103 protein-coding genes, 3 tRNA genes and 1 pseudogene (2 of these 107 running past the window's edge) are annotated in these 112,170 nt (G+C 71.2%); 61 read left to right on the plus strand and 46 right to left on the minus strand.

The window, feature by feature from the left end; genetic code table 11:
* Nucleotides 1–619 carry the 5' portion of a GTP 3',8-cyclase MoaA gene (gene moaA / locus M6I34_RS00525; RefSeq protein WP_272483767.1) on the minus strand. 485 nt of this gene lie to the left of the window's left edge, so only the first 619 of its 1,104 coding nucleotides appear in the window; its start codon is at nt 617–619; its stop codon lies beyond the left edge, outside the window.
* 90 nt (nt 620–709) lie between these two features.
* Between moaA and M6I34_RS00530 the strand changes: the two genes are divergently transcribed.
* From M6I34_RS00530 to M6I34_RS00570, 9 genes are all read left to right on the plus strand, one after another.
* Nucleotides 710–1,246 (plus strand): DUF3305 domain-containing protein, encoded by a 537-nt coding sequence (locus M6I34_RS00530; RefSeq protein WP_272483768.1) that lies wholly within the window; start codon nt 710–712, stop codon nt 1,244–1,246.
* Nucleotides 1,239–1,985 carry a DUF3306 domain-containing protein gene (locus M6I34_RS00535; RefSeq protein ID WP_272483769.1) on the plus strand — a complete coding sequence of 249 codons (747 nt, stop codon included), beginning with the start codon at nt 1,239–1,241 and terminating at the stop codon, nt 1,983–1,985. Before M6I34_RS00530 ends, M6I34_RS00535 begins: the two co-directional genes overlap by 8 nt.
* A 266-nt stretch (nt 1,986–2,251) precedes the next feature.
* Entirely contained in the window at nt 2,252–4,270 is a 2,019-nt protein-coding gene (locus M6I34_RS00540; protein WP_272483770.1) for a 4Fe-4S binding protein, read from the plus strand.
* On the plus strand, nt 4,267–4,899 hold the full coding sequence (locus M6I34_RS00545) for a TorD/DmsD family molecular chaperone (RefSeq protein WP_272483771.1): 633 nt from the start codon (nt 4,267–4,269) through the stop codon (nt 4,897–4,899). Before M6I34_RS00540 ends, M6I34_RS00545 begins: the two co-directional genes overlap by 4 nt.
* An 11-nt stretch (nt 4,900–4,910) precedes the next feature.
* Nucleotides 4,911–5,117, plus strand: a complete 207-nt coding sequence (locus M6I34_RS00550; protein ID WP_272483772.1) for a formate dehydrogenase — start codon at nt 4,911–4,913, stop codon at nt 5,115–5,117.
* A 17-nt stretch (nt 5,118–5,134) separates the two neighbouring features.
* Nucleotides 5,135–8,083, plus strand: coding sequence for a formate dehydrogenase subunit alpha (locus M6I34_RS00555; protein WP_272483773.1), 2,949 nt, complete (start codon nt 5,135–5,137; stop codon nt 8,081–8,083).
* Nucleotides 8,084–8,121: 38 nt separating this feature from the next.
* Nucleotides 8,122–8,742 (plus strand): formate dehydrogenase FDH3 subunit beta, encoded by a 621-nt coding sequence (gene fdh3B, locus M6I34_RS00560; RefSeq protein WP_272483774.1) that lies wholly within the window; start codon nt 8,122–8,124, stop codon nt 8,740–8,742.
* Between the two features lie 3 nt (nt 8,743–8,745).
* A complete protein-coding gene (locus M6I34_RS00565) occupies nt 8,746–9,009 on the plus strand; it encodes a hypothetical protein (RefSeq protein WP_272483775.1) in 264 nt (87 codons plus the stop codon).
* Complete coding sequence (locus tag M6I34_RS00570) at nt 9,006–10,085, plus strand: formate dehydrogenase subunit gamma (RefSeq protein ID WP_272483776.1); 1,080 nt, start codon at nt 9,006–9,008, stop codon at nt 10,083–10,085. The genes M6I34_RS00565 and M6I34_RS00570 overlap by 4 nt, the downstream gene beginning before the upstream one ends.
* Before the next feature lie 236 nt (nt 10,086–10,321).
* On the opposite strand, the gene M6I34_RS00575 is transcribed toward M6I34_RS00570, so the two are convergent.
* Nucleotides 10,322–13,444 (minus strand): Rne/Rng family ribonuclease, encoded by a 3,123-nt coding sequence (locus M6I34_RS00575; RefSeq protein WP_272483777.1) that lies wholly within the window; start codon nt 13,442–13,444, stop codon nt 10,322–10,324.
* A gap of 606 nt (nt 13,445–14,050) precedes the next feature.
* On the opposite strand from M6I34_RS00575, the gene M6I34_RS00580 reads away from it, so the two are divergent.
* From M6I34_RS00580 to M6I34_RS00595, 4 genes are read left to right on the plus strand one after another with little or no spacing between them, the layout of a single operon-like run.
* The gene (locus M6I34_RS00580; protein WP_272483778.1) at nt 14,051–15,121 is read left to right on the plus strand and encodes an RluA family pseudouridine synthase; all 1,071 of its coding nucleotides are present in this window, start codon (nt 14,051–14,053) and stop codon (nt 15,119–15,121) included.
* 4 nt (nt 15,122–15,125) lie between these two features.
* On the plus strand, nt 15,126–15,788 hold the full coding sequence (locus M6I34_RS00585; RefSeq protein WP_272483779.1) for an HAD-IA family hydrolase: 663 nt from the start codon (nt 15,126–15,128) through the stop codon (nt 15,786–15,788).
* The gene (locus M6I34_RS00590) at nt 15,785–16,180 is read left to right on the plus strand and encodes a Rieske (2Fe-2S) protein (protein ID WP_272483780.1); all 396 of its coding nucleotides are present in this window, start codon (nt 15,785–15,787) and stop codon (nt 16,178–16,180) included. The genes M6I34_RS00585 and M6I34_RS00590 overlap by 4 nt, the downstream gene beginning before the upstream one ends.
* Complete coding sequence (locus M6I34_RS00595) at nt 16,177–17,199, plus strand: S49 family peptidase (protein WP_272483781.1); 1,023 nt, start codon at nt 16,177–16,179, stop codon at nt 17,197–17,199. The genes M6I34_RS00590 and M6I34_RS00595 overlap by 4 nt, the downstream gene beginning before the upstream one ends.
* Here the strand turns inward: M6I34_RS00595 and M6I34_RS00600 are convergent.
* Nucleotides 17,135–17,977 (minus strand): SAM-dependent methyltransferase, encoded by an 843-nt coding sequence (locus M6I34_RS00600; protein WP_272483782.1) that lies wholly within the window; start codon nt 17,975–17,977, stop codon nt 17,135–17,137. The two genes, M6I34_RS00595 and M6I34_RS00600, sit on opposite strands and share 65 nt — an antisense overlap.
* A 16-nt stretch (nt 17,978–17,993) precedes the next feature.
* Nucleotides 17,994–18,587: a Maf family nucleotide pyrophosphatase gene (locus tag M6I34_RS00605; protein WP_272483783.1), complete on the minus strand. Its 594-nt coding sequence runs from the start codon at nt 18,585–18,587 to the stop codon at nt 17,994–17,996.
* Nucleotides 18,588–18,705: 118 nt separating this feature from the next.
* Between M6I34_RS00605 and M6I34_RS00610 the strand changes: the two genes are divergently transcribed.
* The 25 genes and pseudogenes from M6I34_RS00610 (at nt 18,706) to M6I34_RS00730 (ending at nt 39,288) form a co-directional block, all read left to right on the plus strand.
* A complete protein-coding gene (locus tag M6I34_RS00610; protein WP_272483784.1) occupies nt 18,706–19,266 on the plus strand; it encodes a YceD family protein in 561 nt (186 codons plus the stop codon).
* Between the two features lie 66 nt (nt 19,267–19,332).
* Nucleotides 19,333–19,515, plus strand: coding sequence for a 50S ribosomal protein L32 (gene rpmF, locus M6I34_RS00615; protein WP_272483785.1), 183 nt, complete (start codon nt 19,333–19,335; stop codon nt 19,513–19,515).
* Nucleotides 19,516–19,534: 19 nt separating this feature from the next.
* Complete coding sequence (plsX, locus tag M6I34_RS00620) at nt 19,535–20,629, plus strand: phosphate acyltransferase PlsX (RefSeq protein WP_272483787.1); 1,095 nt, start codon at nt 19,535–19,537, stop codon at nt 20,627–20,629.
* An 18-nt stretch (nt 20,630–20,647) separates the two neighbouring features.
* A complete protein-coding gene (locus M6I34_RS00625; RefSeq protein ID WP_272483788.1) occupies nt 20,648–21,628 on the plus strand; it encodes a beta-ketoacyl-ACP synthase III in 981 nt (326 codons plus the stop codon).
* Between the two features lie 88 nt (nt 21,629–21,716).
* Nucleotides 21,717–22,655, plus strand: coding sequence for an ACP S-malonyltransferase (gene fabD, locus M6I34_RS00630; RefSeq protein WP_272483789.1), 939 nt, complete (start codon nt 21,717–21,719; stop codon nt 22,653–22,655).
* Entirely contained in the window at nt 22,652–23,407 is a 756-nt protein-coding gene (gene fabG, locus M6I34_RS00635) for a 3-oxoacyl-ACP reductase FabG (protein ID WP_272483790.1), read from the plus strand. The genes fabD and fabG overlap by 4 nt, the downstream gene beginning before the upstream one ends.
* A 184-nt stretch (nt 23,408–23,591) precedes the next feature.
* Nucleotides 23,592–23,831: an acyl carrier protein gene (gene acpP, locus M6I34_RS00640; protein ID WP_272483791.1), complete on the plus strand. Its 240-nt coding sequence runs from the start codon at nt 23,592–23,594 to the stop codon at nt 23,829–23,831.
* A 64-nt stretch (nt 23,832–23,895) separates the two neighbouring features.
* Entirely contained in the window at nt 23,896–25,131 is a 1,236-nt protein-coding gene (gene fabF / locus M6I34_RS00645; RefSeq protein WP_272483792.1) for a beta-ketoacyl-ACP synthase II, read from the plus strand.
* Between the two features lie 31 nt (nt 25,132–25,162).
* Nucleotides 25,163–25,609, plus strand: a complete 447-nt coding sequence (locus M6I34_RS00650; RefSeq protein WP_272483793.1) for a protein YgfX — start codon at nt 25,163–25,165, stop codon at nt 25,607–25,609.
* A 191-nt stretch (nt 25,610–25,800) separates the two neighbouring features.
* Nucleotides 25,801–27,267 carry a DegQ family serine endoprotease gene (locus M6I34_RS00655; protein ID WP_272483794.1) on the plus strand — a complete coding sequence of 489 codons (1,467 nt, stop codon included), beginning with the start codon at nt 25,801–25,803 and terminating at the stop codon, nt 27,265–27,267.
* A 152-nt stretch (nt 27,268–27,419) separates the two neighbouring features.
* A complete protein-coding gene (gene lepA, locus M6I34_RS00660; RefSeq protein ID WP_272486567.1) occupies nt 27,420–29,213 on the plus strand; it encodes a translation elongation factor 4 in 1,794 nt (597 codons plus the stop codon).
* 27 nt (nt 29,214–29,240) lie between these two features.
* The gene (lepB, locus tag M6I34_RS00665) at nt 29,241–30,137 is read left to right on the plus strand and encodes a signal peptidase I (RefSeq protein ID WP_272483795.1); all 897 of its coding nucleotides are present in this window, start codon (nt 29,241–29,243) and stop codon (nt 30,135–30,137) included.
* Nucleotides 30,134–30,538 carry a DUF4845 domain-containing protein gene (locus tag M6I34_RS00670; protein WP_272483796.1) on the plus strand — a complete coding sequence of 135 codons (405 nt, stop codon included), beginning with the start codon at nt 30,134–30,136 and terminating at the stop codon, nt 30,536–30,538. Before lepB ends, M6I34_RS00670 begins: the two co-directional genes overlap by 4 nt.
* A gap of 34 nt (nt 30,539–30,572) precedes the next feature.
* A pseudogene (gene rnc, locus M6I34_RS00675) lies at nt 30,573–31,324 on the plus strand (ribonuclease III); the annotation flags it as partial.
* Nucleotides 31,325–31,349: 25 nt separating this feature from the next.
* Nucleotides 31,350–32,252 (plus strand): GTPase Era, encoded by a 903-nt coding sequence (gene era, locus M6I34_RS00680; RefSeq protein ID WP_272483798.1) that lies wholly within the window; start codon nt 31,350–31,352, stop codon nt 32,250–32,252.
* On the plus strand, nt 32,239–32,946 hold the full coding sequence (gene recO / locus M6I34_RS00685) for a DNA repair protein RecO (protein WP_272483799.1): 708 nt from the start codon (nt 32,239–32,241) through the stop codon (nt 32,944–32,946). The genes era and recO overlap by 14 nt, the downstream gene beginning before the upstream one ends.
* A gap of 6 nt (nt 32,947–32,952) precedes the next feature.
* Entirely contained in the window at nt 32,953–33,714 is a 762-nt protein-coding gene (locus M6I34_RS00690; RefSeq protein ID WP_272483800.1) for a pyridoxine 5'-phosphate synthase, read from the plus strand.
* Complete coding sequence (gene acpS, locus M6I34_RS00695; RefSeq protein ID WP_272483801.1) at nt 33,711–34,121, plus strand: holo-ACP synthase; 411 nt, start codon at nt 33,711–33,713, stop codon at nt 34,119–34,121. The genes M6I34_RS00690 and acpS overlap by 4 nt, the downstream gene beginning before the upstream one ends.
* Nucleotides 34,122–34,123: 2 nt before the next feature.
* Nucleotides 34,124–35,086 carry a beta-N-acetylhexosaminidase gene (gene nagZ / locus M6I34_RS00700; protein WP_272483802.1) on the plus strand — a complete coding sequence of 321 codons (963 nt, stop codon included), beginning with the start codon at nt 34,124–34,126 and terminating at the stop codon, nt 35,084–35,086.
* On the plus strand, nt 35,086–37,065 hold the full coding sequence (gene uvrC / locus M6I34_RS00705; protein ID WP_418953410.1) for an excinuclease ABC subunit UvrC: 1,980 nt from the start codon (nt 35,086–35,088) through the stop codon (nt 37,063–37,065). The genes nagZ and uvrC overlap by 1 nt, the downstream gene beginning before the upstream one ends.
* A gap of 77 nt (nt 37,066–37,142) precedes the next feature.
* The gene (gene pgsA / locus M6I34_RS00710; protein WP_272483804.1) at nt 37,143–37,739 is read left to right on the plus strand and encodes a CDP-diacylglycerol--glycerol-3-phosphate 3-phosphatidyltransferase; all 597 of its coding nucleotides are present in this window, start codon (nt 37,143–37,145) and stop codon (nt 37,737–37,739) included.
* A gap of 113 nt (nt 37,740–37,852) precedes the next feature.
* Complete coding sequence (locus M6I34_RS00715; protein ID WP_272483805.1) at nt 37,853–38,476, plus strand: DUF2202 domain-containing protein; 624 nt, start codon at nt 37,853–37,855, stop codon at nt 38,474–38,476.
* Nucleotides 38,477–38,555: 79 nt separating this feature from the next.
* A tRNA-Gly gene (locus M6I34_RS00720) sits at nt 38,556–38,631 on the plus strand.
* Nucleotides 38,632–38,704: 73 nt separating this feature from the next.
* A tRNA-Cys gene (locus M6I34_RS00725) sits at nt 38,705–38,778 on the plus strand.
* Nucleotides 38,779–38,931: 153 nt separating this feature from the next.
* Nucleotides 38,932–39,288: a heavy metal-binding domain-containing protein gene (locus M6I34_RS00730; RefSeq protein ID WP_272483806.1), complete on the plus strand. Its 357-nt coding sequence runs from the start codon at nt 38,932–38,934 to the stop codon at nt 39,286–39,288.
* Between the two features lie 52 nt (nt 39,289–39,340).
* Here M6I34_RS00730 and M6I34_RS00735 read toward each other — a convergent pair whose 3' ends face one another.
* From M6I34_RS00735 to M6I34_RS00755, 5 genes are all read right to left on the minus strand, one after another.
* Nucleotides 39,341–40,096, minus strand: coding sequence for a DUF2279 domain-containing protein (locus tag M6I34_RS00735; RefSeq protein ID WP_272483807.1), 756 nt, complete (start codon nt 40,094–40,096; stop codon nt 39,341–39,343).
* 304 nt (nt 40,097–40,400) lie between these two features.
* A complete protein-coding gene (gene phaP / locus M6I34_RS00740) occupies nt 40,401–40,913 on the minus strand; it encodes a TIGR01841 family phasin (protein WP_272483808.1) in 513 nt (170 codons plus the stop codon).
* A 180-nt stretch (nt 40,914–41,093) separates the two neighbouring features.
* On the minus strand, nt 41,094–41,615 hold the full coding sequence (locus M6I34_RS00745) for a ferritin-like domain-containing protein (RefSeq protein WP_272483809.1): 522 nt from the start codon (nt 41,613–41,615) through the stop codon (nt 41,094–41,096).
* Complete coding sequence (locus M6I34_RS00750) at nt 41,612–42,466, minus strand: 2-oxoacid:ferredoxin oxidoreductase subunit beta (protein ID WP_272483810.1); 855 nt, start codon at nt 42,464–42,466, stop codon at nt 41,612–41,614. Before M6I34_RS00750 ends, M6I34_RS00745 begins: the two co-directional genes overlap by 4 nt.
* Complete coding sequence (locus tag M6I34_RS00755) at nt 42,463–44,289, minus strand: 2-oxoacid:acceptor oxidoreductase subunit alpha (RefSeq protein WP_272483811.1); 1,827 nt, start codon at nt 44,287–44,289, stop codon at nt 42,463–42,465. The genes M6I34_RS00750 and M6I34_RS00755 overlap by 4 nt, the downstream gene beginning before the upstream one ends.
* Before the next feature lie 253 nt (nt 44,290–44,542).
* Here M6I34_RS00755 and bcrC point away from each other — a divergent pair, with 253 nt between their 5' ends.
* From bcrC to M6I34_RS00780, 5 genes are all read left to right on the plus strand, one after another.
* Nucleotides 44,543–45,703 carry a benzoyl-CoA reductase subunit C gene (bcrC, locus tag M6I34_RS00760; RefSeq protein ID WP_272483812.1) on the plus strand — a complete coding sequence of 387 codons (1,161 nt, stop codon included), beginning with the start codon at nt 44,543–44,545 and terminating at the stop codon, nt 45,701–45,703.
* A complete protein-coding gene (bcrB, locus tag M6I34_RS00765) occupies nt 45,700–47,013 on the plus strand; it encodes a benzoyl-CoA reductase subunit B (protein WP_272483813.1) in 1,314 nt (437 codons plus the stop codon). Before bcrC ends, bcrB begins: the two co-directional genes overlap by 4 nt.
* 11 nt (nt 47,014–47,024) lie before the next feature.
* Nucleotides 47,025–48,365 (plus strand): benzoyl-CoA reductase subunit A, encoded by a 1,341-nt coding sequence (bcrA, locus tag M6I34_RS00770; RefSeq protein WP_272483814.1) that lies wholly within the window; start codon nt 47,025–47,027, stop codon nt 48,363–48,365.
* Between the two features lie 26 nt (nt 48,366–48,391).
* Entirely contained in the window at nt 48,392–49,228 is an 837-nt protein-coding gene (bcrD, locus tag M6I34_RS00775) for a benzoyl-CoA reductase subunit D (RefSeq protein ID WP_272483815.1), read from the plus strand.
* Between the two features lie 108 nt (nt 49,229–49,336).
* Nucleotides 49,337–49,582: a YfhL family 4Fe-4S dicluster ferredoxin gene (locus M6I34_RS00780; protein WP_272483816.1), complete on the plus strand. Its 246-nt coding sequence runs from the start codon at nt 49,337–49,339 to the stop codon at nt 49,580–49,582.
* Here the strand turns inward: M6I34_RS00780 and M6I34_RS00785 are convergent.
* The 19 genes from M6I34_RS00785 to M6I34_RS00875 all read right to left on the minus strand — a co-directional run bounded on the left by M6I34_RS00785 (nt 49,573) and on the right by M6I34_RS00875 (nt 68,914).
* Nucleotides 49,573–50,664 carry a hypothetical protein gene (locus tag M6I34_RS00785; RefSeq protein ID WP_272483817.1) on the minus strand — a complete coding sequence of 364 codons (1,092 nt, stop codon included), beginning with the start codon at nt 50,662–50,664 and terminating at the stop codon, nt 49,573–49,575. The two genes, M6I34_RS00780 and M6I34_RS00785, sit on opposite strands and share 10 nt — an antisense overlap.
* A gap of 127 nt (nt 50,665–50,791) precedes the next feature.
* A complete protein-coding gene (locus tag M6I34_RS00790; protein WP_418953525.1) occupies nt 50,792–51,091 on the minus strand; it encodes a metal-sulfur cluster assembly factor in 300 nt (99 codons plus the stop codon).
* Nucleotides 51,092–51,099: 8 nt separating this feature from the next.
* Entirely contained in the window at nt 51,100–52,182 is a 1,083-nt protein-coding gene (locus tag M6I34_RS00795) for a GNAT family N-acetyltransferase (protein ID WP_272483819.1), read from the minus strand.
* Between the two features lie 34 nt (nt 52,183–52,216).
* Entirely contained in the window at nt 52,217–52,711 is a 495-nt protein-coding gene (locus M6I34_RS00800) for a hemerythrin domain-containing protein (protein WP_272483820.1), read from the minus strand.
* Between the two features lie 35 nt (nt 52,712–52,746).
* On the minus strand, nt 52,747–54,099 hold the full coding sequence (locus M6I34_RS00805) for a hypothetical protein (RefSeq protein ID WP_272483821.1): 1,353 nt from the start codon (nt 54,097–54,099) through the stop codon (nt 52,747–52,749).
* Between the two features lie 3 nt (nt 54,100–54,102).
* Nucleotides 54,103–54,408 carry a DUF2249 domain-containing protein gene (locus M6I34_RS00810; RefSeq protein ID WP_272483822.1) on the minus strand — a complete coding sequence of 102 codons (306 nt, stop codon included), beginning with the start codon at nt 54,406–54,408 and terminating at the stop codon, nt 54,103–54,105.
* Complete coding sequence (gene hcrB / locus M6I34_RS00815; protein ID WP_272483823.1) at nt 54,405–55,427, minus strand: 4-hydroxybenzoyl-CoA reductase subunit beta; 1,023 nt, start codon at nt 55,425–55,427, stop codon at nt 54,405–54,407. Before hcrB ends, M6I34_RS00810 begins: the two co-directional genes overlap by 4 nt.
* Nucleotides 55,427–57,844 (minus strand): 4-hydroxybenzoyl-CoA reductase subunit alpha, encoded by a 2,418-nt coding sequence (gene hcrA / locus M6I34_RS00820; protein WP_272483824.1) that lies wholly within the window; start codon nt 57,842–57,844, stop codon nt 55,427–55,429. The genes hcrB and hcrA overlap by 1 nt, the downstream gene beginning before the upstream one ends.
* A gap of 4 nt (nt 57,845–57,848) precedes the next feature.
* A complete protein-coding gene (hcrC, locus tag M6I34_RS00825; RefSeq protein WP_272483825.1) occupies nt 57,849–58,313 on the minus strand; it encodes a 4-hydroxybenzoyl-CoA reductase subunit gamma in 465 nt (154 codons plus the stop codon).
* A 4-nt stretch (nt 58,314–58,317) separates the two neighbouring features.
* Nucleotides 58,318–59,589 carry a phenylacetate--CoA ligase family protein gene (locus tag M6I34_RS00830; RefSeq protein WP_272486568.1) on the minus strand — a complete coding sequence of 424 codons (1,272 nt, stop codon included), beginning with the start codon at nt 59,587–59,589 and terminating at the stop codon, nt 58,318–58,320.
* Between the two features lie 112 nt (nt 59,590–59,701).
* Nucleotides 59,702–60,547, minus strand: coding sequence for an NrfD/PsrC family molybdoenzyme membrane anchor subunit (nrfD, locus tag M6I34_RS00835; RefSeq protein ID WP_272483826.1), 846 nt, complete (start codon nt 60,545–60,547; stop codon nt 59,702–59,704).
* Nucleotides 60,544–61,194: a 4Fe-4S dicluster domain-containing protein gene (locus M6I34_RS00840; protein WP_272483827.1), complete on the minus strand. Its 651-nt coding sequence runs from the start codon at nt 61,192–61,194 to the stop codon at nt 60,544–60,546. The genes nrfD and M6I34_RS00840 overlap by 4 nt, the downstream gene beginning before the upstream one ends.
* Entirely contained in the window at nt 61,191–63,959 is a 2,769-nt protein-coding gene (locus tag M6I34_RS00845; RefSeq protein WP_272483828.1) for a molybdopterin-dependent oxidoreductase, read from the minus strand. Before M6I34_RS00845 ends, M6I34_RS00840 begins: the two co-directional genes overlap by 4 nt.
* On the minus strand, nt 63,956–64,360 hold the full coding sequence (locus tag M6I34_RS00850) for a thioesterase family protein (protein WP_272483829.1): 405 nt from the start codon (nt 64,358–64,360) through the stop codon (nt 63,956–63,958). The genes M6I34_RS00845 and M6I34_RS00850 overlap by 4 nt, the downstream gene beginning before the upstream one ends.
* Before the next feature lie 37 nt (nt 64,361–64,397).
* Entirely contained in the window at nt 64,398–65,099 is a 702-nt protein-coding gene (locus tag M6I34_RS00855; RefSeq protein WP_272483830.1) for an ABC transporter ATP-binding protein, read from the minus strand.
* Nucleotides 65,092–65,874 (minus strand): ABC transporter ATP-binding protein, encoded by a 783-nt coding sequence (locus M6I34_RS00860; protein WP_272483831.1) that lies wholly within the window; start codon nt 65,872–65,874, stop codon nt 65,092–65,094. The genes M6I34_RS00855 and M6I34_RS00860 overlap by 8 nt, the downstream gene beginning before the upstream one ends.
* Nucleotides 65,871–66,782: a branched-chain amino acid ABC transporter permease gene (locus M6I34_RS00865; RefSeq protein ID WP_272483832.1), complete on the minus strand. Its 912-nt coding sequence runs from the start codon at nt 66,780–66,782 to the stop codon at nt 65,871–65,873. Before M6I34_RS00865 ends, M6I34_RS00860 begins: the two co-directional genes overlap by 4 nt.
* Nucleotides 66,783–66,831: 49 nt before the next feature.
* Nucleotides 66,832–67,707 carry a branched-chain amino acid ABC transporter permease gene (locus tag M6I34_RS00870; RefSeq protein WP_272483833.1) on the minus strand — a complete coding sequence of 292 codons (876 nt, stop codon included), beginning with the start codon at nt 67,705–67,707 and terminating at the stop codon, nt 66,832–66,834.
* A gap of 40 nt (nt 67,708–67,747) precedes the next feature.
* Nucleotides 67,748–68,914, minus strand: coding sequence for an ABC transporter substrate-binding protein (locus M6I34_RS00875; RefSeq protein WP_272483834.1), 1,167 nt, complete (start codon nt 68,912–68,914; stop codon nt 67,748–67,750).
* A gap of 243 nt (nt 68,915–69,157) precedes the next feature.
* Here M6I34_RS00875 and M6I34_RS00880 point away from each other — a divergent pair, with 243 nt between their 5' ends.
* Both M6I34_RS00880 and M6I34_RS00885 read left to right on the plus strand, forming a co-directional pair.
* A complete protein-coding gene (locus M6I34_RS00880; protein ID WP_272483835.1) occupies nt 69,158–69,646 on the plus strand; it encodes a GNAT family N-acetyltransferase in 489 nt (162 codons plus the stop codon).
* A gap of 14 nt (nt 69,647–69,660) precedes the next feature.
* On the plus strand, nt 69,661–70,119 hold the full coding sequence (locus M6I34_RS00885; RefSeq protein ID WP_272483836.1) for an Rrf2 family transcriptional regulator: 459 nt from the start codon (nt 69,661–69,663) through the stop codon (nt 70,117–70,119).
* On the opposite strand, the gene M6I34_RS00890 is transcribed toward M6I34_RS00885, so the two are convergent.
* From M6I34_RS00890 to M6I34_RS00920, 7 genes are all read right to left on the minus strand, one after another.
* Nucleotides 70,072–70,785 carry an ABC transporter ATP-binding protein gene (locus tag M6I34_RS00890; protein WP_272483837.1) on the minus strand — a complete coding sequence of 238 codons (714 nt, stop codon included), beginning with the start codon at nt 70,783–70,785 and terminating at the stop codon, nt 70,072–70,074. The genes M6I34_RS00885 and M6I34_RS00890 overlap by 48 nt on opposite strands.
* On the minus strand, nt 70,782–71,531 hold the full coding sequence (locus M6I34_RS00895; RefSeq protein WP_272483838.1) for an ABC transporter ATP-binding protein: 750 nt from the start codon (nt 71,529–71,531) through the stop codon (nt 70,782–70,784). The genes M6I34_RS00890 and M6I34_RS00895 overlap by 4 nt, the downstream gene beginning before the upstream one ends.
* Nucleotides 71,528–72,484, minus strand: coding sequence for a branched-chain amino acid ABC transporter permease (locus M6I34_RS00900; RefSeq protein ID WP_418953413.1), 957 nt, complete (start codon nt 72,482–72,484; stop codon nt 71,528–71,530). Before M6I34_RS00900 ends, M6I34_RS00895 begins: the two co-directional genes overlap by 4 nt.
* A 7-nt stretch (nt 72,485–72,491) precedes the next feature.
* Nucleotides 72,492–73,373: a branched-chain amino acid ABC transporter permease gene (locus M6I34_RS00905; RefSeq protein WP_272483839.1), complete on the minus strand. Its 882-nt coding sequence runs from the start codon at nt 73,371–73,373 to the stop codon at nt 72,492–72,494.
* A 133-nt stretch (nt 73,374–73,506) separates the two neighbouring features.
* On the minus strand, nt 73,507–74,670 hold the full coding sequence (locus M6I34_RS00910) for an ABC transporter substrate-binding protein (RefSeq protein WP_272483840.1): 1,164 nt from the start codon (nt 74,668–74,670) through the stop codon (nt 73,507–73,509).
* A 19-nt stretch (nt 74,671–74,689) separates the two neighbouring features.
* Nucleotides 74,690–75,508, minus strand: coding sequence for an alpha/beta fold hydrolase (locus M6I34_RS00915; protein WP_272483841.1), 819 nt, complete (start codon nt 75,506–75,508; stop codon nt 74,690–74,692).
* Nucleotides 75,505–77,121: a benzoate-CoA ligase family protein gene (locus tag M6I34_RS00920; protein WP_272483842.1), complete on the minus strand. Its 1,617-nt coding sequence runs from the start codon at nt 77,119–77,121 to the stop codon at nt 75,505–75,507. Before M6I34_RS00920 ends, M6I34_RS00915 begins: the two co-directional genes overlap by 4 nt.
* A 182-nt stretch (nt 77,122–77,303) precedes the next feature.
* On the opposite strand from M6I34_RS00920, the gene M6I34_RS00925 reads away from it, so the two are divergent.
* The 4 genes from M6I34_RS00925 (at nt 77,304) to boxA (ending at nt 82,967) form a co-directional block, all read left to right on the plus strand.
* Nucleotides 77,304–78,212 (plus strand): helix-turn-helix transcriptional regulator, encoded by a 909-nt coding sequence (locus M6I34_RS00925; protein ID WP_272483843.1) that lies wholly within the window; start codon nt 77,304–77,306, stop codon nt 78,210–78,212.
* Nucleotides 78,213–78,412: 200 nt separating this feature from the next.
* On the plus strand, nt 78,413–80,095 hold the full coding sequence (boxC, locus tag M6I34_RS00930) for a 2,3-epoxybenzoyl-CoA dihydrolase (protein ID WP_272483844.1): 1,683 nt from the start codon (nt 78,413–78,415) through the stop codon (nt 80,093–80,095).
* Between the two features lie 62 nt (nt 80,096–80,157).
* Nucleotides 80,158–81,585 carry a benzoyl-CoA 2,3-epoxidase subunit BoxB gene (gene boxB, locus M6I34_RS00935; protein WP_272483845.1) on the plus strand — a complete coding sequence of 476 codons (1,428 nt, stop codon included), beginning with the start codon at nt 80,158–80,160 and terminating at the stop codon, nt 81,583–81,585.
* 65 nt (nt 81,586–81,650) lie between these two features.
* Nucleotides 81,651–82,967 (plus strand): benzoyl-CoA 2,3-epoxidase subunit BoxA, encoded by a 1,317-nt coding sequence (gene boxA, locus M6I34_RS00940; RefSeq protein ID WP_272486570.1) that lies wholly within the window; start codon nt 81,651–81,653, stop codon nt 82,965–82,967.
* A gap of 39 nt (nt 82,968–83,006) precedes the next feature.
* Here the strand turns inward: boxA and folE are convergent, their stop codons facing one another.
* Together folE and M6I34_RS00950 are read right to left on the minus strand one after the other, a co-directional pair.
* Nucleotides 83,007–83,693: a GTP cyclohydrolase I gene (gene folE, locus M6I34_RS00945; protein WP_272483846.1), complete on the minus strand. Its 687-nt coding sequence runs from the start codon at nt 83,691–83,693 to the stop codon at nt 83,007–83,009.
* A gap of 30 nt (nt 83,694–83,723) precedes the next feature.
* Complete coding sequence (locus M6I34_RS00950; protein WP_272483847.1) at nt 83,724–84,422, minus strand: SDR family NAD(P)-dependent oxidoreductase; 699 nt, start codon at nt 84,420–84,422, stop codon at nt 83,724–83,726.
* A 127-nt stretch (nt 84,423–84,549) separates the two neighbouring features.
* Between M6I34_RS00950 and M6I34_RS00955 the strand changes: the two genes are divergently transcribed.
* From M6I34_RS00955 to tesB, 4 genes are all read left to right on the plus strand, one after another.
* A complete protein-coding gene (locus M6I34_RS00955; protein WP_272483848.1) occupies nt 84,550–85,725 on the plus strand; it encodes an acetyl-CoA C-acyltransferase in 1,176 nt (391 codons plus the stop codon).
* Nucleotides 85,726–85,758: 33 nt separating this feature from the next.
* Nucleotides 85,759–86,430: a histidine phosphatase family protein gene (locus tag M6I34_RS00960; protein WP_272483849.1), complete on the plus strand. Its 672-nt coding sequence runs from the start codon at nt 85,759–85,761 to the stop codon at nt 86,428–86,430.
* 32 nt (nt 86,431–86,462) lie between these two features.
* Nucleotides 86,463–86,547: transfer RNA gene (locus M6I34_RS00965), tRNA-Leu, on the plus strand.
* A 13-nt stretch (nt 86,548–86,560) separates the two neighbouring features.
* Complete coding sequence (gene tesB, locus M6I34_RS00970; protein ID WP_272483850.1) at nt 86,561–87,424, plus strand: acyl-CoA thioesterase II; 864 nt, start codon at nt 86,561–86,563, stop codon at nt 87,422–87,424.
* Between the two features lie 61 nt (nt 87,425–87,485).
* Here tesB and prpF read toward each other — a convergent pair whose 3' ends face one another.
* The 3 genes from prpF to M6I34_RS00985 form a co-directional block, all read right to left on the minus strand.
* Entirely contained in the window at nt 87,486–88,676 is a 1,191-nt protein-coding gene (prpF, locus tag M6I34_RS00975) for a 2-methylaconitate cis-trans isomerase PrpF (protein WP_272483851.1), read from the minus strand.
* Nucleotides 88,677–88,721: 45 nt separating this feature from the next.
* Nucleotides 88,722–91,316 (minus strand): Fe/S-dependent 2-methylisocitrate dehydratase AcnD, encoded by a 2,595-nt coding sequence (gene acnD, locus M6I34_RS00980; protein WP_272486571.1) that lies wholly within the window; start codon nt 91,314–91,316, stop codon nt 88,722–88,724.
* 89 nt (nt 91,317–91,405) lie between these two features.
* Nucleotides 91,406–92,140: an arylesterase gene (locus M6I34_RS00985; protein WP_272483852.1), complete on the minus strand. Its 735-nt coding sequence runs from the start codon at nt 92,138–92,140 to the stop codon at nt 91,406–91,408.
* On the opposite strand from M6I34_RS00985, the gene M6I34_RS00990 reads away from it, so the two are divergent.
* On the plus strand, nt 92,139–92,873 hold the full coding sequence (locus M6I34_RS00990) for an ABC transporter ATP-binding protein (protein ID WP_272483853.1): 735 nt from the start codon (nt 92,139–92,141) through the stop codon (nt 92,871–92,873). The two genes, M6I34_RS00985 and M6I34_RS00990, sit on opposite strands and share 2 nt — an antisense overlap.
* Here M6I34_RS00990 and pgi read toward each other — a convergent pair.
* Nucleotides 92,842–94,626 carry a glucose-6-phosphate isomerase gene (pgi, locus tag M6I34_RS00995; protein WP_272483854.1) on the minus strand — a complete coding sequence of 595 codons (1,785 nt, stop codon included), beginning with the start codon at nt 94,624–94,626 and terminating at the stop codon, nt 92,842–92,844. The two genes, M6I34_RS00990 and pgi, sit on opposite strands and share 32 nt — an antisense overlap.
* 77 nt (nt 94,627–94,703) lie before the next feature.
* On the minus strand, nt 94,704–96,155 hold the full coding sequence (locus tag M6I34_RS01000; protein ID WP_272483855.1) for an NAD(P)H-hydrate dehydratase: 1,452 nt from the start codon (nt 96,153–96,155) through the stop codon (nt 94,704–94,706).
* Nucleotides 96,156–96,413: 258 nt separating this feature from the next.
* Between M6I34_RS01000 and M6I34_RS01005 the strand changes: the two genes are divergently transcribed.
* The 7 genes from M6I34_RS01005 (at nt 96,414) to M6I34_RS01035 (ending at nt 106,327) form a co-directional block, all read left to right on the plus strand.
* Nucleotides 96,414–96,974 (plus strand): winged helix DNA-binding protein, encoded by a 561-nt coding sequence (locus M6I34_RS01005; protein ID WP_272483856.1) that lies wholly within the window; start codon nt 96,414–96,416, stop codon nt 96,972–96,974.
* A gap of 65 nt (nt 96,975–97,039) precedes the next feature.
* A complete protein-coding gene (locus M6I34_RS01010; protein ID WP_272483857.1) occupies nt 97,040–100,735 on the plus strand; it encodes a hydantoinase B/oxoprolinase family protein in 3,696 nt (1,231 codons plus the stop codon).
* A gap of 31 nt (nt 100,736–100,766) precedes the next feature.
* On the plus strand, nt 100,767–102,509 hold the full coding sequence (locus M6I34_RS01015) for a Na/Pi cotransporter family protein (protein ID WP_272483858.1): 1,743 nt from the start codon (nt 100,767–100,769) through the stop codon (nt 102,507–102,509).
* 78 nt (nt 102,510–102,587) lie between these two features.
* Complete coding sequence (locus M6I34_RS01020; RefSeq protein ID WP_272483859.1) at nt 102,588–103,007, plus strand: VOC family protein; 420 nt, start codon at nt 102,588–102,590, stop codon at nt 103,005–103,007.
* 59 nt (nt 103,008–103,066) lie between these two features.
* Complete coding sequence (locus M6I34_RS01025) at nt 103,067–104,221, plus strand: FAD-dependent oxidoreductase (protein ID WP_272483860.1); 1,155 nt, start codon at nt 103,067–103,069, stop codon at nt 104,219–104,221.
* Nucleotides 104,222–104,226: 5 nt separating this feature from the next.
* Complete coding sequence (locus tag M6I34_RS01030; RefSeq protein ID WP_272483861.1) at nt 104,227–104,925, plus strand: TIGR04283 family arsenosugar biosynthesis glycosyltransferase; 699 nt, start codon at nt 104,227–104,229, stop codon at nt 104,923–104,925.
* Nucleotides 104,926–104,941: 16 nt separating this feature from the next.
* A complete protein-coding gene (locus tag M6I34_RS01035) occupies nt 104,942–106,327 on the plus strand; it encodes a TIGR04282 family arsenosugar biosynthesis glycosyltransferase (RefSeq protein WP_272483862.1) in 1,386 nt (461 codons plus the stop codon).
* Here the strand turns inward: M6I34_RS01035 and M6I34_RS01040 are convergent.
* The 4 genes from M6I34_RS01040 to prpC all read right to left on the minus strand — a co-directional run.
* Nucleotides 106,293–108,620: a sensor domain-containing phosphodiesterase gene (locus M6I34_RS01040; protein WP_272483863.1), complete on the minus strand. Its 2,328-nt coding sequence runs from the start codon at nt 108,618–108,620 to the stop codon at nt 106,293–106,295. The two genes, M6I34_RS01035 and M6I34_RS01040, sit on opposite strands and share 35 nt — an antisense overlap.
* A 96-nt stretch (nt 108,621–108,716) precedes the next feature.
* Nucleotides 108,717–111,419 carry an aconitate hydratase AcnA gene (acnA, locus tag M6I34_RS01045; protein WP_272483864.1) on the minus strand — a complete coding sequence of 901 codons (2,703 nt, stop codon included), beginning with the start codon at nt 111,417–111,419 and terminating at the stop codon, nt 108,717–108,719.
* A gap of 58 nt (nt 111,420–111,477) precedes the next feature.
* Entirely contained in the window at nt 111,478–112,041 is a 564-nt protein-coding gene (locus M6I34_RS01050) for a DUF3617 domain-containing protein (protein WP_272483865.1), read from the minus strand.
* A 42-nt stretch (nt 112,042–112,083) separates the two neighbouring features.
* On the minus strand, nt 112,084–112,170 hold the 3' portion of the coding sequence (prpC, locus tag M6I34_RS01055; RefSeq protein WP_272483866.1) for a bifunctional 2-methylcitrate synthase/citrate synthase. The gene runs 1,071 nt beyond the window's last position; only the last 87 of its 1,158 coding nucleotides appear in the window; its start codon lies off the right edge, out of view; it ends in the stop codon at nt 112,084–112,086.

Here is a 112,170-nt window from a genome sequence, read left to right on the forward strand (position 1 = left end):
GGTCGTCGTTGACGCCCTTGCGCACCACCATGTTGATCTTCAGCGGGCGCAGCCCGGCGGCGTCGGCCGCCTCGATGCCCGCCAGCACGTCGGCGACCGGGAAGTCGACGTCGTTCATCCGGCGGAAGATCGCGTCGTCGAGCCCGTCGAGGCTCACGGTGACGCGCCGCAGCCCGGCGTCGCGCAGCGCCTTCGCCTTGCGAGTCAGCAGGGAGCCGTTGGTGGTGAGCGTGAGGTCGAGCGGGTCGCCGGAAGCGGTGCGCAGCGCGGCCAGCTTCTCGACCAGGCGCTCGACGTTCTTGCGCAGCAGCGGCTCGCCGCCGGTCAGCCGCACCTTCTCGACGCCGTGCGCGATGAAGGCGCGCACCACCCGCTCGATCTCCTCGAAGCTCAGCAGCGAGGACTGCGGCAGGAAGGCGTAGTCCCGGTCGAAGACCGACTTCGGCATGCAGTAGGTGCAGCGGAAGTTGCAGCGATCGGTGACCGAGATGCGCAGGTCGTGCAGCCGGCGCCCGCGCCGGTCGGCCAGCAGGCCGGAGGCGGGCGGCGCGTCGGCAGGCACTTCGGGGACCCGGGCCTGATAACGCAGGTCGGCGATGGGGATGATCCGTTCGGTCATGACGTACCAGTTGCTATGCTTGCATGTTAACAAGCCGGACCCACGGACACGGAGTAGGCATTGAGCGATCAGGAGATTAGGGGACAGCCGGTGGAGCGGACCGAGCCGGTGCCGGTGATCGCGCGCTTCGCCCGGCAGGCGGCCGACGATCGGTGGCAGGCTGGCGGCTGGCGCCTGGTCGCGGTCGAGCCCTGCGAGCCCGGCGCGGGGGTGGCCGGCGCCGAGCCGCTCGCGATCCAGCTCTTCGCCGACGAGGCCGAGGGCTACTACCTGAACCTGAGCGGCAGCGAGCCGTCGATCTTCGTGAAGTGGCGCCTGCCCGAGGACGAAGCAGGCGTGGCCGGTCTCGAGGGCGAGCCGATCCCGCTGGCGGTCAGCCTCAGCTACAACGAGGCGGGCCGCTGGATGGACGGGGGCGAGCGGGTCGACCGGGTGCCGATGCCCGACGAGCTCGCGCCCTGGCTCGCGGAGTTCGTCGGACTCCACTGGAAGCCCGAGACGGGCCGCAAGAAGCGCGGGCCGAAGCCCTCGTTCATGCGGCGCGAGGAGTTCGCCGGCATGGTCGAGCGGGAGAGGGCGGGCGGAGCGGCGGCGCGGCCGGATCGGGAAGGGCGTCGGGATGTCTGAGCGTTTCCTGTCGAGGTGGGCCCGGCGCAAGCGGGAGCAGGCGGCCGAGCAGCCCGCCGAGACGCCCCCCGGCACGACGCCCCCCGGCGCGACGCCGTCCGCCGACGCGCGCGGCGAGCAGAACCCGCGGTCGCCTGCCTCCCCCGGCGAGGCCGCGCTGCGCAGCGGCACCGGCGCTGCGGGCGAGGCGCCGCAAGTCGAAGCCCGCATCGCCGGCGTGCAGCCGGCCGAAGCGGAGCCGCCGGAACTGCCGCCAGTCGAATCGCTGACCCCGGAGTCCGACTTCCGGCCTTTCCTACGCGACGGCGTCCCGCCCGCCACCCGCAGCGCCGCGCTGAAGAAGCTCTTCGCCGATCCGGCCTTCAACGTGATGGACGGCCTCGACGTCTACATCGAGGATTTCGGCAAGACCGAGCCGGTGCCCGAGTCGCTGCTGAAGGGGCTGGCGCAGTCCCGCCTGCTGGGTCTGGTCGGCGAGCCCGATCAGGCCGGCGGACGGGCCGCGGAGCCGGCCGCCGGGCAGACCGCGGGGCAGACCGCGGGGCAGACCGCGGGGCAGACCGCAGGGCAGGCCGCAGGGTCGCCCGCCCAGCCGGCCGCGCCGCTGGCCGCCGGGGAAGGGGCCGGGCCCGCGAACACGCAGGCCGCCGAATCGTCGCAGCAGGCAGCGCAGGGCTTGCACGACGCGGAGGACTCGCGATCCGCGATTTCCCCCGACCCGATTTCCCCCAAACCCTGAAGGGGTTGCGAAAACCACACTCCTTGCGCCGGTATCATGTTATGAATACTCGGACATACGTTTCAGTGATAATGGTCTCCCGTAAGTCGTACGGGTTTCGCTTGCGGTTCCTTTCACGATAGAAGACGAAGAGCGCCCGCTTGGAGACGAGGGTCCTGGCCTGTAGCTGCAACGGCACCGTTGCACTGGACGACGCGATCGCCGATTCCGGCGCCCCGTCCCCGGCCGTTCGTGTCACCGAAGTTCGCGCGCTGTGCCGCCGCGACATGCCCCGCTTCCTCGAAGCGGCGTCGGGCGCCGACGACGTCCTCGTCACCTGTACCCAGGAAGCCCCGCTGTTCCGCGAGCTGGCCGAGGCCAGACGGTCGATCGCGCCGATCCGCTTCGTCAACATCCGCGAGCAGGCCGGATGGGGCAGCGAAGGCGATCGGGCCGGCCCCAAGATCGCCGCGCTGATCGCGATGGCCGCCGCGGCGGCGGACCAGCCCACTCCGACCGTCAGTTATCGCTCCGGCGGGCGCCTGCTGATCGTCGGCGACGCTGGCGCCGCGCTGTACTGGGCGCAGGAACTGCACGGCACGCTGTCGGTTTCGGTGCTGGTCACCGGCCGCGCGTGGGAGGCACTGCCCGCCCGCCGCGACTTCCCGGTGTTCACCGGCGACGAGGTCCGGATCAGCGGCTGGCTCGGCGCCTTCGAGGCGGGCTGGCGGCAGCGCAATCCGATCGACCTGGAAGCCTGCGTGCGTTGCGGCGCCTGCGTCGACGCCTGTCCCGAAGGGGCGATCGGGCCGTCGCTCCAGGTCGACCTCGATGCCTGTCGCTCGCACCGCGCGTGCGTGGCGGCCTGCGGCGAGATCGGCGCGATCGATTTCTCCCGGGCCGACGAGGCCCGCAGCGCGAGTTTCGACCTGGTGTTCGATCTTCGCCCGGCACCCGCCTTCGACTTCCATCAGCCGCCGCAGGGCTATGTGCACGCCGGCAACGATCCGGCCGAGCAGATGCGCGCTGCGCTGAAGCTCGCGGGCATGGTCGGCGAGTTCGAGAAGCCGAAGTACTTCCGCTACGACGCCCGGATCTGCGCGCACGGGCGCAACGGCAAGACCGGCTGCACCGCCTGCATCGACGTGTGCTCGACGCGCGCGATCCGCTCCGAGGGCGACCAGGTCCGCGTCGAGCCCCATCTGTGCATGGGCTGCGGCGGTTGCGCCTCGGTCTGCCCGTCGGGCGCGATGGCCTACGCCTATCCGCCGCCGTCGTCGCTCGGCGCCCGGCTTCGGGCGGGGCTCGCGGCCTTCCGCGGCCGCGGCGGCGCCGATCCGCGCCTGCTGTTCCACGACGGCGAGGCGGGGCTCGCGCTGATCGAGTCGCTCGCCCGCGACGGCGATCCCGGGGCCGGTCCGGCGGCCCGCAGGCCCGACGGGCCGGGCTTGCCGGCGGACCTGGTCCCGGTACCTGTTCACCATCCCGCTTCGGTCGGGCTCGACCTGGCCCTGGCGGCGATCGCCTGGGGCGCGGCGTCGGTCACCGTGCTGTTCACCCCCGACACCGCCGAGCAGTACGCCGAGGAGCTCGAGAAGCAGTTCGAGACCGGGCGCCGCCTGCTGTCTGCCCTCGGTTTCGCCGGCCCGCGGCTCTCGGTGCTGCGCACCGGCGACCGCCTCGAGCTCGTCGACCGGCTGCGGCTTCGCGAGCGCATGCCGGCGGTCGACCGGCCCGCCACCTTCGCGCTGCCCGACGAGAAGCGCCGCGCGATCGAGTTCGCGCTGGTGCACCTGGCCGAACGGGCCGCGGCTGCCGGCACGCCCGCGGTTCGCGAGGTCGCGCTGCCCGCCGGCGCGCCCTTCGGCACGCTGGTCGTCGACCCGGCGGCCTGTACGCTGTGCATGGCCTGTGCGGGCGCCTGTCCGGAGTCGGCCTTGCAGGACGGTGCCGACCTGCCGCAACTGCGCTTCATCGAGCGCAACTGCGTGCAGTGCGGGATCTGCGCCGACACCTGTCCGGAGCAGGCGATCACGCTGCAACCGCGCTACCTGTTCGCCGACGAGTCCAGGTCGCCCAGGGTGCTGAACGAGGCGCAGCCCTTCCACTGCATCGCCTGCGGCAAGCCCTTCGGCACGCGGCAGATGATCGACAACATGACGGCCAGGCTGGCCACGCACTCGATGTTCGGCGGCAACGCGCTGCGGCGGCTGCAGATGTGCGCCGACTGCCGCGTCGTCGACATGTTCTCGTCGAAGGACGAGGCAACGATCCACGATTTCCCGACCGGCAGGAGTGGCGCATGAGCGGCGACACCCGCGCGATCCCGGTCGCACCGGTCCTCGGCGACGAGGACCTCGCGCGGCGCGACTGGTACCTGCTGCTGGCGCGGCTGTTCCGCGAGCCGCCGGATGCGGCCGTGCTGTCGGCGGTGGCGGCGGCCGGCCCGGCGGAGCCGCCGGGCAGCGATGCGCCCGACCTGGTGCGCGCCTTCGCCGAGCTCGCGCTCGCCTGCGGGCAGTCCGATCCGGAATCGGTGCGGCAGGAGTTCGACGCCGCCTTCCTCGGCGTCGGCAAGGCCGAGGTGTTCCTGAACGCCTCCTGGCATCTCACCGGCTTCCTGAACGACCGGCCGCTCGTCGAGCTGCGCGATTGCCTGGCCGACCTGGGCCTGGCCCGTCGCGAAGACATCGGCGAGACCGAGGACCACATCGCCGCGTTGTGCGAGACGATGGCACTGCTGATCGGCTCGCAGGACCCGCGGCTCGCTTCGGTCGACACGCAGCGGGAGTTCTTCCAGCGTTTCCTGGCCCCTTGGTTCGATTCGCTTTGCGACGCGATCGAGCGCTCGGGATCCACAGATTTCTACAAGCATGCCGCGCGGGCGGCGAGGGCATTCCTCGCCGTCGAACGCCAGGCATTCGACTTCGAGTGAGGAGTGACGTGATGAAAGCGACGAAATCCGTTTCCGGGCGGCGGGGGTTCCTGCTCGGCGCAGGCGCCGCGGGCGCGGCGGGCGCCGCGGTGATCGCCACGAAGGGTTCGCTGCCTGCCGGCGGCGAGGCGCCCAAGCCCGAGAAGCATGCGAAGGGCGGGGGCGGCTATCACGTCACCGACCACGTGCGGCACTACTACCGCACGACCACGGTTTGAGAAAGGGGAGATCGATCATGCAACTTCAGCGCAAGTCCGGTGGCGCCCCGATCGCGGGCGGGCTCACGGCGAGCCTCGCGCGCGGGATTCACTCGGCGGCGTTCGGCGCCACGATGGATCGACGCAGCTTCCTGAAGCGGTCCGGCATCGGCGTGGGCGCCGGGGCCGCCGTTGCGGGCCTTTCCACCGGCATGATGACGCCGGCGGCGAAGGCCCAGCAGGCCTCGGGCGCGAAGGCCGAGGTCCGCCGCACGGTCTGTACCCACTGCTCGGTCGGCTGCGCGATCGACGCGGTCGTCGAGAACGGCGTCTGGGTCCGGCAGGAGCCGGTGTTCGATTCCCCGATCAACCTCGGCGCGCACTGCGCCAAGGGCGCCTCGATCCGCGAGCACGGCCACGGCGAGTACCGCCTCAAGACGCCGATGAAGCTGGTCGACGGCAAGTACCAGCGCATCAGCTGGAAGCAGGCGCTCGACGAGATCAGCGCGAAGCTCGACGCGATCCGCAAGGAATCGGGCCCCGACTCGGTGTTCTGGGTGGGCTCGTCCAAGCACAACAACGAGCAGGCCTACATGATGCGCAAGTTCGTGTCGTTCTACGGCACGAACAACATGGACCACCAGGCGCGGATCTGCCACTCCACCACGGTGGCGGGCGTCGCGAACACCTGGGGTTACGGCGCGATGACGAACTCGTACAACGACATGCAGAACACCAAGTGCGCGTTGTACATCGGTTCGAACGCGGCCGAGGCGCACCCGGTGTCGATGCTGCACATGCTTCACGCCAAGGAAACCGGCGCGAAGATGATCGTCGTGGATCCGCGCTTCACGCGCACCGCGGCCAAGGCCGACGAGTACGTCCGCATCCGCTCCGGCACCGACATTCCGTTCCTGTTCGGCCTGCTGCACCACATCTTCAAGAACGGCTGGGAAGACAAGAAGTACATCAACGACCGCGTCTACGGCATGGACAAGGTCCGCGAAGAGGTCATGACCAAGTGGACGCCGGACAAGGTCGAGGAGGCCTGCGGCGTGTCCGAGGCCCAGATGGCCAAGGTCGCCGAGATGTTCGCGAAGAACCGGCCCTCGACCATCGTCTGGTGCATGGGCCAGACCCAGCACACGATCGGCAACGCGATGGTCCGCGCGTCGTGCATCCTGCAGCTCGCGCTGGGCAACATCGGCGTCTCGGGCGGCGGCGCCAACATTTTCCGCGGCCACGACAACGTGCAGGGCGCGACCGACGTCGGCCCGAACCCGGACTCGCTGCCCGGCTACTACGGCCTCGCCGAAGGCTCGTGGAAGCACTTCTCGGCGGTCTGGGGCGTCGACTTCGACTGGATCAAGGAGCGTTTCGCGCCGGGCATGATGTCCAAGTCGGGCATGACCGTGTCACGCTGGGTCGACGGCGTGCTCGAGGCCAAGGGCGTGTCCGACCAGCCGAACCCGCTGCGCGGCGTCGTGTTCTGGGGCCACGCGCCGAACTCGCAGACCCGCGGCCTCGACATGAAGAAGGCCTTCGACAAGCTCGACCTGCTGGTCGTCGTCGACCCGTATCCGTCGGCCACGGCAGCGATGGCCGCAATGCCCGGCGACGCGAAGGACCTGAACCCGAACCGTGCGGTCTACCTGCTGCCGGCCGCCACGCAGTTCGAGACCGCCGGCTCCTGCACCGCTTCGAACCGCTCGATCCAGTGGCGCGAGAAGGTCATCGAGCCGCTGTTCGAGTCGATGCCCGACCACACGATCATGCAGGCCTTCGCCGATCGCCTCGGCTTCGGCGAGCAGCTGTCGAAGAACTTCAAGCTGACGAGCTTCCAGAAGCACGGCGTCGAGTGGCGCGAGCCCGAGGTCGAGTCCGTGCTGCGCGAGATCAACCGCGGCATCTGGACGATCGGCTACACCGGCCAGTCGCCGGAGCGGCTGAAGCTTCACATGAAGCACATGAACACCTTCGACGTGAAGTCGCTGCGCGCAAACGGCGGCCCCTGCGACGGCGACTACTTCGGTCTGCCCTGGCCCTGTTTCGGCACGCCCGAGCTCAAGCACCCCGGGTCGCCGAACCTGTACCAGACCGACCGTCACGTGATGGAAGGCGGCGGCAACTTCCGCGCCAACTTCGGCGTCGAGCGCGAGGGCGTCTCGCTGCTGGCCGGCGACGGCTCCCACTCGAAGGGCGCCGAGATCCAGACCGGCTACCCCGAGTTCACCGCCGACATGCTGAAGAAGCTCGGCTGGTGGGACGATCTCACCGAGGACGAGAAGAAAGCGGCCGAGGGCAAGAACTGGAAGACCGACCTCTCGGGCGGCATCCAGCGCGTCGCGATGAAGCACGGCTGCCACCCGTTCGGCAACGCGAAGGCCAGGGCGGTCGTCTGGAACTTCCCGGATCCGGTCCCGGTTCACCGCGAGCCGCTGTACGGCAACCGGCCCGACCTGATGGCCAAGTACCCGACGCACGACGACAAGAACAAGTTCTGGCGTCTGCCGACGCTGTACAAGACGGTGCAGCAGAAGAACATCGCGGACGGGCTCGAGAAGAAGTTCCCGATCGTGCTGACCTCCGGCCGGCTGGTCGAGTACGAGGGCGGCGGCGAGGAGACGCGCTCGAACCCGTGGCTCGCCGAGCTGCAGCAGGACTCCTTCGTCGAGCTCAATCCGCGCGCGGCCAACGACCGCGGCATCCGCAACGGCGAGTACGTCTGGGTGAGCACCCCGACCGGCGCCAGGATGAAGGTCAAGGCCCTGGTCACCGAGCGCGTGTCGGCCGATCATGCCTTCATGCCCTTCCACTTCTCCGGCTGGTGGCAGGGCAAGGACATGAAGGCCTTCTATCCGGAAGGCGCGGCGCCGATCGTGCGCGGCGAGGCGGTCAACACCGGCACGACCTACGGCTACGACTCGGTCACGATGATGCAGGAAACCAAGACCACGATCTGCCAGATCGAGAAGGCCACGGCCTGATCCGCATCGCGCGATAGAAAGGTACAAGGGGAATACAGATGGCCCGAATGAAGTTTCTTTGCGATGCCGAGCGTTGCATCGAGTGCAACGGCTGCGTCACGGCCTGCAAGCAGGAGCACGAGGTGCCCTGGGGCGTGAACCGCCGCCGGGTGGTCACGATCAACGACGGCGTGCCCGGCGAGCGCTCGATCTCGGTCGCCTGCATGCACTGCTCCGACGCGCCCTGCATGGCGGTCTGCCCGGTCGACTGCTTCTACCGCACCGACGAGGGCGTGGTGCTGCACGACAAGGACCTGTGCATCGGCTGCGGCTACTGCTTCTACGCCTGCCCGTTCGGCGCGCCGCAGTTCCCGCAGGCCGGCGCATTCGGCATGCGCGGCAAGATGGACAAGTGCACGTTCTGCGCCGGCGGCCCGGACAAGGACGGCACCGAGGCCGAGTTCAAGAAGTACGGCCGCAACCGGCTCGCCGAAGGCAAGCTGCCGGCCTGTGCGGAGATGTGCTCGACCAAGGCGCTGCTGGGCGGCGACGGCGACATCGTTGCCGACATCTATCGCCAGCGCGTGCTGAACCGGGGCAAGGGCGCCGAGGTCTGGGGCTGGGGCACGGCCTACGGACCCGGCCAGAAGCAGGGTGCGCCGGCGCGCCAGGGGAGCTGAGCGATGAAACGATCGATCACCGTTTCCCTGGCGGCGCTCGCCGTCGCCGCCGGCCTGGCCGCCTGCGGAGAGCAGTCGCAGGAGGCCGCCTCGGCCAAGGTCCCCGGGACCACCGTCACCCGCGACACCAAGCCCTGGCAGGGCGAGGCCCTGACCTTCCAGTCGGGGCAGTTCAACCGCGGCGACAAGGCCAGTTGGGACAAGGCGCTCGCGGCGCGCGCGGCCGGCCAGAACGAGTACGTCCGGATCGGAGGGGCAGCCAAATGAACAAGGCGATCCGCGCGCTGGCGCTGTGCCTCGGCCTGCTGGCCGCGACCGCGTCGGCGCAGCAGCAACCGGGCGCGTCGGCGCCGGGTCCGCAGGGTGCGAACATCTTCGAGGTGACCCGCGACGACCAGGCGGCGCGCCAGCAGGTGCAGCCGCTGAACAACGCGCCGGTCTGGCGTGCGGTCAACTCGGGAGAGGCGCACTACACCACGCTGCCGGCCAACGAGGGGGGCGTGCTGATCCAGCAGGGCGGGGAGGCCTGGCGCGAGTTGCGCAACGGCCCGATCACCCAGGGCGGAGGCTGGGCGCTGGTCGGCGTGTTCGTGCTGATCGCGGCCTTCTACCTGCTCCGCGGCCAGATCAAGCTCAGCGAGGCGCCCACCGGTCGCATGGTCGAGCGCTTCAGCGTCGTCGAGCGGGCGGTGCACTGGACCAACGCCGCCTGCTTCGTCACGCTCGCGATCACCGGACTGGTGCTGCTGTTCGGCAAGCACGTGCTGCTGCCCCTGTTCGGCCCGGTGCCGTTCTCGTGGATCGCGACGCTGTCCAAGACCTCGCACAACTTCGTCGGCCCGATGTTCGCCGCCACGACCATCGCGATGTTCCTGATGTTCGTGAAGGACAACATCCCCAAGGCCTACGACATGCAGTGGTTCGCGAAGGCCGGCGGCCTGTTCACGAAGGGCGCGCACGTTCCGAGCCATCGCTTCAACGCCGGCGAGAAGCTGATGTTCTGGGGCGGCGTGGTGCTGCTGGGCATCGTCGTGTCCGCCACCGGCTTCATCCTCGACTTCCCGAACTTCGGGCAGACGCGGTCCCTGATGCAGGACGCCTGGTGGATCCACGTCGGCGCGGCCCTGCTGTTCATCGCGATGATCGCCGGACACATCTACATCGGCACGCTGGGCATGGAAGGCGCGCTCGACGCGATGAAGACCGGCTACGTCGACGAGACCTGGGCCAAGGAGCACCACGAGTACTGGTACGACGACATCAAGGCCGGCCGCATCCCGGCGACGCGTTCGCAGCCCGCCGAAGTGCCCGCTTCGGCGATCGTGCAGCCCCGGCAGGGCTGACCCGTCCCGCCCGCGCGGCCGGCGGAAGCGGGCCGTCGCGACAAATGAAAAAGGGCCGCCCCCGGTAGGGAGCGGCCCTTTTCGTTGGCGCCTCGGTTCGAGCAGACATCGACCGACGGTCCGTTCGGTCATCCTGGCGCCTTCCTGGCGCTGGTGACCAGTGACCGGCCGGGGCCGGCACTGCCCCGGCGGCGTGCGGTGCGGGCGGCCTCGACGGCCGCCCGCACCGCGGTTGCTCAGGTCCGCTGCTCGCCGGCAGGCGCGTCGCCGGCCGGCTGGGCCGTTTCGACCTGCTGCATCGGCTCGTCGACGATCACCGTGCGCGGCTTGCGCTTGCGCGCGGGCCGCGGCGCCGCCACGATCTCCGGCTCGGGGGCCGGAGCGGCCGCGGTGGTTTCGACCCACTGCAGGCCGGCGCTCTCGACGATCGCCTCGAGCTGCTCCTTGGCCACCGGCTCGCCGGCCAGCTCGCGCCCGGCAGGTGCGGCCGGCTCGGCAGGCTCGCGGCCGGGGACCTCCGGGGCGGTCGAGGTCTCGACCTGCTGGAGCGGCGCTCGCGGCTCGACGGCAACCGGCTCGGCGGCGGCGGGTTCGGCTGCAGTCGGCTCGACCGCGGCCGGTTCGACGGCAGCCGCACCGAAGGGCAAGCTCGGCTGCTGCGCGGCCGGCCGGCCGCCCTCGGCGGCGGGCGTCGCCTGCGCGGCGACGGCGGCCTGCTCGGTCTCGACCTGCGCCGGCGCGCCCGGTGCGACAGGTTCGGGCGCCTCGGTCCGCTCCGCCGCCTCAGTGGCGGCCGCAGCCGGCCTGGCCGCGGCGTCCGCTTCGGTTGCAGGCTGCTCGGCAGCCGCCTCGGGCGCCGCGACCTCGCCGGCCTCGGTAGCCTCCTGGGCCCCCTCGGCAGCGGCACCGGCCTCGCCGCGACGGCCGCCGCGACGACGGCGCGGACGACGACGGCGCTCGGCGCCGCCCTCGGCGGGCTGCGCGCCTTCCTCGCCCTCACCTTCGCCGAGCTCGATGGCCTGCGCTTCGACTGCTTCGGCCGTTACGCGCGGGGCCTCATCGACCGGTCGAGGCGCCGGGGCCCGGGTCTCGGCCGCCAGGCCGGTATCGGCCTCGGCGGCGGCAGCGGCGATCACCGCTGCGGCTGCGACACGTTCGCCCTCGGCTGCCGGGGCTTCGGCTTCGGGGCGTGCGGCTTCGCGTCCGCGTCCGCGCCGGCGCTCGCCGCGCTCCGGACGCTCGCCGCGCTCCTCGCGTTCGGCCCGCTCCGGCCTTTCGCCGCGCTCGGGACGCTCCGCCCGCTCCGGCCGTTCGGCGCGCTCGGCGCGCACGGCCTCCTCGCGGCCCTCGCGTTCCTCGCGCCGGCCGCCGCGCCGACGGCCTTCCGCCTCGGCTCCAGCCTGCTGGCCGCCGCGGCCGCCACGACCGCCTTCGCGACCTTCGCGACCCTCACGGCCTTCGCGCTGTTCGCGGCGGTCGCGGCCCTCGCGACCCTCGCGTCCGCCACGGCCCTCACGGCCTTCCCGGCCCTCGCGGCCACGCCGCCCTTCCGCCGTGCCGGCAGCAGGCGCGGCGGGCTGGGCTGCCGGCGTCACGATCGCCTCGTTGGCCGGACGCTTGCGGAACCATCCGAGGATCTTGCCGAGCAGGCCGTCGTCGCCGACGACCGGCGCGGCGCTGGCGGCCGCCGCAGGCCGTGCGGCCTGGGGCGCGGGCGCCGCCGGTGCCGCGGGCACTGCGGCCGGCGGGGGCGGCACCTCGGGCGTGATGCCCTTGACCGCCGCCTGCTGGCGCGGCTTCGCGGCCTCGAGCTTGCGATCGAGATAGGTGTTCTCTTCCTCGGGCGCTTCGGCCAGCACGTAGCTCGCCTTGTAGTTGGCGAGGCGGTCGTCGTCGTGGCGCAGCCGCTCGGTCTTGTAGTGCGGCGTCTCGAGGTGCTTGTTCGGGATCAGGACGATCTCGACCTTCAGTCGCGCCTCGAGCTTGTTCAGCTCGCTGCGCTTCTCGTTGAGCAGGTAGGTGGCGACGTCGACCGGCACCTGGGCGTAGACCGCCGCGGTGTTCTCCTTCATCGCGTCTTCCTGGATCACGCGCAGCACGTGAAGCGCCGAGGACTCGATGTCGCGGATCACGCCGGTGCCGTTGCAGCGCGGGCAGGTGATGTGCGAGCCCTCGACCAGCGCCGGGCGCAGGCGCTGGCGCGACAGCTCCATCAGGCCGAAACGGGAGATCTTGCCGGTCTGGACCCGCGCGCGGTCGTAGTGCAGGGCATCCTTGAGCCGCTGCTCCACCTCGCGCTGGTTCTTGGCGCTCTCCATGTCGATGAAGTCGATGACGATCAGGCCGCCCAGGTCGCGCAGCCGCATCTGGCGCGCGACCTCGTCGGCCGCCTCGAGGTTCGTGCGCAGCGCGGTCTCCTCGATGTCGGAGCCGCGGGTGGCTCGCGCCGAGTTCACGTCGATCGCCACCAGCGCCTCGGTGTGGTCGATGACCACCGCGCCGCCCGAGGGCAGCGGCACCACGCGCGAGTGCGCGGTCTCGATCTGGTGCTCGATCTGGAAGCGCGAGAACAGCGGGGTGTCGTCGCGGTAGCGCTTGACCCGGTTGACCATGTCCGGCATCACGTGGGCCATGAACTGCCGGGCCTGTTCGTAGATGTCGTCGGTGTCGATCAGGATCTCGCCGATGTCGGGCGAGAAGTAGTCGCGGATCGCGCGGATCACCAGGCTGGACTCCTGGTAGATCAGGAAGGGGCCTGGGGCAGAGCCGGCGGCCTGCTCGATCGCGGTCCACAGCTGCAGCAGGTAGTTGAGGTCCCACTGCAGTTCCTCGGCGGTGCGGCCGATGCCCGCGGTGCGGGCGATCAGGCTCATGCCCGACGGGTGCTGCAGCTTGTCCATCGTCTCGCGCAGTTCCTGCCGGTCCTCGCCCTCGACACGGCGGGAAACGCCGCCGCCGCGCGGATTGTTCGGCATCAGGACCAGGTAGCGCCCGGCCAGCGAGATGTAGGTGGTCAGCGCGGCGCCCTTGTTGCCGCGCTCTTCCTTGTCGACCTGGACGATCACCTCCATGCCTTCGGAGACGGCGTCCTGGATGCGGGCCTTGGAGGCGTCGACGCCGGCCTTGAAGAAGGCCTTCGAGATCTCCTTGAACGGCAGGAAGCCGTGGCGCTCCTCGCCGTAGTTGACGAAGCAGGCCTCGAGGCTCGGCTCGACGCGGGTGATCACCCCCTTGTAGATGTTGCTCTTGCGGGACTCGCGGCCCGCCGATTCGATGTCGATGTCGATCAGTTTCTGGCCGTCGACGATCGCCACGCGCAGCTCTTCCGAGTGCGTGGCATTGAACAGCATTCGCTTCATGCAAATGACTCCGTGGCGCGCCCGATGCGTGGCGGCGCGCTTCGGCCAGCGGGCCGATGCGAACGGAAGCAGCGAAAGAGGATGCTCAGGTCGGCCGCGAGCGAACCGGCGCTACGCGCGCCGGCAATCCACCGGTGAGCGCGCGCCGGAAAACGCCGGGCATGACCCGGGATCGTCGGACGTGATGTGCTCAGACAAGGTTTCGGGGACCGTACTGGACGGGGCGTCGGCGATTTCGTCCGGCGCCCCTGGCTCTCTTTTCTGGGTATTCCGCATCGACCCGCGTTCCTCGCCCGGCTCGGGGCAGGGGAACCGCGGTTTCATGTTCGTTCCGTCGTGTCCGCGACCGACCGGCCGGCGCCCGCGAGGACGTTCGGCCGGTACAATCCCGGCAATCGATCCGCAACGGTTCCGCTCCGGACCGGCGAAAAACCGCTGGCGCCACTGGGCGGCGCACGGAGCGGAGATCGGGCGGCCCGGACACCCGGACGCCGGCTGACAGGGCCGGAAAAACGGCCCTGGACAAGGCGCCGGAAGCGGATATCCGGCTCGACAGCGCAGGAACCGGCAGCACCGGATCGCGCACGACCTGACGAGTATACCAACGTGGACAGCCCCAGGGAAAGGGCGGAAGGGCGCAAGGCGCCCGAAAGAACGGGCGCGGCGACGGTCCGGATCGTCGAGATCGACGCGGATCGCGCCGGCCAGCGCCTCGACAATTTCGTCGTCGGCCTGTGCAAGGGCGTACCGAAGAGTCACGTGTACCGCCTGATCCGCAGTGGCCAGCTCCGGGTCAACGGCGGGCGCAAGAGCGCCGACTATCGGCTTCAGGCTGGCGATTCCGTCAGGATTCCGCCGGTCCGGGTGGCCGCCGCCGCGCGTCCGGAAGCGGCCGACGAGGCGGGCCTGCCGGGCGCCGGCGAACCCGACCAGGCCCTGCGCGCCCGCGCGGCGCTGGCGCGACGCCTGCCGGTGCTCCACGAGGACGACTCGCTGCTGGTCATCGACAAGCCCGAGTCGGTCGCCGTGCACGGCGGCAGCGGCGTGTCGAGCGGCGTCATCGAGCGCCTGCGCGCCGCCCGGCCCGAGGAGCGCTTCCTCGAGCTGGCCCACAGGATCGATCGCGAAACCTCCGGCGTGCTCGTCGTGGCCCGCCGCCGGGCCGCCTTGCTGGCCCTGCAGGCGCAGTGGCGCGAGCGGGCGCCGGCCAAGCGCTACCTGGCGATCGTGGTCGGCCGCTGGCCGTTGCGCAGCAAGACGCTGGCCGTGCCGCTGCGCCGGATGCCGGCGCCGGGCGGCGATCGCCGGGTCGCGGTGCATGCCGAAGGGCAGGAGGCGATCACCCGGGTGCGGGGCCTCGCGCACCTCGCCTTGCCGGGCCTCGGCGAGTTCTCGCTGGTCGAGGCCCGGATCGAGACCGGCCGCACCCACCAGATCCGCGTCCACCTGAGCCATGCCGGCTTTCCGATCGCCGGCGACGACAAATACGGCGACTACGCGCTGAACCGGGCGCTGGCCGCGAGAGGCTTCCGCCGGATGTACCTGCACGCCGCGTCGCTGACGCTGCGCCATCCCGACACCGGCCGCCCGCTGTCCCTCGAGGCGCCATTGCCCGAGAGCTTCGCGGCGATGCTGCGCGCCGGCGGGGTGGCCGAACTCCCGACCGAGGAACACTGACACGATGTCCGCCAGACGCTATCGCCTCGTCGTCTTCGACTGGGACGGCACCCTCGTCGACTCCACCGCCGCGATCGTCCACGCGATCCGCGCGTCGGCGGCCGATCTCGGGCTGCCGGTGCCGAGCCGCGAGCAGGCCTCGCACGTGATCGGCCTCGGGCTGCTCGACGCGATCCACCGGGCGGTTCCGGCGATCGAGCGCGAGCAGGTGCCGCTCTACGTGCAGCGCTACCGCTATCACTACCTGAAGGAGGATGCGGCCCTGCAGGCCTTCGAGGGGGTGCCGCGACTGCTGGAGGAGCTCGCCGATTCGGGGGCCTGGCTGGCGGTCGCGACCGGCAAGTCCCGGGCGGGCCTGAACCGTGCGCTGGACCAGATGGGCTGGACAGGCCGCTTCCTGACCACCCGCTGCGCCGACGAGGGCATCCCGAAGCCCGATCCGTGGATGCTGCGCGACATCTGCGAGGAGCTCGGCCTGGACACCGGCGAGGCGCTGATGATCGGCGACACGACCCACGACCTGGGCATGGCCCGGTCGGCCGGCTCCGACGCGGTGGCGGTCACCTACGGCGCGCACACCCGGGAGGAGCTGGAGCGCGAGCCGGCGATCGCCTTCGTCGATTCGGTGCTCGAGCTGCGCGACGAGCTGTTGCTGCGGATCCGATGACGACGCCGGGCTGGATCCGCGTCTGCACGAGCGCCGAGCTCGTCGAGGGGGGCGACGGCGTGCGCTTCGAATTGCCGGCGCCTCGAGCCGGCGCGCCCGCCCGGCAGGCCTTCGTCGTGCGCTACGACGGCCGGGTCCACGGCTGGCTGAACCGCTGCGCGCACGTGCCGGTGGAGCTCGACTGGATGCCCGGCAAGTTCTTCGACGAGAGCGGGCTTTACCTGATCTGCGCCACGCATGGTGCAATCTACGAGCCGGACACCGGCCGATGCGCGGGCGGCCCCTGCCGCGGAGCGGGGCTCGAGGCGGTCCCGGTGCTCGAGCGTGATGGCATCATCTGGGGAGCGGATCCCGGCGGTCCGCCCCCCGGACACCCAGCAAGCGACCGATGAGCGATACCCACGATTTCGACGATCCCGCCGGCAACGATCCGTCGGCACCCCGTCCGCGCCCGGCGCGCCCCGGCGCGGACGGGAACTGGGAGCGCGGCGTGCTCGAGAAACTGGTGCTGGAGACGCTGGCCGAGCGCCGGCGCGCCCGGCGCTGGTCGATCTTCCTGCGCCTGCTCACCCTTGCCTGGTTCAGCGTCGTGCTGCTGGCCTTCGCGGGCTGGTTCTCGGCCGACGTGGCGAAGAAGACCGAACGGCACACCGCGCTGATCGACGTCGAGGGCGTGATCGCCGCCGGCGGCGAAACATCCGCCGACGAACTGGTCGAGTCGCTGAAGGCGGCCTTCGAGGACGACAAGACGGCCGGCATCGTGCTGCGCATCAACAGCCCCGGCGGCAGCCCGGTGCAGTCGGGCATCATCCACGACGAGATCCTGCGCCTGCGCGGCAAGCATCCCGACACGCCGCTCTACGCGGTGATCGAGGAGGTCGGCGCCTCCGGCGGCTACTACGTCGCGGCGGCCGCCGACCGGATCTACGTCGACAAGGCGAGCCTGGTCGGCTCGATCGGCGTGCTGATGGGCGGCTTCGGCTTCGTCGATGTCATGGAGAAGGTCGGCGTCGAGCGAAGGCTGCTCACCGCGGGCGACAAGAAGGGCTTCCTCGACAGCTTCTCGCCGCTCTCCGACGAGCAGCGCGCGCATGCCCAGCAGATGCTCGACCAGATCCACCGGCAGTTCATCGATGTCGTGCGCAAGGGACGCGCCGAGCGCCTTTCCGACGACCCGGACCTCTTCAGCGGCCTGGTCTGGACCGGCGAGCGCAGCGTGGAGCTCGGCCTGGCCGACGGCCTCGGGTCGGTCGCCTCGGTGGCCCGCGACGTGATCAAGGTCGAGACGATCGTCGACTACTCGCCGCGCGAGAACCTCGCCGAGAAGCTCGCGCGCCGGGTCGGCGCTAGCGCGGGCGAGACGATCGCCCGGGTGCTGGGCGTCGACGCGCAGGGCTGGTCGCTTCGCTGACCCGCCGCGCCGCCGGGGCGAGCGGGGCGGCCAGCATCGCGAACACCGTCGGCTCGCGCGGGATGTCGGCCGGCGCCTTGCGCCAGTCGTGCACCTGCCGCGCGGCGATCGACTCGCCGGCCAGCGTGAGCTGCGAGGCCACCGTGAGCCGGGTCTGCGGGGCCAGCACGGCCAGCGCCGACTCCAGCACCTGCCGGTTCCGGTAGGGGGTCTCGATCCACAGGATGGTTTCGTCGCCGGCAGCCGAGCGCCTTTCCAGCTCGCGCAGCCGGGCCGCCCTGGCCTCCGGTTGCGCGGGCAGGTAGCCGACGAAGGTGAAGCGCTGACCGTTCAGGCCCGAGGCCATCAGCGCCAGCAGCAGCGAGCTCGGCCCGACCAGCGGCACCACCGGGATGCCGGCTTCGTGGGCGGCCGCCACCAGTGCCGCGCCGGGGTCGGCGACGGCCGGGCAGCCGGCCTCGGACAGCAGGCCGACGTCGCGCCCGGCCTTCAGCGGTGCGAGCAGCGCGGGGATCGCCTGCGGCGCCGTGTGCTCGCTGAGTTCGGCCATCTCCAGCGTCTGCAGCGGCGCCTGCGTGCCGGCGGCCTTCAGGAAGGCGCGGGCCGTCTTCGCGTTCTCGACGACGAAGCAGTCGAGCCGTGCCACGACCGCCAGCGTGTCGGCCGGAAGCACCCGCCGCGGGTCGCAGTCGGCCCCGAGCGGCGTGGGAATCAGGTAGAGCCGTCCGGGCCCGGCGGCGCCGGCCGGGGCTCGCGTTTCGGGATGCCCGGCGTTCATCGGGGATGCTCCAGGTTCACTCCAGCCCGCGCAGCGGGGGAAGGCCTGCGCGGCACAGTGCATCGGTCAGCGCGATCAGCGGCAGGCCGATCAGGGCGGTCGGGTCCGGCCCGTCCAGCGCCGCGAGCAGCGCGATGCCCAGCCCCTCGGCCTTCGCCGAGCCGGCGCAGTCGTACGGGCGTTCCGCGAGCAGATAGGCCTCGATCGCCGCGTCGGACAGCTCGCGGAAGCGCACCCGGGTCTCGACGACCTGCTCGTGCGCGAAGCCGTCCGAGCGCCGGACCACGGCCAGCGCGGTGTGGAAGACCATCTCGCGCCCCGAGGCGGCCCGCAGTTGGGCGCGGGCGCGCTCGTGCCCGCCGGGCTTGCCGAGGATCGCGACGCCGTCCAGCGTGGCAGTCTGGTCGGAGCCGACGACCAGCGCGCCGGGGCGGCCGGCGGCGACCGCTTCCGCCTTCGCGCGGGCCAGCCGCGCGGCCGCCGCCGCCGGCGTCTCGCCCTCGAGCGGGGTCTCGTCGACCTGCGGGCCGACGACCTCGAAAGGCAGGCGCAGCCTTTGCAGCAGCTCGCGGCGATAGGGCGAGGTCGAGGCGAGGATCAGTTCGGGCATCTTGCGGTACGGGGCGGGCGGATCGCTGCGGGGAGGCCGATCGATACGGGGCAGGGCGGATCGAGACGAGGCGCGGCGGATCGATCCCGGCGCCGCGATCGCGCATTATCATCGAAGCATGGAAAAGATCCCCGACACCGGCCGCCTGCCGCTCGTCATCGACAGCCGCGAGGCGGCGCGCACCGGTCGCGTCCTGGAAGGCGCCTTCGAGATCCGCCGCCTGGCCCGCCTGGTCACGATGCTGAGCCACGAGGGCGGGCTGCTGGCATGGCGGGCCGCGTTCGAGCGCAAGGAGCGGCCCGACGGCGGGCACGACGACTTCGTCCACCTGCGGCTCGACGGCGAGGTGTCGATGCAGTGCGTGCGCTGCCTGGGCGACGCCCGAATCCCGGTGCACCTGGAGCGCGGCTTCAGGCTCGTCGCGAACGAGGTGCAGGCCGCCCGTGAGGACGCGGAGGAGGCCGAATTCGACGTGCTGGCCGGCGGGCCCCGCTTCGACCTGGGCGAGCTGATCGAGGACGAGGCGATCATGGCCCTGCCGCCGATCGCCAGGCACGACAATTGCGACCTGCCGCTCGGCGCGGCCGGGCCCCAGGGTGCGGCCGGCGAGGAGATGCCCGGCGAGGAGCGGATCCGCCCGTTCGCCGGTCTCGCGGACCTGAAGAAGCGCGGGCACTGAGCGAGCCATGTCGCGCAATACGCTGATATAATTGCAGATTAGCCTTTTTCCGACGAAGGATCGAACATGGCTGTCCAGCAGAACAAGAAGTCGCCGTCGAAGCGCGGCATGCATCGCGCCCACGACTTCCTCGCCAATCCCCCGCTCGCGGTCGAGCCGACCACCGGCGAGGCCCACCTGCGCCATCACGTGAGCCCCAACGGTTTCTACCGGGGCAAGAAGGTCGTCAAGACCAAGGCCGACGAGTAACCCTCCCCGGCCTTCCGGGATGAGCGTCCGCGTCGCGATCGATTGCATGGGGGGCGACCACGGCCTGCCGGTCACGATTCCGGCGGCCTTGTCGTTCCTTCGCCACGCGGACGATGCCAAGGTCGTCCTGGTCGGCATCTCGGAACGGATCGAGCAGGCGCTCGCCGAGGCAGGCGTGCCTGCGGGCTCTGCCGGGCTGCGCGAGCGCGTCGAGGTGCGCCACGCCTCCGAGGTCGTCGAGATGGACGACTCGCTGCAGGTCGCGCTGCGCGGCAAGCGCGATTCGTCGATGCGCGTGGCGGTCGAGCTGGTGCGCGACGGCCAGGCCGACGTCTGCGTCAGCGCCGGCAATACCGGGGCGCTGATGGCGGTGTCGCGCTTCGTGCTCAAGACGCTCGACGGCATCGACCGGCCGGCGATCGCCACCCAGATGCCCAACCGCACCGGCGGCACGACCACCGTTCTCGACCTCGGCGCCAACGTCGACTGCGAGCCCGAGCACTACCTGCAGTTCGGCATCATGGGCTCGGCACTGGTGTCGGCGCTCGGCGGCCCCGAGCGGCCCAGTGTGGGCCTGCTGAACATCGGCGAGGAAGTCATCAAGGGCAACGACACGGTCAAGCAGGCCGCAGAACTGTTGCGCGCGAGCACGCTGAACTTCCGGGGCAACGTCGAGGGCAACGACATCTACGAAGGCACGACCGACGTCGTCGTGTGCGACGGCTTCGTGGGCAACGTCGCGCTCAAGACCTCCGAAGGGCTGGCGCGGATGCTCGGCGACTTCATTCGCGAGGAATACAAGCGCCACGTCTTCACCCGGCTGATGGCGCTGCTGTCGTTCCCGGTGCTGCGGCGCTTCCGCAAGCGGCTGGACCATCGGCGCTACAACGGCGCCAGCCTCGTCGGCCTGCGCGGCGTCGTCATCAAGAGCCACGGCTCGGCCGACGCGTACGCGTTCGAGGTCGCCCTGCAGCGCGGCTACGACGCCGCCCGCAACGGCCTGCTCTCGCGCATCGCGCAGACGCTCGCGCGGATGCGCGCCGACACTCCCGTTTCGTCCACCGGCGCGTCCGGCGGGCAATCCTCTCCGGCCGCGGCCGCCGGCCAGACCTGACCTGGGGGCCTCTGCTCCATGACCGCCCGCTTCTCGAAGATCGTCGGCACCGGTAGCTGCCTTCCCGGCGCGCCGGTCAGCAACGACGAGCTCGCTCGCCGCCTGGCCGAGCGCGGCATCGAAACCTCCGACAGCTGGATCGTCGAGCGCACCGGGATCCGCCAGCGCCACCTGGCCGAGACCGGCGTGACCAGCAGCCAGCTGGGTGCCGAGGCCGCCCGCGAGGCCCTGAAGGCTGCCGGGCTGGAGGCCACCGACATCGACCTGATCGTCGTGGCGACCTCCACGCCCGACTGGGTCTTCCCGAGCACCGCCTGCCTGGTCCAGAAGGCCCTCGGCGCGCCCGGCGGCGCCGCCTTCGACGTGCAGGCGGTCTGCACCGGCTTCGCCTACGCGATGTCGGTCGCCGACTCGATGATCCGCACCGGTGCCGCCCATCGCGCGCTGGTCATCGGCGCCGAGGTCTTCTCCCGCATCCTCGACTGGAACGACCGCGGCACCTGCGTGCTGTTCGGCGACGGCGCCGGGGCGGTCGTGCTCGCCGCCAGCGACGAACCCGGGGTGCTCGCCACCCGCCTGCACGCCGACGGCCGTTACGAGAACATCCTGCGCACCGCCGGCCACGTCAGCGGCGGCTCGATCACCGGCTACCCCTTCCTCACGATGGACGGGCAGGCGGTCTTCAAGCTCGCCGTGTCCGTGCTCGACTCGGTCGCTCGCGAGACCGTCGAGGCCGCCGGGCTGCAGCTGGCCGACGTCGACTGGCTGATTCCGCACCAGGCCAACGTCCGCATCCTCCAGGCCACGGCCCGCAAGCTGGGAATGGAGCAGGACAAGGTCGTGGTCACGGTCGACCGTCACGCCAACACCTCGGCGGCGTCGGTGCCGCTGGCGCTCGACGTCGCGGTGCGCGACGGCCGGATCCGGCCGGGCCACAACGTGCTGATGGAGGGCGTCGGAGGCGGCTTCACCTGGGGCGCCGTGCTGGCGCGGATGTAATCCGCCGGCCCGGCCGGCACGGGTGGCGCCGAGCGACGCGTTCGCGCCTTTCCGCCAACGAACGATCCACGAACATCTCGAGACAACGATGACGCTTGCCTTCGTCTTTCCGGGCCAGGGTTCCCAGTCGGTCGGCATGCTCGACGGCTTCGCCGCCTCGCCGGCGGTGCAGGGCCTGCAGGCCGAGGCCGACGCGGCCCTCGGCGAGCCGCTCTCCAGGCTGATCGCCGAGGGGCCTGCCGAGGCCCTGTCGCTCACCGTCAACACGCAGCCGGCCATGCTGGTCGCCGGCCTGGCCTGCTATCGCGCGTGGCGCGAGGCCGGCGGGCCCGAGCCGCAGGCGGTCGCCGGGCACAGCCTCGGCGAGTACACCGCGCTGGCCGCGGCCGGCGCGATCGGGGTGGCCGATGCGGTCAGGCTGGTGCGCCTGCGCGCCCAGGCCATGCAGGAGGCGGTTCCGGTCGGGCAGGGCGGCATGGCGGCGATCCTCGGGCTCGACGACGCCGCGGTGGCGCAAGCCTGCCGCGAGGCCGTCGAAGGCCATCCGGGCGAGGTCGTCGAGCCGGTCAACTTCAACGCGCCGTCGCAGGTCGTCATCGCCGGCCACAAGACCGCCGTCGACCGCGCCTGCGAGCGCGCGAAGGCGCTGGGCGCCAAGCGCGCGCTGCCGCTGCCGGTGTCCGCGCCCTTCCACTCTTCGCTGCTCGAGCCGGCCGGTCGCCGCCTGGCCGACGCGCTCGCCGGCATCGAGCTGCGCGCGCCGGCCTTCCAGCTGGTCAACAACGTCGACGTCGCGATCGAGACCGACCCGGCCCGCATCCGCGATGCGCTGGTCAGGCAGGCGTCGCATGCGGTACGCTGGGTCGAGGTCGTGCACAAGCTGAAGTCGCTCGGCGTCACGCGGGTCATCGAGTTCGGGCCGGGCAAGGTGCTCGCGGGCCTCGTGTCGCGGATCGACAAGTCGCTGTCGGTCGCCGCCGTCCACGATCCCGCCTCGCTCGAGAACGCCCTGAAGGAGACCGCATGAACCCCGCTCGCCCCCTGGAGAACCAGGTCGCGCTGGTCACCGGCGCCTCCCGCGGCATCGGCCGCGCGATCGCGCTGGAACTCGGCCGCCGCGGCGCCTTCGTGATCGGCACCGCGACCAGCGAATCCGGCGCCTCGGCGATCTCGGCCGGGCTCGCCGGGGCCGGCGTCGCCGGCCGCGGCGAAGCGATGGACGTCAACGACGCTGCGCGCTGCGAGGCCCTGGTCGAGGCGATCCAGAAGGAGAAGGGCGGCGTCTCCATCCTGGTCAACAACGCCGGCATCACCCGCGACAACCTCGCGATGCGCATGAAGGACGACGAGTGGCAGTCGGTGATCGACACCAACCTCAGCGCCGTCTTCCGGATGTCGCGGCTCGTGATGCGCCCGATGATGAAGGCCAAGTACGGCCGCATCGTCAACATCACCTCGGTCGTCGGTTCGAGCGGCAACCCGGGGCAGGCGAACTACGCGGCGGCCAAGGCCGGCGTCGCCGGCATGACCCGGGCGCTGGCGCGCGAGCTCGGCAGCCGGAACATCACGGTCAATTGCGTGGCGCCCGGCTTCATCGACACCGACATGACCCGCAGCCTGACCGAGCAGCAGACTTCGGCGCTGCTCCAGCAGATTCCCGCGGGCCGCTTCGGCCAGCCCGAGGACATCGCCGATGCGGTGGCCTTCCTCGCAGGGCCGCAGGCGGGCTACGTGACCGGGGTCACGCTGCACGTAAACGGTGGGATGTACATGGAATGAAGGACGTTCGCGGAAGATCGCGAGCGTTCGGTCCGGATTGCGGCGGCATCGCAGGCCGTCCGGATCTAGGGGGCGCCTCGATCGGGGCTGTTGACCGACCGAAGTGCTATACAATCGCGCCGCGCCGGCGAGCCTGGGACTGCATCGCAGGGGGCCGTGGCGGCGTGGCCAAAGGAGCAAGGAAATGGAAAGCATCGAACAGCGCGTCAAGAAGATCGTCGCCGAACAACTCGGCGTCAACGAAGCCGACATCAAGAACGAGTCGTCCTTCGTCGACGATCTGGGCGCAGACTCGCTCGACACGGTCGAGCTGGTGATGGCGCTCGAGGACGAGTTCGAGACCGAGATCCCCGACGAAGAGGCCGAGAAGATCACCACGGTCCAGCAGGCGATCGACTACGTGAAGGCGCACTCGAAGGCCTGAGCGCGGCGAATCGCCGGGCCCGGTTTGCCGGTCACCGCAATCTGATCTGTCCAGGAGCAGCACCGTGAGTCGACGCCGTGTCGTGGTCACCGGCCTGGGGGTGGTTTCCCCGGTCGGCAACGATGTTTCGTCCGCCTGGCAGAACCTGGTGGCCGGCAAGTCGGGCATTTCCCGGATCACCCGCTTCGACGCGTCGGCCTTCCCGACGCAGATCGCCGGGGTGGTCAAGGATTTCGATGTGTCGGAGTACATGGCCTCGAAAGAGGCGCGTCACTTCGACACCTTCGTGCACTACGGCATCGCAGCCGGCGTGCAGGCGCTCCGCGACAGCGGGCTGTCGGTCGACGAGTCGAACGCCGATCGGGTCGGCGTCATCATCGGCTCGGGCATCGGCGGCCTGCCGCTGATCGAGCACACGCACGACGAACTGAAGAACCGCGGCGTGCGCCGGCTGTCGCCGTTCTTCGTCCCCGGTTCGATCATCAACATGATCTCCGGGCAGATGTCGATCATGTACGGGCTCAAGGGCCCGAACTACGCGCTGGTCAGCGCCTGCACCACCGGCCTGCACTGCATCGGCGACGCGGCGCGGCTGATCCAGTACGGCGACGCCGACGCGATCCTCGCAGGCGGCGCCGAGTGCACGGTGTCGCCGCTGGGGTTGGGAGGCTTCTGCGCGGCGCGCGCGCTGTCGACCCGCAACGACGATCCCGAGACCGCCAGCCGGCCCTGGGACCGCGATCGCGACGGTTTCGTGCTCGGCGAGGGCGCCGGCGTGATGATGCTCGAGGAATACGAGCAGGCCAAGGCGCGCGGCGCGAAGATCTACGCGGAGATCGTCGGCTTCGGCATGAGCGCCGACGCGCATCACATCACGGCGCCCGACATGGACGGCCCGCGCCGCTGCATGCTGAACGCGCTGCGCGACGCCAAGGTCGGCACCGACGCGATCCACTACCTGAACGCGCACGGCACGTCCACGCCCCTGGGCGACAAGAACGAGACCGACGCGATCAAGGCGGCGCTGGGCGAAGACAACGCCCGCAAGCTGGTGGTGAATTCCACCAAGTCGATGACCGGCCACCTGCTGGGCGGGGCGGGCGGCATCGAGAGCGTCTTCACCGCGCTGGCGATCCACCACCAGGTCTCGCCGCCGACGATCAACATCTTCAACCAGGATCCGGAGTGCGATCTCGACTACTGCGCGAACGAGGCGCGGCAGATGAAGATCGACTACGCGATGAAGAACTCGTTCGGCTTCGGCGGCACGAACGGGACGCTGGTCCTGAAGCGGGTCTGACCCCGCCGCCTCGAGGGGCGAAACCCTGTCCGTGTCCGACGACGCGACCGGCTTCGAGATCGCGGTGCGACCCTCGAGGGCGGTGCGAGCGCTGCGTGCCTCGGTCGTCGGGCTCGGCGTCGTCGGCTTCGCGCTCGCCGCCTGGCTGTCCCGGGGCCGCGAAAACGGCTGGATTCTTCTCGCGCTGGGAGCGATGATGCTGTGGGCCGGGTGGCGTCATTCCGGCTTCGGCCTGAGCTGGGGCGCACTGCGGGTCTCGGCCGACGGCAGGGCCGCGTGGCGGCCCGAGGGGGGCGGATTCGAGCCGGTCCGCATCGAGCGCTGGTTTTCCGGCGAGGGGCTCGTCTGGCTCAGGATGCGAGGCGCGGAGGGTGACCGCCGCGACGTCCTCGTCGGGCGGGCCGGGCTGGCCGACGACGACTGGCGCAGGCTCTGCGCGTGGCTGGTCTGGATGCGACGGGGGCGGTCCGCGGGGTGAGCGGCAGGGGCGCCGGATCGGCCCAGGGCACCGCCGCGCCGGATCGGCCGAGCGGCGCCCGCGCCACCGTCAAGGGTCTTGAAATCCGCCGCAACGGCTCGCATCTTGCAGGGAAAGGTCGGCGCGCGCCGCACGACCCCGTTTCGTGCGCCGAGTCAGGCGATCGTTAAACCGAGGACAACGACAGACCGATGAAAAAGCTGATCCTGGCGCTCGCGATGACGAGCGCGAGCCTGTTCATGGCGCCGGGCCCGCAGGCCCAGCCTGTCAGGCTGCCCGATTTCGCCGATCTGGTCGAGCAGGCCGGACCCGCGGTCGTCAACATCCGCACCACCGCGCGGCTCAGCGCCGAGCGCGGCGGCTCGTCGGGCTTCCCGTTCCCGCTGCCCGAGGGGATGGACGAGAACGACCCGATGTTCGAGTTCTTCAGGCGCTTCTTCCCGCCGCGCCAGCCCGGCGAGCCGGGCCAGCGCGGGCCCAACGGCCAGCGCGGGCCGGGCCAGGAAGTGCCGCGCGGCGTCGGCTCGGGCTTCATCATCTCGGCGGACGGCTACATCCTGACCAACCAGCACGTCGTCGACGGCGCCGACGAGATCTACGTGACCCTCACCGACAAGCGCGAGCTGCGCGGCAAGGTGATCGGCTCGGATCGCCGCACCGACGTCGCGCTGGTCAAGATCGACGCGCAGCGCCTGCCCACGCTGAAGATCGGCGACTCGTCGAAGCTGCGGGTCGGCGAGTGGGTGGTGGCGATCGGCTCGCCCTTCGGGCTCGACAACACGGTCACCGCCGGCATCGTGTCGGCCAAGAGCCGCGACACCGGCGACTACCTGCCCTTCATCCAGACCGACGTCGCGGTCAACCCGGGCAACTCCGGCGGCCCGCTGCTGAACATGGCGGGCGAGGTCGTCGGCATCAACTCGCAGATCTACAGCCGCACCGGCGGCTTCATGGGCATCTCGTTCGCGATCCCGATCGACGAGGCGATGCGCGTGGCCGACCAGTTGCGCGAGACCGGCCGGGTGATCCGCGGCCGCATCGGCGTCGGCATCGCCGAGGTGACGCGCGACGTTGCCGAGCCGCTCGGGCTGCCGCGCGCCGCCGGCGCGCTGGTGCGCAGCGTGGAGCGCGGCGGTCCGGCCGAGAAGGCCGGCGTCGAGGTCGGCGACATCATCCTTCGATTCGACGGCCGGCAGATCGACCGGGCGAGCGACCTGCCGCGGCTGGTCGGCGGCACCAAGCCGGGCACGCAGGTCACGATGCAGGTCTGGCGGCGCGGGCAGCAGCGCGACCTGAGCATCACGGTCGACGAACTGAAGCCCGAGGCGACGGCCCGGGCCGGTGGCCAGGGCTCGCCCGGCCAGCAGGCGCCGGCGCAGCCGGAGATGACGGCGCTCGGCCTGGCGGTGGTCGACATTCCCGCCGAGCGCCAGTCGCAGCTGCGGATCAGCGGCGGCGTTCTGGTGCAGGGGGTCGAGGGCGCGGCGGCGCGCGCCGGCCTGCGCGCCGGCGACATCGTGCTCGCGGTCAACAACACCGCGGTCACCAGCGCGAGCCAGTTCGCGCAGCTGGTCGGGAAGCTCGACCGCTCCCGCACGGCCGTGCTGCTGGTGCGTCGCGGCGACAGCGCTCAGTACGTGCCGATCCGGCCCGAGTGAGCGCGCGCCGGCGCCCGGCGCTTCGCAGCGCTGCCGGCGGGCCCGGCTGCTAAAATCTCCGGTTTGCCCCGGTCCGGGCGCCGCGCCGCCGAAAGGCGGCCCGGCGCCCGCGGCCAGCAGCCTCCGCCACCCAGGGCCCGATGCCGTCTCCCATGCAGCACATCCGCAATTTCTCGATCATCGCGCACATCGACCACGGCAAGTCGACGCTGGCCGATCGCCTGATCCAGCGCTGCGGCGGCCTGTCCGATCGCGAGATGGAGGAGCAGGTCCTCGACTCGATGGACCTCGAGCGCGAGCGCGGCATCACGATCAAGGCCCAGACTGCGGCGCTCCAGTACAAGGCGCAGGACGGCCAGGTCTACGCGCTGAACCTGATCGACACGCCGGGGCACGTCGACTTCTCCTACGAGGTCAGCCGTTCGCTGTCGGCCTGCGAGGGCGCGCTGCTGGTCGTCGACGCTTCGCAGGGCGTCGAGGCCCAGACGGTGGCCAACTGCTACACCGCGATCGAGCTCGGCGTCGAGGTCGTGCCGGTCCTGAACAAGATGGACCTGCCGCAGGCCGACCCCGACGGCGCGGCGGCCGAGATCGAGGACGTCATCGGCATCGACGCGTCGGACGCGATCCGCGCCAGCGCCAAGACCGGCATGGGCATCGACGAGATCCTCGAGGCGATCGTCGCCCGCATCCCGCCGCCCGAGGGCGACCCCGAGGCGCCGCTGCAGGCGCTGATCATCGACTCCTGGTTCGACAACTACGTGGGCGTCGTGATGCTGGTTCGCGTCGTCAACGGCGTGCTCAGGCCCCGCGACAAGATCCTGCTGATGGCCACCGGCGCGGTGCACACCTGCGAGCAGGTCGGCGCCTTCACGCCGAAGGCGATGCAGCGCGACGAGCTGGCCACCGGCATGGTCGGCTACGTGATCACCGGCATCAAGGAGCTGAAGGCCGCCAAGGTCGGCGACACGATCACGCTGGCCAACCGGCAGGCCGGCAAGCCGCTGCCCGGCTTTCGCGAGGTCAAGCCGCAGGTCTTCGCCGGCCTGTACCCGGTCGAGGCGAACCAGTTCGAGGCGATGCGCGAGGCGCTCGAGAAACTGCAGCTGAACGACGCGTCGCTGCAGTTCGAGCCCGAGGTCTCGCAGGCGCTCGGCTTCGGCTTCCGCTGCGGCTTCCTGGGGCTGCTGCACATGGACATCGTCCAGGAGCGGCTCGAGCGCGAGTTCGACATGGACCTGATCACGACGGCGCCCACCGTCGTCTACGAGGTCCTGATGCGCGACGGCACGGTGCTGCAGGTCGAGAACCCGTCGAAGATGCCGGAGCCGGCCAAGATCGAAGAGATCCGCGAGCCGATCGTCACGGTCACGATCTTCACCCCGCAGGAATACGTCGGCAACGTGATCACGCTGTGCACCGGCAAGCGCGGCGTGCAGACCAACATGGCCTACCACGGCAGGCAGGTGCACCTGACCTACGAGCTGCCGATGAACGAGATCGTGCTCGACTTCTTCGACAAGCTGAAGTCGACCTCGCGCGGCTACGCGTCGATGGACTACGAGTTCAAGGAGTACCGCGCCTCGGACGTCGTCAAGATGGACGTGCTGGTCAACGCCGAGAAGGTCGACGCGCTGTCGCTGATCGTCCACCGCTCGGTCTCGCAGAGCCGCGGCCGCGAACTGGTCGCCAAGATGCGCGAGCTGATCCCGCGCCAGATGTACGACGTCGCGATCCAGGCCGCGATCGGCAGCAACATCATCGCGCGCGAGAACGTCAAGGCGCTGCGCAAGAACGTGCTGGCCAAGTGCTACGGCGGCGACATCACCCGCAAGAAGAAGCTGCTCGAGAAGCAGAAGGCGGGCAAGAAGCGGATGAAGCAGGTCGGCAGCGTCGAGATCCCGCAGGAGGCCTTCCTTGCGGTGCTGCAGGTCGAAGACCGCTGACGCAACCCTCCCCCGGATCCTCCCACGATGAACTTCGCGCTGTTGCTCTTCCTGCTTCTGGTCGTCACCTTCGCGGCCTGGGTGGCCGACCGCTTCGTGTTCGCGCCCCGGCGCGCGCGGGCGGCCGACGCCGCGCTTGCCGGCTTCGACCGCGACGCCGCGCCCGGCCTCAGGGCTTCGGGCGGGGAAGGGGCGGTGGCCGCCGAGCGCCAGGCCCTTCGCGAGAAGCTCGAGCGTCAGCCGATCTGGCTCGAGTACACCGCCGGCCTGTTCCCGGTCATCCTGCTCGTGTTCGGGCTGCGCTCCTTCGTGGCCGAGCCGTTCAAGATCCCTTCGGAGTCGATGCTGCCCACGCTGGTGGTCGGCGACCTGATCCTGGTGAACAAGTTCAGCTACGGCCTGCGACTGCCGGTGATCCACACCAAGATCCTCGACACCGGCTCGCCGCAGCGCGGCGACGTGATGGTGTTCCGCTACCCGAGCGATCCCTCGGTCGACTACATCAAGCGGGTGATCGGCGTGCCGGGCGACGTGGTCGCCTACCAGGACAAGCGGCTGTCGATCAACGGGCAGCCGGTTCCGCTGGAGCGGGACGGCGAGTTCGAGGATCGCCGGCGGCTCACGATCGCTCCGCAATATTCAGAAAAGGTGGGAGAAACCTCCCATAAGATATTGACAGAATTGGAAAAACCGCCTTTCATACAGCCGATGGAGCGGTTTCCCCACTTCGAGAAGTGCCGCTACGACAGCCGGGGCGTCACCTGCACCGTGCCCGACGGCCATTACTTCGTGATGGGCGACAACCGGGAGAACAGCCTCGACAGCCGATTCTGGGGCTTCGTTCCGGAAGGCAACATCGTCGGCAAGGCCTTCTTCATCTGGATGAACTTCGGCGACCTTTCCCGGATCGGAAGCTTCGAATGAGCCCAATCAACACCCTGGTACCCGTGGCCGGTTCCCGCACCCGCCTCCCGCACCGGCGAGCGCAGCGCGGGTTGTCGCTGATCGGCCTGCTGTTCGTCGCGGCGATCGTCATCGGGATCGCGGTCGTCGCGATGCGGATCGTCCCGTCGGCGCTCGAGTACATGGCGATCAAGGGCGCGGTCGAGAAGGTGGTCACCTCGGGCGCGCCGAGTGCGCGCGAGGTCCAGGTCGCCTTCGACCGGTTCGCGGCAGTCGACGACATCACGTCGATCAACGGGCGCGACCTGATCGTCGAGAAGGTCGACGGCGCGACCGTCGTCTCCTTCTCCTACGAGAAGCGGATCGAACTCGCCGGCCCGGTGTCGCTGATCATCCACTATCACGGCAGCAGCCGTCGCTGACCGCGGCGGCCGCTCCTCCTGGCCAGCGCGCGGAATGGACCTCGACCGCCTGCAGCAGCTGATCGGGCATCGATTCGCCGACGAGGCACTGCTGCGCCAGGCGCTCACGCACCGCAGCTACGGCCAGCCGAACAACGAGCGGCTCGAGTTCCTCGGCGACTCGGTGCTGAACTGTGTCGTCGCTTCGATGCTGTACCGGCATTTCGGCCGGCTCGACGAAGGCGATCTCTCGCGGCTGCGCTCGAACCTGGTCAAGCAGCAGGCGCTCTACGAGATCGCGCAGCGCCTCGGCCTGTCCGAGCAGCTGCTGCTCGGCGAGGGAGAGCTGCGCAGCGGCGGCCATCGCCGGCCGTCGATCCTGGCCGACGCGCTGGAAGGCATCTTCGGCGCGGTCTTCCTCGATGCCGGATTCGAGGCCGCCGCGAGGGCCATCACCTCGCTGTACGAGCCGGTGCTGCGCGCGGTCGACCCGCTCACGCTGGGCAAGGACGCCAAGACGCTGCTGCAGGAGTGGCTGCAGAGCCGCAAGCTCCCGTTGCCCGTGTACTCGGTCGTCGCCACCCACGGCGCGGCGCACAGCCAGATGTTCGAGGTCGAGTGCGCGATCCCCAAGCTGCAGATCCAGGTCCTCGGCAGCGGCGCCAGCCGGCGGGCGGCCGAGCAGGGCGCCGCGCGGCGCGCGCTCGAGGCCGCCCAGGCCGCGATGCCGGCCGAGCGCAAGCGCGCCCGCGCACGCGGCGACGCGCCCGCAGCCGCCTGAGCGGCGGCACGCCGGATCCCGCGCTTCCCCGAACCTCTCTTGCGGCACGTGATGAACGAACCCGACAAGCCGGCCACTCACCGCAGCGGCCACGTCGCGATCGTCGGCAGGCCCAACGTCGGCAAGTCGACGCTGCTCAACCGGATGGTCGGCCAGAAGCTCTCGATCACCTCCGACCGTCCGCAGACCACGCGCCACCGGATCGCCGGCATCGTGACCCGCCCCGACGCGCAACTGGTGTTCATCGACAGCCCCGGCTACCAGACCCGCAGCGGCGGCGCGCTGAACCGGGTGCTCAATCGCACCGCGGTGCAGGTCGCCGAGGATGCCGACGTCGTCGTGCTGGTCTGCGACGCGCGCGGCTGGACCGCGGCCGACGAGCGGATCGCGAAGCTGCTGCCCGCCGACCGGCCGGTGCTGCTGGCGATCAACAAGGTCGATGCGGTGCCCGACAAGGCCCGGCTGCTCGACCTGGTGAAGCGGGCCACCGCCTGCCGCGACTTCGACGAGGTGGTGCCGATCAGCGCGAAGACCGGCCGGCAGGTCCCGCTGCTGCTCGACCTTTGCGCGGCGCGCCTGCCCGAGGGGCCGCCGATGTACGACCCGGACTCGCTGACCGATCGCAGCGAGCGCTTCCTGGCCGCCGAGCTGATCCGTGAGAAGCTGTTCCGCCGCCTCGGCGACGAGGTGCCGTACGACAGCACCGTCGAGATCGAGCGCTTCGAGGAGCTGCCGAAGCTGCGTCGCATCCACGCGGCGATCCTGATCGAGCGGGAAGGGCAGAAGCCGATCGTTCTGGGCGCCGGCGGCGAGCGGATCAAGCGGATCGCCACCGAGGCCCGGCAGGACCTCGAGAAGCTGTTCGGCTGCAAGGTCTACCTCGAGCTGTTCGTCAAGGTGAAGTCGGGCTGGGCGGCCAGCGAGCAGAGCCTGCGCGCCTATGGCTACGAGTAGGACCAGCGCCGCCGCCTTCCTGCTGCACTCGACGCCGTACCGCGAAACCAGCCTGGTCGTCGACCTGTTCACCCGCGAGCACGGCCGCATCGCGGCGGTCGCCAAGGGCGCGAAGCGGCCGCGCTCGGCGCTGCGGGCGGTGTTGCTGCAGTTCCAGCCGCTGGTGGCCAGCTGGACCGGCAACCGCGAGCTGCGCACGCTGACCGGCGCCGAGTGGACCGGCGGCCTGCCCGCGCCGCAGGGCGACGCGCTGCTCTGCGCCTTCTACCTGAACGAGTTGCTGATGCGCCTGCTGCCGCGCGAGGACGCGCACCCGGCGCTGTACGACGCGTACGAGCAGGCGCTGCGCGAGCTGTCCGAAGGCGCGCCCGCCGACGAGACGCTGCGCCGCTTCGAGTGGCTGCTGCTGCGCGAGACCGGCTACGCGCCGGATCTCGGGCACGATGCCTCGCAGCGGCCGATCGAGGCGGGGCGCCGGTACCGCTGGAGCCCGGGCGGCGGCTTCGTGGCGGCCGATCCCGGCGAGCCCTCGACGGTGGCCGGCGCCACGCTGCGCGAGCTCGCCGAGGGGCGGTTCGCGTCCGCGGCCAGCCGCCAGCAGGCAAAATACCTGACGCGCGCGATCCTGGCCCATCACCTGGACGGCGCTCCGCTAAACACCCGGCAGATCCTGATCGACCTGCACAAGCTCTGAAGCACCATGATCGAACTCGGCGTCAACATCGACCACGTGGCCACCGTCCGGCAGGCCCGGCGAACCTGGGAGCCCGACCCGGTCTGGGCGGCGGTCGAGGCGCACCTGGGCGGCGCCGACGGCATCACCGTGCACCTGCGCGAAGACCGCCGGCACATCCAGGACGACGACGTGCGCCGGCTGCGCGAGCTCACCCACATCAAGCTGAACCTGGAGATGGCGGCGACCGACGAGATGGTCGGCATCGCCTGCGCGCTGAAGCCCGAGATGGCGATGCTGGTGCCCGAGGGGCGCCACGAGGTCACCACCGAGGGCGGGCTGGACATCGTGTCGCAGGAGTCGCGGCTGCGCGAGGTCATCGCCAGGCTGGCCGACGCCGGCATCGTCACCAGCGTCTTCATCGATGCCGAGCTGCAGCAGGTCGAGGCGGCGCGGCGGATCGGCGCCAGGGTCTGCGAGATCCACACCGGCCCCTACGCCCATGCATTCCACGCCCGCGGGCGCGACCCGGAGAGCCCTGCGGTCATCGCCGAGCTGGCCCGCATCCGCGCCGCCGGCGAGGCGATCCTCGCCCACGGCATGCGCTTCAACGCCGGCCACGCGCTGAACTACTTCAACGTGCAGCCGGTCGCCCGGCTGGCGGGCGTGCGCGAGCTGCACATCGGCCACGCGATCGTCTCGCGGGCGATGTTCGTGGGGATGCGCGAGGCGGTGCGCGAGATGAAGCGGCTGATCCGCGAGGCGGCCGCCACCGGTCCGGCGCGATGATCCACGGCATCGGGACCGACATCGTCCTGGTCGAGCGCATCCAGGACCTGCTCGCGCGCTACGGCGACCGCTTCGCGCGGCGCGTGCTCGGTCCCGACGAGCTGGCCGAGTTCGTGCGCCGGCGCGGCCGCGGCGACCACGGCCCGGCCTACGCCGCGCGCTACCTGGCCAAGCGCTTCGCCGCCAAGGAGGCCTACGGCAAGGCGCTCGGGCTGGGCCTGCGCGCGCCGATGACGCTGCTCTCGCTGCAGGTGCTCAACAATCCGCGCGGGCAGCCGGTCGCGCATCCCCGAAAGGCGCTGGCCGACTACGTGCGCGAACGCGGGCTGGTCGCCCATGTGTCGCTGTCCGACGAGGTCGACAGCGCCGTGGCCTTCGTCATCATCGAACGCAAGCAGGAGCCTTGAACGTGCCGAAGACTGCAACGAATCTGCCGCGCGGCCCGGTGGTCGTCGACGTCGAGGGCACCTCGCTCACCGATGCCGAGCGCGCGCGCCTGCTGCACCCGCTGGTCGGCGGCGTCATCATCTTCGCCCGCAACTTCGAGTCGCGCAGCCAGCTGAAGAAGCTGTGCCGCGAGATCCGCAGGCTGCGCAAGCCGCGGCTGCTGATCTGCGTCGACCACGAGGGCGGACGGGTGCAGCGCTTCCTGAAGGGCTTCACGAAGATCCCGCCGATGCGCGAGCTCGGCCGCCAGTGGGACGAGGACGTGCTGGGCGCCTGCCGTCGCGCCACCGAGATCGGCCGCACGATCGGCGAGGAGCTGCGCGAGGTCGGCATCGACCTTAGCTTCACGCCGGTGCTCGACCTCGACTGGGGCCCGTCGAGCGTGATCGGCGACCGCGCCTTCCACCGGGACGCGCGGGTGGTGGCGATGCTGGCGCGCTGCCTGAACCACGGGCTGCTGCTCGGCGGCATGGGCAACTGCGGCAAGCACTTCCCCGGCCACGGCTTCGCGCACGGCGACTCGCACTTCGAGCTGCCGATCGACGAACGCGAGCTCGAGGCCATCCTGGCCGACGACGCCGCGCCCTACCACTGGCTCGGCGACACGCTGCTGTCGGTGATGCCGGCGCACGTGATCTACCCGAAGGTCGACGCGCAGCCGGCCGGCTTCTCGAAGCGCTGGCTGCAGGAGATCCTGCGCGGCCGCCTCGGCTTCCGCGGCCTCGTGTTCAGCGACGACCTCACGATGGAAGGCGCCTCGATGGCCGGCGACATCGAAGCGCGGGCGCGCGCGGCCTTCGACGCAGGCTGCGACATGGTCCTGGTCTGCAACCGCCCCGACCTGGCCGACGAGCTGCTGGCGAAGCTCGACTGGAAGCGGCCGAAGGGCTTCGACAAGCGGCTCGGCGCGCTGTTCAGGGGCTGATGCCGATGGCAGGCAAGCCGGACAGTCCGGCGCCGCCCGCATTCGACCTGCGGCAGTTCCTGTCGCAGCTGCCGAACCTGCCGGGCGTGTACCGGATGATCGGCGCCGGAGACGCGCTGCTCTACGTCGGCAAGGCCCGCGACCTGAAGAAGCGGGTCGCCTCGTACTTCAACAAGGGGCCGCATTCGCCGCGCATCGCGCTGATGATCGGGAAGATCGAGCGCGTCGAGATCACGGTCACCGGGTCCGAGGCCGAGGCGCTGCTGCTCGAGAACAACCTGATCAAGACCGGGGCGCCGCGCTACAACATCCTGTTCCGCGACGACAAGTCCTACCCCTACCTGAAGATCTCGGGTCACGAGTTCCCGCGCATCGCCTACTACCGCGGCGCGGTCGACCGGCGCAGCCGCTTCTTCGGGCCGTTCCCGAGCGCCTGGGCGGTCAGGGAGAGCATCCAGGTGCTGCAGAAGGTCTTCCGGCTGCGCACCTGCGAGGACAGCGTGTTCGCCAATCGCTCGCGGCCCTGCCTGCTGTACCAGATCGGCCGGTGCAGCGGTCCGTGCGTCGGCGCGGTCTCGAAGGATGACTACGCGGCCGACGTGTCGGCGGCGCTGCGTTTCCTGGGCGGCGGCCACCGCGAGGTGCTCGCCGAGATCGAGGCCAGGATGCTGGAGGCGGCCGCGGCGCTGCGCTTCGAGGAGGCGGCCGCGCTGCGCGACCGGATGAGCGCGCTCGGCAAGGTGATGCACCAGCAGGCGATGGAAACCGGCGGCGACACCGATGCCGACGTGATCGCCGCGGTGACCCGGGGCGGCCGGCTGTGCGTGAACCTCGCGATGGTGCGCGGCGGGCGGCATCTCGGGGACAAGGCCTACTTTCCCGCCGGCGCCGTCGCCGGGAACGTGGCCGGCCCGGATGCGGGCGCGGACGCCGCACCGGATGCCTCGCCGGAGATCCGCCCGGACGCCGGACTGGAGATCCGACCGGAGTCAGCCTCCGACGAGTTGCTCGCCGAGGCGATCGAGGCCTTCGTCGTGCAGCACTACGACGAGGCCTTCGTGCCGCCGGTGCTGATCGTGGCGGGGCCGAAGCCCGATCCGGCGCTGCTCGACTTCCTGCAGCAGCGCGCGGGTCGGCAGGTCGCGTGGATCCGGCAACCGCAGGGGCATCGCCGCAAGTGGCTGGAACTGGCGATCCAGAACGCCGAGCTCGCGATGGCCCGCTCGCTGGCCGAGGAGGGTTCGCAGAAGGCGCGCACCAGGGCGCTCGCGCAACTGCTCGGGCTCGACGACGGCGGCGACCTGGGCGCCTTGCGGATCGAGTGCTTCGACATCAGCCACACGATGGGCGAGGCGACGCAGGCCTCGTGCGTCGTCTACCAGGATCACGCGATGCGGCCGGCCGAGTACCGGCGCTTCAACATCGAGGGCATCGAGCCCGGCGACGACTACGCGGCGATGCGCCAGGCGCTCGCCCGCCGCTACGCTTCGCTGGCCGGCGACGGCGAGCCGGCCTCGCGCGGCAAGGCCGCCCGCCTGCCCGACATCGTGCTGATCGACGGCGGCAAGGGCCAGGTCGAGGTCGCGCGGCAGGTCTTCGAGGAACTGGGCCTGGACGTCGGCGTGCTGGTCGGCGTGGCCAAGGGCGAGGGCAGGCGGGTCGGGCTGGAGACCCTGGTCTTCGCGGACGGGCGCGCGCCGATCGTGCCGGGCCGCGAGTCGGCCGCGCTTCTGCTGGTGGCCCAGGTCCGGGACGAGGCGCACCGCTTCGCGATCACCGGGATGCGCGCGCGCCGCGCCAAGGCGAGGCAGGCGTCCCGGCTCGACGAGATCGATGGTGTCGGACCGAAACGCCGGCAGCGCCTGCTGGCGCGCTTCGGCGGCCTGCGTGGCATCATGGCGGCTAGCGTCGACGACCTGGCCTCGGTCGATGGGGTTTCGCGGTCGCTGGCCGAGGAGATCTATCGCCGGCTCCACTGAGTGCGATCGCCGCTCCCGCCGGGGAAACCGGCATCGCGCAAGGGGCCGTCAGGGCTGGCCGGACGAACCTCCAGACCATGCATTCGAACCTTCCGACACTGCTGACCTGGGCCCGCGTGGTGGCCATCCCGCTGCTGGTCGCGGTGTTCTTCCTGCCGCTGCCGCACGCAGTGCAGAACCTGATCGCCACGGTCCTGTTCACCGGCGCGGCAATCACCGACTGGCTCGACGGCTGGCTCGCCCGGCGCTGGGGCCAGACCTCGGCCTTCGGCGCCTTCCTCGATCCGGTGGCCGACAAGCTGATCGTCTGCGTGGCGCTGGTCATGCTGGTCGACCTGGGCCGGGTCGACGCGATCGTCGCCGCGATCATCGTCGGGCGCGAGCTCACGATCTCGGCGCTGCGCGAGTGGATGGCCCAGATGGGCGCGCGCGCCAGCGTGGCGGTGCATTCGATCGGCAAGCTGAAGACCGTCGCGCAACTGGTGGCGATTCCGCTGCTGCTGTTCGACGGCAGGCTGTTCGGCGTGCTGCACACCCGGCCGATCGGCACTTGGCTGGTCTGGATCGCCGCGGTGCTCACGGTGTGGTCGATGCTGTACTACCTCCGGCAGGCCTGGCCCGTGCTGCGCGACGGCGCGAATCACGCGCGGGGCAGGGCGAGCCGGGAGCCCTGAGCACGGCCGGGGCATTCTGCCCGATCCTGTCGCGCTTGATGCGGGTCAACACCCGACGTCCCGCGCGCGCCGAAAGTATCGGCATGCGAATTCTTCGGATTGGAGGGCAGGTCATGCCGAACACGATTCTGCGGCGCATCGCGCGCGCCCTTGCGGCGGGCCTGCTCGTCGTCGGCGCGCTTGCCGGCTGCGGCTCGAACGACAGCAGTTCCTTCACGGAACTCAGCGCCGACGAAGTCGACAGCCTCTACTACATGCGCGAGGAGGAGAAGCTCGCGCGCGACGTCTACCTGGCGCTCTACGAAGTCTGGAAGGACCAGATCTTCTCGAACGTCGCCGCCAGCGAGCAGACCCACACCGATGCGGTCAAGGACCTGCTGTACAAGTACGGGCTGATCGACCTGGCCGCCAACAATCCCCCTGGGGTCTTCGTCGATCCGAAGTTCCAGCAGATCTACGACAGCTACGTGGCGCTGGGCAAGCAAAGCCGGCAGAACGCGCTGGTCGTCGGGGTCACGATCGAGGAACTCGACATCAAGGACATCGCCCACTGGCTCACGCTGGTCGACAGCGACGACATCCGCAAGGTCTACGAGAGCCTGGTCTGCGGCTCGCGCAACCACCTGCGCAGCTACTACGCGGAGCTGCTCGCGTCGGGCGGCTCCTACGTGCCGCAGTTCATCACCCAGCCGGAGTTCGACGCGATCGTGGGTTCGCCGATGGAGACCTGCGGCTGAACGCAGGGCCCGAGCCGCCAGGGGAGGGGGTCGATTTGACAGGCGTTTTTCGTCGGCTATAATCGCGTTCTCGGTTGATGCGGGAGTAGCTCAGTTGGTAGAGCGCAACCTTGCCAAGGTTGAGGTCGCGAGTTCGAGACTCGTCTCCCGCTCCAGTTTCCAAAGGGAAGCTAGCTAGCTTCCCTTTTTCATTCCGGGTCCGTCCGGTTCGCGGCGGCCCGCGCCCCAGGCGGGGTGGCAGAGTGGTCATGCAGCGGCCTGCAAAGCCGTCTACGCCGGTTCGATTCCGACCTCCGCCTCCATCACCTCTTCATCGCTCCCGGCGCCGCTTCACCGCGAGGCGCGCTCCATGCTCACGGCCGCCACCTTTCCCGCCCCGCAGGGCAGGGTCGCGCCTGCCGGCGGGCGGGCCGGTGTATCTTCGGGCACTGGTGCAGGCGCGAACGGAGCGTGAGATGGGCTGGTTCTCGAAGAAGGAAGACGACGGCTTCTTCCTCGCCACGGTGGTTCCCGAGGGCGGCGCCGCGCGCGTCGAGAAGTTCCTCGGCGTGGTCAACGGCGAGGCGATCATCGGCGCCAACATCTTCCGCGACATGTTCTCGTCGATCCGCGACGTCGTCGGCGGTCGCGCCGGCGGCTACGAGCGCGCGCTGTCGGGCGCCCGCGACGCGGCGCTCGACGACATGATCGCGGCCGCGCGCGAGCTCGGCGCCGACGGCGTGGTCGGCATCGACTTCGACTACGAGGTGCTCGGCGAGAACAACGGAATGATGATGGTCTCGGTCAGCGGCACCGCGGTGAAGATGGGCTGAGCGCGCCCGTGCGCGGGTGGGGTGAGCGGGCCTGTTCCTTCGCGGGCGCGACTCAGAAGCGGTGCGTCGTGAAGACCGCGGTGCCGGGCACCTGCACGAATTCGAGCACGCCGTCCGTGATTCGCTGGGCCCGGCTGCCGGGCCGGTCGCGGAAAACGGTGGCGTCCAGGACCTTCGAGAGGTTCAGCGAGATGCCCACGTAGAGGCGGCGGCTGCGCTCTCCGGGCAGGCCGCCCACGTCGTCGAAGCCGCGGGCGTTGTAGCCGATCGCGAGCTCCAGGTAGCGCCATGGGGCCTTGCGCTGCAGGCCCGGCATTCCGCTGCCCTTGAGCGCGAGCACCCAGGTCTGTCCGCCGTAGTCGCCGAAGGGGTCCCAGGCCTGTCGCGATCCACCGTCGTTCGAAGGCAGGTAGTGGATCCTGAAGTCGACGAGCGCATCGAAGGCCGGATACTTCTCGGTCAGGTAGCCGATGCCGGCGCCGGCCAGGTTCATCAGCGCGTCTTCCCTGCTGAAGGCCCAGTCCTTCGCGTAGCCGTCGATCAGCTCGACCGCGGTGAAGGTTCCGAGCGTGGTCGCGAACGCAAGGCGACGCGCGTGCTCCGGATCGTGGCCGATGCCCTCGAAGGTCCAGGTCAGCAGCCGGGTGCCGGTGTAGTTGGAGAAGGCGTGGCCGAGCTTGTCCGCGCCGCCGTAGCGGGTGTCGCTGCCGAACCAGCCTTCGTATTGCGTCTTGAAGCCGCCCGAGAAGCCGTCGCCCCACCACTTGTTGCCGCCGTAGACCATCACCGCGGCCGCCGCGCCGGCCACGACGAGCCGGGTGTTTCGCCGTTGCCGAGGGTCGAGGGGCGCGGCGGCGTCGCCGGTAGGGCGCTCGGCCGACGCTGTGTCGGCGAGCGCCGGGAGGCGCGTGCCCGGGTCGGGCGCCAGCCGGTCGGACGGGGGGCTCGAAGCCTGGGCGGCGGCCCCGCCGGCCGGCAGGCAGAGCGCGATCGCGAGCGCGGCCGCCCGGCCTGCCGCCGCCGCGCCCGACGAACGTGCGCGGGGTGCCGGGAAGCCCGAGAGGCGTGCTCGGCGGAGCGGCCGGGAAGCCCTCAAGGCGGCTGCTCGCGCGTCAGCGCTTTCCGGCCTTCCCGCCGCCCGCCGCCTGCGCGAACTGCTGCGCTGCCGCCTGCATCTGCTCGTAGGCGGCCTTGGCGGCGTTCATGCTCTGCGCGATGAAGTCGTTCGCGTTCGGGGTGCCGGCGGGCACGCCCTTGGCCAGCGACTCCACGGCAGCGGCCAGCTGCGCGTTGCTCTCGGCGATCTGTTTCTGGACCATCGCGGCGAGCTCGCCGCCGGTCTCGCTCGAGATCGCGTAGACCGCCTTCGCGTAGGCCGAGAACTGCTCGGGCGAGAGCTTCGCCATGCTGGTGACCAGGTCGGCGAGCGTCTTCGCGTCGCGCGCCGACAGCAGGGCCTCGATCTGCTCGGTGGACTGCTCCAGGGCCGACCGCGCGGTCTGCATGTTCAGCGCGGCGAGCTTCTGGAAGCCTTCGAGGGTCTTGGCGGCGGCGGCGCTGGAGGCCTCGAGCGCCTCTCGCTGCATCTTCTTCAGGTCTTCGGTCCCGGGAGTCTTGCTGGCCATCTCGGTCTCCTCGTGTGCACCGCGGCGCTGCGCGGAGGGTTGCGGCAAGGGCGCACGGGGCATCGCCGGATGCTCCGGGCACGGCTGCGGGCATCGTGGACGCGCGATGGCGGCGCGTCAAGCGCAACCCCTGGCGTTGGGTCGAGCGCCGTTCCGCCGCCGCGGGCCCGGCCGAACCGTTCAGTCGGTGTAGCGGGGCGGGTCGGGATCGTCGTCCCAGTCCTGCTCGGGCCTGGGCACCTTCTGCATCCACTCTTCGATCAGCGTGACGTGCCCGAGTTCCTCGTCGCGCAGCTCGAGCGCGGCGGCGCGCACTGCCGGGTCGCCCGCCGTCTCGGCGATCGCGGCGAAGAAGCGGACGGCGCGCTGCTCGCCGGCCAGCGCCAGCGCCAGCGCATGCCAGGGACGCATCAGGTAGTGAACGTCGTCGACCGCGACGGTCTCGGGCGCCTCGAAGCCCTCCCAGTCGATCGGCTGCGGCGCAGGCGGCTCGGCCCAGCCCATCTGGGCGAGGATCTGGCTCGCGTGCCGCGACTCGATCACGGCCATCCGGCGGAACAGGTCGGCGACCTCGCGATTGTTGTGCGTCTGCATCGCGTCGGCCAGGTCGGCGTAGCGCTGGCCGGCCTCGACTTCCATCGTGTAGGCCTGCCGCATCAGCGCGTCGAGCGAGGCGGGCGCAAGGGTGGAGGCGGGCTTCATGGCGCGAACTCCGCTTCGATGTCGGCGATGCTCGCCGAGGCGGCACGCGCGGGCCCGGGAAAGGCCGGCCGGTCTCCCGCGTAGAGCACGCCGAGGTTGAAGCCGTCGTCGGTCATGATCCGCCGGGCGGCGCGCGCCGGGTCGTCGGTGGCTTCGACCGGCGCGCCGTGCACGCGCTCCTTCCAGCCGCGCTGCTCCGGCCGGAAGGTCACGCAGGGGCTCAGGATCTCGACGAAGGAGAAGCCGGGATGCCGGATCGCGCGGGCGAGGATGTCCGCCGTGCCGTTCGGGTCCCCCGAGAAGGCCCGTGCCACGAAGTTCGCGCCCGAGGCCAGCGCGATGACCAGCGGGTGGAAGCTGCGAAGGCCGGTGCCACCGGGGGCGAGCTTGGAGTCCCAGTCGGGCTCGGTGGTCGGCGAGGGCTGGCCCTTGGTCATCCCGTACACGTGGTTGTCCATGACGATGTAGGTCAGGTCGACGTTGCGGCGGCAGGCGTGCAGGAAGTGGTTGCCGCCTATCGAGTAGCCGTCGCCGTCGCCGCTGGCGACCAGCACGGTCAGGTCGGGGCGGGCGACCTTGAGCCCGGTCGCGGCGGCGAGCGAGCGGCCGTGCACGCCGTGGAAGCCGTAGCAGGCGGTGTAGGCGGGTATGCGCGACGAGCAGCCGATGCCCGACACGACCGCAACCTTCTCCGGCCGGAGTTGCAGCGCGGCGAGCGCCTTGGTGATCGACGACAGCACCGTGTAGTCGCCGCAGCCGGGGCACCAGATCGGCTTGTAGTTCGACTTGTAGTCCTGAGCGGTCAGCGGCGCACAGGGCGGCGCGGCCTCTCCGAGGGCGAGCTGGTTCATCTGCTTCTCCATTCGATGATCGCGTCGGCGAGCTCGCCGGGCCGGATCGGCAGGGGGCCGGGCCGATGGAAGCTGGCCGGCCTGCCGGGCAGGTCGTGCATCGCGCGCAGGTACCGGAACAGCTGGGCCGAGTGGTTCTGCTCGACGACCAGGACGCGCTCGACGCCGGCGAGCGCCTCCGCAAGCTGCTCGGGCAGCGCCGGCGCGAGCAGCCGCAGCGCGACGAGCCGGAGCGCGATCCCTTGCGCGGCGAGCCGTGCCAGCGCCTCGCGCGCGACGCCGGTCACCGAGCCGAAGGTGAGGATCGCCGCGTCGCCGCTGCCCTCCAGGTCGGCCCACCACCGGCCGTAGTCGTGCTGCCGCAGCTTGCGCTCGCGCTTGTCGAGCTGCAGCGAGTGGTCGCGCGCCTGGCTGCTCGGGATCCCCGCCTCGGTCTTCTCGAGGCCGTCGGCCGTGTAGACCGTGCCGGGCGTGCCGGGAATCGCCATCGGCGAGACGCCGGACTCGGTGTTCCGGTAGCGCCTGAAGTCCGGCGCGTCCGCTTCGGCCACGAGGCGCCGGGCCGCGAAGCCGGGATCCGGCGGGCGATCGACGATCGCGCGGGACTGCCCCATGAACTGGTCGGACAGCACGATGGCCGGCGCCTGGGTCGCCTCGGCCAGCTCGACCGCCCACTGGGTCGTCGCCACGCAGTCGGTGATCGAAGTCGGCGCCAGCACGAGCCGCGGCGCATCGCCGTGCAGGCCGTCGACCGCGAAGGACAGGTCGCTCTGCTCGCTCTTGGCCGGGATGCCGGTCGAGGGGCCGCCGCGCATCACGTCGACGATCACGACCGGCACCTCGGCGCTGACCGCCAGCCCGATGCCCTCGGCCATCAGCGACAGGCCCGGGCCCGCGGTGGCGGTCAGCGACGGCACGCCGCCGAAGGACGCGCCGATCGCCATGTTGATCGAGGCGAGCTCGTCCTCGGCCTGCAGCAGCGTGCCGCCGACCCGGGTGAGCGCGGGCGCCAGCCACTCGAGCATCTCGGTGGCGGGCGTGATCGGGTAGGCGGCCACGAAGCGGATGCCGCCGCGCAGCGCGCCCAGGCCCGCGCCCTCGTTGCCGCTCAGCAGCCAGCGGTCGGCCGAAGCGGTGCCGGGCGCCGCTCCGGGTGTCGTACCTTGTGTTGCACTGGCCGGTGCGAGCGCCGGCGCGCCATGGCCTGCCTCGACGGCGCCCCCGGCCTCGAAGCCGGCGCGCAGCGCCTGCAGGTTGGCCTCGAGGCCCGCCGCGTCGCGCTTCCACGAGGCCTGCACCGCGGCCTCCAGCGCCTGCGCGGGAATGCCAGCCAGCCTGCCCGCTACGCCGAGCGCGACCATGTTGGTCCAGGCGCCGCGGATCGCCTTCGCGGTCTTCTTGAGCGGCAGCGACACGAAGCGCGCGCCGCCGGCCAGGAACACCGGCGGCGGCTCGCCCTCGTCGGCGTCGCCCAGCAGCAGGCCGGAGGCCCTGAGCGGGATCTCGTCGGCGAAGCGGTTCACGTTCTGCCAGTCGAGGGCCAGCAGCAGGTCGAAGCCGTCGTCGAGCGATTCGGTCGGCACGGTGGCCAGCCTCAGCAGCGCGGCGGCCTCGCCGCCGCGGATCTGCGGGCCGCTGGTGCGCACCATCAGGCCGTACAGGCCGGCGCGGGCGGCCGCGTCGAGCAGAAGGTTGCCGGCGGTCATCACCCCGCTGCCGCCGCTGCCGGCCAGCGCGATCGAGATGCTCCCCCCGGGGCGCGGCGGCTCGGGGCCGGATGCCGCGGGCCTTGCCGCTGGTTCCCTGGTCGACGCGAGTTCCATGCCGCCCCTCCTTGTCCTGTCGCGCTGCGCCGGGCGCCCGGCCAGTGCTGCGGTTCGGGTTTGATCCAGATCAAGATCGGCGAGACGCCTTTGCGTCACGATCCGGTCATAAATACGCATTACAGTACCGAAATACAAGAATAATCACGGCGAGCGCGCAGGTCAACACCGCGAAGCGGGGAACGGACGAAGGAATCGAGGCGGCGAGCGAAGGCCGCGATTGGGGGCAACGATGACGAACGAAACAGGATCCGTGCAGCAGATCGTCGGCCGCTGCCAGGCGCTGTTCGAGGATCTCGACTTCGGCGCGGTGAAGGCCTGGAAGGCCGCCGAGCCCGGCCGCAAGGCGATCGGCTACATGCCGGTCTACGTGCCGCGCGAGCTGGTCCACGCGGCCGGCATGCTGCCCGTCGGCATCCTCGGCGGCGGCGACCAGCTCGAGGTGATCCAGGGCGACGCCTACTACCAGAGCTACATCTGCCGGATCCCGCGCTCGACGATCGAGCTCGGCCTGACCGGCCGTCTCGACTGCCTCGACGGCATGCTGTTCCCGTCGATCTGCGACGTGATCCGCAACCTGTCGGGCATGTGGCAGCTGATGTTCAAGGACAAGTACGTCCGTTACTTCGACGTGCCGCAGAACTACCAGGACGAGGTCGGTGGCCGCTTCTATGTCGAGGAGCTCGAGGTCCTGCGGCGCGACCTCGGCGAGCTGCGCGGCGCGCCGATCGGCGACGACGAGCTCAACGCGTCGATCGCGGTGTACAACGAGAACCGCCGCGCGATCCGCGAGCTCTACGCCTACCGGGCGGCCAGGCCGTGGCAGGCGCCGACCTCCGAGGTCTACCTGGTGCTGCGCGCAGGCATGGTCCTGCCGCCGGAGGAGCACACCCGGCTGGTTCGCGACTACCTGGCCGCGACCGACGCGGTGTCCAGGCCGATGCGCGACAACGCGCGAATCGTGATCAACGGCTCGTTCTGCGAGCAGCCCCCGCTGAGCCTGATCAAGTCGATCGAGCTGTCGGGCTGCTACATCGTCGACGACGACTTCATGCTGGTGACCCGCTGGCTGCTCGACGACGTGCCCGAGGACGGCAAGCCGCTCGAGGAACTCTCCAGGGCCTTCCTGCACCGCTCGGCCTCGACCGCCGCGAAGTACGACGCGCGGCGCGAGGACAAGGGGCAGTTCCTGCTCAGGCAGGTCAAGGGCGCTGCCGCAGAGGGGGTCGTGTTCGCGGCGCCGTCGTTCTGCGACCCGGCCCTCCTGGAGCGACCGATGCTGCAGGACGTGCTCGCGAAGCACGGCGTTCCGTACACCGCCTTCAAGTACGCGGAGAACACCGGCCAGATGGCGCCGATCCGGGAGCAGTCGGGAACCTTCGCAGACTCGATCAAACTCTGGAGCGCAGCATGAGCACCGTCGCCACGCCCGCGAGCGGCCGCAAGCCGGAAGTCCAGAAAGAGGACGCGATGTGGCTCCAGAAGGAGCTGATCAATCGCAACTACGCCGAGCTCGCGCGGGCGCGCGCCGAGAACCGCAAGGTGTCGGCGACCTTCGTGCCCGGCAACCTGAACGAGCTGCTGATGTGCTTCGACTTCGCGCGCAGCCTGCCCGAGACGAACGCGCTGCAGAACGGCATGCGCAAGAAGTCCGGCAAGTTCATCATGGACGCAGAGCGCGAAGGCCAGTCCGAGGACGTCTGCACCTACGTGAAGGCCGACCTCGGGATGATGCAGGGCGGCGAGGTCGGCCCGACCGGCGAGCCGCTGCCGCGGCCCGACGTGCTGCTGCTGTCCTACACCGGCTGCTTCACCTTCATGAAGTGGTTCGAGCTGATCCGTCACAAGTACGGCTGCGAGACGGTCATGCTGCACGTGCCCTACCAGGGCGAGGGCAGGATCGCGCCGAACATGCGCGACTACGTGGTGCGGCAGCTCAAGGAATCGGTGATCCCGACGCTCGAGCGCATCTCCGGCGTGAAGTTCGACATCGACCGTCTGCGCGAGTACATGAAGGAGTCGGCGAAGGCCGAGGAGGACCTGGTCGCGGTGCTGCAGTCCGCGAAGAACCGCCCCTCGCCGATCGACGGCTACTTCGGCGCCGTCTACTACATCGGCCCGATCTTCACCGCCTTCCGCGGCACGCCGGAGGCCACGCAGTACTACCGGCAGCTTCGCGGCGAGATCGAGGAGCGGGTCCGGCTGGGCAAGGGGCCGGTCACGCCCGACGGCGAGATGGGCGAGGAGCGGTACCGGCTGATCGTCGAGGGGCCGCCGAACTGGACCAGCTTCCGCGACTTCTGGAAGATGTTCTACGACGAGGGCGCGGTCGTGGTCTCGTCCACCTACGCGAAGGTCGGCGGGCTCTACGACTTCGGCTTCCGGCACGACCCCGACCATCCGCTCGAGTCGCTGGCCGAGTACTGCCTCGGCTGCTACACCAACCTGAACCTGCCGTCGCGCGTCGACATGATCTGCCGGTACATCGAGGAGTACCAGGCGGACGGCCTGCTGATCAACTCGATCAAGAGCTGCAACAGCTTCTCGGCCGGCCAGTTGCTGATCCTGCGCGAGGTGGAGAAGCGCACCGGCAAGCCGGCGGCCTTCATCGAGACCGACCTGGTCGACCCGCGCTACTTCTCGGCGGCCAACGTCAAGAACCGCCTGGAGAGCTACTTCCAGATGGTCAGGCAAAAGCGCGGCGCCGCGGTCGGCGCCCACTGAAGGAGGCCGCCATGCGTTGCTTCATCGGCATCGACCTGGGATCGACGACGACCAAGGCGGTCGTCCTCGACGAGCAGCAGAACGTGATCGGGCGGGGCATCACCAATTCCCGCTCGAACTACGACACCGCGGCCGCGATCGCCAAGCAGGAGGCGCTGGTCAACGGCCGCTTCCACCTGTTCCGGCAGGCGCTCGCGCAGACCGGCGCGCTGAACGGCCAGCTCGAGGGGTTCCTGGCGCAGCTCGAGCGCGACTTCCGCGCCGAGCAGTACCTCGAGCAGCTGGACGACCTCGCCGTGACCTGCCAACGGAGCCTGGCGAGCGCGAAGTTCGGCGACGACGCGAAGGTGGTCGGCGAGGCGCTCGACGAGGTCTTCCGGCGCATTGCCGCCGAGGCCCCGGCCCTGTTCGCGCCCGGCGCGCGCCGCAAGTCGGACTTCTTCCGCGACATCGCCGGCAGCCAGTACCTGGCCGCGGGCGAGGCGGTCGCCAAGGAGCTCGGCATCCGCTACGACTACCTGCTGAACGTGTTCGACCGATCGATCATCGAGGTCGAGAACCGGGTCTACGCGGGATCGATCCGTCGCCACCTGCTGGCCGCGCTGGAGCGCACCTTCGAAGCGATGCCCGGGACCGCCGGGCGGCGCACGCAGGTCGAGGCGCCGGTCAAGGGGATCCTCGATACCGAGATGGAGGAGACCTACGTGGTCGGCACCGGCTACGGCCGCGCCCGGCTGCCGTTTTCGAAGGAGCACGTTCGCTCGGAGATCCTGTGCCACGGGCTGGGCGCGCACGTGATGTACCCGCAGACCGCCACCGTGCTCGACATCGGCGGGCAGGACACCAAGGCGATCCAGGTCGACCCGACCGGCATCGTCGAGAGCTTCCAGATGAACGATCGCTGCGCGGCCGGCTGCGGACGCTACCTCGGCTACATCGCCGACGAGATGAACATGGGCCTGCACGAGCTCGGGCCCCTGGCGATGAAGTCGACGAAGACGGTCCGGATCAACTCGACCTGCACCGTGTTCGCGGGGGCCGAGCTGCGCGACCGGCTCGCGCTCGGGGACAAGCGCGAGGACATCATGGCCGGGCTGCACCGATCGATCATCCTGCGCGCGATGTCGATCCTGGCCCGCTCGGGCGGGATCCGCAACGAGTTCACCTTCACCGGCGGCGTGGCCAAGAACGAGGCGGCGGTCAAGGCGCTGAAGGAGCTGGTGTTCGAGAACTACGGCGAGATGACGCTCAACATCGATCCCGACTCGATCTACACCGGCGCGCTGGGCGGGGCGACCTTCGCCTGGCGGGCGGTGGTCGAGGAGGGCAAGACCGCCGAGGCGCGGGCCTGAGCCGTGCGCACGAACGGGAGAACGCAATGACCTGCACGATCGGAATCGACATCGGCTCGGGCGCGGTCAAGACCGTGCTGTTCGAGGTGGACGGAGACAGGCAGACCTGGCTCGCGAAGCGCTGCGAGCGGATCCGCCGCCGCGACCCGATGCAGCTGGCCGAGGAGGGGCGCGACGGCGTGCTGGCCGACGCCGGCCTGGACCCCTCGGCGGTGGACTACATCGCGACCACCGGCGAGGGCGAGAACGTGGCCTTCGCGACCGGTCACTTCTACTCGATGACCACGCACGCGCGCGGCGGGGTCTTCCTGCACCCCGGGGCGCGGGCGGTCGTCGACATCGGGGCCCTGAACGGGCGGGCGATCTACGTCGACGAGCGCGGCAAGGTGCTCGCCTACAAGATGACCAGCCAGTGCGCGTCGGGCTCCGGGCAGTTCCTCGAGAACATCGCGCGCTACCTGGGCGTGGCGGTCGAGGAGATCGGTCCGCTGTCGCAGAGCTCCGAGGACCCGGAGAAGGTCAGCTCGATCTGCGCGGTGCTGGCCGAGACCGACGTGATCAACATGGTCTCGCGCAGCATCGCGCCGGCCGACATCCTGAAGGGAATCCACCTGTCGATGGCCTCCAGGATCATCAAGCTGCTGAAGGTGACCGGCATCAAGGAGGGCACCGCGCTGATGACCGGCGGGCTCGCGCTCGACACCGGCCTGATCGCCGCGCTGCGCGAGGAAATCGCGAACGAGAAGACCGCGGTCGAGATCGTGAACCATCCGGACTCGATCTACGCCGGCGCGATCGGCGCGGCGCTGTGGGGCGCGTTCCGGCACGGCCGGCTGGCCGCGCTGCAGGCGCAGGCGGCCTGAGGTGCGTCGACGCGGGCGCCCGCCCGGGCCCGCCGGGCGACGCGACCGTCGAACACCGGTGTCGAACACCGATTCCCCGGAAATTGCCCAGACGAAAGGGAGGCCGACATGGCACTGACGATCAACGAGAACTGCACCGCCTGCGACGCCTGCAAGCCGGTCTGTCCGAACGACGCGATCAGCGTCGGCGACCCGGCCTACGTGATCGACCCGCTGCGCTGCACCGAGTGCGTCGGGGCAGAGGACGAGCCCCAGTGCATGCTGGTCTGTCCGGCCGACTGCATCGAGCCGCATCCGGACTTCCGCGAGACGCCAGAGGAACTGCTCGCGAAGTACGAGTCGCTTCACGGCTGACGCGCGCAGGCCTCCTTTTCCGCGCGGCGTTCCCGCGCGCCGGCGGCGACGGCCGCCGCGGTGCCGACGACGAAGGCTGCGAGCGCCAGCGCGTTCAGCAGGCCGCCGGTGCGAGACAGCGCGAACGCGCCGCTCGCGTCGCCGGCCAGCCTCAGCAGCAGCGACAGGTGCAGCAGTGCCAGCGGCAGGTAGAACCAGCGCCGATAGGGCACCGCGACGCGCAGCACCGCCGGAAAGATGATCGGCGCGTGGCCGAGGACCATCGAGAACACGAATCCCAGCGCGAGCGCGTGTATTGCCGCGCCGTAGGCGGGGCTGCCCGGCGACAGCCCGCCGGCGGCCGCGACGATCGCCCCGCCCAAGGCCAGCCAGGCGTAGCCGGCCAGCAGGCAAATCGCGATGAAGCGGGTCAGGCCCCCCTTGCGGACGGTGCGGCGTGCGATGTCGTGGCGCAGCAGCCACGCCGCCAGCAGTACCAGCCCCGCGCCGAAGGCGGAGCCGGCCCACGGCCCGTCACCGGCGGCCAGCACGAACAGCATCAGCGCCAGCACCGCCCCGAACGCGAGCTTCGCCGCTTGCGAAGGCGGCATGAAGCGCGACAGTTCGAGCCGCTCGCCGGCGATCGTCAGCACCAGGAAGGCCATCCACCAGCCGGCGACCTCGTGGACGGCCGCGCCGGCGGCCCACAGCGCGGTCCCGAGCGGCCAGCAGGCCGCGGCCGCCGCCATCGTGAAGGTGAACAGCGCCGGCTGCCGGCGAAGCACGTCGAGCGACGCGACGAGCAGGACCAGTCCGGCCAGGAACCAGGCGACGGCCGCCAGGCCGGCGGCGCTGCCGAGCGCCGGCAGTCCGGCGCCGCCGAGCGCGAGCATCGTTCCCGCGCCGGCCAGCAGCGGCCCCGAATAGGCCCACGGGCGCCCGATCGCAACCGCGCGCTCCAGCGAGATCACCGTGCCGAAGAAACCGCAGACGACCAGCGGGCCGTGCAGACCCGCCGACTGCGCGGCGATGTCCGGCATGCTCCAGCCGAGCCGGGCAAGGCCTGCGCCGACGCCTGCCAGCAGCCCGGCGAAGCCCAGCACCAGGATCGGCGCCCGCCACGGCGGCGGGATTCCCCGGCTCGCCGGCTTGCCGGGTGGCGAGGTCGTGGTCGGGGCCGGGGTCGGCGCGGCCGGCCGCGCACCGCCTTGGGGGGACGCGGGCACCGGACTACCAGCCGAAGTGCTCGCGGGCGATGCCGGTCATCCGGTCGGGCGTCCACGGCGGGTCCCAGACCAGCTCGATGTCGACGCGCGCGGTGTCGGGAACGAGTTCCGAGACGACCCGGCGCGCGGCCTCGACGATCATGTCGGCCATCGGGCAGGCGGCAGTGGTCATCGTCATCTCGACCCGGACCGAGTCCTCCGACACGTCGATGCCGTAGACGAGCCCGAGATCGACGATGTTCATGCCGGCTTCCGGGTCGTCGACCTGGCGCAGCGCCTCGCGCACCGCGTCGTCGTCGGGCATGCCCTCGATCACTGTCGTGCTCCCGGCGCCACCGGCGCTCGCGGTTTCACCGGCCCGCCGAGGCGTCTGGCGAAGGCGAGCCGCTGCGAGGGTGCGAAGCCGGCGTCGTACAGGAAGCCCTGCAGCGCCAGGTCCTGCGGCGCGACCTGGGTCTCCACGCGTTCGATCCGCAGCGCCGCGAGGTTCAGGAACAACTGCGACAGCAGCGCGTGGCCCACGCCGCGGTGGGCGTATTCCGGATCGACGCCGATCGTGTCGATGACCGCCACCGGCTCGGTGCGTCCGAAATCGCCGAAGTCGGCGCGGGCCATCACGAAGCCGACCACGACGCCGTCCAGCCGCGCGCCCAGCGAGACGCGCAGCGCCGAATCCGCGAGCGTCTCGCCGAGCTTGCGCGCCATGTAGTCGCGCCGGTCCCGCCCGGTGATGCCGCGATCGATGCGGGCCAGATCGGGCAGGTCGGCGGGCTCGAGCGCCCGGATGTCGGCGGTGTCGCGCGCCAGGCGCTCGAAGTCGTTCGACTCGCCGCGGCCGTAGTCGATCTCGCGAACCGGCGGCGCTCCCGGCAGCACCGGACCGGGCGAGGCGTCGCCGACGGCGCCCTCGGGCTCGTTCGCGATCGTGTCGATCTCCCCGTGGACCGGGCGGTCGACCACGTGGGCCGCAGCGAGCGAGAACCCGGCTGCGTCGAGCCAGCCGAGCATGCGGTGCGCGTTCCAGGCGGCCTGGGTGCGGAGGTCCGGAACCCCGTGGCGGCCGGCCCATCCGGCGAGCCCGTCGAACAGCAGCCGGCCGATGCCGCGGCCGCGCGCGTCGGCGCGAACGCCGATCGCCTCCAGGCGAAGGCTGCGGTCGCGCTGCCCGAACTCGCCCTCTAGCACTCGTGCCAGCACGTAGCCGGCGAGGCCGCGGGCGTCGCGCACCGCGAACTGGGCATGCAGCCCCGGCTCGCGCAAGGCGGCGGCCAGCCGCCGCTCGAAGTAGAGCCGCCGCGAGCGGCCTTCCCAGGCCGCGTCGATCGCGACGACGTCCTCGAGATCGTCGCCCGCCAGCGGGCCCAGGGTGTCCTGGTGGGCAGCAGCGTTGTCCATGGATGCGCTCCCGTTCCGGTTGGGCGTGCCGCGATCAGCCGGCCGCGTAGGCGAAGGCGAGTTCGCGATCGGTGTCTTCGTCGAGCAGGTCGTCGAGCATCGGCAGAAGGGCCATCGTTTCCTTCTGGATGTGGGAGACCTGCCGCTCGACGATCTCCAGCGCGCCGACCTTCAGCGCATTCCAGCCCGAGTCGTCCAGCACGCCTTCGGCGGCAGCGCGCGCCAGCGGCAGCGTCGAGCGGGCGGCGTCGCGGATCGCGGCATGCTCGTCGGCGAGCAGGCCGGCGATGTCGGCTTCCCCGGCCTCGGCCAGAAGCGGGAACAGCTGCTGCTCCTCGAAATCGAAGTGCCGCTCGAGCTCTTGCTCGAGATGCCGGGCGAGGGCGGCCGCGATCCGTGCGAGCTCGGGGTCGCCGCCGGCGCCGGACCGGGGCAGGCGCGCGAAGGCCTGCTCGACCTTGCCGAGCAGGTCGAGGTTGACGCGGTGCTCCTCGTCGAGCGCGTGGCTGACCTGACGCTGGAAATTCATGCCGACCCCAATTACGGTATTCGAATACCAAAATACTAGTCGCGTCGACCGGACGCGCCTTGACCCGGGTCAAGGGGCCGGATCAAGGGCCGGGTCGGGGGCGGGCGCCGCATCCGCAGCACGACGACGGCGAAGAAGGCCGCGAAGGCGCAGGCGCCGACCGCGCCGACAGCGGCAGCGGCGGCGGCGATCGGCGGGCTGTCGAGGACGACTGCCAGGCCGAGCAGGCCGAGCGCGGCGAAATGGCACCAGAAGTGCACCGCGAGCGGCCGGTCGTCGGTCAACGACGACGGCGTGCGCGGCGGACCGCCCCCGGGCGGCTTGTGCATCGACGCGAGGAACGGAAGGATCCGTTGCAGGATGCCGAACAGGAAGCCCAGCAGCCAGCCGCCGACGAGCAGCAGGCCGAACAGCGTCGGCGCGCCTTCGAGCGGCAGGTCCAGCGCCACCGCCAGGCCGGCGGGCACGCTCGCGGCCAGGAGCGCCCAGGAGACGCGGACCATGGTGAACGAGCGGCCGAGTTCGCGGCGCATGCCCTCGCGCAGCGCGCGCAGCATCAGCCGCAGGTGGATCGCGATCGCTACTGCCGCCGCGAGCGTGGCGCCGGCCCGCAGCGCGGCCGCGGCCGTTGTCGGTGCCAGCGCCGCGGCTGCGGCCAACCCCAGCGCCAGAGCGGCGAGGCCGCAGGACACGAGGGCCGGGCGAGCGGCCGGCGCCGGCGACAGCGCGAACATCGGCACCAGGATGTACGACAGGCCCAGCGCGAGCATGCCCATGAAGCCGTACGCGGAGAGGGCCACGTGCAGCGCGAGTGCGGTGCCGCGGTCCGGCGCCGGCAGCCCGGCATTGGCCAGCACCAGCGACACGCCGGTGGCCAGCGTGGCGAGCAGGGCCGCGAGCGCGACCCAGCCGTGGGCCACGACCGCCGGCATGCCGCGGGCGCCCGCGAGATTCCTGGCGAGCAGGGCCGCAAAGACCGCCAGGCCGGACACGGCCGCGACCGCGCCGGCCCCGAGGAGCCAGGACGCTCCGGTACCCATGCCGATCGCGAGCGCGGCCACGCCCGGCGTGTAGAGCCACCACAGCAGCGCGGGCAGGCGCGTCGCGCCGACCGGCTGGCGGGTCGCGACCGGCAGCAACTGCAGGCTGGCGCCGATCGCGGTCATCGCCAGCACGCCCAGCGTGGCCAGGTGCAGTCCGGCGAGCGTCCAGCCGAGTCCGCCGGCGAACCTGGGCAGCGTGGCGCTGCCGGCCAGCAGCGCGAGCCAGGCGAGCAGGTGGAAGGTCGCGGCAGCGCCGAAGAAGCGCAACGGGATCGACGCCGGCAGCAGGCGGCTGCCGGCCCCGGCCAGGAGCAGCCCCGCCGAGGGCCTGGCGGTCGGGCGCATGGCTCAGCCGGAGATCGGCGCGAGCCTGAGCCTGACTTCGCCCGGCGCGCCTTCGATTCGCGTGGCCGCCCAGCCAAGTTCTGCGAGCTCGGGGTAGAGAAGCTTCGGGTCCCTGTCGTGATGCACGATCAGCGGCCCGCCGTCGGTCATCGAGCCGACCAGCGCGAGGATCGCGACCAGGGGCCCGGGCGGCGCAAGCCCGCGCACGTCGACGTGCAGCCCGTCGTCCTCGCGCCAACGGCGGGCCGGCCCGCCGCCCGCCTGCCCGGTCACGGCCGGCCCGCAGCCTTGCTTCGGCCCCTCGCTCATGCGTGTTCCTGTCCGGAGGCCGGCGGCGCATCGGGTCGAGACGCCGCGGCGAGCTCGGCCAGCAGGCGCCGCGCGGCGACCGCGGCGACCTGCCGGCGGTAGTTCGACGGCGTCACCGTGGTGCGCATCGGGCCGACCTGCTTCTGGACCATCTTGCCCAGCGCCGCGAGCGCGGCCTCGTCGACCTCTCGCCCGAGCAGGGCCTGCGTGCCCGACACCACGAGGGGATGCGAGTTGGTGCCGGTCAGCGCCACCCGCAGAAACCCGAGAGCGCCGCGCTCGTCGAGCTCGACCGCGCAGGCCACGCCGGCCAGCGGGAAGTCGATCGCTCCGCGGGTGGCGACCTTCCGGTAGGCCGACCGAAGTCCGTCGGGCGCCGGCGGCACGCGCACGCTGGCGAGGATCTCGTCCGGCGCGACGGTCAGGTGGGCCGCACCGTCGTCGCGGAACAGCTGCGCGAGCGGCACGACGCGCATTCCCCGGGCGCTCACCAGTTCGGCCTCCGCCCCGTGGACCAGCAGCGCGGGCGCGAGGTCGCCCGAGTAGGCCGCGTGGCAGCGCTCGCCTTGCGGCGCGACGTGGCAGGTGTCGCCGCCGCGCTTCAGGCAGTAGCCGTTCGCCGCGCGCCACCACTCGCTCTGGTTGTAGTAGACGCAGCGCGTGTCCAGGCAGAGGTTGCCGCCCAGCGTCGCGACGCTTCGGTGCGCGGGCGCACCGACCGCGGCCGCGGCCTCGGCGATCGCTGGCCACGACCTGGCGAGCGCCTGGTCGGCGGCGATCCGGGCGAGCGTCGTGCCGGCGCCCAGCCGGAGCCCCAGTTCGTCGAACTCGATCGAGTCGAAGCCGGACAGGCCGCCGAGGTCGACGAGCACCGCCGGTCGCTCGATGCCGCGACGAAGGTTGGGCAGCAGGCCGGTGCCGCCGGCGATCAGGCGGGCGCCCGGCATCCCGGCCAGGATGGCCGCGGCCTCGGCCAGGCTGGCCGGCCGCCTGAGCTCGAATTCGTGCAGCGCTTCCATCATCGGCCTCCGAGGGAATCCGCGGCGGCTGCGGCGGCGCCAGCAGCGGCTCCTGCGGCGGCCAGCCGCTCGCGCCGGCGCCGCGCCTGGATCGCGTCGAGAATCCGGTCGGGCGAGGCCGGCAGTTCGTCGAGCCTGATGCCGATCGCGTCGCAGATTGCGTTGGTCAGCGCCGGCGGGAAGCCGTGCAGCGCGCCTTCGCTCGCCTCCTTCGCGCCGAAGGGCCCGAGCGGGTCCATGCTCTCGACCAGCATCACGTCGATCGGCGGCGACTCGGCGATCGTCGGGATCCGGTAGTCGAGCAGGTTGGGCCGCATCGTCAGCCCCTCGTGGTACTCGTTCTCCTCGCACAGCGCCTGGCCCATCCCCATCCAGACGGCGCCCTGCACCTGCCCCTCGGCGGCCAGCGGATTGATCGCCCGGCCGCAGTCGTGCGCGACCCACACCCTTTCGACCGTGACGATCCCGGTGTCTTCGTCGACCGAGACCTCGACCACCTGGGCGGCGTACGAGAAGCCGGCGGCGGAACCGACTGCCGCTCCGCGGAACTTGCCGCCCTGGGTCTCGGGCGGTGTCGACCAGGCGCCCTTGACCGTCAGGGTGCCGGAGTCGGCCAGCGCGGCCTCCACGACGCGGCGGAACTCGAGCGTTCGGTCGGCGCCGGCCACGCGGCAGCGCTCGCCCGCCCACTCGATCTGGTCCGCGCTCGCGTCCAGCGCGCGGGCGGCGGCCTCGGTCAGCGTCCGGCGCAGCGCCTGGGCGGCGCGCAGCGCCGCGTTGCCGACCATGAAGGAAACCCGCGACGAGTACGAGCCGTTGTCCTTCGGGGTCAGCGCGCTGTCGGCGGCGATCACCCGGATCCGCGCGAGCGGCAGCTCCAGCACCTCGGCGACCACCTGCGCGAGCAGCGTCGACGATCCCTGGCCGATGTCGGCCGCGCCGGTCAGCAGCGTGATCCCGCCGTCGAAGTCGAGCTTCAGGTTGACCACCGCGTGCGGCTCGCCGCTCCAGTGCACCGGCTTGGCCGATCCGGACACGTAGTGCGAGCAGGCCATGCCGAGGCCGCGGCCGGGCGGCAGGCGGCCGCGCCGCTCGCGCCAGCCCGAGGCCTTCTCGACCCGGTCCAGGCACTCGGGAAGGCCGCAAGAGTTCACCTGCAGATCGTTCAGCGTGCGCCAGGGCGGGACGATCAGGTTCGCGCGCCGGACCTCGAAGGGGTCGAGCCCGAGCTCGGCGCCCATCTCGTCGAGCAGCGACTCGAACGCGTGGCGCGCGTCCACCGCGCCGTGGCCGCGCATCGCCCCGCAGGGCGGCGTGTTCGAGTAGACCCTGAAGCCGCGGTAGCGGACCGCGCCGACGCGGTACAGCGCGTGCAGCAGCGCGCCGGCGTACAGGATCGTGACCAGCCCGTAGCCTGCATAGGCTCCGCCGCGCTGGACGATCTCGCAGTCGACCGCGGCGATCTCGCCGGCGCGGGTCATGCCGATCTTCAGCCGGATGTCGGTCTCGGGCCGGGCGCGATGCGTGAGGAAGCTGTCCTCGCGCGACTGCTCGATGCGCACGTTGCCGCCGGCGGCGCGCGCCAGCGCCGCGGTGACCATCTCGAAGTTCAGCGGCTCGACCCGGTGCCCGAAGCCGCCGCCGACGAAGGGCTTGACGACGCGGATCCGGGAGCTGTCCATGCCGAGGCAGCGCGCCAGCGTCAGGTGCAGGTAGAAGGGCACCTGGGTGACCGAATGCGAGGTCAGCAGGTCGCGCTCCGGCTCGTAGCAGGCTACCGCGGCGTTGAGCTCGATCTGGCCGTGGGAGACCTCGGCGTAGCGGAAGCGCTTCTCGCGAACCAGGTCGGCCCGCGCGAAGCCGGCGTCGACCTCGCCGAAGCAGTGGTCGACCTCGCGCTCGATGTTGCCCGCCTTGCCGTCGTGCAGCAGCACCGCGTCGGGCGCCCGGGCCTCGGCGGCGCCGAAGTACGCGGGAAGCGGCTCGATGTCGAGCCCGATCGCGGCGATCGCGGCGTCGGCGGTGGCCGCGTCGACCGCGGCGACCGCCGCCACCGGCTCGCCCCGGTAGCGGACCTTGTCGCGCGCCAAAGGCCACTCGTTCTGGGCGATCGGGATCACCCCGTAGGGCGCGGCGAAGTCCTCGCCGGTGATCACGGCGCGCACGCCGGGCATCGCGCGGGCGCGGCGGACGTCGATGCCGCGGATCACGCCGTGCGCGACCGGGCTGCGCAGGATGCGGCCGACGAGCAGCTCCCCGAAGGGCAGGTCGGCGGTGTAGCGGGCCCGCCCGGTGACCTTCTCGATGCCGTCGATCAGCGGCGTGCGGCGGCCGACCGCGTGCCCGGCAGCTGCCGTGTCCGTCGCGTCGATGCCGGGTCCGCCGTGCGGGCGCGGGGAGGTGTCGCTCCAGTTCATCGCGTCATGCTCCGGATGCGGCCTTGACCGACTCGACGATCTTCACGTAGCCGGTGCAGCGGCACAGGTTCCCGGACAGGGCCTCGCGGATCTCGGCTTCCGACGGCGCCGGATTGCGCCTGAGCAGCGCTTCGGAGGCCATGACCATGCCCGGGGTGCAGAAGCCGCACTGCGTGCCGAGGTTCTCGTGGAAGGCCTGCTGCAGCCGGCTCATCCGTCCGGCACTGGCCAGACCCTCGATCGTCTCGACCCGCGCGCCCGCGCAGCTCGCGGCGAGCGTCAGGCAGGCGAGCCGCGGCAGGCCGTCGACCAGCACGGTGCAGGCGCCGCACTCGCCGCCGTCGCAGCCCTGCTTGGTGCCGGTGAGCCCGGCCGTGTCGCGCAGGTAGTCGACGAGCAGCGTCTCGTCGGCGACCGCGTCGTGGCGCTGCCGGCCGTTCACGTCGATCGCGAGAAGTCTGGTCGCCATCGCCTCATGCCTCCTTGCGGCGCAGGTCGCGCACGCGAACCGCCTTGCCCTCCGAGCGCGGGATCTCGCCGGGCGACCTGACCCGGACCTCGCAGCTCACGCCGAGGGTGGACTTCAGGCGCTGCGCGGCCCGGCCGGCGATTGCGGGGAAGGCATCATTCGCCACGCCCGGCGCCGCCTCGATCTCGACCGCCAGGGTGTCGAGGCGACCCTGCCGGTCGACGACCAGCTGGTAGTGCGGCGCGGTGCCGTCCAGCCCCACCAGCACCGCCTCGATCTGCGACGGATAGACGTTGACGCCGCGCACGATCAGCATGTCGTCGTTGCGGCCGGTGACCCTGAGGATCCTCAGGTGGGTTCGGCCGCAGTCGCAGCGCGCGGTGGTCACGCGGGTGATGTCGCGCGTCCGGTAGCGCAGCATCGGCAGCGCCTGCTTGGTCAGCGTCGTGATGACCAGTTCGCCGGCCTCGCCCTCGGGCAGCGGGGCGCCGGTTTCCGGATCGACGACCTCGAACGCGAAGTGGTCCTCCCAGCCGTGCAGGCCGGCCTGCGCCTCGCACTCGCAGGCAACGCCCGGCCCCATGATTTCGGACAGGCCGTAGACGTCGATCGCGCGCAGGCCGAGCCGGGCCTCGATCTCGGCGCGCATCGCGTCGCTCCACGGCTCGGCGCCAAACATGCCGACCTCGAGCGCGGAGTCCTTCGCGAGGTCGACGCCGTTCTGCTCGGCCATCTCGGCGATCGCCAGCGCGTAGGACGGCGTTGAGCACAGCACGCGGGCACGGAAGTCGACGAGCAGCGACACCTGCCTCGCGGTCGAGCCGCCGGACACCGGCACGACGACCGCGCCGAGCCGCTCGGCGCCGTAGTGCGCACCCAGGCCGCCGGTGAACAGGCCGTAGCCGTAGGCGTTGTGCAGGACATCGCCGCGCCGCGCGCCGGCCGCGTGCAACGAGCGGGCCATCAGCCACGACCATCGGTCGAGGTCGTCGCCCGTGTAGCCGACGACGGTCGGCTTGCCGGTGGTGCCCGACGACGCGTGCAGGCGCGCCAGCTCGCCCAGCGGGCGGGCGAACATGCCGAACGGGTAGTGCTCGCGCAGGTCGGCCTTGGCGGTGAACGGCAACAGGTGCAGGTCGGCCAGCGAGCGGACGTCGGCCGGCCGCACGCCGGCCGCGTCCATGCGCGCGCGATGCAGGGGCACGCGCTCGTACGCGTCGGCCACCGTGGCCCGCAGCCTCGAGAGCTGCAGCGCGGCGAGCTCGTCGCGCGACATCGTCTCCTCGGCCGCGTTCAGGTAGCGGGCGGCACCGGGAAGCTGCGCCGCTTCTCCCGCGTTCCAGATCCTGGTTCCCATTCCCGGCTCCTCGATGCTTGGGGTCGGCGGCTCAAAGGCGCGCGCCGCGCACCGGCAGCGCCGCCAGCGCGAACCCCTGGTTGAACCCGGCGCGGGTGATCAGCGTGTGCTTGAGGTTCGCGCCGGCGAATGCCGCGGCCGCCCCGGCCGCGACGGCCAGCGCCTGTGCCGCGAGGCCGCTCGCCAGGCCGATGCCGACCGGCGCGATGAGCGCGAAGGCCAGGTAGCTGCCGACCCTCTGCAGCGTGTCTCCGGCCCGGTCGAGCGCCGCGCGCGCTGGCGCCGCGACCCGGTTGCCGAGCCGGCGGCGGTAGGCGACCCAGTTGGCCCAGCGAAGGGCCACCAGCGCGGCGAACACGGCCATCAGGACCGGACCGGCGCTGCCGTGGACCGGCTGCAGGACCAGGTACAGGCCGCATCCCTCGGTGAGCCCGGTCGCGACGATCAGCGGGACGATTCCAGGCTGCCGCCAGGCCGGGATGCCGCGCGACGCGCGCAGGATGCGCGCCTGGCAGTAGAGGAAGGCCAGCGCCAGCAGGCCGGCGGCCCAGGCCGCCGGCGCGTACCCGGCGGCGCCGGCCAGGCCCGCCGGGAAGAGCAGGGCGGCCGCGAACGCCTCCCGGCTCATCCACGAGGTGCGCGGGTTGAAGAACACGTGCAGCGCGCGCCAGGGCCGCCCGATCTCGAGCCACACGCAGCTCAGGCCGGCGCCGACCAGGGCGAGCCCGAGCAGGATCAGGGCGGCGCGCGCACCCGCTTCCGTGCCGCCGAACGCGGCGAACACGAGCAGGCCCGCGCCGGCGCCGCCGCAGACGAAGTTGCCGGCCGCCCGCCAGTCCCAGTGCGCCTGCTGCCAGGGTGTCGGTCCGTAGCTCATTCGCCGGCTCCGTCCCACAGGTAGTGGAAGCCCGGTCCGGTGCCGAGCTCCTCGTGCATCCGGAAGCTGCGGTTCTCGGCCAGCAGCCGCGAGACCTCGCTGTCCGGGTCGTCGAGGTTCCCGAAGGCCAGCGCCCTGGCGATGCAGGCGTTCACGCAGGCCGGCGTGGCCTCCGGGTCGGTGCCCGGGCGCAGGCCCTTCGCCAGGCCGTCGTCGATCCGGTCGACGCAGAAGGTGCACTTGGTCGCGACCGCGAGCCGCGCGTCGTCGTGCCGGGCCGCCTCCTGCTCGGTCGGCTTGCCGTAGGCGAAGACGGCCCGGTCGGTCTTGTAGCGCGCCTGGTACGGGCAGGCGACCGCGCAGTAGGCGCAGCCGATGCACAGGTCGTAGTCGATCGTGACGATGCCGTCGGCGCGCTTCTTCGTGGCCGTGGTCGGGCAGACCTCCATGCACGGCGGGTCCTCGCAGTGCTGGCAGCCGGTCGGCACGAAGGCCCGCTGCACGTCCGGGTACTCGCCGAATTCCATGTCGAGCACGCGCCGCCACTGCACGCCGGGCGGCGTCGCGTTGGCGTGCCGGCAGGCCGCGGTGCAGGTCTGGCAGCCGACGCAGCGGCGCAGGTCGGCGACCATCGCCCAGCGTGTCATCGCGCAACCCTCCCGATGCTGACCCGCACGATGTCGGCGCTCGAGCCGGTCGCGTCGGTGAGCGCGATCGACATCGGCGCGAGCGTGTTCAGGCTCGGCATGCCGAAGTCCCTGGCGAAGGGCGTGGCCCAGTGGTCGAACTGCCCGATCAGCAGCAAGGTGTCCGGCCGGATGCCCTGCCTCAGCACCGCGCGGCCGCGCACGCTGCGCGCGGGCGTCGCGATCTCGACCTCGTCGCCCTCGGCGATGCCGAGCCGTTCGGCGGTCCCGGCGTTCACGATCACGCCGCGGTGGCCCGCGATGTTGTCGGCGACCTCGCGGATCATCTGCACGCCCACGTTGCCGCCCCACGCGTACTGCATGCTGCGCGCGGTCAGCAGCCAGAACGGGTAGTCCCCGGCCTTTCCGCCGCCGAGCGTCACCGCGTTCTCCCAGATGCCCGGGAAGTCCTTCCAGACCGGCAGCGCCTGGTACTCGGCCATCTGCCGGTCCCACCAGTGCATGCCCTTCTCGTGCAGCCGCCTGCCGAGCTCCTCGCCGATCCGCATGAGCCGCTCCTGGTACGGAAGCTCGAAGCGAAGGCCGCGCTCGACCATCGTCGGGTACAGGTACCAGTCGCTGCGCGGGAAGGGGCGCGTGGCGAGCCCGTGCTCCCGCCACCAGTCCAGCCCGTGCGCCTTCTCGCCGTCGGTCAGCTCGCTGCTCGCCGCGCGGCAGACCGCGTCCCAGATGCGCTCGCGATCGTGCACCTCGCCGGGGTCCAGCGAGAAGTCGTGATGCTCGCCCTTCAACGGCACGCCGGCCGCGCCCTTGTTGATCGACCTGACGTAGGCTTCGGTCAGGCCGGTCCGGCGGGCCAGTTCGGTCGCGACGTCGGTGAAGTCGCGGGCCTGTCCGCGCGCGTCGATCGCCGGCTGGCGCAGCGCGAAGCCTTCGTGGTCCCAGAACTGCTCGACGTACTTGGTGCCGCCGATCCGGATCAGCTGCAGGCTCTCCAGGTCGGTCGCGTCGGGCAGCAGGATGTCGGCGAAGTGGTTGGTCTCGTCGCGGGTGTAGGCGAAGCAGACCACGAACGGGAAGCGCGCCATCTTGTCGGCGACCGCGTGGGTGTCCCAGAACGAGATCGCCGGGTTGGTGCGGTACACGAACCAGACGTCCGGGAAGGTCACCTCGGGCAGGCCCTCGGGCGTGCCGTCGAGGAACATCCACGAGAAGTGGGTCGGGCCGAGCGCCTGGCTCCAGGCGCCGTTGCCGGCCAGCGGCACCATGGTCCGGTAGGCGTTGCGGATGTTCGGCCGGGCCGACCATCCCTCGCGGTCGGTCGGGTTGAGCGGATAGTCCATGAAGCCGTCGGGCCCCGGCTTCGCGCTGTCGAGCCGCTGCGCCATCGGCCGGGCTAGCCTCACCGTGGTGCCGATCGTGCCGCCCGGCACCTCGAGCGCCCCGACGAGCGCCGCCAGCATCGTTCGCGCCCAGCAGCACTCGAAGCCGCCCCAGCCGTTGTTCACGGTCTTGCCCAGCGTGACCGCGACCGGCCGGAACGGCAGCTCCTTGCCATCGATCGTGATCGTCCGGCCCACGCAGGCGTGGTCCAGGTACTCGTTGGCGATGCGCCGGATGTCGGCCGCCGGCACGTCGCAGATCGCCGACGCCCACTCCGGCGTGTACCGAGCCATGTGCGCGAGCAGCTTGCGGAACGCCGTCTCGCCCGCGAGCCGGCCCTCGGCCAGGACCTCCCCGTCGGGGCCGGTCTCGATCGCGTCGGTCTCCACCGAGGCGTCGAGGTCCTCGTGCAGCCCGGGGGTGTCGTGCGGCACCGCGGCGCCGCTTTGCGCATCGCGCACCAGCGGCTTGCCGCTCGCCCGGTCGCGCAGGTAGTAGCCGTTCGGCCCGACCAGGTAGGCCGAGCCGGTGCGCACCCGCAGGAAGGGCAGGTCCAGCCGCTCGCGCTGCGCCTCGTGCAGCAGCACGTTGATCAGCGCGTACAGGAAGGCCGCGTCGGTCTTCGGCCTGATCGGCACCCAGCGGGCCGAGCAGGCGCCGGTCACCGACAGGTGGGGCTCGACCTGAACCCGCTTCATGCCGCGCACCCGCGCCTGGGAATGCCGCCAGATGCCGACCACGCCGCCCGAGGCCTCGATGTTGGAGCCGCAGGAGATCAGGTAGTCGCACAGCGGCGTGTCGGCCGACACGATGAAGGCCCGGTGCCAGAACTCGCCGTACAGGTGCTCGGAGTGGTAGCACTTCACGCCTTGGCCGGAGCCGAAGCCCATGTCGACCGGCCCCCAGGCGGCCAGGAAGGCCGGGAAGGTGCCCATGTAGGACTGCGGGGTGCCGCCGCCGCCGAAGCTGGCCGCGAGCCGCGGGTAGCCGGAGGCATCGGTGAGCCCGGTCTCGCGGATCCGGTTCAGGCGCTCGGCGATCGCCTCGAAGGCCTCTTCCCAGCTGATCGGAACGAAGCCCGGGTCCTCGTCGCGTCCCTTCCTCGGGTTGGTCCGGCGCATCGGCGTCAGCACCCGGTTCGGGTTGTACGTCTTCTGCACCAGGCCGAAGGCCTTCACGCAGACCTTCCCGCCGCCCGGGTGGACCGGGGCGGCGCAGAAGTTCGGCTCGACCTCGGTGGCGACGCCGTCGACGACCTTCACGGTGAGCAGGTCGGGGCCGGCGACGCACTGGTAGCAGTAGGTCGGCACCCGCCGCTCGCCGGGGCGCGGCGCGCCGCTCCCGGGACCGTGCGCGGCCATCGTGGCGGCAGGCGTCGTCACAGCCCGGCCTTCTTCGCCTTGGCGGCCAGGCGCTCGGCGGTCTTCGCCACGTCGACGACGAAGCGGTGGTGGCGGCCGCGGCAGATCGCGTCGATGCCGTCGGTGCCGGCGAACTCGAACACGACGGCTCGGCCGTTCGTCTCGACGACGCTCACCGTCAGCTCGACGGTCATGCCGAGCAGCGTGGCGGCCAGGTGATCGATCTCCACCCGCGTGCCCACCGAGTCCTCGCCCGGATCCAGGTGCTCCAGAAGCAGTTCCCGGCAGGCGATCTCGAGGTCCTGCACCAGCATCGGCGTCGCGTAGACGCGCGCCTGCTCGCCCATGAAGTCGATCGTTCGCGCGCGATCCACGACGATCCGCGAGCTCCGGGTCGTGCCTGCCGCCAGGGATGGTTTCATGTTCGTCTCCGGGTCGTGTTAGTCGGCATGGATTCGCTCACAGGCCCAGGTAGGCCTCGCGGACCGCGTCGTCGTCGAGCAGCTCGCTGCCGCTTCCGGTCAGCGCGATGCGCCCGACCTCGATCACGTAGGCGCGGTCGGCGATCGACAGCGCCGCGCGCGCGTTCTGGTCGACCAGCAGGATCGTCGTGGCGGCCTGGCGCAGCGCGCGGATCGTCGCGAAGATCTCCGCCACCAGGCGCGGCGCCAGCCCCATGCTGGGCTCGTCGAGCAGCAGCAGGCGAGGGCGCGCCATCAGCGCCCGGCCGATCGCGAGCATCTGCTGCTGGCCGCCCGACAGGGTGCCGGCCGGTTCCTTGCGCTTCTGCGCGAGCACCGGGAACAGCGAGTAGACCTGCTCCAGGCTCCCGGCCACCTCGGCCGACGGGCGCACGAAGGCCCCGAGGCGCAGGTTGTCCTCGACCGGCAAGGGCGAGAACACTTGCCGACCCTCCGGAACCTGAACGATGCCCATGCGCACGCGCGCGCGCGGCGAGCTGCGCGTCACGTCGCGCCCTTCGAAGCCGACGCTGCCGCCGCAGGTCGGCTGGATGCCGGACAGCGCGCGCAGCAGCGTCGACTTGCCGGCGCCATTGGCGCCGACCAGCGCGACCAGCTCACCGCTGTCGACCCGCAGGCTGACGTCGTGCAGCGCGGTGATCCGGCCATAGCGGCTGCTCAGCGAGCTCACTTCAAGCATCGGCGGCCTCCGCGGCGTCGACCGTGCCGAGATAGGCCTCGATGACGCGTGGGTCGCTCCCGATCTGCCGGGCCGTCCCTTCGCTGAGCTTGCGGCCGTGATCGAGCACCAGGATGCTGTCGGAGACGCCCATCACCAGGCGCATGTTGTGCTCGACCAGCACGACGGTGGTGCCGGCCTCGCAGAGCCTGCGAATCAGCGCGGCGACCTCCCCGGACTCGGTCGGGTTCAGGCCGGCGGCCGGCTCGTCGAGCAGCAGGATCCTCGGCTCGCCGGCCAGCGCGCGGGCGATCTCGAGCCGCTTGAGCGCGCCGTAGGGCATCGTGTCCGCGCTCGCGTCGGCGAGGCCCTCGAGCCCGACGAAGCGCAGCAGCTCGCGCGCCCGCTCTCGGCAGGCCCGCTCGGCGCGCTGCCGGGAAGGGGTCGGCACCAGGCTCGCGAGCAGGCCGCAGGCCTCGTGCAGGTGGCGCCCGGTCATCACGTTCTCGAGCGCGCTCATGTTGAAGAACACCTGCAGGTTCTGGAAGGTCCTGCCGATGCCGGCGGCCGCGAACCGGTGCGGCGGCTGCCCGGTGAGCTCGCGGCCGTCGAGAGCGATGCTGCCGGCGCTGGGCCGGTAGATGCCGGTCAACAGGTTCAGCAGCGTCGTCTTGCCCGCCCCGTTCGGGCCGATGATCGACTGGACGATGCCGTGCGGGATCGTGAACGACAGGTCCTGCACCGCGTGCACGCCGCCGAACGCGCGGGAGACCCGGCTGACCTCGAGCCCGCTCACGACGAGCGCCTCCGCAGCCAGGACTCCAGGGTCGGCACGGCCCCGCGGGGAAAGAAGATCATCGTCGCCATCATGACCGCGCCGAAGACCACCATCTCGTACTCCCTGACCGCGGTCAGCGCTTGCGGAAGGATGGTCAGCACCGCGGCGCCGACGACGGCGCCGAAGGTCGAGGCCATGCCGCCGAAGACCACCATCGTCACCAGCTCGACCGAGTGCAGGAAGGAGGCCTTGTCCGGCGTGACGAAGCCGCTGTAGAAGGCGGTCAGGCCGCCGGCCAGCGCGGCGAACACGGCCGAGAGCACGAAGACCTCCAGCTTGCGCCGCGCGCTGTCGATGCCGACCACCTCGGCGGCGATCTCCGAGCCGTGCAGCGCCCGCAGCGCGCGGCCGGCCGGCGATTCGATCAGGTTCAGCGCGAGCCAGACCGCGACGAACAGGCAGGCGCCGACGAGCCAGTACCAGGCCTGCTCCCCCTGGACCAGGTGGCCGAGCACGGTGAAGGGCGGGACCGCCATGCCGTCGGGGCCGCCGGTGATCCGGTCCTCGTTGGCGATCACGATCGACACGATGACGCCGAGCCCGAGCGTGGCCATCGCCAGGTAGTGACCCTTCAGGCGCAGGATGGGCCGGCCGACGGCGAAGGCGAGCACGGCCACGCCCGCGGCCGCCAGCGGCAGCGCCGCGAGCGGCGGCACGCCGTAGCGCGAGCAGAGCAGCGCCGAGCCGTAGGCGCCGAGCCCGAAGAAGCCGGCGTGGCCGAGGCTGATCTGGCCCGCGTAGCCGATCAGCAGGTTCAGGCCCACGCAGACGATCGCGTTCAGGCCGACCAGGATCGCGACGTCGTAGAAGTAGTCGTTGGCGAGCACCAGCGGCGCCAGCACGATCACGAGCGCCAGCGCGGCCAACCCCCCGGTGCGCGGCGAGGCCCACCGGCGACGGTCGGCGGGGCGCCGTTCAGACGCGTTCGCTCCTGACTGCACCAAGGATTCCATCGGGTCTGACGAAGAGGACTGCGAGGATGATCAGGAAGGCGATCACGTCCTTGTAGGCCGAGGACACGTAGCCGGCCCCGAGGCTCTCGAGCAGGCCGAGCAGCAGGCCGCCGGCGATCGCCCCCGGGAAGCTGCCGATCCCGCCCAGGATCGCGGCGGCGAATCCCTTCAGGCCGAGCATGATCCCGGCCTCGTAGGAGGTGAAGGTGATCGGCGCGATCAGCACGCCGGCGGCGGCGCCCAGCGCCGCGGCCAGCCCGAAGCTGGCGAACAGGACGGTCCGCACCTCGATGCCGACCAGTTGCGCGGCGGTGCGGTTGCAGGCGGTGGCGAGCATCGCCTTGCCGGGAAGGGTGCGCCGGAAGAACCACGACAGGGCGGCCACGATCACGATCGTGACGCCGATCACCCACAGGCTCTGCGGCAGGATCGTCGCCCCGAAGAACTCGATCGGCGTGTCCCCGGACAGCGGCGCCAGCGCGTGGATGCGCTTGTCCCACACGAGCTGGGCCAGCCCGCGCAGGAAGATCGACGCGCCGATCGTGATGATGATCAGGGTGACCACGTCGGCGCTGCGCGCGCGCCCCACCGCCAGGCGCTCGAGCAGCAGGCCGACCACCGCGGCGACGGCCACGGCCCCGGCGATCGCCAGCGGCATCGGGGCGCCGGCCGCGACCAGCGACACGGCGCTCATGCCGCCGATCATCACGAACTCGCCCTGAGCGAAGTTGATGACCCGGCTCGCGTTGAAGATGATCGAGAAGCCGAGCGCCACCAGCGCGTAGATCGAGCCCGCCGTCAGGCCGCTGGCCAGGAACTGGACCCACTGTCCGCTCATCTCGGTCCCCGTTCTCGGGCAGGCGCGTCCGCCGCTTCGCCTACTTCACGACGGTCCAGGCGCCGTTGCGGATCTCCAGCATCTGGAAGGCGCTGAGGTCCAGGCCCATGTGGTCGGCCGGCCCCATGTTCACCACCCCGCCGGTGCCCACGTATCCCTTGGTCTTCTCGATCTCGTCGCGGACCTTCTGCCTGTCGGTGCCGCCTGCTCGCTTGATCGCCTCGACCGCCAGCATCAGGCCGTCGTAGGCGTGGCCGCCGAAGGTCGACACGTCGGACTTGAAGCGCTCCTCGTAGTCGCGCTTGTAGGCGACGACCACCGGCTTCTGCGGATTGCCCGCGGGCAGGATGTCCGCCACCAGCAGCGCGGCGGCGGGCAGCCGCACGCCCTCGGCCGCGGCGCCGGCCAGCTTGATGAACTCCTTGGACGCGACGCCGTGCGACTGGTACAGGGGCAGCGTGATTCCGAGCTGCGCGTAGTTCTTCGTGACGATCGCCGGGCCCTGGCCGAAGCCGGCGTTGAGCACGGCCTGCACGCCGGGCGTGCCCTTGATCTTCGTGAGCTGCGCGGTCATGTCGGTGTCGGCCGCGCCGTAGCTTTCGTCGGCGACGATCTCGATGCCGTACTTCGGCGCCACCTTCGTGCACTCGCCGCGCATCGACCGGTCGAAGCCGCCGGCGCCGGAGATCAGCGCCAGCTTGTCCAGCTTGCGCGCGTTCATGTCGGTGAAGATCTTCTCGCAGGCCATCCGGTCGGTGTGCGGCGTCTTGAACACCCACTTCTTGACCGGCTCGACGATCACGACCGCGCCGGCCAGCGAGACGAACGGGACCTGCGCCTGCTCGACCAGCGGCACCGCGGCCATCGTCTCGCCGGTCGTGGAGCCGCCGACGATCAGGTCGACCTTGTCCTGCTCGATCAGGCGCTTGGTGAAGGTCCGCGCCTTCTCGGCGCTTCCGCCGCTGTCGTAGACGAAGAGCTGCAGCTTGCGACCCAGCACGCCGCCGGACGCGTTGATCCGCTCGACGTACATCTCCAGCGTCTTCTGCTCAGGGTCGCCGAGGAAGGAGGCCGGACCGGTGGCGGCGAGGAAGGAGCCGATCCTGATCGGTTCCTGCGCGACGGCGGGGGCCGCGGCGCAGAGCGCGGCGGCCAGCGCCGCGGCGGCGATGCGAGGGGCGTGGCGGGAGCTTCCAGTCGAACGCATGTCTGTCTCCTGACGTTGTCGGACACGCTCCGCGCGCGGTGCATGCCACTGGTGCAACTTCTTCGACCCGACCTCGTGCGCCGCGGTGCGCGGTGGCAGCCATGGCTGCGCCGCCGCTTCCGGTATCCTCCGCGACAGTGATCGACAGCCGGGGCTGCGTCACCGTTCGCCATCTGCGTTTTACGCATTCTGGTACGATAATACGATTATTGATTTGATCCTGATCAATATTCGGGGGAGGCGATGACGACCCATCGTTCGGGGAGCGAGGCTTCGCGCGGCCAGCCGGCCAGGGTGTCGGTGCGCAAGGTCCGGCGCACGGACCTCGAGCGCATCGTCGCGATCGACACCAAGGTGACCGGGATCGCGAAGGACGACTACTGGCACGCGATCTTCCACCGCTACGGCAGGGGCAACCGCCCGGAGCGGCACTTCCTCGTGGCCGAGTTCGCGGGCCAGGTCGTCGGCTTCGTGATCGGCGAGGTCCGCGACTGGGAGTTCGGCGAGCCGCCCTGCGGCTGGGTCTTCGCGATCGACGTGCAGCCCGAGCACCGGCTGCACGGCGTGGCCTCGGTGCTGCTGCGCGCGCTGTGCGACGCGATGCGCCGCTCCGGCGTGCGAAAGCTGCGCACCATCCTCGCGCGGGACGACATGCTGATCCTGTCGTTCTTTCGCAGCCAGGGCATGCGGACCGGCCCCTTCGTCCCGCTCGAGATGGACCTCGACGACTGAGCACCGGCCCGACGATGAGACTCCAGAAGAACACCTCGCTCGCCCTTTACAGCGTCATCGAGTTCGCGGCGAAGCCGGACCGGCACGTTCCGGCCGCGGAGATCGCCGAGAAGTACGGTGTCTCTCCCCACCACCTGGCGAAGGTGCTGTCCGAGCTCGCCCGCTCGGGCATCGTGGAGTCGGTGCGCGGCGTCGGCGGCGGCTACCGCTTCGCCGGCAACGCGCGGCGCCTCACGCTGCTGGACGTGATCCAGCTGTTCGAGGACTTCGCCGCGCCGGCTTCCGAACGCAGGGAGCCGGGCGACCTGACGCCGGTCGGCGCGGCGCTCGGCAGCGTGCTCGGCGAGATCGACGAGCACGCGAAGGCGATCCTCGGCTCGGTCACCATCGCGACGATGCTCGGCATGGTCGAGCGCGCGGCTGGCTCAGACCCCGAGATGGCGGCGAAGCGCCTCCAGGTCGGAGGCCAGTGAGTCCGACGGGCCGGCCAGCACGATCCGGCCCTTCTCGAGCACGACCGCGCGATCGGTGTGCGCCAGCACCGCGCGGTAGTTCCGGTCCACCACCAGCGACGCGATGCCGCTCGCCCGGATTTCGCCGATCGTGCGCCAGATCTCCGCGACCACCAGCGGCGCCAGCCCCTCGGTGGCCTCGTCGAGGATGACCAGGTCGGGATTGGTCATCAGCGCCCGCCCGATCGCGAGCATCTGCTGCTCGCCGCCCGAGAGCTGCGCGCCGCCGTTCGACAGCCGCTCGGCCAGCCGCGGGAAGGTGGCCAGCACGCGCTCCAGCGTCCAGTCGCGCTGCCCGCGCGTGCCGCTGCGCGCGCCCATCAGCAGGTTGTCGCGCACCGACAGGTTGGGAAAGATGCCGCGCCCCTCGGGCACGTAGCCGATGCCGTGGCGCACGATCTTTTCGGTCGGCGCGCCGCTCATGTCGCGGCCGGCCACCGACACGCTGCCGCCGCTGGCGCGCACCAGCCCGAGCAGCGTGCGGATCAGCGTCGTCTTGCCCATGCCGTTGCGCCCGAGCAGGCCGACCGACTCGCCGCGCGCGACGGAAAGCGTCACGCCCTGCAGCACGTGGCTCTGGCCGTAGTGGGCGTGCAGCTCGCGCGCCTCGATCAGCGGGTGCGTCATTCGTGCCCCAGGTAGGCGAGTTGCACCTCGGGGTCGTTGCGGACCGCCTCGGGCGCGTCGCTGGCGATCACCCGCCCGTTCACCATGACGGTGATGCGATCGGCCACCCGGAAGACCGCATCCATGTCGTGCTCGACCAGCATGATCGCGTGGCCTGGCACCAGCTCGCGAAGCAGCTCGAGCATCCGCTCGCTCTCCTCGGCGCCCATGCCGGCCAGCGGCTCGTCGAGGAGCAGGACCTGGGGATCGGTCGCCAGGCACATCGCGATCTCGAGCTGTCGCTTCTGGCCGTGCGACAGGGTGCCGGCGATCCTGTGCGCCACGTCGGCGAGCCCGGCTCGGTCGATCGCCCGCTCGGCGGCCCCGCGGCTGGCCGGGCAGGCGCTGGCCGGCGTCAGCCAGTCCCAGGGGCGCGGGCGATGGGCCTGCGCGCTGAGTCGGCAGTTCTCGAATACGGTGAACTCGGGAAAGATCGTGTTGCGCTGGTAGCTGCGGCCCAGGCCGGCCCGCGCCCGGCGCGGCTGGGTCCAGCGGGTCACGTCTCGCCCCAGCAGCTCGACCGCGCCGGACGTGGCGGCCAGCTCGCCCGACAGCAGGTTGATCAGCGTCGACTTGCCCGCGCCGTTCGTGCCGATGACCGCATGCAGCGCGCCGCGCTCGAGCTCGAGCGAGACCCCGTCGACCGCGCGCAATCCGCCGAAGGCGCGAGAGAGCTCGCGCGCGGCCAGCAGCACCTCGCCGCTCATTGGCGACCCCGGCGCAGCGCGAGGCCGATCAGTCCCTTCGGCATCAGCGCCACGAAGGCGATGATCGTGAGTCCCAGCGGCAGCTGCCAGTGCTGCGCGAAGTCGCCGACCAGCGCTTGCGACTGGAAGGCCTCCTGCAGCAGCGTGAAGGCCAGCGCGCCGAGCATCGCGCCGCGCAGGTGGCCGAGCCCGCCGAGGATGATCATCAGCAGCACAGCGCCGCTGTGGTGCCAGCTGAGCAGCTCCGGGTTCACGTAGCCGTCCTTCAGCGCGTACAGGAAGCCGGCCAGGCCGGCGAGCGCCGCCGACAGCACGAAGGCCGCGAGCTTGTAGCCATAGGTCGGGAAGCCGGCCGCGCGCATGCGCTGCTCGTTGACCCGGATGCCGGCCAGCGCCCGGCCGAAGCGGCTGCGCAGCATCACCGCCAGCAGCCCGAAGACCAGCACCAGCGACGCGAGCACCGCGTAGTACAGCGTGTGCCCCTCGGACAGGTCGAAGGGCTGCCAGCCGCCTATCGCCGGATCCGGACGGAAGTCCAGGTAGATGCCGTCGCTGCCGCCGCCGAGCGGCGTGTCGTGGAAGACGAAGTAGGCCATCTGCGCGAAGGCCAGCGTGATCATGATGAAGTACACGCCCTTCGTGCGCAGCGACAGCGCGCCGACCGGCAGCGCGTAGAGGGCGGCTGCGCCGACCGAGGCCGGCAGCGCCAGCCACAGCGAGACCGGTCCGCTCATCGGCGTGAGCAGGGTGACCGTGTACGCACCGATGCCGAAGAAGGCCGCGTGGCCGAAGCAGACGAGGCCGGTCTGGCCGACCAGCAGCTCGAGGCTCAGCGCGAAGATCGCGAGGATCATGATCTTCGTGGCCAGGTCGATTTCGTAGGCGCCGCCCGCGAGCGGGAACAGGCCGAAGGCGACGAAGGCCAGCGCGACGGGAGCGAGCTTCGTGTTCACCGCCGTCTCACCCCGCCCGGAACAGGCCTTCCGGCTTCCAGAGCAGCATCGCCGCCATCAGCAGGTAGACCGAGAGACCCGCCAGCGACGGGAACAGCACCTTGCCGAAGGTGTCGACGAAGCCGACCAGCAACGCTGCCACCAGCGCGCCCTTGATCGAGCCGATGCCCCCGATCACGACGACGACGAAGCAGATGATCAGCACCTGGCCGCCCATGTTCGGGTACACCGAGCTGACCGGCGCCGCGATCATGCCGGCCAGCGCGGCCAGCGCCACGCCGATCGCGAACACGATCCGGTAGAGCAGCCTGATGTCGACGCCCATCGCCCGGACCATCTCGCGATTGGTGGCCCCGGCGCGGATGCGCATGCCGAGCCGGGTGCGGGCCAGCACCAGCCACATCGCCAGCGCGACGGCCACGCACACCGCGGAGATGAACAGCCGGTAGACCGGGTAGGTCATCACCTCGCCCAGCGGCACCGTGCCGGACAGCCATTCGGGCATCGCCACGCCGTGCACGTCGTTGCCGACGATCAGGCTGCGAAGCTCCTCGAAGACCAGGATCAGGCCGTAGGTCATCAGCACCTGCTGCAGGTGTTCGCGTTCGTACAGGTAGCTGAAGAACAGCCACTCGAGCAGGTAGCCGAGCGCGACCGACAGCGCCACGCCGACCGCAAGCGTCGCGAAGAAGCCGCCGCCGAGGTGCTGCTCGACCGCGGGCGCCAGCGCGTAGGCCATGTAGGCGCCGATCATGTAGAAGCTGCCGTGCGCCAGGTTGATCACGCCCATGATCCCGAAGATCAGCGTGAGGCCGGAGGCGACCAGGAACAGCAGCAGCCCGTACTGGACGGCGTTCAGGCACTGGATCAGGAAGGTGGCGAGGTCCATGCGGGAAGCGGGGCGGATCGCGGCAGGCGGGTCAGGTCGCGGCAGGGGGGCGCGGCAGGGGGCGGGTCGCGGCGGGGGGAAGGGCGCGCGCACCGGCGCCGCACGCCGGAGCGCGCGGCGCCCCGCGCGCCGATTACATCTTGCAGCCGCGGGCCGGGTCGGCCAGGGCCTTGATCGCGATGCCCTCGACCTTGTTCTCCTTGCCGACGACCTTGCGCAGGTAGATGTCCTGCACCGGGTTGTGGGCCTTCGACACGGTGAACTTGCCGCGCGGGCTGTCGATCGTGGCCGAGCGGATCGCCGCCGCGATCTCGGCCTTCTTCGAGACATCGCCGTTGACCGCCTTCAGGCCCACTGCCAGCATCTGCGCGGCGTCGTAGCCCTGCACCGCGTAGACGTCGGGCTGCAGCTTGAAGGTCTTGGCGTAGGCCAGACGGAACGCGTTGTCGCGCGGGGTGTTCAGCCCGTCGGCGTAGTGCAGCGTGGTCAGCAGGCCCTGCGCGGCGTCGCCCTGCGCGTCGAGCGTGCCGTCGGTGAGGAAGCCCGCGCCGTAGAGCGGAACCGCGTCCTTCAGGCCGGCAGCCGCGTAGTCCTTGACGAACTTCACCGCGCCGCCGCCGGCGAAGAAGGTGTAGACCGCGTCGGGCTTGGCCGCCGCGATCTCGGTGAGCAGCGCCTGGAACTCGACGTTGGGGAAGGGCACCGTGAGGTCCTTGATCACCTTGCCGCCGTTCTTCTCGAAGGCTTCCCTGAAGCCGTTGACCGACTCCTCGCCGGCCGCGTACTTCCAGGTGATCGTCATCGCGGTCTTGTGCCCGCGCTTGGCCGCGACCTCGCCCATTGCGTAGGCCGGCTGCCAGTTCGAGAACGAGCTGCGGAACACGTTGGGCGCGCACAGCGCGCCGGTGATCGCGCCGGCGCCGCCGTTGGGGTTGATCATCAGCGTGTTGCTCTGGCGGGCGGCGCGAGCCATCGCGATCGCCACGCCCGAGTGCACGGTGCCGACCAGCACGTCGACCTCGTCGCGCTTGATCAGCTTGTTGACGTTGTCGGTGGCCTTGGACGGATCCGATTCGTCGTCGACCTTCACGTACTCGATCTCGCGGCCGCCGAGCTTGCCGCCCTGCTCGTCGACGTAGAGCCGGAAGCCGTTCTCGATCGCGATGCCCAGCGCGGCGTAGGTGCCGGTGTAGGGCAGCATGAAGCCCACCTTCAGCTTGTTGCCCTGGGCCTGGGCCGGCGCGGCGGCCAGCAGCGCGGCCGAGGCCAGCGTCGCCATGCAATACCTGATCTTCATCGTCTCCTCTCCTCCTGGTTCACAGCGAACGGGCCGGGGCCCGGTTTGCGATGATGCGTCGCACGAAGCCTTCGCAGGCCTCGATGACCGCATCCGGCCGGTCGCGATGCGGCGAGTGGCCGCAGCGTTCGAGCTTCAGCAGCATGGTACCGGGCAATGCCTCGGCGATCGCGTCGATCTGCCTCATCGTGCCGTATTCGTCGTCGACGCCCTGGATCGCGAGCACCGGCGCGTCGATCCGCGCCACCAGCGGCTCGATGTTCCAGTCGCGGAAGGCCGGGTCGAGCCAGACGTCGTTCCAGCCCCAGAACGCCGAGTCCGGGTCGGCGTGATGGCGGGCCAGCCGCGCGCGCAGGTCGGTGTCGAGGTAGGCCTGGCGGACCTTCTCGATGCTCGCGACCGAGACGTCCTCGACGAACAGGTGGGGCGCGAGCGCGACGAGGCCGGCCACGCGCCCCGGGTACAGCGCGGCGTGGATCAGCGCGATCGAGGCGCCGTCGCTGTGGCCGAACAGCAGGTACGGGGCATCGACGCCGAGCGCCTCGAGCAGCGCCGGCAGCGCTTCGCTCGCCTGACGGTGCATGAAGTCGGGCGCCCAGCGCTCGCCGGGCCGGCGGGGCGTGGAGAGGCCGTAGCCGGCGCGGGACCACACCAGCCCGCGCAGCCCCAGTGTCTCGCACAGCCGCTGCGGGAAGTCGCGCCACATCGACAGCGAGCCGAGGCCCTCGTGAAGGAACACGACGACCGGGCCGGGCGCATCGGCGGCGCCCACCCAGGCGTACTCGATGTCGACGCGCCGTCCGCCGCTGTCGATGCCGGCCAGTGCGCTCCCGCTCACGCGTGGCGCCTCGAGCGCTCCTGCTCGCGCAGCCTGAAGCGCTGGATCTTGCCGGTCGCGGTCTTGGGCAGCTCGGACACGAACTCGACTTCGCGCGGGTACTTGTGCGGGGCGAGGCGACCCTTGACGAAGGCCTGCAGGGCCTCGGCGAGGGCGGGGCCGGCGCCGGCCGGGTCCTTCAGCACGACGTAGGCCTTTGCCCGGGTCAGGCCGTCCTCGTTCTCGACGCCGATCACCGCTGCTTCGAGCACCGCATCGTGCTGGACCAGCGTCGACTCGACCTCGAAGGGCGACACGTACTGGCCGCTGACCTTCAGCATGTCGTCGCTGCGGCCCGCGTAGACGTAGTAGCCGTCGGCATCGCGGTAATACTTGTCGCCGCTCTTGGTCCAGGCTCCGCGGAAGGTCTCGTCGCTGCGGGCGCGCTGTGTCCAGTACATCAGGGCCGACGAGGGGCCCGAGATGAACAGGTCGCCGACGCGGTCCGGTCCCTCGAGCACGTGGCCGGTCTCGTCGCGCAGCTCGACCCGGTAGCCGGCGACCGGCTTGCCGGTCGTGCCGTAACGAACGTCGCCTGGTCGGTTGGACAGGAAGATGTGCAGCATCTCGGTCGAGCCGATGCCGTCGACGATCTCGCAGCCGAAATGGGCGGTGAAGCGCTCGCCGATCTCCCTTGGCAGGGCCTCGCCGGCCGACGAGCACAGGCGCAGCGCGACCGCGTTGCGGGCCGGCAGGTTCGGCGAGGCGAGCATGCCGGCGTAGCCGGTCGGGGCGCCGAAGAAGACGGTCGGCTTCAGGCCGCCGACCCCGCCGGTCCAGCGGCGGAACACCGCGTCGGGCGTGGGGCGCTCGGCCATCAGCAGCACGGTGGCCCCGACGCTGAGCGGAAAAGTCAGCGCGTTGCCGAGCCCGTAGGCGAAGAAGAGCTTGGCGGCGGAGAAGCAGACGTCGTTCCCGGTGAGCCCCAGGACCGGCGACGCGTAGAGCTCGGCAGTCCAGTACAGGTTGCCGTGCGTGTGCACGGTGCCCTTGGGCCGGCCGGTCGAGCCCGACGAGTACAGCCAGAAACCGATGTCGTCGGCCAGCGTGTCGGCGCACGCCGGCAGCGGGGGCCGGGCCTCGAGCCAGGCGCCGAACTCGACGGCGCCGGCGGGGAGCCCGGACGCGGGCCGGGATACGACCAGGGCACGGACCTCGTGGGGCGCACGCTCCATGGCAGAGGAGAGCACCGGCAACAGGGCGCCAGACACCAGCGCGGCCTGGGCTCGGCTGTGCGCGAGCATGTAGGCGTAGTCGTCGGCGGTCAGCAGCGTGTTGACCGCCACCGGCACGACGCCGGCGTACAGGCAGCCGAGGAAGGCGACCGGCCAGTCGTTGCAGTCGTGCATCAGCAGCAGCACCCGCTCCTCGCGGCGGATCCCGGTCGCGAGCAGCGCGGCCGCGCATCGCCGGGCGCGCTCTTGCAGCTGGCCGTAGCTCAGCGTGCCGGCGTCGTCGACGTAGGCGGCACGCGCGTCGCGCGACGCGTTGCGCTCGAAGACGTGGCGGGCGAAGTTGAAGCGCTCCGGGGGCGGGACGGCAGTCGTCTCCGGGCTGGCGATCGGATCGCTCATCTGTGGTCTCCTCGAATGCCGCGCTGCCCGCGCGGCATGCCTGGTTCGTCGTTCCGGCGGGCACCGCGACTTTTTGCGCCGGGGGTGCTTGCAGGTGGAATGCGCAGTATAATGCATGAAACCGGCTGGCGCATGCGCGCCGCCGTCGAACGATCGCGAGTCCCCCGGCGAGCCTGCATCCGATGGATCTTCAAGACCTCAGCGCAGTCGGTCCGGCCCCCGAGACGGCCGACCGCGATCCTTTCCTGCAGGCGCTCGGAGAGCGCGTCCGCTCGCTGCGCGCCCGCAAGGGCATGACGCGCAAGGCGCTCGCCAGGGCATCCGAGGTGTCGGAACGCCATCTCGCCAACCTCGAGCTCGGCGTCGGGAATGCCTCGATCCTGGTGCTCAGGCAGGTCGCCAGGGCGCTCGACTGCCCGCTGGCCGAACTGCTAGGCGACGAGACCGCCGCTTCGCCGGAGTGGCTGCTGATCCGGGACCTGCTGCGCGGGCGCAGCGACGACGCGCTGCGGCGCGCCCGCGTCGCGCTGGCCGAACTCTACGGAGAGGCCGGCCGGCCCGACGCGCGAACGAGCCGGATCGCGCTGGTCGGACTGCGCGGCGCGGGCAAGTCCACCCTCGGGCTCGCGCTGGCCGACGCGCTCGACGTGCCCTTCGTCGAGTTGAACACCGAGATCGAGAGGGTCGCCGGCTGCAGCATCGCCGAGATCCACAACCTGCTCGGACCCGCCGCCTACCGGCGCTACGAGCGGCGCGCCCTCGAGGAAACCGTCCAGCTGTATCCCGACGCGGTCATCGCGACGCCGGGCGGCATCGTGTCGGATCCCGCCACCTTCAACCTGCTGCTGTCGCACTGCTACACGATCTGGCTGAAGGCGCAGCCGGAGGAGCACATGCAGCGGGTGATCGCGCAAGGCGACCTGCGCCCGATGGCGGGCAACCAGGAAGCGATGGAGGACCTCAAGCGCATCCTCGCCGGCCGCTCGGCCTTCTACGGAAAGGCCGACCTGCAGTTCGAAACCGGAGGACAATCGTCCGGAGAGGCCGTCGCCCGGCTGCGCGAGGCGCTTCGCCAGGCCACCGGGCGGTGATTCCGGGTGGGCGAGTGAGTTTCGCTTGACAATGCACAATAGTGCATTATCATTCGATCCTCATCGAGACATGCACGATGATGCATGTCTCGGGATTCCCCGGGAGCGCCTCCTCGAGGGTGCTCCGATTCCCGATTCCGGATGCCCGAATCGAGGCTGCGCCGATTGATGGCACGAACACAGCGAAGCGAGGAGAAACGATGAACGCTCCCGACATCCAGGCCCGGACCGCCGGCGCCGTCGTCGACTACCGGACCGACCCGTCGCGCTACCGCCACGTCTCGCTGAGCTTCGACGGCCCGGTGGCCACGCTCGCGCTGAACATCGACGAGGACGCCGGCCTGCGCCCCGGCTACAAGCTCAAGCTCAACAGCTACGACCTCGGCGTCGACATCGAGCTTCACGACGCGCTGAACCGGATCCGTTTCGAGCATCCTGAGGTGCGCACGGTCGTCGTGACCAGCCTGCGCGACCGGATCTTCTGCTCGGGCGCCAACATCTTCATGCTGGGCGTGTCGAGCCACGGGTGGAAGGTCAATTTCTGCAAGTTCACCAACGAGACGCGCAACGGCATCGAGGATTCGAGCGCCCATTCGGGGCTCAAGTTCCTGGCCGCGGTCAACGGCGCCTGCGCCGGCGGCGGATACGAGCTGGCGCTGGCCTGCGACGAGATCTGGCTGGTCGACGACCGGTCCTCGTCGGTCAGCCTGCCCGAGGTGCCGCTGCTCGGCGTGCTGCCCGGCACCGGAGGACTCACCCGGGTCACCGACAAGCGCAAGGTGCGGCACGACCTGGCCGACATCTTCTGCACCACCACCGAGGGCGTGCGCGGCCAGAAGGCCAAGGACTGGCGGCTGGTCGACGAGATCGCCAAGCCGGCGGTCTTCGCCGAGAAGGTCCGGGAGCGCGCGCTGCAGCTCGCGCAGCAGAGCGACCGGCCGGCCGATGCGAAGGGCGTCGCGCTGCCCCCGGTCGAGCGGGTCGACGAGGCCGACGCGCTGCGCTATGCGCACGTCACCGTCGAGATCGACCGCGCGAAGCGCACCGCGAGCTTCGTCGTGAAGGGGCCGGCCGGCGCCCAGCCCGAGGGCGTCGACGCGATCGCCGCGGCCGGCGCCGGCTGGTGGCCGCTGGCGATGGCCCGCGAGCTCGACGATGCGATCCTCACGATGCGCACCAACGAGCTCGAGATCGGCACCTGGCTGCTGAGGACCGAGGGCGACCCGGCCGCGGTGCTCGCGGCGGACGCGCAGCTCGCCGCGCACCGTGGCCACTGGTTCGTGCGCGAAACGATCGGCATGCTGCGGCGGACCCTCTCGCGACTGGACGTGTCCTCGCGCAGCCTGTTCGCGCTGATCGAGCCCGGTTCCTGCTTCGCCGGCACGCTGCTCGAGCTGGCGCTGGCCTGCGACCGCAGCTACCACGCCGCGCTGCCCGACGAGCCGGATCGCGAGCCGGCGATCGCCGTGAGCGAGGCCAACTTCGGCTTCTATCCGATGGCGACCGGCCAGTCGCGGCTCGAGCGCCGCTTCTACGAAGAGGCCGGGCCGCTCGCCGCGGTGCGCGAAGCGCTGGGCCGGCCGCTGAAGGCCGACGACGCGCTGGCGCTCGGCCTGGTCACCGCGGCGCCCGACGACATCGACTGGGCCGACGAGGTCCGGATCGCGCTCGAGGAGCGGGCCGCGATGTCGCCCGACGCGCTGACCGGCATGGAGGCCAACCTGCGCTTCAACGGCAAGGAGACGATGTTCACCCGCATCTTCGGCCGGCTGACCGCCTGGCAGAACTGGATCTTCCAGCGCCCGAACGCGGTCGGCGAGAAGGGCGCGCTGAAGCTCTACGGGAAGGGCGAGAAGGCCCAGTTCGACATGAACCGGGTCTGACCGGCCCGGCCGCGATCCACGAATCCGCGAATCAACGAATCCACCGCTCACGGAGGCAAGCGATGTCCTCGATCAACTACACGGACAAGATCCCCAACAACGTCGACCTGTCGCAGGACAAGGCCCTGCAGCGGGCGCTCGAGCACTGGCAGCCGAACTACCTGCAGTGGTGGCACGACCTCGGCCCCGAGGGCTCGCAGAGCTTCGACGTGTACCTGCGCACCGCGGTCAGCGTGGACCCGCAGGGCTGGGCGCAGTTCGGCTACGTGAAGATGCCCGAGTACCGCTGGGGCATCTTCCTGAACCCGCGCGAGGAGGGCCGCGAGGTCAACTTCGGCGAGCACAAGGGCGAGGCCGCCTGGCAGGAAGTGCCGGGCGAGCACCGCGCCAACCTGCGCCGGATCATCGTGACGCAGGGTGACACCGAGCCGGCCTCGGTCGAGCAGCAGCGCCACCTGGGGCTGACCGCGCCCAGCCAGTACGACCTGCGCAACCTGTTCCAGGTGAACGTCGAGGAAGGCCGCCACCTGTGGGCGATGGTCTACCTGCTGCACAAGTACTTCGGCCGCGACGGCCGCGAGGAAGCCGACGCGATGCTGCAGCGCCACTCGGGCGACGCGGACCATCCGCGCATCCTGGGGGCCTTCAACGAGAAGACGCCCGACTGGCTGTCCTTCTACATGTTCACCTACTTCACCGACCGCGACGGCAAGTTCCAGCTCTGCGCGCTGGCCGAGAGCGGCTTCGACCCGCTGGCCCGCACGACCAAGTTCATGCTGACCGAAGAGGCCCACCACATGTTCGTGGGCGAGAGCGGCATTTCGCGCGTGATCGCCCGCACCTGCGAGGTGATGAACCAGCTGAAGACCGACGATCCGGCGAAGGTGCGCGCGGCCGGCGTGATCGACCTGGCCACGATCCAGCGCTACCTGAACTTCCACTTCAGCGTCACGATCGACCTGTTCGGCGCCGACGAGTCGAGCAACGCGGCGATCTTCTACAACTCGGGACTGAAGGGTCGCTTCGAGGAGACCAAGCGCGACGACGACCACCGGCTGCAGGGCCGCACCTACAAGGTGCTGGCGGTGCAGAACGGCCAGCTGGTCGAGCGCGAGGTGCCGATGCTCAACGCGCTGAACGAGGTGCTGCGCGACGACTACATCAAGGACTCGATCGCCGGCGTGAACCGCTGGAACAAGGTGATCGAGAAGGCCGGCCTGCCGTTCCGGCTGGTCGCGCCGCACAAGGCCTTCAACCGCAAGATCGGCGCGCTGTCCGGCGTGCGGGTCAGCCCCGACGGGCGCGTGGTCAGCGAAGCCGAGTGGGCGGCGCACGAGCGCGAGTGGCTGCCTAGCGCCGAGGACCGCGCCTTCGTGGCCTCGCTGATGGGCCGGGTCGTCGAGCCGGGCAAGTTCGCGAACTGGATCGCGCCGCCGGTCATGGGCATCAACCGCCAGCCGGTCGACTTCGAGTACGTTCGCTTCAACTGAGTGCGCGGGGAAGGCGTGCGGCACGCCTTCTTCGCTGATTCGCGAAACCGAGCATGGGGCATGAGATGAACGCGCCGGACACCGGGCTGCTCAAGCAGCACCTGATCGACCCCGAGATCTGCATTCGCTGCAACACCTGCGAGGCGACCTGCCCGGTCGGCGCGATCACGCACAACGACGACAACTACGTCGTCGATGCGGAAAAGTGCAACTTCTGCATGGACTGCATCTCGCCGTGCCCGACCGGGTCGATCGACAACTGGCGGACGGTGCCGCGGGCGAAGGCCTATACGGTCGACGAGCAGTTCGGCTGGGAAGCGCTTCCCGCGGAGCTGACGCCCGATCAGCTCGCCGAGGCGGGCGTGGCGGCCGAGGGCGAGGCGGACGCGGCGGCCGAGGGCCCGGGCGGGGCGCTCGGCGCATCGGCCTCGTCGAGCGCCTTCGGCGGCGCCGAAGCGGCGGCTGCCCCCGGCGAGGCGGCCTTCAATTCGGCGGCCTTCAACGCCAGCTTGCCGCCGTGGTCGGCCGCTCACGCCTACACGAACCTCTACGGCCCGAAGAACCCGACCACCGCCACGGTGGTCGGCAACGTGAAGGTCAACGAGGCAGGCACCGAGAACGAGACCCATCACATCGTGCTCGATTTCGGCCGCATGCCGTTCCCGGTGCTCGAGGGCCAGTCGATCGGCATCGTGCCGCCGGGCGCCGACGCGTCGGGCAGGCCGCACCACGCGCGCCAGTACTCGATCGCCAGCCCGCGCAACGGCGAGCGGCCCGGCTACAACAACCTGTCGCTCACGGTGAAGCGGGTCACCGCCGACCACCAGGGCCGGCCGGTGCGGGGCGTCTGCTCGAACTACCTGTGCGACCTGAAGCCTGGCGACACGGTTCAGGTGATCGGGCCATTCGGCACGAGCTTCCTGATGCCGAACCACCCGCGCTCGAACATCGTGATGATCTGCACCGGAACCGGCAGCGCGCCGATGCGCGCGATGACCGAGTGGCGGCGCCGGCTGCGCAAGTCGGGCAAGTTCGAGGGCGGGCGGCTGATGCTGTTCTTCGGCGCGCGCACCCGCGAGGAGCTGCCTTACTTCGGGCCGCTGATGAGCCTGCCCAAGGACTTCATCGACATCAACTTCGCATTCTCGCGCACGCCGGGTGCCCCGAAGCGCTACGTTCAGGACCTGATGCGGGAGCGGTCAGCCGACCTGGCCGGCCTGCTGAAGGACGAGGACACCTACGTCTACGTCTGCGGCCTGAAGAGCATGGAAGAGGGCGTCGTGCTCGCGCTGCGTGACATCGCGCAGCAGGCCGGGTTGTCCTGGGACACGCTGGGCGCGGCGCTCAAGCGCGAGGGCCGGCTGCACCTGGAGACCTACTGAGCCGGCGCGGGACGCGACCCCCGGCCGGCCGCTCGCCGCTTACTTCCGGCTGAGCAGGGCCAGGAACTCGCGGCGCAGGTCCGGATTGGTCAGGAAGGCGCCGCGCATCACGCTGTTGGTCATGCTCGAGTCGGCGTCCTTCACGCCGCGCCAGCGCATGCAGAAGTGATCGGCCTCGATCACGATCGCCAGCCCCTCGGGGTTCACCTTCTCCTCCAGCGTGTTGGCCAGCTGGATCACCGCCTCTTCCTGGATCTGGGGCCGGTTCATGATCCACTCGGTGAGCCGCGCGTACTTGGAGAGGCCGATCAGGTGCGAGTCCTCGCGTGGCAGGATGCCTATCCACACCTTGCCCAGGATCGGGCACAGGTGGTGCGAGCAGGCGCTGCGCATCGTGATCGGGCCCACGATCAGCAGCTCGCTCAGCCGCTCCACGTTCGGGAACTCGGTGACCGGAGGCATCGGCCGGTAGCGGCCGGCGAAGACCTCGCGCACGAACATCTTCGCGACCCGCTTCGCGGTGTCGGCGGTGTTGTGGTCGCCGTCGACGTCGATCACCAGGCTCTTCAGCACCTGCTGCATGTGGCCCGCCACCTCGGCCTGGATCGCCTCGAGCTCGCCGGGCTCGACGAAGTCGGCGATGTTGTCGTTCGCGTGGAAGCGCCGGCCGGCTGCGAGCAGCCGTTGCCGGATTCGTTCGGAGGTGGTGTCCGTTTCCTTGGGCATCGTGGGTCTCGTTCTTCGTGTCCGTAGGGCTCACCAGGGCAGGGCCTGGCCGCGATAGTCGAAAAAGCCGCCGGACTGTGCCGGCTGCAACGTATCCAGCACCGCGACGAGCAGGCGGGCCGCCTCCGCCGGCGTGCGCAGCTCCAGCCCCGCCTTGCCGAACGGCGCCGACAGCCGGGTGTCGACGGTGCCGGGGTGCAGCGCCACGCAGGCCGCCTCGGGGCAGCGCCTGCGCAGCTCGATCGACGCGGTGCGCACCAGCTGGTTCAGCGCCGCCTTCGAGGCCCGGTACGAATACCAGCCGCCGAGGCGATTGTCGCCGATGCTGCCGACCTTTGCCGAGATCGTCGCGAAGACCGAGCGGCCGTCGCGCGGCAGCAGCGGCAGGAAATGTTTCATCAGCAGCGCGGGGCCGATCGCATTGACCCTGAAGGCGTGAAGCATGTGCTCCAGGTCGAGGTCCTGCAGCCTTCGCTCGGGCGCGAATCGATCGTCGTGCAGGAAGCCGGTGGCGTCGACGACCAGGCGCACCGGGATCCCGAGTCCGGCCGCGAAACGCGCCGCCTCCGCGATGCTCGCTTCGTCGAGCAGGTCGAGCGGCGGGTCGGAGCGGCGCGACAGCGCGACCACCCGTTGCCGGCGCGGCTCGCGCGACAGCTCCGCGGCCAGCGCGGCACCGATGCCGCCGCTTGCGCCGACGACCACGGCGAGAGTTTCGTTTTCGGGCATGGGCAGCGGAGTATGCCTTCCCGACGGCGCCGCTCGGCGCATCGGCGCGATGCCGATGCGGTTATCCTCGGCGGCAGGATCAGGCCAGCCATCCCACCCCAGCCACCGTCAGCCGGAGTCGCCCGTCATGAAGGAAGCCGTCATCGTCTCGACCGCCCGAACCCCGATCGGCAAGGCCTACAAGGGCGCATTCAACCTGACCCACGGCGCCACGATGGGCGGTCACGTGGTGAAGCACGCGGTCGAGCGCTCCGGCCTGGACCCGGCCGAGATCGAGGACTGCATCATGGGCACCGCGCGGCCCGAGGGGCCGGTGGGCGGCAACATCGCGCGCCAGATCGCGCTGCGCGCGGGGCTGCCGGTGACCACCAGCGGCGTCACCGTGAACCGTTTCTGCAGCTCGGGCCTGCAGACGATCGCGATGGCGGCGAGCCGCGTGGTCGTGGAGGGGGCGCCGGCGGTCGTGGCCGGCGGCCTGGACTCGGTCAGCCTGACGATGAACGAGCACGCGAACCGCTTCATGCTGCGCGAGCCCTGGCTGGAGGCGAACGTGCCGGGCGTGTACCACACGATGATCCAGACCGCCGAGACGGTCGCGAAGCGCTACGGCATCTCGCGCGAGCGGATGGACGAGTACGGCGTGCAGAGCCAGCAGCGGGTGGCCGCGGCGCAGGCCGCGGGGCGCTTCGACCGCGAGATCGTGCCGATGACCACGACCAGGGAGGTGACGCTCGAGTCGGGCGAGAAGACTACCCAGGAGGTCACGCTGACCCAGGACGAGGGGATCCGCCCGACCACGCTCGAAGGGGTCGCCAAGCTCAAGCCGGTCATGGAGGGCGGCACGATCACCGCCGGCAACGCGAGCCAGCTGTCCGACGGCGCCTCCGCCTGCGTGGTCATGGACGCGAAGCTCGCCGAGCAGCGCAACATCGAGCCGCTCGGCATCTTCCGAGGCTTCACCGTGGCCGGCTGCGAGCCCGACGAGATGGGCATCGGGCCGGTGTTCGCGGTGCCGCGCCTGCTCGAGCGCACCGGCGTGAAGATGGACGACATCGGCCTGTGGGAGCTGAACGAGGCCTTCGCGGTGCAGGTGCTCTACTGCCGCGACCGGCTCGGCATCCCGAACCAGATCCTGAACGTCGACGGCGGCGCGATCGCGGTCGGCCACCCGTTCGGCATGTCGGGCGCCCGGCTCGCCGGCCATGCGCTGATCGAGGGCAAGCGGCGCGGCGTGAAGTACGTTGTGGTGACCATGTGCATCGGCGGCGGCATGGGGGCGGCGGGGCTGTTCGAGGTTGTCTGAGGCGGCCGGGCAGGACGGGCAGGGAGGCAGGCGATGAGCATAGTTCTCGTGCGACACGGTGAAACCCCGCTGAACGCGGCGCGCGTGATCCAGCCGGCCGACACGCCGCTGAGCGAGCGGGGCAGGGCGCAGGCCGAGGCGGTCGCGCGCAGGCTGGCCGCGCGCCCGGACGGCGAGGCCCCGATCCGCGAAGAGGCCGCCGGGCCGGGCGCGATCGCCCTCGCGCCGGCCGCCATCCTGAGCAGCGACCTGCCGCGCGCCTTCGAGACCGCCACCGCGATCGCGGCCGCCACCGGCCTGGACCTGCGTGCGACCGAGTTGCTGCAGGAGCGCAACTTCGGCGCGCTGCGCGGCCGCGCCTACGACGAGCTCGGCTTCGACCCGCTGGCCACGAACGATGCGCCGCCGGGCGGCGAATCGGTTGCCGAGTTCGAGGCGAGGGTGGCCAGGGCCTTCGACGAGGTCCTCGCGCTGCGCGCCGCGCTCGCCGGCGACCTAGTCGTCGTCACGCACGGCCTGGTCATCCGGACGCTGCTCGCGCGGCATGCGCGGCTGGCCGCGGGCATCGAGCTGCCGGCCAGCCTGGCGAACACCTCGGTCACGGTGCTGGCGCCGGTCGCGCCGCACCAGGCGCTGCTGGTCAACTGCACGATCCACCTGCAGGGTTCGGCGCGCGACGAGGGCAAGGGGCTGTCGGGCTTCTGAGGTCGGCGTCGGCCGGTATCATTCGTCGGCCAGCGCGGATGACGAAATCGGTAGCCGTAGCGGACTTAAAATCCGCGGCCGCAAGGCGTCCGGGTTCGAGTCCCGGTCCGCGCACCAATCAAGATCGAGAATGAAACCCGAAGTCCAGGAACTGCTGTCGCTGCTGCAGGTCGAGCGGCTCGAATACAACCTGTTCCGCGGCGTCAGCGGCGAGATCGGCAGCCCGCAGGTGTTCGGCGGGCAGGTGCTCGGCCAGGCGCTGATGGCGGCGGCCACCACGGTCGAGGCCTCGCGCAGCGTGCATTCGCTGCACGCCTACTTCCTGCGGCCGGGCGACAAGAACGCCCGCATCGTCTACGACGTCGAGCGGATCCGCGACGGCGGCAGCTTCACCACGCGGCGCGTCGTGGCGATCCAGCACGGGCGGCCGATCTTCAACCTCGCGGCGTCCTTCCACGTCGAAGAGGAGGGCGTCGAGCATCAGGACCCGATGCCGCAGGTGAAGGGGCCCGACGGGCTCGCGAGCGACCGCGAACTGCGCCGCCGCATCCTGGGCATGCTTCCCGAAAGCCAGCGCGCCGCCGCGAAGACCGAAGGCGCGATCGACTTCCGTCCGGTCGAGCCCTACGATCCGCTCGATCCGAAGCCGGGGCCTTCGCTGCGGCACACCTGGTTTCGCCTCGCCGATCGCGCGCCCGACGACCCGGTGCTGCACCAGGCGCTGCTGGCCTATGCGTCGGACTTCGGCCTGCTGCAGAGCGCGATGATCCCGCACGGCCTGAGCTTCGTGCAGCCCGCGCTGCAGGTCGCGAGCCTCGACCACGCGATGTGGTTCCACGACGCGTTCCGCGCCGACGAGTGGCTGCTCTACTCGATGGAGTCGCCGGCGGCGGGCGGCGCGCGCGGCTTCTGCCGCGGCAGCCTGTACACGCAGGACGGCAGGCGGATCGCGTCGGTGGCCCAGGAGGGCCTGATCCGGATCCGGAAGGACTAGCGGGAAGAACCTCCGCGGCGGCTCGCAGCGGCTCGAGGCGACCGCAGCGACGCGACCGGATTCAGAACGCGTCGCCCGGCACCCGCACCCAGCCTTCCATCAGCACTCGCGCGCTGCGGCTCATGATCGCCTTCTTGACGACCCACTCGCCGTTCTCCTGGCTGGCCTCGGCGCCTACGCGCAGCGTGCCGGACGGATGGCCGAAGCGCACCGCGTTGCGCTCGCCGCCGCCGGCCGCCAGGTTCACCAGCGTGCCGGGGATCGCGGCAGCGGTGCCGATGGCCACCGCTGCCGTGCCCATCATCGCGTGGTGCAGCTTGCCCATCGACAGCGCGCGCACCAGCAGGTCGATGTCCGTCGCGGCCACCTTCTTTCCGCTGGAGGCCGCGTAGTCCTTCGGGGGCGCGACGAACGCGACCTTCGGCGTGTGCTGGCGCTTCGCCGCTTCGGACACGTCCGCGATCAGGCCCATGCGCACCGCGCCGTGCGCGCGGATCGTCTCGAACATCGCCAGCGCCTTCGCGTCGCCGTTGATCGCGTCCTGCAGCTCGGTGCCGGCGTAGCCGATCGCGTCGGCGTTGACGAAGATCGTCGGGATGCCGGCGTTGATCATCGTGGCCTTCAGCGTTCCGACGCCCGGCACCTCGAGGTCGTCGACCAGCTTGCCGGTGGGGAACATCGAGCCGCCGGCGCCTTCCTCCTCGGCGGCCGGGTCCATGAACTCGAGCTGCACCTCGGCGGCCGGGAAGGTCACGCCATCGAGCTCGAAGTCGCCGGTCTCCTGCACCGCGCCGTCGGTGATCGGCACGTGCGACACGATGGTCTTGCCGATGTTGGCCTGCCAGATCCGCACGCTGGCGGTGCCGTTCTTCGGCACCTTCGCCGGATCGACCAGGCCGTTGGCGATCGCGAACGGGCCCACGGCGGCCGACAGGTTGCCGCAGTTGCCGCTCCAGTCGACGAAGGCCGAGTCGATCGAGACCTGGCCGAACAGGTAGTCGACATCGTGGTCCGGCCGGCTGCTCTTCGACAGGATCACGGTCTTGCTGGTGCTGGACGTGGCGCCGCCCATGCCGTCGATCTGCTTGCCGTAGGGATCGGGGCTGCCGATCACCCGCATCAGCAGCGCGTCGCGCGCCTTGCCCGGCACCCGAGCGGCCTCGGGCAGGTCCTGCAGGCGGAAGAACACGCCCTTGCTGGTGCCGCCGCGCATGTAGGTGGCGGGGATGCGGATCTGCGGAACGTGGGCCATGGTCGTTTTGGGAGCGATGTGGAATGCCGGGGCAGCAGTCGCCGTTCAGGCGACCTTCTTCGAGGACTCGAGGAAGTCCTGCGCGAAGCGCTGCAGCACGCCGCCGGCCTCGTAGATCGAGACCTCCTCGGCGGTGTCGAGCCGGCAGGTGACCGGCACCTCGAGCTCTTCGCCGCTCTTGCGGCGGACGACCAGCGTGAGCGTCGCGCGAGGCGTGCGCTCGCCGACCACGTCGAAGGTCTCGGTGCCGTCGATGCCCAGCGTCTTGCGGGTCGTGCCCGGCTGGAACTCGAGCGGCAGCACGCCCATGCCGATAAGGTTGGTTCGGTGGATGCGCTCGAAGCCCTCGGCCACGATCGCCTCGACGCCCGCCAGCCGCACGCCCTTGGCCGCCCAGTCGCGCGAGGAGCCCTGGCCGTAGTCGGCCCCGGCCACGATGATCAGCGGCTGGCGGCGGTTCATGTAGGTCTCGATCGCCTCCCACATCCGCATCACTGTGCCCTCGGGCTCGACGCGGGCGAGCGACCCCTGCCTGACCTTGCCGTCGACGACGGCCATCTCGTTGACCAGCTTGGGGTTCGCGAAGGTGGCGCGCTGCGCGGTGAGGTGGTCGCCGCGGTGGGTCGCGTAGGAGTTGAAGTCTTCCTCGGGCAGGCCCATCTTCGCCAGGTACTCGCCGGCCGCGCTGTCGAGCATGATCGCGTTCGACGGCGACAGGTGGTCGGTGGTGATGTTGTCGCCGAGCACCGCCAGCGGGCGCATGCCCTTGAGCGTGCGCTCGCCGGCCAGCGCGCCTTCCCAGTAGGGCGGGCGGCGGATGTAGGTGCTCTGCGGGCGCCAGTCGTACAGCGGGCTGACCTTCTCGCCGCTGTCCTTCTTCAGCGCGAACATCGGCGTGTAGACGTTGCGGAACTGCTCGGGTTTCACCGAGGCCCGGACCACCGCGTCGATCTCCTCGTCGCTGGGCCAGAGGTCCTTCAGGCGGATATCCTTGCCGTCGACCACCGCGAGCACGTCCTTCTCGATGTCGAAGCGGATCGTGCCGGCGATCGCGTAGGCGACCACCAGCGGCGGCGAGGCCAGGAAGGCCTGCTTGGCGTAGGGATGGATGCGGCCGTCGAAGTTGCGGTTGCCAGACAGCACCGCCACCGCGTACAGGTCGCGGTCGACGATCTCCTGCTGGATCTTCGGGTCGAGCGCGCCGGACATGCCGTTGCAGGTGGTGCAGGCGAAGGCCACGATGCCGAAGCCGAGCTTCTCGAGCTCGTCGGTCAGGCCGGCTTCCTTCAGGTATTCGGCCACCACGCGCGAGCCGGGGGCCAGCGAGGTCTTGACCCAGGGCTTGCGGGCCAGGCCGTACTTGTTGGCGTTGCGCGCCAGCAGGCCGGCGGCGATCACGTTGCGCGGATTGCTGGTGTTCGTGCAGCTGGTGATGGCGGCGATGATCACCGCCCCGTCCGGCATCTGGCCGGGGACTTCCTCCCACTTGCCGGCGATGCCCTTGGCGGCCAGGTCGGCGGTGGCCACCCGCGCGTGCGGGTTCGACGGCCCGGCCATGTTGCGCACCACGCTGGACAGGTCGAAGTGAAGCGTGCGCTCGTACTCGGCGTGGGCCAGCGCGTCGGCCCACAGCCCGGTGTGCCTCGCGTACAGCTCGACCAGCTTCACCTGCTCGTCGTCGCGGCCGGTGAGCTTCAGGTAGTCGATCGTCTGGCCGTCGATGAAGAACATCGCCGCGGTGGCGCCGTACTCGGGCGCCATGTTCGAGATGGTCGCGCGGTCGCCCAGCGTGAGCGCCGCCGCGCCCTCGCCGCGGAACTCGAGGTAGGCGCCGACCACCTTCTGCTTGCGAAGGAACTCGGTGAGCGCGAGCACCACGTCGGTTGCCGTGATGCCGGGGCCCGGCTTGCCGGTGAGCTCGACGCCGACGATGTCGGGCAGGCGCATCCACGAGGCGCGGCCCAGCATCACGTTCTCGGCCTCGAGGCCGCCGACGCCGATCGCGATGACGCCCAGCGCGTCGACGTGCGGCGTGTGGCTGTCGGTGCCCACGCAGGTGTCGGGGAAGGCGACGCCGTCGCGCACCTGGATCACCGGCGACATCTTCTCCAGGTTGATCTGGTGCATGATCCCGTTGCCCGGCGGGATCACGTCGACGTTCTCGAAGGCCTTCTTCGTCCAGTCGATGAAGTGGAAGCGGTCCTCGTTGCGGCGGTCCTCGATCGCGCGGTTCTTCTCGAAGGCGTCGGGGTCGTAGCCGCCGCACTCCACCGCGAGCGAGTGGTCGACGATCAGCTGCACCGGCACCACCGGGTTCACCTGGGCCGGGTCGCCGCCCTGGTCGGCGATCGCGTCGCGCAGGCCGGCAAGGTCAACCAGCGCGGTCTGGCCCAGGATGTCGTGGCAGACCACGCGGGCCGGGAACCACGGGAAGTCCAGGTCGCGCTTGCGCTCGATCAGCTGCTTCAGCGAGTCCTCGAGCGTTGCCGGATCGCAGCGGCGGACCAGGTTCTCGGCGAGCACGCGCGAGGTGTAAGGGAGCTTGTCCCAGGCGCCGGGCCGGATCGCGTCGACCGCCGCGCGGGCGTCGAAGTAGTCGAGTTCGGTGCCGGGCAGGCGGGTGCGGTAGGCGGTATTCATCATGCCGCCGATTTTATCCCAGAGCCCTCTTGCAGTCGGGCATGCGGGAGCCCCTGCACGGCTCGTGCGACGAATCGGCAGGGGCCCCGCTATCGGCGGGCCGCCCGGAGCAGCGGCTCGAGCGCCGGCCAGACGTTTTCGAGCATCCGCGGCTGCGCCTGGCCGTTCGGGTGGATCCGGTCGGGCTGGAACAGGGCCATGTCGTCGGCCACGCCTTCGAGGAAGAAAGGCACCAGCGGGGTCCGATGGGCCTTCGCGACGTCGACGAAGATCTGCGCGAACGCGTCGGTGTAGGCCTTTCCGTAGTTCGGCGGCACCTGCATCCCGAGCAGCAGCACCTTGGCGCCGGCCTTCTGCGACGCGCCGACCATCCGTTCGAGGTTGCGCCGGGTGGCGTTCAGGTCCAGCCCGCGCAGCGCGTCGTTGCCGCCGAGCTCGACGACGACCGCGGCCGGCTCGTGCTTCTCGAGCAGGCTCGAAATCCGGGTCGCGCCACCCGCAGTGGTCTCGCCGCTGATGCTGGCATTGACAACGTTCCAGCCCGGCGCCCGTTCGGCGAGCCGCTTCTCGAGCAGTGCGACCCAGCCGGTGCCGCGCGCCAGGCCGTATTCGGCAGACAGGCTGTCGCCGAGCACCAGCAAGGTTCGCAGCGCCGCGCCGTTGCCCGCCGCGTTCGCGGAGGCCGGCGCCGCCGGCCGGCCGGCGCCGGCGGCCAGGGCCGCGCCGATGCCGCCCGCGATCGAGGCGCCAGCGCCCAACGTAAGTAAACTGGCGGCAGCGCGTACCCACTGCCTTCGTGCCTCTTTCCGGATAGTCCTTTTCATGCCTGCTGCAATCGTCGTCGAACACCTGACCCGCCGGGTCCGCGATGCGGACGGCTGGCTCACGATCCTCGACGACCTGAGTTTCGAGGTCGAGGCCGGGGCCACGGTCGCGATCGTCGGGGCCTCGGGCTCGGGCAAGTCTACGCTGCTGGGTCTGCTGGCCGGGCTCGACCTTGCCACCGGCGGCAGCGTCTCGATCTTCGGCGAGAGGATCCTGGAGCTCGACGAGGACGCGCGGGCGGCCTGGCGCGCCCGCAACCTGGGCTTCGTCTTCCAGTCCTTCCAGCTGCTGCCGCAGATGACCGCGCTCGAGAACGTGATGCTGCCGCTCGAGCTCGCCGGCGACCGTCGCGCGGCCGAGCGGGCGCGCGAGCTGCTGAAGCGGGTCGGGCTCGGCGACCGGCTGGGCCACTATCCGCGCACGCTTTCGGGCGGCGAGCAGCAGCGGGTCGCGATCGCCAGGGCCTTCGCGCCCAGGCCGCGGCTGCTGTTCGCCGACGAGCCGACCGGCAGCCTCGACTCGGCGACAGGCGAGCGGGTGATCGAACTGCTCTTCGAGCTGAACCGCGAGGCGGGCGCCACGCTGGTGCTGGTCACCCACGATCCGCAGCTGGCCGATCGCTGCTCGATGCGGCTCACGCTGGCCGGCGGGCGGCTGCACCAGGCGGAGCAGGCGGGCGCCGCGACGTGGCGGCAGTCCGTCAGCCCGGCGTTCGCGCGCGAATCGACCTGATCCGCTCGAGCAGCGCGCGCGACGGTGCGCTGAGCGACTCGGGCGGCGACGCATCGCCCGACAGGAGCGGCTCGATGCCGGCGGCCAGCGTCTTGCCCAGCTCCACGCCCCACTGGTCGAAGGAGTCGATCCGCCACAGCCAGCCGAGCACCGCGGTCTTGTGCTCGTAGAGCGCCAGCAGCGCGCCCAGGCTGGCCGGCGTGAGCGCCTCGAGCAGGATCGTGTTCGACGGCCGGTTGCCCGGACACTGCCGATGGGAGCCGAGCGGATCGGCCGGATCGGGCCTGCGGCCGCGCATCAGCGCCTCTGCCTGGGCGATCGCGTTGGCGACCAGCGCAGTGGCACGGGCGGCGGCGCCGGGATCGGCATGGTCCGGACCGGCGGCCGGGCCGCGTTCCCCGCCCGCCGCGACGCAAGGCAGGGCGATGACGAAGTCCACCGGGTGGATCCGGGTGCCCTGGTGGAGCGCCTGGAAGAACGAGTGCTGCGCGTCGGTGCCGGGCTCTCCCCAGCAGACGGTCGCCGTGTCGCGAGCGACCGGCCGGCCGTCGCGGTCGACGCGCTTGCCGTTGCTCTCCATCTGCAGCTGTTGAAGCCAGGCCGGCAGCCTGGCCAGCGCGGCGCAATAGGGTACGACCGCCTCGGTGCCGCCGGGATGCACCATGCCGTTCCACAGGGACGCCAGCGCAAGCAGGACCGGCGCGTTCTCGCGGAGCGGTGCGTCGGCGAAATGCCGGTCCATCGCGTGGGCGCCGGCCAGCATCTCGTCGAAGGCGTCCGGGCCGATCGACAGCATCGCGGGCAGGCCGATCGCCGACCACAGCGAATACCGGCCGCCGACCCAGTCGCCGAACGGGAAGATCGCCTCGTCGCCGAGGCCGAAGGAGCGGGCGCCCTCGGGATTGGCGGTGACGCCGACGAAGTGCCGGCGCAGCAGTTGCGGGGCCACCCCGGCGGCCAGCATCCAGTCCCGGACCGCCGACGCGTTCAATGCGGTCTCCTGGGTGCGCCAGCTCTTGGAGGCCACCACGGCCAGCGTCGTGGCCGGGTCCAGGCCAGCGGCCAGCCGGCGCCAGGCATCCGGATCCACGTTCGACAGGAAGTGCACGCGGATCCGCCGATGGGCGCGGTGGGCCAGCGCCTGGCACACCAGCTCGGGGCCGAGCTGCGATCCGCCGATGCCGACATTGACGACGTCGGTGATCGGGCGGCCGGTGGCGCCGCGCCAGCGTCCCTCCCTGACAGATTCCGAGAATGCGCGCATCCGGGACAGCGTGTCGCGGATCGCCAGGCGGATGTCCTCGTCGCCGACGCGCAGCGGCGCGGCGAGCCTGTCGCGGGCGGGCCCGCCGGCCGGGGCGGCCTGCGCCGCGGCGCGGCTGCCCGCGCTCGTCCGGGCGCGCAGCGCGACGTGCAGCACCGCCCGGCCCTCGGTGTTGTTCACCAGGCGGCCGTCGAACATGGCATCCCGCCAGTCGGCGACCCCGGCAGCCTCCGCGAGGCCGACGAGCGCGTCGAGCGCCGCCCGCGGCAGGCGGTTGCGGCTGATGTCCAGGCGCAGTCCGCCGGCTTCGGCAACGAAGCGCCGGAGCCTGTCCGGCTCCATTTCGAAGAGCGCCTCGATGTCGGCCTCGCGGTGCTCGGCCGAGAGGGTTTCGACGCGCTTCCAGGCGGCGGCCAGAGCGGCCTCGTCGGATGCAGGGAGTGGGCTGTCGCCTGCGAAACCGCCTGCGATTCGGGTGTCGGCGTGCATGGGCGGCAGTGTAAGCGCGGCGCCCGCAGGGTGTCAGCAGCCGGTCGCAGCGTTCGACGGCCCCGTCGTGCCGTACGTCAGTCGCGGCCGCTTCGGGCCAGCCCGGCGAGGGCCGCGCGGATCAGTGCGGGCAACTCCGCCGCCGAGAGGCCGGCCCCCCGCCCGAGGTCGAGGGTCCAGCGGTCAGCGGCTTCGCCGTGCGCCCAGCACGCGAGCAGGGCGGCGTCCCGCGCGCTCATTCCCTGCGCGATCAGGCCGCCGATCAGCCCCGCGAGCACGTCGCCGGTGCCGGCGGTCGCGAGCGCGGGGCCGCCCGCGTCGACGATCGCCCACTCGCCGCCCGGATCCGCGACGACGGTTCCCGCGCCCTTCAGCACCACGGTGGCGCGCCGGGCCTCGGCGATCGTGCAGGCGGCGCCGATCCGGTCGGCCTGGATCTCGGAAACCTCGCAGCCCACGAGGCGGGCAGCTTCGAGCGGGTGCGGGGTCAGCACGAGGGATGCGGAACCCCGTCCGGCCGACAGGCGTGGCAGCAGGTTCAAGGCATCCGCGTCGAGGACCGCCGGCAGTCCGCTGTCGAGCACTCTCTGCAGCAGGGCCTCGGCCCGCGCGCCGGTGCCCAGCCCGCATCCGGCCACGATCGTCGCGCGGGTGTCGAAGGGGGCATCGGCCTGCCTCGTCATCAGCTGCGGCTGTCCGGGGTCGAAGACGGGCCCGTCCGGCGCGGCGATCCAGGCCTTGCCGGCGCCGCCGCACAGGGCCCCGCGGCCGGCGAGCAGCGCGGCCCCGGCCATGCCGCTCGCCCCGCCCACCACCAGCACCGCGCCGAAGTTGCCCTTGCTGCTGTCGAGGGGGCGCGCAGGCAGCAGCGCGGCGGCGTCGTCCCGGCCGAAGAGACGGCCGTCGCGATCCCTGGCGACGCGCCCGGCGTCGATGCCGAGCGTGGCGACCTCGATGCGGCCAGCGTGATCGACCGCGGCGCCGGTGCGCAAGCCGGGCTTGTCCGCGATCATCGTGACGGTGAGCGTCGCGCCGACGGCCGCCCCTGCCGGCCCGCCTACGACCGCGCCGGTATCGGCGTCGATCCCGCTGGGGACGTCGATCGCGACCACCGTCGCGCCCGCATCGGCCAGCGCCCGGCAGTAAGCTTCCGCGAGACCCGCCAGGGGGCGGGCGAGCCCGATCCCGAACAGCCCGTCGAGCACCAGCGGGGGCTGCGCGGCGGCCGGCCCCGAGGCGAGGGCTTCCCGCAACGCCGCGTCCGAGGCGACGAGCGAGGGCGTCATGCCCATGCGCGCCGCCAGCGCGCGGACCCTGGCCGTGTCGGCCGGAGGATTGACGCCCGCGGACGCGCCCGACAGCTCGAAGGCGCGCGCCGCGAAGCCGCGCTCCCTGAGGAGGATCGCGGCCAGCAGCGCGTCGCCGCCGTTGTTGCCCGGTCCGCAGAAAGCGTGGATCGGCGTGCCCGCCGGCAGCCCGCGCGCCAGTCGCTCCGCCGCATCGGCCACCGCGGTCGCGGCCCTGGCCATCAGTTCGCCGGGCGCGCTTCGCGAGAGGGCTTCCCGCTCGAGCGCACGAATGGAGGCCGTTCGCAGCAGGGGGTGCTCGGGAGGCGGGGCTCGGCGCATGCTGGGTCGAGACGGCGTGAAACGGTTGCGGGATCAGCGCAAGCATAGCCGAGCACGGCTTCACGGCGCGGCGCTTGCCTGGAGCGCTCGGTTGGTGCAAACTGGCTGTAAAACGTATATGTTTTACATGCGATGTCTTCCTGAAGAGAGATCCGCCTGATGGACTCGCGAACCGCCCCGGGGAGCAGGCCGGCTTCCGAAAGACCGATCCTCTCCTCCTCGCACCTGGCAGACGGGGACTGGGCCGGCCTGTCCGAGCTCGAGTTCGGACTGATCGTGGCCGGCCACGCCTTCGACCGCTGGATCGTCCGCTGCATGGCCGCTGCCGGGGTGCCCGACCTGACCGTGACCGACGTGCTGGTGCTGCACCACGTGCATCACCGGGAACGGGCCAAGAAGCTCGCCGACATCTGCTTCACCCTGAACTACGAGGACACGCACGTGGTGTCCTATGCCCTGCGAAAGCTCGCCGGCCTTGGGCTGGTGAGCAGCGAGAAGGTCGGCAAGGAGGCCCTGTGGTCGACGACGAAGGCAGGGCGCGAAACGGTGGAACGCTACCGGCGGGTGCGTGATCGCTGCCTGCTGGCGAGCGCCGCCGACGGACTCGGGGCGGCGGGCGGCAGCGGCAATGTCGCCCCGGGGCTCGCCGAGCTGGCCGGAATCCTCCGGGCGCTGTCCGGCCTCTACGACCAGGCGGCGCGAGCCGCGGCTTCGCTCTGACGAGGCGCCGACCGCCGTTCCCCGGACTTTCGACGAACCGAACGAACCACACAGGAACCCCTACGATGACGAGCCCCGACCACGACGCGCGCTGGCAGTTCTGGATCGACCGCGGCGGCACCTTCACCGACATCGTCGCGCGGCGGCCCGACGGCTCGCTGCAGACCGCCAAGCTCTTGTCGGAGAACCCGGAGCTCTACGCCGACGCGGCGGTCGAGGGCATCCGGCGCCTGCTCGGCCTGAAGGCGGGCGAGCCGGTCTCGCCCGAGCGGGTCGAGGCGGTGAAGATGGGCACAACGGTCGCCACCAACGCGCTGCTCGAGCGAAAGGGCGAGCCGCTGCTGCTGGTCGTCACCCGGGGCTTTCGCGACGCGCTGCGGATCGCCTTCCAGAACCGGCCGAAGCTGTTCGAGCGCCGCATCGTGCTGCCCGAGCTGCTCTATCGCGACGTGGTCGAGGTCGACGAGCGGATCTCGGCGAGCGGCGAGGTCGTCGTTCCCCTCGACGATGCCGGCGCGCGCGACGCGTTTCGCAAGGCCCACGATGCGGGGCTGCGCGCGATCGCGATCGTGCTGATGCACGGCTATCGCCACACCGATCACGAGCGGCGGCTGGCCGCGATCGCGCGCGAGGTCGGCTTCACGCAGATTTCGGTCTCGCACGAGGTCTCGCCGCTGATCCGCTTCGTGCCGCGAGGCGACACGACGGTCGTCGACGCCTACCTGTCGCCGGTCCTGCGCCGCTACGTCGACCGGGTCGCCGGGGCGATGGAGGGCGTGAAGCTGCAGTTCATGCAGTCCAACGGCGGCCTCACCGACGCGCGCACCTTCCAGGGCAAGGACTCGATCCTGTCGGGCCCGGCCGGCGGCATCGTCGGCATGGCGCGGGTCAGCAGCGCGGCCGGCTTCGACCGGATCATCGGCTTCGACATGGGCGGCACCTCGACCGACGTCTCGCACTACGCCGGCGAGTTCGAGCGCGAGCTCGACACGCAGGTGGCCGGCGTGCGGATGCGCGCGCCGATGATGAGCATCCACACGGTCGCGGCCGGCGGCGGCTCGATCCTGTTCTTCGACGGCGCGCGGATGCGGGTCGGCCCCGATTCGGCGGGGGCGAACCCGGGCCCCGCCTGCTATCGGCGCGGCGGCCCGCTCACGGTCACCGACGCGAACGTGATGCTCGGCAAGATCCAGCCTTCGTTCTTCCCGGCGGTGTTCGGCCCGGACGGCGACCAGCCGCTCGATGCCGGCGTGGTGCGCGAGAAGTTCGCCGCGCTGGCCGCCGAGATCGAGGCCGCGACCGGCCGGAAGATGCAGCCGGAGGAGGTGGCCCAGGGCTTCATCGACATCGCGGTGGCGAACATGGCCAACGCGATCAAGAAGATCTCGGTGCAGCGCGGCTACGACGTCACCAAGTACACGCTGACCACCTTCGGGGGCGCCGGCGGCCAGCACGCCTGCCTGGTGGCCGATGCGCTGGCGATGCCGACCGTGCTCGCCCATCCGCTGGCCGGCGTGCTGTCGGCCTACGGCATGGGCCTGGCCGAGCAGGTGGCGATGCGCGAGCGCTCGGTCGAGAAGGTGCTCGACGCCGACGGCCACGCCGAGGCCGAGCGCGTGCTCGACGAGCTCGAGGCGGCCGGTCGCGACGAGCTGGTCGCCCAGGGCGAGCCCGCGCGGCAGCTGCGCGCGATCCGCCGCGCGATGATCCGCTACCAGGGCACGGACACCGCGCTGGCCGTGTCGTGGGGCACGATCGCCGAGCTGCGCGATGCCTTCGAGCGCGCCTACCGGCAGCGATTCGCGTTCCTGCTTCCCGACCGCGCGCTGATCGTCGAATCGGCGGTCGTCGAGGTGCTGGGCGCCTCGCCCGAGGACGCGCTCGACGCGGCGGCCGGGGCGAAGGCGCCGACCACCGGCGGTGCCGGCGCCGCGAACCCCGAGGCCTCGGTCCGGATGTTCTCCGGCGGCGACTGGCACGACACGCCGATGTACCGGCGCGAGGCGATCCCGGCCGGCGCCAGGATCGACGGGCCGGCCATCGTCGTCGAGGCCACCGCGACCACGATCGTCGAGCCCGGCTGGCGCGCCGAGATGAGCGAGCGCGGCGACCTGGTGCTGGCGCGCTACCTCGCGCGCCCGAAGCGGGTCGCGGTCGGCACCGACGCCGATCCGGTGATGCTCGAGATCTTCAACAACCTGTTCATGTCGATCGCCGAGCAGATGGGCTACCGGCTGCAGAACACCGCGCACTCGGTCAACATCAAGGAGCGGCTCGACTTCTCCTGCGCGGTGTTCGACTCGCAGGGCAACCTGGTGGCCAACGCGCCGCACATGCCGGTGCATCTCGGGTCGATGGGCGCCAGCGTGCAGGCGATCATTCGCGAGCACGTGGCCCAGGAAGGCGCCGAGCCGCCGAAGGCGCCGCTCGCGCCCGGCGACGTCTACGTGCTGAACGACCCCTACGCCGGCGGCACGCACCTGCCCGACGTGACCGTGATCACGCCGGTCTTCGACGAGGCCGGCGAGAAGATCCTGTTCTACGTCGGCTCGCGCGGCCACCACGCCGACATCGGCGGCATCACGCCGGGCTCGATGCCGCCCGACAGCCGCACGATCGACGAAGAGGGCGTGCTGCTCACCGACTTCCACCTGGTCCAGGGGGGCAACTTCCGCGAGCAGGCGCTGCGCGACGCGCTGTCGTCGGCGAAGTACCCGGCCCGCAACCCGGACCAGAACATCGCCGACCTGCGCGCCCAGATCGCGGCCAACGAGAAGGGCCGAGAGGAGCTGCTGAAGATGGTCAGGCAGTTCGGACTCGATGTGGTCATGGCCTACATGGGCCACGTGCAGGACAACGCCGAGGAGTCGGTGCGCCGCGTGATCGGCGCGCTGAAGGACGGCGAGTTCGCGCTGCCGCTGGACAACGGCGCGACGATCCGCGCGAGGATCACCGTGGACCATGCGAGCCGCAGCGCCACGATCGACTTCAGCGGCACCTCGCAGCAGCTGCCGAACAACTTCAACGCGCCGCTCGCGGTCACGATGGCCGCGGTGCTGTACGTGTTCCGCACGCTGGTCGACGACGAGATCCCGATGAACGCCGGCTGCCTGAAGCCGATCACGGTGATCGTTCCCGAGGGCACGATGCTCAATCCGCGCCATCCGGCGGCGGTCGTGGCCGGCAACGTCGAGACCTCGATGTGCATCACCAACTGCCTGTACGGGGCGCTCGGCGTGATGGCCTCGGGCACGCCGACGATGAACAACTTCACCTTCGGCAATGCCCGCTACCAGTACTACGAGACGATCTCCGGCGGCTCGGGGGCGGGCGGCACGTTCGACGAGAAGGGCAGGCTGGTCGGCGGTTTCGACGGCACCGCGGTCGTGCAGACGCACATGACCAACTCGCGGCTGACCGACCCCGAGGTGCTCGAGCTGCGCTTCCCGGTGCGGCTCGAGAGCTACGAGATCCGCGCGGGGTCCGGCGGCGCCGGGCGCTGGCGCGGCGGCGACGGCGGCATCCGCAGGGTCCGCTTCCTCGAGCCGATGACCGCGTCGATCCTGTCCAACGGCCGGGTCCACCCGGCCTTCGGGGCGGCGGGCGGGCAACCGGGCGCGCCGGGCCGCAACTACGTCGTGCGGTCGGACGGCCGGGTCGAGGAGCTCGGCCACGCCGACAAGGCCGAACTCGCGGCCGGCGACGTCTTCGTCGTCGAGACGCCGGGCGGCGGCGGATTCGGGGAGCCCGCCGGCTCCTGAGGCCGGCGCTCCGCGCGAGGCAGGATCCGCGATGACGCTCGCCACGCTCGGCGGCATAGCCGGCGGCATCGGCCTGTTCCTGCTCGGGATGTGGCTGATGACCGACGGGCTCAAGACCGCGGCCGGGCCGGCCTTGCAGCGCATCCTCGCGCGCTTCACCGGCACCAGGCTGCGGGGCCTCGCGTCGGGGATGCTGGTGACCGCAGTCGTGCAGTCGTCGAGCGCGGTCACGATGGCCGCGATCGGCTTCGTCAACGCGGGCCTGCTGAACCTGCGCCAGTCGATGTGGGTACTGTTCGGGGCGAACGTCGGCACGACGATGACCGGCTGGCTGGTGGCGCTGGTCGGCCTTTCGCTGAAGGTCGAGGCGCTCGCGCTGCCGCTGGTCGGCGCCGGGATGCTGCTCAGGCTGAGCGATCCGAAGGGGCGGCGCGGCGCGCTCGGGGTCACGCTGGCCGGCTTCGGCGTCCTGTTCATCGGGATCGCGACCCTCCAGCAGGGCTTCGCCGGCCAGGGCCAGGCCTTCGCGCTGCCGCAGGGAATGGGGGAGCCGCTGAACACGGTCGCCCACGTGATCGCGGGCGCGCTGCTCACCGTGCTGATGCAGTCGTCCAGCGCCGCGATCGCCGTGGCGCTCAGCGCCGCCCAGGGGCTCTCGATCGGCCTGCACGACGCGGCCGCGGTGGTGATCGGTGCGAACGTCGGCACCACGGTGAAGGCGCTGCTGGCTGCAATGGGCGCCACGCCGAACGCGAAGCGCGCGGCGGCGGCCCATGTGGTCTTCAACCTGCTGACCGCCGCGGCGGCGATCGCGGCCCTGCCCTGGCTGGTCGACGCGATCCTGGCCCTCGGCGCGGCGACCGGGATCGGCGAGGAGCCCGCCGCGGTGCTGGCGCTGTTCCACACGCTGTTCAACGTGGCCGGGGTGATCTTCGTGTGGCCGATCGCGGACCGCCTGTCGAGCTTCCTCGAGAGGCGCTTTCGCAGCGCCGAGGAGGACGCTTCGCGCCCGCGCTTCCTGGACCGCCACGCGGCCGCCGTTCCCCAGCTCGCGCTCGATGCGATGGGACGGGAGCTCGACCGGATGGCGGCGATGACCTGGGGCATCGCGCTGCGGGCACTGCGGGCGCGCGGCGCGGAGCCGGGGCGCTTGCCGCTCGCCCGCGAGATCGAGGCCCTTCGCGGGCTCGACCACGCATTCGGTGATTTCGTCACGCTGGTCAATCGCGAGTCAATGCCGGGCGACGTCGCCGCGCGGATCACGCGGATGCTCTACGCCTCGCGCTACCTGGAGACCACGGTCGAGGCCGCCGAGCACCTCGACGCCGCGCACGCCGAGCGCGGCGCCCCGGCTCCCGAGACAGTCGGCGGGGCGCTGGCGGCCTTCGTCGACGATGCCGCCGCGGCGATCGACCGATGCGCGAGGCCGGACGGGCCCGACCCGGGGCTGGCGGGCGACGACACGCTGGCGCGGCTGCACCGCGACTACCTGGAAACCAAGGAGCGGCTGCTCGAGGCCGGCGCCCTCGGCCAGTTGCCGATCGTCGAGATGGACCGCGTCCTGCGCGGGGCCAGGCTCACCTGGCGGCTGGCGGACCAGGCGGTGCACGCGGCGATCGTGCTGCGGCAGATCCGCCATCCCGACGAGGAGCCGGATCGGGGGCTGCCGCCCCGGCAGCCGTCCGAGGCCGTCGAGCAGGGCGGGAGCATCGTCGCCGCGCTGGCCGAGCCCGCGCCATCGGCGCGCGATGGCGCCGATCCGGCTCTGCGATAATCGGCGGGTCTCGGACCCCGCCGTCGCGTGCGGGCCGAGTTCCTTCCCGTCACGCTCCTCCTCGTCCTCCTCGAAGCCATGGCCGTGCATCCCTTCCATCTCGCGTTTCCCGTCCACGATCTCGCCGCGGCGCGCGCCTTCTACGGCGACCTGCTCGGTTGCCCCGAGGGGCGAAGCTCCGACGAGTGGGTGGATTTCGATCTCTACGGCCACCAGGTCGTCGCGCACCTCGCGCCCGACGAGGCCCGGCAGGCCGCGACCAACGCGGTCGACGGCGACCAGGTACCGGTGCGCCATTTCGGCGTCGTGCTGCCGATGGACGACTGGCACGCGCTCGCCGATCGCCTGAAGGCGGCCGGCGTGTCCTTCGTGATCGAGCCGCACGTGCGCTTCAAGGGCCAGGTGGGCGAGCAGGCCACGATGTTCTTCCTCGATCCGTCGGGCAACGCGCTGGAGTTCAAGGCCTTCCGCGACATCGCGTCGCTGTTCGCGAAGTGACCGGCGCGCGCGCTCGCCGGTCCGCGAGCCGCGCGGCGCCCGGCTGAGCGGGACGCTGCGTGAGCGGACGCCTTCTGCTGCTCGGCGGCGGCCACACCCACCTGGCCGCGCTCGAGCGGCTGCGCGCGCTCCAGCCGCGCCGGCACGTCAGCCTGCTGGCACCTTCGCGCCGGCTGCTCTACTCGGGGATGATGCCCGGCTGGATGGCCGGCCAGTACCGCTTCGAAGACTGCGCGATCGACCTGCGCGCCCACTGCGAGCGCCTGGGCGTCGAATGGATCGAGGCCGAAGCGATCGACATCCGCTTCGACCAGCGCTGCGTGATCGACGCGCGCGGCGGCGGGCATGACTATTCGGAGCTTTCGATCAACGTCGGCTCGGCGATTCCGTTGCCGCCCGGGACCGGCGACCCGATCGGGGTCGTGGGCGCGAAGCCCTTCGCGCTTTTCACCGAGACCTGGGAGGCCTGGCTCGCCGCCCTCGAGCGGGCCCCCGGGGCGCGCAGCCTGGTCGTGGTCGGCGCCGGCGCGGCCGGGGTCGAGCTGGCCTTCGCGCTGGCGAGCCGCGCCGCCCGCGAGGCGTCGTTGGCCGGCTCGACGGTCCTGCTGTGCACCGCCGGGGCCGGAGTCCTCGAAGGCCAGTCGCGCATCGGCGCCTGGCTGGCCGCGCGCTCGCTGCAGCGGGCGGGGGTGAAGGTGCTCGCCGGGCACCGCCTGGTCGGGCGAGAGCACGGCGCGCTGGTCTTCGAGACCGCGGGCGGGCGGAAAAGGGTCGAGTACGGTTTCGCGCTGCTGGCCACGGGTGCCGAGCCGCCGGCGTGGCTGGGCGCAGCGGCGCGCCGCCACGGCGTGGCGGTGGCGCCCGACGGCGGGATCGCCGTCGACTCCCGCCTGCGCTCGGTCTCGTCCGACGGCGTGTGGGCCAGCGGCGACTGCGCCAGCTTCGTCGACCAGCGGGTGCCGCGCTCCGGCGTGCACGCGCTGCGGCAGGGACCGGCGCTCGCGGAGTCGATCGCGCGCGGAAGCGATGCGGCGCCTTACCGCGCGCAGCGTCGCGCGCTGGCGCTGCTCAACCGCTGCGACGGCAGCGCGATCGCGATCCGCGGCCCCCTCGCCGCGGCCGGCGCATGGGCCTGGCGCTGGAAGGACGACATCGACCGGCGCTTCATCGCGCGCTTCCGGAGCGGCGGCCAGGCTTCCGCCGGACGGGGCTGACGAGGATGGCGGGCGCGCTCCGGATCTCGGTCGTGGTGCCGGCGCTGAACGAGGCGGCCGGCATCGTCGCCGCGCTGCGCCCGGCGCTGCGCGAGGCCGACGAGGTGATCGTGGTCGACGGAGGCAGCGCCGACGCCACCGTGGAGCTGGCGCGCGCGGCCGGCGCGAAGCTCGTGACCGACGCCGCCAGGGGGCGCGCCGCGCAGATGAATGCCGGCGCGGCAGTCGCCTCGGGCGAGGTCCTGCTGTTCCTGCACGCCGACACGCGCCTGCCCGAAGGCTGGGCCGCAGCGCTGCGCGCAAGCCTCGCCGCGCGTCACTGGGGGCGTTTCGACGTGTCCCTCGATGCCCCGGGCCGTCTGCTCGCGATCGTCGGCGCGATGATGAACCTGCGCTCGCGGCTCAGCGGCATCTGCACCGGCGACCAGGCGATCTTCGTGGCGCGTGCCGCCTGGCGGCGAGTCGGCGGCTTCCCGCCGATCGCGCTGATGGAGGACATCGAGATCAGCCGGCGGCTCAAGCGTGTCGCCGGGCCGCCTGCCTGCCTGCGCGAGCGGGTGGCGGTATCGGCCCGGCGCTGGCAGGCGCGCGGCGCGCTGCGAACGATCGTCGGGATGTGGTGGTGGCGCGCGCTGTACTTCCTGGGTGCCTCGCCCGACTGGCTGCATGCGCGCTATTACGGGCGTCGCAGGGGGCGGGCATGAACCGGCGCAGCCGGGCATGAGCGCCGCGCCGCGCGAAGTGCCGCCGCTGCCGGCCGGGCGCCGGCTGATCGTCTTCGCCCGCGTGCCGCGGCTCGGGCAGGTCAAGACGCGCCTGGCCGCCGGGATCGGCGACGAAGCGGCGCTCGCGGCGTACCGCCGGATGCTTGCTCGCGCGCTCGCCACCGCCGCGTCCGTCGGAGTCGATTCGCTCGAACTCTGCATCGCCGGAGAGGATGGCGACGGCGAGTGCGCGGCGCTGGCGCGGGCCCACGGGGCGATCCTGTCGGCGCAACGCGGGCCCGACCTCGGCGAGCGGATGCGAGAGGCGCTGTCGCGCGCGCTTGCCGAGGGCTGCCTGCCGGTGCTGATCGGTTGCGACGCCCCTTGCCTGACGCCCGGGGACCTGCGCGCCGCCTTCGAGGCGCTCGCCGGCCACGACGCGGTCTTCGCCCCGACCGAGGACGGCGGCTACGCGCTGGTCGGCTGCCGGCGCGACGCGCCGCAGGCCTTCGCGTCGATCGCCTGGGGCGGGCCGACCGTGATGGCGGAGACTCGCGAGCGCCTGCGGGCCGCCGGGCTGTCTTGGTCGGAGTTGCGGACCGTATGGGACGTCGACGAGCCGGTCGACCTGGCGCGCTCGCAGGCCCTCGAGGCTTTCGAAAGTCGCCGCGGCTTGCTGTCGGCGGGTGCGGTGGTCGCGCTGGCGGGCGCGCTCGCGCCGCGCCGCGGGCGAACGCAGCCTGCCAGCGCGAGGATCGCGCGCTTCTCGGAGATGGCCCCGGGCGGCCCGCCGGCCGTGCCGTGGCAGGAGCGCCGCGTTTCGGGGGTGACGCCCAACCGGGCGGTGATCTCGGAAAGGGAAGGGGAGCGCCACCTGCTGATCGAGTCGGAAGCTTCGGCATCGGCCTGGGCGCACCCGCTCGAGCCCGGGGCCGCGGCGGCCGGGCTCGCATGGCGCTGGCGCGTCGACGGCTTTCCGATCGCCAGCCGGCTAGGCGAGCGCGGGGGCGACGACTTCGCGGCGCGCATCTACCTGATGTTCGACTATCCGCTCGAACGGGTCCCGCTTTCGCAGCGGATGGCGCTGAGCCTTGCCGGCGCGTTCCGCGGCGAGCAGGTCCCCGCCGCCACGATCTGCTACCTGCTGCACGCCGGCGACGACCCGGGCCGCCCGATCGAGTCGCCGTTCACCTCGCGCGTCCGGATGATCGTCGCCAGGCCGGCCGCGCGGTCCGGCGTGTGGTACGAGGAAAGGCGCGACGTCCGCCGCGACTTCGCGGCGTGCTTCGGGCAGGAGTACGGTCCGGGCATGGCCCCGCTTGCCGCGGTGGCCGTGGGCGCCGACAGCGACCAGGGCGGCGGCCGGTTCAGGACCTGGTTCGCGGACCTGACTCTTCGGTGAGCGGCTCGCCGGCGGGCGTGGTGTCGAAGATCTCGGCGAGAGGACAGGGGCTCCCGATCAGGTTGCCCTGCAGATGGGCGATGCCGAGCTCGGTGACGCGGTCGAGCACCTCGCGGCTGTGGACGTGCTCGGCGACGGTGCGCACGTTGAGCCGCTGCGCCACCCGCACCGTGGACAGCACGATCTCCTCGTCGATCGGGCTGGTGGTCAGGTTGCGGATGAACGAGCCGTCGATCTTCAGGTAGTCGAGCGGGAAGCGCTTCAGGTACTCGAAGGTGGCCAGCCCGGTGCCGAAGTCGTCGAGCGCGATGCCGAAGCCCTCGGCCTTCAGGTCGTCGACCAGCCGGGACGCGGCCGCCGGGTTGCGGATCGCCTCGCTCTCGGTGATCTCGAACACGATCAGCTCGGCCGGGATGCCGTGCACGGCACGTTGCTCGCGGATGAAACCGGCGATCGTGCCGTCGCTCATCGTCAGCCCGGACAGGTTGATCGAGCACTTCCAGGTGCGGGCGAGGGCTTCCGGGTGCGCGGCGAGCCAGGCGAACACCGAGCGGATCACGCCGCGGTCCATGGCCGGGGTCATCTGGGCCTGGCCCGCCAGCGAAAGGAACTCGGGCGGCCTGATCAGCGCGCCATCGCGGTCGAGCAGGCGCAGCAGCACCTCGTAGGACAGCTTGCCGGGCGGCGCCTCGGGGTCGACCATCGGCTGCGCGTGCAGCGCGAATCGCTGGTCGCGGATCGCCTCGCGGATCTGCTCGATCCGGGTCTGGTGCGAGCGGCGCGCGTCGATCATCGTCTGCGACAGCGGCTCGACGAAGAGCTGGGGCTCGCGCACGCTCGCCGCGATCGCCAGCGCGTCGGACATCGAGACCAGGCAGTCCTCGCTGTCGATCTGCGCGTGGCGATCGACCAGCAGCCCGCCCACGCACATCTGCAGCCGGACGCTGCCGTGCTCGGTTCGGAACAGCTGGCCGTTGAACTGCGAGTAGAGCTCGCGGGCGATCGCGCGCACCCGCGCGACCGAATCGGCCTCGACGAGCAGCGCGAAGCGGCCGGCCGACAGGCGCGCCGCGGCCCGCAGCCCCGGTTGCCGTTGCAGCACGGCCGCGATGTCCTGCTCGAGCTGCATCGCCGGCAGCGCGCCACAGAGGTCGTTGAGCGTGTCGAAGTTCGTCAGGTGCAGGCCGATCAGGCCGTAGTCGGGTCGCCCCGGCGTGGCCAGGCGCTCGCCGACCTCGGCGATCAGGCCGCGGTCGTTGAGCAGGCCGGTCGACATGTCCTCGCGTGCCTGGCGGGCAACGCGCGCCAGCGCGAAGCGCCGGTCGGCGGCCGTCGCCTGCAGCATCAGCGCGACGATGACCGCGCAACCCAGCAGCAGCGGCGCATCGAGCGCCTCGCTGGCGGGCACCCCGGCGGCGGAAGTCTGCCAGGCGCGCAGCGCCAGCAAGGGCAGGCCGGTCACGAGCAGGGTCAGCGCGGTGGCGTGCTCGTCGCAGCGGATCGCGGTCCAGGCCACGATAGGGAAGTAGAGGAAGAGCAGCGCGTGGGAAAAGCCCGGGTGGCCCAGGGCAGCGAGTGCCGCGCTCACCGCGCCCATGGCCAGCGTGGCGACGATCGCCAGCGAGTCGGGCGCGACCAGGCGCGAGGCGCGCTCGGCGGAAGGCGAGCCGGGCGCCGCGAGCGAGCCCTCGCCGTTGCCGAACCAGGCGAGAAGCGCAGGGGCGACCAGGAGCATGCCGAGCGCATCGATCAGCCACCACACCGCGAAGCGCTGGGCCGCGCCCGCGTCGGCCCCGGCGATCGAGGGGGGCAGGCCGATCGCGGCGATCAGCGCGTCGAGCGGCGCGGCCACCAGCAGCACGAGCATCGCGAACCTGACCGATGCGTCGAGGCGGAAGTCCGCAGGTTTCCAGTCTCCCAGCTGGCGCATCAGGCGCACGGCCAGGGCCGGGCCCGCGGCGGTCGCGGCGAAGGCCGCCAGCGTCGGCCCGGCGAGCGCGGTGTCGACCCAGGCCCACAGCGCCGCGCCGGCGGCGGCCGGCAGCACCCAGCGCGCGCCGCCGCGCCACGCGAAGGCGAGCGCGACGCCCGCGGCGGGCCACACCAGCAGCACGCCGGGGGCGGGCGGCGAGACCAGCCGGGCGATCAGGCAACCCAGGAAAGCGATGGCCAGCACCGCGAGCGCCAGCGCGATGCCTCCGGGCGCGGCGCCGGGGCCCTCCGGCGGACGGCTGTCCGCAGGCGCTTGCGGGCGTCTGGCGTCCGGCGTCGGGGCTGGGTCGGCGCGAAACAACGGCGGGGGGTCCGGGGTCTGGAGGGATCCGGAGAGTGTAAAGGGCGGGAGGGGGAAGGGGGAAGGGGGCGCCGGGGAAACCGGCGCCCCCGCTCCTTACGCGGCCAGCAGCTCGCGCAGCACGTAGGGCAGGATGCCGCCGTGGCGGTAGTAGTCGACCTCGATCGGCGTGTCGATCCGCGACAGCAGCGTCACTTCCTTCGTCGATCCGTCCTTGCGGGTGATCGTCATCCGGATGTCCTGCTGCGGCTTCAGGTCGGCGGGCACGTGGATGTCGAACTGCTCGTCGCCGACGATCCCGAGCGACTCCCAAGAGTCCTTGCCCTTGAACTGCAGCGGCAGCACGCCCATGCCGACCAGGTTCGAGCGGTGGATCCGCTCGAAGCTGCGGGCCACGACTGCCTTCACGCCCAGCAGCTGGGTGCCCTTGGCCGCCCAGTCGCGCGACGAGCCGGTGCCGTACTCCTCGCCGCCGAAGATCACGGTGGCCGTGCCCTCCTCGATGTAGCGCATCGCGGCGTCGTAGATGAACATCTTCTCGCCGGTGGGCTGGTGCAGCGTCACGCCGCCTTCCTCGCGGCTGCCGTCGGCCCGGGCCGGGATCATCAGGTTCTTGATCCGGACGTTGGCGAAGGTGCCGCGCATCATCACCTCGTGGTTCCCGCGCCGGGCGCCGTACGAGTTGAAGTCGGCCTTGCCCACGCCGTTGGCGATCAGGTACTGGCCCGCGGGCGAGTTCTCCTTGATCGAGCCGGCCGGCGAGATGTGGTCGGTCGTGATCGAGTCGCCGAACAGGCCCAGCGCGCGGGCGCCGCGGATCGACGAGTCGAAGTTGCCCGGCTGCAGCGCGAAACCGTCGAAGAAGGGCGGCTCGGCGATGTAGGTCGACTTCGGCCAGTCGTAGACCTGGCCCGACGCCGACGGCACCTTGTTCCACAGCACGTGGTCCTTGGTCAGGTCGGAGTACAGGCGCTTGAAGGTCCGCGGGTCCATCGCGTACTTCATCAGCGCGTGGATCTCTTCGGTGGTCGGCCAGACGTCGCCGATGAACACGTCGCGGCCCTTCTTGTCCTTGCCGATCGGCTCGGTCATCAGGTCGACGTTGACGTTGCCGGCGATCGCGTAGGCGACGACCAGCGGCGGCGAGGCCAGGAAGTTCGCGCGAAGGTTCGGGTGGATCCGCGCCTCGAAGTTCCGGTTGCCCGACAGCACCGCGGCGCAGACCATGTCGTTCGCCGTGATCGCCTCGTTGATGTCGGGCGTCAGGTCGCCGGCGTTGCCGATGCAGGTGGTGCAGCCGTAGGCCGCCACGCTGAAGCCGAGCTCGGCCAGGTAGGGCAGCAGCTTGGCGCGCTCGAGGTACTCGGTGACGACGCGCGAGCCCGGGGCCAGCGAGGTCTTCACGTGCGGCTTGACCGTCAGGCCCAGCTTGACCGCCTTCTTGGCCAGCAGGCCGGCCGCGAGCAGCACGCCGGGGTTCGACGTGTTCGTGCAGGAGGTGATCGCGGCGATCAGCACGTCGCCGTTGCGCAGATCGGTGCCGGCGCTGGTCTTGTAGGTCTTGCCCAGGTCCTCCGCGCTCTTGTTGAAGCCGTTCTCGGCCACCGGCTTCGAGAACAGGTCGGCGAAGGTGTCCTTGACCTTGCCGATCTCGATCCGGTCCTGCGGGCGCTTCGGGCCGGCCAGCGACGGGGCGACCGTCGACAGGTCGAGCTCGAGCACCTTGGAGTAGTCGACCTGGCCGGCCTTGGGCACGCCGAACAGGCCCTGCGCCCTGAAGTAGCTCTCGAGCGCGTCGATCTCGTCCCTCGTGCGGCCGGTGCCCTCGAAGTAGTCGATCGTCTTCTCGTCCACCGGGAAGAAGCCCATCGTGGCGCCGTACTCGGGCGCCATGTTGGCTATCGTCGCGCGATCGGGCACGGCCAGCGAGCGGGTGCCCTCGCCGAAGAACTCGACGAACTTGCCGACCACCTTCTCGCGGCGGAGCATCTCGGTGATGGTGAGCACCAGGTCGGTGGCGGTGCAGCCCTCGCGCAGCTTGCCCTTCAGGTGCACGCCGACGACGTCGGGGGTCAGGAAGTAGACCGGCTGGCCGAGCATGCCCGCCTCGGCCTCGATGCCGCCCACGCCCCAGCCGACCACGCCGATGCCGTTGATCATCGTGGTGTGGCTGTCGGTGCCGACCAGCGAGTCGGGGTAGAAGACGCCGTCCTTGTTCTTGTGCACGCCGCGCGCCAGGTACTCGAGGTTGACCTGGTGGACGATGCCGATGCCGGGGGGCACGACCTTGAAGGTGTCGAAGGCCTGCATGCCCCACTTCATGAACTGGTAGCGCTCGGCGTTGCGCTGGAACTCCAGCTTCATGTTCATGTCGAGCGCGTTCGGGACGCGGAAGTGATCGATCATCACCGAGTGGTCGACCACCAGGTCGACCGGCACCAGCGGCTCGATCGTCTTCGGGTCGCGCTTCATCTGCGAGGCCACGCCGCGCATCGCGGCCAGGTCGGCCAGCAGCGGCACGCCGGTGAAGTCCTGCAGCACGACGCGGGCCACGACGAAGGGGATCTCGTCGACGCGCTTGTCGTTGGGCTTCCAGTTGGCCAGCTGCTCGACGTGCGCCTGCGTGACCTTCTTGCCGTCACAGTTGCGCAGCACCGATTCGAGGACGATCCGGATCGAGACCGGCAGCCGCTTGACGTTGGGGAACTTGCGGGCCAGGGCCGGCAGCGAGTGGAACTTGCCGGTCTTTCCGGACTTCAGCTTGAAGTCCTTCAGCGTGTTGAACGCGTTGGTTGACATGGATGACCTCGTCGAAGAGTAGGGTCGGTTGACTACGAGAAGGATCGGTTGACTGGGGTCACGGACTGCGGCGCGGCGCGCCGTCGCCCATGTTCAGGGTGCCCACGCCGGGAACGACGACGTCGCCCGCCGACTGGCCGGCCAGGCAGGGTCCGAGGCGGCGCGCCTCGAGCGCCTCGCGGTCTTCGCTCTTGGTGCCGGCGAGCGGCGGATCGTAGCGCACGAGCGTGTCGATGCGATAGGCGGAGGCCAGGTCGCCGGTCAGGACGGACCTGCTCGTGATCCGCGTCGCGCCCTGGCGGCACTCGGACTCCGCCGTCCACGCCAGTCCCGCGCGGCGGAACGGGCCGAACTCGCAGGCGCCTCGCCGGCCGGACTGCCGGTCCATGTGATGCTCCGCGTTGTCCGTGCCCTCGCCGACGCACTGGCGCACCGGCGGAAGGCCGGCCGCCTGCGCCCCCACCGAGCGGACCTCCCAGAGGCCGAAAGCGCGCCTCGGGTACTCGAGCAGGCCTTGCGCCAGCGCGGGCCCGAGCGCCGCGGAGGCCGACACCGCGAGCGCCAGCGCGGCGGGACGCAGCGACGAGCCGGCGGCGGCGGGCAGGCGAGCGAAGGCGGCCATGGCGTGGGCGTTCGGTCGGAGCGCGGATGCGGGCGGGGCGGACTACTTGCGCTTGCCGATCGGCACGAACTTGCGGTTCTCCGGGCCGGTGTAGTTCGCGCTCGGGCGGATGATCTTGTTGTCGATCCG

It is taken from the genome of Zeimonas sediminis (assembly GCF_023721795.1).
GTDB lineage: Bacteria > Pseudomonadota > Gammaproteobacteria > Burkholderiales > Burkholderiaceae_E > Zeimonas > Zeimonas sediminis.

Excerpts from the sequence above, each read along its gene's own strand:
- M6I34_RS00535 (WP_272483769.1), top strand. The coding sequence starts at position 1,239 with ATGTCTGAGCGTTTCCTGTCGAGGTGGGCCCGGCGCAAGCGGGAGCAG.
- M6I34_RS00540 (WP_272483770.1), top strand. The coding sequence starts at position 2,252 with ATGCCCCGCTTCCTCGAAGCGGCGTCGGGCGCCGACGACGTCCTCGTC.
- M6I34_RS00545 (WP_272483771.1), top strand. The coding sequence starts at position 4,267 with ATGAGCGGCGACACCCGCGCGATCCCGGTCGCACCGGTCCTCGGCGAC.
- M6I34_RS00550 (WP_272483772.1), top strand. The coding sequence starts at position 4,911 with ATGAAAGCGACGAAATCCGTTTCCGGGCGGCGGGGGTTCCTGCTCGGC.
- M6I34_RS00555 (WP_272483773.1), top strand. The coding sequence starts at position 5,135 with ATGCAACTTCAGCGCAAGTCCGGTGGCGCCCCGATCGCGGGCGGGCTC.
- fdh3B (WP_272483774.1), top strand. The coding sequence starts at position 8,122 with ATGGCCCGAATGAAGTTTCTTTGCGATGCCGAGCGTTGCATCGAGTGC.
- M6I34_RS00565 (WP_272483775.1), top strand. The coding sequence starts at position 8,746 with ATGAAACGATCGATCACCGTTTCCCTGGCGGCGCTCGCCGTCGCCGCC.
- M6I34_RS00570 (WP_272483776.1), top strand. The coding sequence starts at position 9,006 with ATGAACAAGGCGATCCGCGCGCTGGCGCTGTGCCTCGGCCTGCTGGCC.
- M6I34_RS00575 (WP_272483777.1), bottom strand. The coding sequence starts at position 13,444 with ATGAAGCGAATGCTGTTCAATGCCACGCACTCGGAAGAGCTGCGCGTG.
- M6I34_RS00585 (WP_272483779.1), top strand. The coding sequence starts at position 15,126 with ATGTCCGCCAGACGCTATCGCCTCGTCGTCTTCGACTGGGACGGCACC.
- M6I34_RS00590 (WP_272483780.1), top strand. The coding sequence starts at position 15,785 with ATGACGACGCCGGGCTGGATCCGCGTCTGCACGAGCGCCGAGCTCGTC.
- M6I34_RS00595 (WP_272483781.1), top strand. The coding sequence starts at position 16,177 with ATGAGCGATACCCACGATTTCGACGATCCCGCCGGCAACGATCCGTCG.
- M6I34_RS00600 (WP_272483782.1), bottom strand. The coding sequence starts at position 17,977 with ATGAACGCCGGGCATCCCGAAACGCGAGCCCCGGCCGGCGCCGCCGGG.
- M6I34_RS00605 (WP_272483783.1), bottom strand. The coding sequence starts at position 18,587 with ATGCCCGAACTGATCCTCGCCTCGACCTCGCCCTATCGCCGCGAGCTG.
- M6I34_RS00610 (WP_272483784.1), top strand. The coding sequence starts at position 18,706 with ATGGAAAAGATCCCCGACACCGGCCGCCTGCCGCTCGTCATCGACAGC.
- rpmF (WP_272483785.1), top strand. The coding sequence starts at position 19,333 with ATGGCTGTCCAGCAGAACAAGAAGTCGCCGTCGAAGCGCGGCATGCAT.
- plsX (WP_272483787.1), top strand. The coding sequence starts at position 19,535 with ATGAGCGTCCGCGTCGCGATCGATTGCATGGGGGGCGACCACGGCCTG.
- M6I34_RS00625 (WP_272483788.1), top strand. The coding sequence starts at position 20,648 with ATGACCGCCCGCTTCTCGAAGATCGTCGGCACCGGTAGCTGCCTTCCC.
- fabD (WP_272483789.1), top strand. The coding sequence starts at position 21,717 with ATGACGCTTGCCTTCGTCTTTCCGGGCCAGGGTTCCCAGTCGGTCGGC.
- fabG (WP_272483790.1), top strand. The coding sequence starts at position 22,652 with ATGAACCCCGCTCGCCCCCTGGAGAACCAGGTCGCGCTGGTCACCGGC.
- acpP (WP_272483791.1), top strand. The coding sequence starts at position 23,592 with ATGGAAAGCATCGAACAGCGCGTCAAGAAGATCGTCGCCGAACAACTC.
- M6I34_RS00655 (WP_272483794.1), top strand. The coding sequence starts at position 25,801 with ATGAAAAAGCTGATCCTGGCGCTCGCGATGACGAGCGCGAGCCTGTTC.
- lepA (WP_272486567.1), top strand. The coding sequence starts at position 27,420 with ATGCAGCACATCCGCAATTTCTCGATCATCGCGCACATCGACCACGGC.
- lepB (WP_272483795.1), top strand. The coding sequence starts at position 29,241 with ATGAACTTCGCGCTGTTGCTCTTCCTGCTTCTGGTCGTCACCTTCGCG.
- M6I34_RS00670 (WP_272483796.1), top strand. The coding sequence starts at position 30,134 with ATGAGCCCAATCAACACCCTGGTACCCGTGGCCGGTTCCCGCACCCGC.
- era (WP_272483798.1), top strand. The coding sequence starts at position 31,350 with ATGAACGAACCCGACAAGCCGGCCACTCACCGCAGCGGCCACGTCGCG.
- recO (WP_272483799.1), top strand. The coding sequence starts at position 32,239 with ATGGCTACGAGTAGGACCAGCGCCGCCGCCTTCCTGCTGCACTCGACG.
- M6I34_RS00690 (WP_272483800.1), top strand. The coding sequence starts at position 32,953 with ATGATCGAACTCGGCGTCAACATCGACCACGTGGCCACCGTCCGGCAG.
- acpS (WP_272483801.1), top strand. The coding sequence starts at position 33,711 with ATGATCCACGGCATCGGGACCGACATCGTCCTGGTCGAGCGCATCCAG.
- uvrC (WP_418953410.1), top strand. The coding sequence starts at position 35,086 with ATGCCGATGGCAGGCAAGCCGGACAGTCCGGCGCCGCCCGCATTCGAC.
- pgsA (WP_272483804.1), top strand. The coding sequence starts at position 37,143 with ATGCATTCGAACCTTCCGACACTGCTGACCTGGGCCCGCGTGGTGGCC.
- M6I34_RS00715 (WP_272483805.1), top strand. The coding sequence starts at position 37,853 with ATGCCGAACACGATTCTGCGGCGCATCGCGCGCGCCCTTGCGGCGGGC.
- M6I34_RS00730 (WP_272483806.1), top strand. The coding sequence starts at position 38,932 with ATGGGCTGGTTCTCGAAGAAGGAAGACGACGGCTTCTTCCTCGCCACG.
- phaP (WP_272483808.1), bottom strand. The coding sequence starts at position 40,913 with ATGGCCAGCAAGACTCCCGGGACCGAAGACCTGAAGAAGATGCAGCGA.
- M6I34_RS00745 (WP_272483809.1), bottom strand. The coding sequence starts at position 41,615 with ATGAAGCCCGCCTCCACCCTTGCGCCCGCCTCGCTCGACGCGCTGATG.
- M6I34_RS00750 (WP_272483810.1), bottom strand. The coding sequence starts at position 42,466 with ATGAACCAGCTCGCCCTCGGAGAGGCCGCGCCGCCCTGTGCGCCGCTG.
- M6I34_RS00755 (WP_272483811.1), bottom strand. The coding sequence starts at position 44,289 with ATGGAACTCGCGTCGACCAGGGAACCAGCGGCAAGGCCCGCGGCATCC.
- bcrB (WP_272483813.1), top strand. The coding sequence starts at position 45,700 with ATGAGCACCGTCGCCACGCCCGCGAGCGGCCGCAAGCCGGAAGTCCAG.
- bcrA (WP_272483814.1), top strand. The coding sequence starts at position 47,025 with ATGCGTTGCTTCATCGGCATCGACCTGGGATCGACGACGACCAAGGCG.
- bcrD (WP_272483815.1), top strand. The coding sequence starts at position 48,392 with ATGACCTGCACGATCGGAATCGACATCGGCTCGGGCGCGGTCAAGACC.
- M6I34_RS00780 (WP_272483816.1), top strand. The coding sequence starts at position 49,337 with ATGGCACTGACGATCAACGAGAACTGCACCGCCTGCGACGCCTGCAAG.
- M6I34_RS00790 (WP_418953525.1), bottom strand. The coding sequence starts at position 51,091 with ATGCCCGACGACGACGCGGTGCGCGAGGCGCTGCGCCAGGTCGACGAC.
- M6I34_RS00795 (WP_272483819.1), bottom strand. The coding sequence starts at position 52,182 with ATGGACAACGCTGCTGCCCACCAGGACACCCTGGGCCCGCTGGCGGGC.
- M6I34_RS00800 (WP_272483820.1), bottom strand. The coding sequence starts at position 52,711 with ATGAATTTCCAGCGTCAGGTCAGCCACGCGCTCGACGAGGAGCACCGC.
- M6I34_RS00805 (WP_272483821.1), bottom strand. The coding sequence starts at position 54,099 with ATGCGCCCGACCGCCAGGCCCTCGGCGGGGCTGCTCCTGGCCGGGGCC.
- M6I34_RS00810 (WP_272483822.1), bottom strand. The coding sequence starts at position 54,408 with ATGAGCGAGGGGCCGAAGCAAGGCTGCGGGCCGGCCGTGACCGGGCAG.
- hcrB (WP_272483823.1), bottom strand. The coding sequence starts at position 55,427 with ATGGAAGCGCTGCACGAATTCGAGCTCAGGCGGCCGGCCAGCCTGGCC.
- hcrA (WP_272483824.1), bottom strand. The coding sequence starts at position 57,844 with ATGAACTGGAGCGACACCTCCCCGCGCCCGCACGGCGGACCCGGCATC.
- hcrC (WP_272483825.1), bottom strand. The coding sequence starts at position 58,313 with ATGGCGACCAGACTTCTCGCGATCGACGTGAACGGCCGGCAGCGCCAC.
- M6I34_RS00830 (WP_272486568.1), bottom strand. The coding sequence starts at position 59,589 with ATGTCGCGCGACGAGCTCGCCGCGCTGCAGCTCTCGAGGCTGCGGGCC.
- nrfD (WP_272483826.1), bottom strand. The coding sequence starts at position 60,547 with ATGAGCTACGGACCGACACCCTGGCAGCAGGCGCACTGGGACTGGCGG.
- M6I34_RS00840 (WP_272483827.1), bottom strand. The coding sequence starts at position 61,194 with ATGACACGCTGGGCGATGGTCGCCGACCTGCGCCGCTGCGTCGGCTGC.
- M6I34_RS00850 (WP_272483829.1), bottom strand. The coding sequence starts at position 64,360 with ATGAAACCATCCCTGGCGGCAGGCACGACCCGGAGCTCGCGGATCGTC.
- M6I34_RS00855 (WP_272483830.1), bottom strand. The coding sequence starts at position 65,099 with ATGCTTGAAGTGAGCTCGCTGAGCAGCCGCTATGGCCGGATCACCGCG.
- M6I34_RS00870 (WP_272483833.1), bottom strand. The coding sequence starts at position 67,707 with ATGAGCGGACAGTGGGTCCAGTTCCTGGCCAGCGGCCTGACGGCGGGC.
- M6I34_RS00875 (WP_272483834.1), bottom strand. The coding sequence starts at position 68,914 with ATGCGTTCGACTGGAAGCTCCCGCCACGCCCCTCGCATCGCCGCCGCG.
- M6I34_RS00880 (WP_272483835.1), top strand. The coding sequence starts at position 69,158 with ATGACGACCCATCGTTCGGGGAGCGAGGCTTCGCGCGGCCAGCCGGCC.
- M6I34_RS00885 (WP_272483836.1), top strand. The coding sequence starts at position 69,661 with ATGAGACTCCAGAAGAACACCTCGCTCGCCCTTTACAGCGTCATCGAG.
- M6I34_RS00890 (WP_272483837.1), bottom strand. The coding sequence starts at position 70,785 with ATGACGCACCCGCTGATCGAGGCGCGCGAGCTGCACGCCCACTACGGC.
- M6I34_RS00895 (WP_272483838.1), bottom strand. The coding sequence starts at position 71,531 with ATGAGCGGCGAGGTGCTGCTGGCCGCGCGCGAGCTCTCTCGCGCCTTC.
- M6I34_RS00905 (WP_272483839.1), bottom strand. The coding sequence starts at position 73,373 with ATGGACCTCGCCACCTTCCTGATCCAGTGCCTGAACGCCGTCCAGTAC.
- M6I34_RS00910 (WP_272483840.1), bottom strand. The coding sequence starts at position 74,670 with ATGAAGATCAGGTATTGCATGGCGACGCTGGCCTCGGCCGCGCTGCTG.
- M6I34_RS00920 (WP_272483842.1), bottom strand. The coding sequence starts at position 77,121 with ATGAGCGATCCGATCGCCAGCCCGGAGACGACTGCCGTCCCGCCCCCG.
- M6I34_RS00925 (WP_272483843.1), top strand. The coding sequence starts at position 77,304 with ATGGATCTTCAAGACCTCAGCGCAGTCGGTCCGGCCCCCGAGACGGCC.
- boxC (WP_272483844.1), top strand. The coding sequence starts at position 78,413 with ATGAACGCTCCCGACATCCAGGCCCGGACCGCCGGCGCCGTCGTCGAC.
- boxB (WP_272483845.1), top strand. The coding sequence starts at position 80,158 with ATGTCCTCGATCAACTACACGGACAAGATCCCCAACAACGTCGACCTG.
- boxA (WP_272486570.1), top strand. The coding sequence starts at position 81,651 with ATGAACGCGCCGGACACCGGGCTGCTCAAGCAGCACCTGATCGACCCC.
- folE (WP_272483846.1), bottom strand. The coding sequence starts at position 83,693 with ATGCCCAAGGAAACGGACACCACCTCCGAACGAATCCGGCAACGGCTG.
- M6I34_RS00950 (WP_272483847.1), bottom strand. The coding sequence starts at position 84,422 with ATGCCCGAAAACGAAACTCTCGCCGTGGTCGTCGGCGCAAGCGGCGGC.
- M6I34_RS00955 (WP_272483848.1), top strand. The coding sequence starts at position 84,550 with ATGAAGGAAGCCGTCATCGTCTCGACCGCCCGAACCCCGATCGGCAAG.
- M6I34_RS00960 (WP_272483849.1), top strand. The coding sequence starts at position 85,759 with ATGAGCATAGTTCTCGTGCGACACGGTGAAACCCCGCTGAACGCGGCG.
- tesB (WP_272483850.1), top strand. The coding sequence starts at position 86,561 with ATGAAACCCGAAGTCCAGGAACTGCTGTCGCTGCTGCAGGTCGAGCGG.
- prpF (WP_272483851.1), bottom strand. The coding sequence starts at position 88,676 with ATGGCCCACGTTCCGCAGATCCGCATCCCCGCCACCTACATGCGCGGC.
- acnD (WP_272486571.1), bottom strand. The coding sequence starts at position 91,316 with ATGAATACCGCCTACCGCACCCGCCTGCCCGGCACCGAACTCGACTAC.
- M6I34_RS00990 (WP_272483853.1), top strand. The coding sequence starts at position 92,139 with ATGCCTGCTGCAATCGTCGTCGAACACCTGACCCGCCGGGTCCGCGAT.
- M6I34_RS00985 (WP_272483852.1), bottom strand. The coding sequence starts at position 92,140 with ATGAAAAGGACTATCCGGAAAGAGGCACGAAGGCAGTGGGTACGCGCT.
- pgi (WP_272483854.1), bottom strand. The coding sequence starts at position 94,626 with ATGCACGCCGACACCCGAATCGCAGGCGGTTTCGCAGGCGACAGCCCA.
- M6I34_RS01000 (WP_272483855.1), bottom strand. The coding sequence starts at position 96,155 with ATGGCCAGGGCCGCGACCGCGGTGGCCGATGCGGCGGAGCGACTGGCG.
- M6I34_RS01005 (WP_272483856.1), top strand. The coding sequence starts at position 96,414 with ATGGACTCGCGAACCGCCCCGGGGAGCAGGCCGGCTTCCGAAAGACCG.
- M6I34_RS01010 (WP_272483857.1), top strand. The coding sequence starts at position 97,040 with ATGACGAGCCCCGACCACGACGCGCGCTGGCAGTTCTGGATCGACCGC.
- M6I34_RS01015 (WP_272483858.1), top strand. The coding sequence starts at position 100,767 with ATGACGCTCGCCACGCTCGGCGGCATAGCCGGCGGCATCGGCCTGTTC.
- M6I34_RS01020 (WP_272483859.1), top strand. The coding sequence starts at position 102,588 with ATGGCCGTGCATCCCTTCCATCTCGCGTTTCCCGTCCACGATCTCGCC.
- M6I34_RS01030 (WP_272483861.1), top strand. The coding sequence starts at position 104,227 with ATGGCGGGCGCGCTCCGGATCTCGGTCGTGGTGCCGGCGCTGAACGAG.
- M6I34_RS01035 (WP_272483862.1), top strand. The coding sequence starts at position 104,942 with ATGAGCGCCGCGCCGCGCGAAGTGCCGCCGCTGCCGGCCGGGCGCCGG.
- acnA (WP_272483864.1), bottom strand. The coding sequence starts at position 111,419 with ATGTCAACCAACGCGTTCAACACGCTGAAGGACTTCAAGCTGAAGTCC.
- M6I34_RS01050 (WP_272483865.1), bottom strand. The coding sequence starts at position 112,041 with ATGGCCGCCTTCGCTCGCCTGCCCGCCGCCGCCGGCTCGTCGCTGCGT.